The following is a 115,343-nucleotide window of genomic DNA, read 5'->3' on the forward strand; positions in this document are numbered from 1 at the left end:
AAGGTGCCAGGGTCCTGGTGACGTGACTTATACTGCTACCGCTACCACAACTACCGGAATCACTTATAGCCTAGACCCGACAAGTCTTGCCGCTGGCAATACCATTGACCCCGCAACGGGAACAGTAAGTTATAGTGCTACCTGGAATGGTACGACCAGAATTACCGCAAGTGCAGCCGGTTGTAATGGACCTAAAACTGCCATACATACCGTTACTGTAACGGCAACGGTCGGTACACCAGTCTTCGCGCTTGGTGCAACTTCAATTCGTTGCCAGGGAGCTACAACAGTGCCTTATACGGCAACTGCTACCACAAACACCGGTCTCACTTACACGCTCGATGCCGGCAGCATAACAGGGGGAAATACTATAAATACAGCTACAGGAGCCGTCACTTATGCAGCTACCTGGTCAGGATCATCAATAATTACAGCAACTGCAACAGGTTGTAACGGACCAGTAGCAAATACTCACACAGTTACCACCACCCCAACCGTTGGTACACCGGTATTTGTTTTAGGAAATTCTTCTACCAGGTGCCAGGGAGCAGCAACAGTCAATTATTCAGCATCAGCTACCAATACCACGGGTATTACCTATACATTAGACGCAACCAGCCGAGGCGCAGGTAATACTATTGTCGCAGCCACCGGCGACGTAACATATAGAGCAGGTTGGAGCGGAACTTCAGTTATAACTGCATCCGCTGCAGGATGTAACGGACCAATAACTGCTACGCATACCGTAACCGTAACTGCCACGGTAGGAACTCCTGCCTTTACTTTGGGCGCAAACTCAACAAGATGCCAGGGGGCAGGAAGCGTAACTTACGTTGCAACCGCCACCACAAATACCGGGATTACTTATAGTATTGACGATGCAAGCCTTGCCGCGGGTAATACTATCAATTCCGGAACTGGTGTGGTAACGTATGTTGCTTCTTATACAGGTGTTACTGTTATTACAGCTACAGCCACCGGATGTAATGGCCCAACAACTGCCACTCACTCAGAAAACGTTACCCCTACAGTTGGTTCGCCCGTGTTTGCTTCTGGTCCTACCTCGATACGCTGCCAGGGAGCAGGAACCGTTACTTACAATGCTTCGGCTTCGAATACTACCGGTATTACTTACACTATTGATGCTGCAAGTTCTACTGCGGGCAATACAATAAATGTAAATACTGGTGCCGTTGTTTTTATAGCCAGCTGGAAAGGAACGACTACGGTAACGGCCAGGGCTGCGGGATGTAACGGGCCTATAGCCAGTGTACACACAATTACCATTACTCCCACAGTTGGAACGCCTGTTTTTGCAAAAGGAGCAGCATCAACGATTTGCCAGGCGTCAGGCTCTGTTGCTTTTACAGCCTCGGCAACCAATTCTACTGGTATCACTTATAGCCTCGATGCTGCCAGCATTGGTGCTGGGAACACCATTGATGCTGCAACCGGACTGGTTACCTTTACTGCAAACTTCAACGGCACTTCACAAATTTTTGCTACGGCAACTGGTTGTAACGGCCCTTCTAGCGCAACACATACAGTTACTATTACACCTACGGTAGGTACTCCTGCGTTCGCGCTTGGTGCAACTTCTGCCCGAACAGCTGCAGCCGGAACAGTAACCTATTCGGCGTCGGCCACGACCAGCACGGGGATGTCTTATACTCTTGACGCATCTAGTATTTCGGCAGGAAATTCAATCAATTCGGTTACTGGTGCGGTAACTTTTAATGCTACCTGGAGCGGAAGTACCTATATCACTGCAACCGCAACGGGATGTAACGGTCCTTCTTTGGCAACGCATATTGTTAATATCAACCCCACACAAGTAACTACATCACTTTACTTGTCTGATCCAAACCAGGCTTTAGACAGAGTTGATCCGGTAAATACTAATGACTTAACTACCGTACAGACCACTACCTTGTCAACTGCTAATACTGTAGTTGTCTTAGACAATACGACAACCGCATCGGGACGTGGTGCCTCTGTAACCGTTCCCCATACTATTGGTACAGGTACCGATCGTTTAATGCTTGTTGGTGTTTCATACGCAAACACAAATAACCCCGCCATTCAATCAATTACCTACGGAGGAGTGCCGTTAACACTCGTAGGAACAGTAAAATCAGACGGAACGGAAACAGTTGCTATTTACCGTTTGTTAAGCCCTGCCTCGGGCTCGGCAAACGTAGTGGTTAACATGGCTCCAACGGCAATTAGTGGAGTAGTTGTAGGCGTTACATCTTACACTGGCGTAGATCAAACTACTCCATTTAGTACTTATGCTTCCACCTCCGGCACACAAAGTAATCCTTCACTATCTATACCTTCGGCTGCGAACGAATTAGTATTTGCGATAGCAGGAGCAAACGGTGCTTTAACATCGACCACTGGTACAAACATTTGGACAACAACCCAGACAAATATTAACGGTGCAGGAACCACACAGCCTGGCGCGGCAGGAAGCGCAAATGCAACATTTGGACTCTCTGGTAATTTCTCGACAAAGACATGGGTTGCGGCAGGGATTTCCATTAAACCTTCCAAAACCATTACAACTACAACTTTTACACAGGCGCCTGCTTTATGCGGTCCCTTAACGGTGAAGGCTGGCGTAATAACAGTAACTAACTATGTAGTTATTGCTAATGGAACGATGCCGACGAATCCAACCATTACTGCAAATATTTCTTATAACGGAACGACTCTTATCCAGCTTTCTAATCCTACGTATACCAGCTCGACCGGTATTTTGAGATTTGTTGGTAATCTTCCTGCTGACGTAACAATTGCTGCAGGGGAGGCAATATCACTTACTCTTACTACCACACAAGCAGGTGTAGGCTTTAAGGTAGAGTATGATAGTAAAACTGCTCCATCTAAAATTGATTTTCCTGTTTCAAGCTTTATAGGAACGAGCGGTATGGCAGTATACAAAGTTCCTAATCCCGGTGGTACTCCTATCATCAGCGAGGTAAGCGGAAATACAGTGTATGTAAGAACTACTGTAAGTGATCCTTTCGGTTTGAATGATATTACCAGCTTTACACTTGCCATTACGCCTCCGGGCACCAATATTACCCCTACTGTGGTAGCTAGTTCCGGCTGTTCTCAAACCTATGAGTATGCATGGACTACTCCAATGACTTCTGGAAATATCAACCTCGCCGCTACCGCTAAACAGGGTTTTGAAAACACCGTATCGAGTGTGCAGGCGATGAACTTTTCATTATGTTCTTCTTGTCCTCCTGTGGCAATAAATGACTCTGCAACAGGAGCAGGTGGTGCGCCACTACAAATTGATGTACTTGCAAATGACTACGATCCTAACAATAATATCAATGTCTCATCTCTCAGTGTTATAGGGGAACCTGCCAACGGTACCGTGTTTGTTTCCAAAGGCTTGCTTGTTTATGTGCCTAACGGGTCTTATGCAGGTAACGACACAATCACTTACCAAATTTGCGACAGCACAAAACCAACAGCGCTGTGTGCCACGGCACAAGTTGTTGTTACTATAAATCCCTTGTACATCGATCCTTGCTCGGAAGCAAATCTGAGTCACCTGTATTATATTACTTATCCGGAAGAGGATGTACGTAAAGCTTTGATAGCTTCCAGCGCTGCAGCGTATTTGCCATTGCCAAGTAATGATATCCGTACGATCATTAGTCTTAAAATGCCGTATCCAAGCATGATCGTTACGTGGGATCATTGGGAGGACGGGTATGAACCTGATATCTTGAATCCAATCCAAAATACAACGCAAGTGTGGGGTGACGGAAATCCTTACAATGGTATTGCCCCCGGATATTCTGATGACATCATACCTGCCGGCGGAAGTATTGTTTTCGATAATACAATGCCTGCGTTTCCTCGTAACCCTGCCAATATTTTTTATGATGGAAAAGACAAGATCGAGTCTTCTGGCCAGATTGCAGTAACACAGGTGTGCGGCGAACCTTCAAGGATAGGAGTGCAGGCGATGAAAACAAACGTAACATCCACAACCGATTTCGGCCAGGCTTTCACCATTCCCGCAGGACAGAATTTTCCAAGTAGGGATTTCGCTTATACTGCTATGTTTGTACGGTCTGCTTCTAATAATAATGTTATCAATATCGATAAGGATAACGACGGAACATTTGAAGTTACTGATACATTAAGCGAAGGCCAGTCTCTGCTTGTAAATGGAAATGTATTGTCAGGAGCTACGTTAGTGAGTACAGAGCCTGTAGGGGTAGATCTTCATTTTGGTGGTATCGATAACTTTTCTTCTAGGGAAGTACCGATTTATCCCGCAACCTGGTATTCGAATGTTTACTATACCCCGGTACCAACAACATTATCGCCTGACTCTGCTGTTGTAATGTTATACAATAGCCTTAGCCGTCCAATCAATATAACATGGACGAGGGGAAATAATACAACCGGGGTGATAAATCTACCGGCAAAAACGGTTAAACGATTCCCACTTGGCTTATCTGCAACGGCTGCTTACAAATTTACAAATCCCACTAAGGAAGCGTTCACGGCAATTGAAATCATAGACTCCTATACCCCGGGCTACACTGGTGCTGCAGGCCAAAACGATGGATCTACTTTTGATTGGGCCTTTAACCTGATTGCTGAAGCAAGACTTACCACCTTTGCCACCATTGCCTGGGGACCAGGATCAACTGATGGAACTACAAATGATAACCCGCTTTGGGTAACGCCTGCAAGTAATACCACCGTGTATGTGAGATACAATGGTGATATTCAAAATGGCACGCTTACCAGTCCTTGCGGATTGAAATATGATGTTGCTTATACTTTGAATGCTTTAAACTATAAAAAGCTTTTTGACTCAGATAATGACCAGAGTGGTTTGGCTGTTTATACTTGCGATGGAACAAAAATCGCTGCAGTCTATGGTGAAGATCCGTCTGTCGCCAATACTGCAAATCCAAGCTGGGATGTAGGTACCACCATTCAACCTTTTTGTGCCATTAAACTCATTTTTGCCAATGATGACTATGGCTATACGCTTGTTGATAAGTCAGTAACAATTCCTGTTTTGAAAAATGATGGAGCCTTCCTGGCAGTCATCAATCCTACTACAGTAACTACTACTGGATTGTTGCAACCGAAGCACGGAACAGTGACAGTAAATAGTAACGGTACCTTACTGTATACTCCTGAAGCAGGTTATGTTGGTATGGATACCTTGGAATACAATGTATGCTCAACTCCTTCACCTATAAAATGTGATGTTGCAACTGTCTTTATTAAAGTTGCATTTTGTCCTACACCCGCCAATCAGAATATTATTTCGGGAATGGTATTTCTTGACAGGAGTAAAGATGGGATAAACAATGATGGTAATATCGGTGTGCCCGGCACAAAAGTGTACCTGTACACAGATGCAAACTGTAATGCAACTATAGATGTAAACGAGCTCACGGACTCGGTGGTCGTAGACAACTCGGGTACGTATCAATTTATCACTTATCCCGAAAGAACAATTTCTGATGATTTTGATAATGGCGTTGGTGGAACCTCTTGTGCTACCGGTACTGACGGAAATATGGCGTGGGCAGGGCCGTGGACAGATAAAGGAGATCCATCTATTGGCTTTTGCGTTAGCCCAAGTCAAGGTTACACAAACACGAACGTTGAAATGGTGAAGGATGGAATAACCAATAGTTATGCAATCAGATTAAAAAATCCAAGTGCCTCTGCCACACGGGTAGTTAATCTCAGCGGAGCTTCAGCAGCATTCCTAAGCTTCTCTTATCGAAGAGCTTCTACCACGCTTACAGCAGGGCAAAATATTATTGTGCAGGCTTCTAAAGACGGAAGTGTGTTTGCAACAGTTTATACTATTTTAGGAGATGGAACGCGCGATAGTAAATATGTGAACGTCTTTAACCAGGATATCACCTCTTATGCTACCTCTAATACTTATATCCGGTTTTTAACCAATCCAGGTGTAGGTGATGCTGATACTGTTTATATAGACAACGTTTCAATCACCTATTTGAAATACCCGATCTGCTATATTACTGCAATTTCAGGTGCCTCGGTTTCGCCAAATTATTATACCACCACTATTACAAAACACAATTTTTCGGCAATCACCGGGGGAAGTTGTTTAAATCCATTCGATTTTGGTGTGGCTAAAAAGAGTCTTACTATAAATGGTACTGTGTTTCATGATGTAAATGGTGTAACAGATAATGTGGTTAATGGAACGTCGCTTGGTTCTCCTGCTGGGGCGACTCTATATGCTTACCTCGTTGACACGTTAGGGAAAGTGGCATTCAAAACAACGGTAAACGGTTCTACCGGAGCCTATAATTTTCCACTTGCTGATGTGTTTGAAAAATATAAATTAGTTATTTCTACCAGCAACGTTGCAGTATATGCTACGGCACCAGCTTCTGCTAACTTACCTGCAGGATGGGTTAGCGTAGGTGAAGCTTTTGGAACAAATAATAGTGCAGGTACAGGAAATAAAACAGGTGTTTCAACTTCTTCCATATCAGTAAATACCGGTACCCTCAATATTACGGGTGTCAACTTTGGTATAGAACAAGCGCCGAGTGCAGGTAGTGGAACCTTCACCGCCGTAAACCCAGGTAAGACAGTTAGTTTAACTGTTCCTGCAACTGCTTTTGTCAATACGGGAATTGGTAGTGACCCTACACCCGGAATCATCAAAAACATTCGTTTATCAGCCTTTCCAAATAACACCACTTCAATTACAATCAACAGCGTTACTTATACAGCTGCAACATTTCCTGCCGCGGGAGTGGTGATTACTGCTACGGTAACAGGGCAACCCACTATGCCTGTAGCTATTGACCCCGTTGACGGAACTAAAAGGGTGATTATCCCTTACTATACCGTTGACGATGCTGGTGTGCCCTCGGCAGCTACCGGATCTGTTACAATAAGGGTTTTGGCCGATCTTGATCGTGATGGTCTTGAAGATACCAAGGATATTGATGACGACAACGATGGTATACCTGATGTCGTTGAAATTTGTGGCAACGGCGCCACCTCGTTTGGTTGCCTTGCAGGCGCCACCGACCCTTCAGCCGATAACGATGACGACGGTGTATTGAATTACCAGGATTTTAAATATGGGGTACTTAATTCTAAAGGCGCTGTTGCAATACTGGATGCAGATGGCGATGGAACGCCTGACTACCTCGATAGTGATAGTGACAATGATGGCATACCAGACGTTGTTGAATCAGGTGGCGCAGATGCAGACGGCGACGGTGTTATAGATAGTTACACTGATACCGATGGAGACGGACTTTCGCAAAATGTGGACGCTAGTAGTACAGGAGCAGCCGGCTCCGGAAATGGTTTAGGTAATTGGGATGTTGATGGAGATGGAGTTTCAAATCGATTGGACCTAGATAGTGATAATGATGGTATTCCGGACATTGTAGAAGTGTCTGCCCCCGATGTTAATAATAATGGAAGAGTAGACGGCTTCTTTGATGCCAATGGTAATGGTCTCAGCGACGATTACGAAACAGTAGGTGCGTTATTAAAAACGAGCTTAGATCTGGCGGGTAATGGAAGACCGCAGAACTATCCGAACAAAAATACCGATGGAGTTGGTTTACCTAACCCTTATGACCTGGATTCAGATGGAGATGGGATAACCGATGTGATAGAAGCGGGCATGCCTGTCTCTGTAGGCGTAAGCAACGGCATGGTGTCCGGCGCCAGAACCAATGGCTGGGCAACAAGTGTCAGCTCGCTTGCAGCTTTGAACCTTAATAATACAGATTTGCGCGGACAGCCAAACTTCATGGACATCGATAGTGACGATGATGGTATATCAGATAATATAGAAGGTCAGCCGACGGGAAGTTATGTTCTTCCAACAGATGCGGATACAGATAACGATGGGTTGGCCAATGTCTACGATATCAGCATCAATAGTTATGGTGGAGCCGGTATTTCACCTTACGATCATGACTACGACGGTGACCCGGACTATATCGACTTTGATACTGACAATGATGGTGCCGCTGATATAAATGAAGCATCAAGAATCTTCAATATCGATCAATCCAATATAAATACTTTGGATACTGATGGAGATGGAATGTTGGATCAATTTGATTTTCTAAACAGCAATTCACTTACGGCAACAAATAAGTTTAAAAATGTCACAAATAGCCAGATGGGTGCAAATGGTACCTGGAGCGGACCTACTCCAAGTGGTTCTGCGGTTCAATTAATTCGTTCTTTTCCTTCCGGCGACCGTGATTGGAGAGCAAGCTACATTCTGCCATTACCCATACTTGAATTCTCTGGTATACTTGAAAAGAATGTTTCAAAATTGAAGTGGAAGGTAGAGAATGAAGAAGAGGTGAAAAACTACGTTCTCGAAAGAAGCAGAGACGGAGTTAATTTCAGTCCTATCGACCAATTCTTACCAAAGTATACGCCTTCTTCGACCTACTCTTACGACGATGATATAAGCTCGTATAGCACTGACGTGGTGTATTACCGCGTTCAGGAGATAACGAAGAATGGTCAGAAGAGTTACTCTAAGATCATCTCATTTAAAAAGACTCAGAAGGAGGCAATCACAATTAAGGTTTATCCAAATCCTGTAGTAAGCGGTTTTTCTATTACAATTTCTTCTACAGAAAACCAGCATGCAGACATTTCAATATTGGATGGAGCTGGAAAACTGGTGATGGAGAGAAATGCAGAATTGGTGAAAGGAGATAACACGATAAGAATTTCTGAAACAAGCAAAATGCCTTCAGGTTTATACATGGTAGTGATTGCAATAAAGAAGGCAGTTTACTTCGAAAAATTAATCAAGCAATAAGCCCTTCTTTTAGGAGTAACAAGCCTCGACTTACAGTAAATGTCGTTCCTTAAAAAGCTACCGTCACGGTAGCTTTTTTATTTAGGTCACATTCTAAATCGTGATGATAAACCTTCAAACCTCCGTTGATATTTCATATTTTATGCATATTCTTTCTGTAGATTTGCAACTGTTTTGTTCGACCTATTGACAAATCACCAAATTTTTATCGTCTATGCCTTTTATAGATATTCAGGATTTAAACGAGAAGGAAATCATACCAGGCTATAGAGGTCGGGCTGTTCACACCGGTACGATGACTTATATGTATTGGTCAGTAGATGAGGGGGCAGTCATTCCCTATCATGCCCACATGCATGAACAGGTAGCGAATGTTTTAAAAGGAATTTTTGAATTGACTGTTAATGGTGAAACTCAATTACTGGAACCAGGAAAAGTTGCCGTAATTCCTCCAAACGTTCGGCATGGTGGAAGGGCCATTACACCTTGCGAGTTGCTGGATGTTTTTTTACCTGAAAGAGAAGACTATAAATTTTAGACATGAACCTTAATTTGATGAATAAAACTGCGCTGGTTTGTGGTGCCTCCCAGGGACTCGGACTAGCATGTGCCGTTGAACTGGCTTCTTTGGGGGTTAGTGTCATAGTGGCAAGCCGAAGCGATGATAAGTTAAGAGCCGTAGTTAAACAATTGGACACTTCAAAAGGACAACGGCACCAGTTCCTGATCTTAGATCTTGCCCTGCCTGAGGAAGTGAAGAAGACTGTATCTGCGTTCTTGTCAAAAGGTAACGTAATACATATACTGGTAAATAATGCAGGCGGTCCACCTTCCGCAGCTATGATCGATACGGATCCGCAGGAATTGGAAAAGGCTTTTCGTACACATGTAATTAGCAGTCATGTGCTGGCTCAACTGGTAGTTCCGGGGATGGTAAAAGAAGGTTTTGGTCGAATAGTAAACATCGTATCCACCTCGGTGAAGCAGCCCATAAACGGCTTGGGAATATCGAATCTTGTAAGAGCCGCAGTGGCTAACTGGGCAAAAACGTTAGCAAATGAAATTGCTGGGTTTGGTATTACAGTCAACAATGTTTTGCCAGGTTACACGAATACCGATAGGTTGAATTATTTGTTTTCGAAACAGGCCTCGGATCAGGGGGTAACGAAGAATGATATTCTTGAAAGAACGATCGCATCCATACCAACTAAAAGGGTAGGAGAGCCTGCAGAATTTGGCGCTGCGGTTGCTTTTCTTTGTTCTCCTGCAGCTGCTTATATCAATGGAATAAATCTGCCGGTTGATGGTGGAAGGACGGGATGTCTATAACCCCTTACCACTTCAACTGTTCTGCTTCAACTTCACCCACAACGAACACACTTCCGCATACAAGTATCATGTCATCTTTATGGGCATCATCAATTGCTTGCTGAAGGGCTTTCATCACTGTTGGAAAAGCATGGCCTGACAAACCAAAGCCCGCTGCGTTTTGAGCAAGCTCCTCTTCGGGTAACGCTCTTGGTATTTGTGCCTTGGTAAAATAGTATTGCGCGTACTTAGGTAATAAGGAAAGTACAGTAGTAATTTCTTTGTCCTTCACCATGCCTATTACAATATGCAGTTTTTGAAAATTACAATGCTCCAATTGACCCGTTAACTGTTCAACCCCGTCTTCGTTGTGAGCTACATCCAAAACGGTATAAGGATGTTCGTGTATTACCTCCCATCTTCCATGAAGCCCCGTTAGTTTCCTGACATTTTTTAGTGCATGTTGAAGATGTTTTTCATTTATTTTCCATCCGGTCTTCGCAAGGAGATGAACAACTTCTAAAACAGTAAGTAGATTTTTTACCTGGTATAAGCCTGTCAGCTCGAGCATGTATTGTTTGCGTTCGTCTGTGTGTTTATCTGCAATACTTACTTCTAGCTCATGTCCTTTTTGTTGCCAGTCCGCCACCCACCTTTTTTCCGTTGCAAGGTAAAGAGGTGCATTTTGTTCCATAGCTCTGGACTCAAAAACAGGTTTCGTTTCGGGTAAAGTTTCGCCAATCACTACAGGTATGCCGCGTTTAATGATGCCTGCTTTTTCTCCTGCAATTTTTTGAAGTGTATCTCCCAACAAGTTCATGTGGTCGTACCCAATATTAGTAATAATAGCCAGCTCAGGAGTAATGATGTTCGTGCTATCAAGTCTTCCTCCTAATCCAACTTCTATCACTGCAATGTCAACCTTTTGTAGCGCAAACCAGGCAAAAGCCATAGCTACTGTGATTTCAAAAAAAGAAGGTTCAATTTCTTCAATAACAGGTTTTATCTGCTCTGTAAATTCTATTACAAATGATTCTTCAACCATTTCTCCATTTACCTTAATTCTTTCCCTGAAGTCTTTTAAATGAGGCGAAGTATACAAACCGGTCTTATAACCTGCAGTCTGCATGATAGCAGCAAGCATATGACTAGTAGATCCTTTGCCATTAGTGCCGGCTATATGTATACTCTTAAAGCTTTTTTGCGGGTTTCCTACAGCTTCACAAAGGCGAACTGTATTGGTGAGATCGCCTTTAAAAGCAGCAGCTCCTATACGGCTAAACATAGGCAGGCGATGGAACAGGTAGTCAATGGTTTGTTGATAGTTAAGCATAAAAAAACCGTAGCTGTCAAAGCTACGGGTATGAAAGATTTAATTGCAAGAATAAATAAAAGCGGCTATCCTTTTAATTTAAAATCAAATAAAATAGTACCTGACTGGTCATCTTCATCACCTGCGTTTAACTTTAATTGCAGCGCCTTGCGTGTAGCAATTGACCTGATATTTCCATTGGTCGTGGTGGTACCGCGCGGGTTGACTATTGCTGAAACTACATTTCCACCCTTGTCAACCCGGATGTCAACCGCGACTTTTGCGTTTTCATTAAAATCGTCTTCAAAAGATGGATAGCGTGTAAACCGTCGGCCGCTCAATCCACTACGAATTTGTACGCCACTGTTGCCACTGGCTGCGTTGCCTTTGTAACTATCAGAATTCGGATTGCCATTAGGACTTCCCTGGTCGCCGCGGCCACCGGCAATTCCCTGGTTTCTTACCCCATTATAAGTGTCCGCTCCGTTTCCTCCAGCGCCATTGCTGGTACCGCCTTTATAAATTGCTTTTGGTTGGGGAGGTGCAGGAGTAGGGTTGGTAACAGGTTGTGTATTGAGACGAGGCTTTACAGGAGTTGTATTAGCGACGGGCCTTTCAGTTTCTCTTGGCCTTGCAGGTACCGGTGTCGGAATAGTTTTCCTGATTACCGGTTTCGGATCTTTGTTTACTACCGGTGCTTCATCAGTTTCATTTTCATCACCCTGGATATTTTCTTCTTGTGCAACAGGCGGAGGAGCAGTAGATTTTGCAGGAGGAGAGTAAGCCTCTTCCTTAGCTGCTGCAGGTTCACCAGGTATTTGCGGAGCAACATCACCTAACCCTTCATCGCTGTTTCCCAGGTTTACTTCAATTCCTTCTTCCATTACGGGTGGAGCAATTTGTGGTAAAGTCCACTTCACAAAAAAGAAAATGATAAAGAGCAAAACACAAACAACTGTAGTGTAAGTAGCTGCTTTAATATTTTTTTCCCTGTCAAATGCCGGCGCCATGAAGTTGTAGTTAGACATACAAATATAATTATCGTGCTACCAGGTTTTTTTAATGTTGAAAATTACTCTTATAAGCAGGCCTGAATGCACAACGAGCCGATAAAAAAAGGTTAAGAATAGGGGTTAAAACTTGTTGTCACTTAGCCTTTGCAGCAGTCGATTCAATAGTTTGAAAAAGTTAGTAGTTCTCTTTTGTCATCGTTGCCAGGATAGAAACGCAAAGGCCCATAAAGGCTATTACTGCAAAAGACAAACGTAAGCTTGAAATCCCTGCTAAGACTCCAATTAAAGGTGGCCCGATAAGAAAGCCAAAAAAGCTGATGGTCGAAACGGAGGCCAGGGCTATACCGGGAGAAAGTATTTTAGATTTTCCCGCAGCACTATACACCAACGGAACTATAGAAGATACCCCTACACCAACCAATAAAAATCCAGCTACGGATGGGTAGAAAGTGGGAAAGATAACTGCTATTAGTAATCCCGACATAATGATTAATCCACTTACCTGCACTACACGTTTAAATCCGAAACGCGAGGTGAAATAGTCAGCTACGAAACGACTAATCGCCATTGTACACATGAAAGCCGTGTAGCCCGCGCCGACCAAAGAGGGCTTAGCCATAACAACCTTTTTGAAATAGATTCCGCTCCAGTCAAACATTGCTCCTTCGCAAAGCATAGAGCAAAATGCAATCAGTCCAAGTGTAAGAAACGATTTGTTAGGCATCACAAACAGTGGTGCATTCTCTTTTGCCTTTAAATCATTCGTGACCAGAAATCTGGAGGCGGCAAAAAAAATAGCAATGGCAATAGCGTTTACGACCAGGAAATGATAGGTAGGAACTACACCCAAACCCGTCATAAAAGTTCCAAGGGCAGCGCCTGAAAAACCGGCGAGACTCCATACACCATGAAAAGAGGCCATGATTGTTCTCTTATACAAAGCCTCCACGTTCACTGCCTGTGTATTGAACGAAATGTTTCCCATATTTCCCGCAAGCCCAAAAGCAAACAACGCTGCCATCAACTGAAATTTTGTTGACGCCAGTCCTAACGTGACCAATCCAAGACCGTAAATAACAGCAGCAATACAAGCAACGGTTTTACTTCCCTTTTTTGCAACTAACCACCCCGAAATAGGAAGCGATACCAGTAGCCCGACGGGGAGAGAAAATAGTACAAGGCCCAGCTCTGTTTCTGATAACCCAAGTTTAAATTGAATAGCAGGAATACGCGATGCCCAACTGGCAAACACAAATCCAAATAAAAAAAAGAATGCTGAAACAGCAATCCTGTGTGTTCTGTTAGAAGTTATTGAAGTCATTGGTCTGTTGCAAGCATTCGATTTTGTATAAAGGTTTAGTCCTGCAGTCAAAGAACTAAAACACCTCTAGTTTCAATTAATGTAAGAACGATCAGGCAGGCAACGTTAGACCATTGTAAAAATTAGTGTCAGAAAGATGCAAAGTAACGGGCTTATTTTTTATCGATGCTTTCGATCAATTTACTTGCGAAAGAAGCAACAAGACCACCAACGAGGTATAATCCAACTGTCATCAATTTTGTTTCTGATGTTCGGTTGCTTGGCGCTTCACTTAGTCCCAAAGGTTTCGGTAGATAAACTGCTCCAAACCCTGCTGCCAATCCGAGCAATGTTCCCCGCAGGATAACCTTTTTTTCATCACCAATAGATGCAGCGCTGTAATACAGTGAGTTACTGAAAATGTCACCTGCCATCGTTATTTTAAACAGGTTGTCTTCTTCCAGCACCGGTACATCTACAGCCTCGAGTGACTTGCCAATTGCTTCCATTCCCAACCGGTCCATTCTTGGTGCATTTGCATTAAATCTTCTTATTGTTTCATGGAGTAAAGTAAGCGTAAGCGCTCCTGCAAATCCTCCTCCAATAGCTGATGCTAGTTTCATCGCAATTTGTTTTGAGTAGTTGCTAAAATACAATGCCAGAGAAGAGTACGTTTAAAGCGAGGTATTTGGGAGGTTGGCATTTACAAAGGAAGACTACAGTTCGCCTTCTGCCATTGCCAATTTCAACTTTTCTATCATTGTTTGAATTTTGTAATAACACTTTGCTTTTTGCTCATCCCAGTATTGCCGGGGAAATAAGATACCTCCGGAAACTGTCTTCTCATTTTCCAACGGACCTCCAACAACGCCCATCAGCATTTAGAGCAACATGTTCAAGATCGGTAAGGTTGTATTTATAAGCGTTCTTGTGGCACCAGATAGATAAGGTAAAAATGACGTATCCCTTGCCACGGTCTCCCAGTTCTTTTATGGGTAAAAAAAGGCTCCTTTGTACGTAATAGTATTTGTTTTATCATTCGTTATCACGGTATCCTTTTCACCTTTGAAATTGTTTTCAACAAATCCTTTTGCCTTTTTATAGAAAGTGCCTGCTTCACTTCCCGGGCGGTAGACGGATTCACTAAAACTTATTTTATTCGTGTTGAGATCCATCGGCCACATGATCAAATCGCGTTGTGCTGAAGAGGTAAGTGCGAGGAGTACTACGCAACAAAAAAGCACCATTTTCTTAATTGGCAATATTGGCAACAGTTTTAAATCCAAGAATTTGAGGTTATAAAAAGCCTGGAAAAAATTATTAACATGAGGGAAAGTACGCTTGTAATCCTAAAATTTAATTATTATTTTTCGATAATCCTTCCGCTTAAGTTCGGTTCTTTGAGAAGTTCATAAATCTTTTTCCCCCAGTTTCAATGATAACTGCTCCACCACAAATGGGGCTTTTATTTTATACCGGTGAATGAAAAGTTTGATAGCCAGCATCGGAACTTCCTTCAGCATCGTTGTGTCACACTCTTCAAGAGTAGTATTTGCTTCAACTTTTTTTACCGATTGCCTTTCGGTCATCCCCGGTTTTACCTTGAAAACACGTTATTTTTAGGGCTTAATTACCGTATGAAAAAATTCTACCCGCTACCACACTCATTGAAGTCATCTCTTATTTTAACCGCTGCTATTTTCATTTCCCTTCAGCTAATTGCACAACGCGAAGGAAGAGCAATTGTAAAAGGTAAAACCTTTGATTCTTTGTCTGTTGCTCCTTTAAGCTTTTCCGGCATAAGAATTTTTAAAAGCAACGATAAAAAACTGGAACATGAAAGCGTAGCTAATGAAGCGGGTAATTTTTCAGTGGAACTTGGGTATGGCCGGTATTATGTTCAAATAGATTTTATGGGCTATAAACCTTATAAGTCTGCCGAGTTTACACTTTCAAAAGAACATGCTACTCATGATTTAGGCCCCGTCAAATTATCGTCCTCGGCAACCAGGCTGCAGGAAGTAGTTGTGCAAGCAGAGAAAAGCTCGATGATACTTTCATTGGATAAGAAAATATTTAACGTAGGAAAAGATCTTGCAAATGCCGGCGGCTCAGCCTCAGATATTCTTACCAATATTCCCTCTGTGTCCGTAGATCCCGAAGGAAATGTAAAGCTGCGCGGAAGTGATAACGTGCGGATTTTAATAGATGGAAAACCATCCGGCCTGGTAAGTTTCAAAGGAGGCAGCGGGCTTCAACAATTGCAGGCAAGCATGATTGACCGCGTTGAAATAATTACAAATCCTTCTGCACGCTACGAGGCAGAGGGCATGGCGGGCATCATCAACATTGTATTGAAGAAAGATAAACGGCAGGGTTTCAATGGTTCTTTTGAACTGACTTCCGGCTATCCGACAAATTTAGGCGGAGCTGCAAACCTTAACTACCGGCATAAAAAAGTAAACTTCTTTATTAACTATGGTATTTCCTACAGAAGGCAGCCGGGTGAAGGCTCGTTGTACCAGGAAGTCTATGGAAAGGATACCACCTCTATTTTAAAGCAAACCAATAACGGCATGCTTACCGGCTTTAGCAATAACATTCGTGGAGGTATTGACTATTATTTCAGCGAGAACAGTATTCTTACCGGCTCATATCTGTTTAGAAGAAGTGATGCCAACAGGAAGACCAACATCAGGTATGAAGATTATTTGAACAGTTTATCGAAATTGACAAATATCTCTACACGAACACAAAACGAAGATGAGGTTGAACCAAACTCTGAATATTCTCTGGTCTACAAAAAATCGTTTGGACAAAAAGGCCATGAATTAGTTGGGGAGGTTAAATTTTTGGATAATTGGGAAAGCTCGAGACAGGTATTTACGCAAAACTTTTTCCAGCCGAACGGCACAGAAAATGTTTCGAAAGCAATCCTTCAAAAATCTCCAAATGACGAATATGAAAAGCAGTATTTGTTCCAATTGGATTATACCAAGCCGCTGAGTAAAGAGGGCAAATTTGAACTTGGATTAAGAAGTAGCTTGAGAAATATGGAAAATGACTACCTGGTTACAGAGAGAAATGCTTCAGGTGAATTTGTTCCAATTGCAGGTCTTGACAATGATTTTTTCTACCGGGAAAACATAAATGCGACTTTTGGCATTTTAGCAAATAAGACTAAAAAAGTTTCGTACCAGGCGGGTCTAAGGGCTGAGTGGACCGATGTAAAAACAACCCTTGCCGAAACACACCAGGTTAACCCAAGAAGTTATATGAACTTCTTTCCAAGTGCACACGTTACCGTTGACCTTGCCAAGCAAAATGCTATCCAGCTAAGTTACAGTCGCAGGGTAAGACGCCCGGTGTATGACGACTTAAGTCCGTATATGACTTTCTCTGACAGCCGCAATTTTTTTAGTGGTAACCCTGATTTAAATCCTGAATTCAGCAACGTTTTTGAGATTGGCCACATAAAATATTTTGATAAAGGCTCCTTTTCGTCATCCGTTTATTACCGCAGTACGAAAGGAAAGATTGATCGTATCAGGAGGGTAAACGCCGCGGGAAACTCCAGCACAAGACCTGAAAATCTTCTGTCGGAAAAGGCATTTGGAACTGAATTTACCAGCGGCTATTCGCCTTATAAATGGTGGAAACTGGATTTTAATTTCAATTTCTTTCATGCTGACATAGATGGAAGCAACATTATCAGTAGCTACAAGGCAACGACTTATAGCTGGTTTGCAAGACAGACTTCACGTTTTATGTTTCCAAAGAACTTTGACGTGCAACTACGGGGAAACTATGAAGCGCCACAACAAACTGCGCAGGGTAGGAGAATGGCTCTTTATTACCTCGACCTGTCAATGAGCAAAGATGTTTTTAAAGGAAACGGAACCCTCACGTTTAATGTGCTGGATGTTTTTAATTCACGCCGTAATCGATACATCACTACCGGCCCGAACTTCTTCACAGAAGGAAATTCGCAGTCAAGAAGAAGACAAGTAAATCTTACTTTGAATTACCGTATCAAGCAATTAAAACAGGCAAAAAAAGCTACAGAGGAATAATTAGAAAAGGTCTCGCTGCGATAATTTACGGCGGGCCTTCCGCGGGGATTAGAACACTTGATACCGACCCTATAGATGCTGCAATTCGTTTTCAATGTTGGAAAAAACGATTCTGGAGTTATCTAAGTATGAGAGTAGTTCTCCATTTCTTTTGGCGGCAGGTAAAGACGACATGTCCTGGGTAGTGCGTTTTAAATTTGTTGAAATATCCTGGGCAAGGTGCTTAATCTTAGCAACAGTTTTGCGTACCGAAAGCCTGATCTCCATATCATTCATAACAATACTTGCCAGTTGTTGCAAAATTTCAAATTCAGCTTGGGTAAACGTTCTCGGCGATTTGTCAATAATGCACAACGTACCCAAATTGTAATGATCCTCTGTTTGTAGTGCTGCTGCCGCATAAAAACGTAGGCCGAACTCACCAGCCACCAACGGGTTTGCCAGTGTTCTGGGATCTTCAATTGCATTTTCGACAATGTAAGGGTCTGGTGAAAGTATAGCAGATGAACACAAACCTGGAGAGCGATGTATCTGGTTAATTGGTAGGCCGTAATGAGATTTAAACCAAATCCTGTCGGTATCGACAAGACTGATAATGGCTATCGGAACTTTAAAAATAGTTGAAGCTAATTGTGTGATTTTGTCAAAAGTGCCGTCAGCTGGGGTATCTAAAATATTGTACCTTTTCAGAACATCGATTCTTTCCCTTTCTGCCTCTGCGCTTTTTAGATCTATCATTTTGATGCCGGATATTACTCCTGGTTGTAAGGTACTATAAAAGTAAATGAGGCGCCACCTTCTTTGTTCACTTCAGCATAAATAAAACCGCCATGTGTGGTAACGATTTTGCGACAAAGCGCTAAACCAATTCCATAACCTCCGTAAGAACTTCTTTCGTTCAAGGTTTGAAAAATAGTAAAAATCTTGTCCGCATATTCCTGGTTGAAACCAATGCCATTATCTGTAATTTTTATAGAACAATAATCTTTGGACGCGTTCAGTTGCGGAAACCCTATTATCTGTTCTTTTGACAGTCTGCTTGAAGTAATAGTTATTACGGGTGGTACATTTCGTCGCGTAAATTTCAACGCATTGCCAAGTAGATTAAAAAGTAATTGATTTATTTGAAGAGGAATTGCCGCTATCGTTGGCAGCGGATCAGCGTTGATAACCGCATTCTTTTGACTAATGAGCAACTCAAAATCCATCTTAACATTGGTGAGAATCACGTTTAGGTCAACGGGTTCAAACTGCAACGTTTTTTTGGAAAGCCTTGAGTATTCGAGAAGGTCCCGTATTAGGTCAGACATTCGTTTTGCAGCAGCGTTCACCTTATCAAGATACTTTTTCAAATCTTCCTTTCGATCACGGTGCTCAAGGAGAATATTGCTGAAGATTTGGATTTTCCTAAGCGGCTCCTGCAAATCGTGTGAAGTAACATACGCAAACTGTTCAAGTTCTTCGTTTGATCTCTCAAGTCTTTCATTGGCTTCCTTCAGTTCTACCGTTCTTTCTTCCACTTGTTTTGACAGTTCTTCAGCAAAAATTTTCTGCTCGGTTATATCCTGGATAACTCCAAGCAAACGTGAAGGTGTTCCTCTATCGTACAGAATTTTTCCTTTGACCCTTACCCAACGTTGCGATCCGTCGTGGCGATTTATGCGCGCTTCATAGTCCAGTTCGCCGGATACCATTGCTTCTTCGTTAGCCCGCAACCTTATTTCGGCATCCCCAGGATGAAAAAGAGAAGTAAATTCAGAGCGCTTACGCGAATTCACTTCGAACCCCCAGATGCTACAGACCCTGGGCGACGCTGCAATTTCATCATTGAGTAAATTTATTTCGTAAGTACCAAGCGCTGCCAGCTCAATCGCAAGCCGGGCATTTTCTTCGGCATACTCAATTTTGCGTCTTGCCATTACCTGTTCCGTTACTTCTGTTGCCACCGCTATTATTCCTGATATGCTGCCGTCTCCTTCCCGGAAGGGCTCGTATACAAAATTGATATAAGTGTCCTCAATTCTACCATTTCTTGGAAGTTTGACCAGTCGTTCATTGGCAGTGAAGCGATTGCCAAAAGCAAAAACATCACTCAGTAACTTCTCAAATCCCTGGTCTTTCACTTCAGGCAGACCCTCAAAAATGGGTTTTCCTGCCATCTCGCTTTGCGACTTGCCCCACAACTCGTACATTCTATCATTGGCGATTTCTACCAAGTGGTCAGGTCCTTTAAGAACACACATTGCTACCGGCGCCTGCAAAATCATGTTCTGAAAATTGATGTCGCTTTGCTTCAATTTTTGCTTTGCCAACACCTGTTCGGTCACAGTACTTGCAAGCACTAAAACGCCGCTGATATTGCCATCTACCTCCCGATAAGGCTGATAAATGAAATTGAAATAAACCGTTTCAGTCAGCCCACTGCGCCTTTTGAAAGTAGCAGGAACTTCCACACCGTAGTGGGTATTTCCCGTTAAGTACACATCCAGCAACAGGTCATAAAATCCCTGGCCTTTCATCTCGGGCAATATTTCCAGAAAAGGTTTGTGTAGTGCATCTTTGCCCACGTTCCAAAGCTCGAAGAGGGCGGTATTAGCAACATCCAAAACCATATCTCTTCCTTTCAGAATTAAAATTGGTTCGTTTGATTGCTCAACAATATTTCTAAACCTTAAATCACTTTCTTTTTCTTTTTTTCTTGCCTCTACCTGGTCCGTCACATCATGACCAAAGGCCATCACTCCTTCTATAATTTCGTCATCGTTGCGATAGGGTGTATAGATCAGATTATAGTACCGGGTAACTAAATTACCGTTACCGTGTAAGTCTATCAAAGCAGGTGTTTCGTTACCATAAAAGGGAGCTCCCGTATCAAAAACATCTTCAAGTATCCCAAAAAAAGGCTGGCCTTCCAGTTCAGGAAACGCTTCCCTAACTGTTTTTCCTATAATATCGCGGTAGTTGAAAATTTGTAAGTAAGCATCGTTGGCAAAGGCATATCTCAGTTCTCTTCCCTTATAAATAGCAATAGGCGCGGGTGCCTGGGTAAATAGTTTGGTGAAATTGTGTGCACCAATGACGTCTTCGCTTTTCAATTCTTCAATCATTCAACAGGGGGTGTTTTAAAAATTAAAATTACCGGTTTAATCTATCTGGGGTGCGATAATGTTGTTGGAGTTAAACATAATGGAAAATAAAAGAGGTTAGATGTGATTGAACCGAGCTCTGGTGGCACCATTTATCATTGTTGCGTCGCACTCTTGTACAATTACCTAACAAGCAACCAACGCGTAAGTTGGTAGTTTAAAAGATTTTGTTTCTGTTTTAGTTATTTCGTAAAACTCAAAACGGCAAAGAAAAGAGGTAAACCCGTCCTTGCCGTTTTGAGTGAAAATTTTTTAACGGGCATGCTCTTCATTTGAGAAGCAGCCTCAGTTTTTTTAAAAAAACTTCGCCCGGCGGTTTGATTGTTTTTAACCCTAAAACCACGTTTATTAAAAATCTCCGTAGGAAAAGCCAAATTGACAAATAGCCCGGATGGAAACTTTGAAGAAGGTGAAAGCAGGGGATAGGTGAACGTTCGACAAACTACTTACCTGGAGCTTTGTAGTTTTTTGTTGCGTCATCAATTACAAGCACCCAGTCGTTTTCTTTACCCAATGTTGGCGAAGTGAACTCCATCAGCTCTTTTATCTCGCCTGTTGTTGCCTGTTGACTCGTGGCGTCTTTTGGATTAAACCACCATGCGGTCATTCGTTTTGGCAAGGCCGTAGTTTTTATTGTAATGGTTTTACCAATGGGTAAATAGATCATTGCATGACTGTTGTCTTCGGCCCGAAAGGCTTCAATGTGTTCGCCTTTGTCTCCCTGGCCTTTCACGACAATTGAATTATCGGGAATGCGGGCAAGCATTGGCCTCGACTCGATCAACCGTCTTAGAAATCCCACCTGGTAAGCACCAGGACGATCGAGCGCACTGATCCAACCACGGTCGGGATAGTTGATGGTTGCTTCACGGGCACTCATAAATTGCCACATTGCATGATGACCATAAGTTACACCACAAGCACCAGCAAAGACTGATCGATAAGTTTGTTTGCGTACGTCATAGTCGCGATAGTAACCATTGTCAGGGTTCCACTTGGGCCACGGATTAACAGGGTGGTCTTCGTAATTGGGCTCGCCGTCTAGTGTTGGTTTAGCAGGAGCATACGTCCAGTCGCGCTTCGTCAAATCCCAGGCAGCAACATCATGGCCGCCACCGTGCCCCGATTGAAACATGTTCATGTCCAACCAATCTTCCTTGTGGATCCATTGCGACGTAGAGTTCTCACCTCCGGCAGGGTGGTAGGTGATGAAGCACTGCTTGTTGGTAGCTTCTTTAATGCCCCTTGCCATCGCGCGCCATACCGGCCGCCAGTCGTTTTCGCTATTGACTGCCGGACGGTCGCCACCCAGTATCCAAATAATGTTAGGTTCTTTTTTGTAGCGGGTACCTAACCACTTGCCATAAGTATAGGCGTTGATGCTATCAAATACAACCGGGCCCTCGCCCCACATTTTGGTTACTTTGTCGCCCCATGTTGGTAATAGTCCTATAAATAAATTTCGTTGTCTTGCCATGTGTATGGCACTATCAACTACTTTAAAATACTTTTCGTTTGGTTGCGTGGGATCTAAGTTTTTCAGAGGTACTTCCCCGTATTGATTCGGTTTACGCAATCCATCAAACTCTGCCAGTGCTACTGCCTGGATAACTGAGAAACCCTTGGCGGCGCGGTTTTCGAGGTATTGTTTTATTTCGGGCAAAGTCAGCCGGTGAAACAGTTCCCATCCTGTATCACCGAGCCAGAAAAAAGGTGTCCCATCTGCAAATTGGAGGTAGCGGCCATTTTTGGTAACCTGTAAACGCCCGTGACCAAACAAGGACTGGGCGGGAACATCTTTAGTTAAAACAGTGAGAACAAGAAGGCAGGCAAATAGACGCATAGCAATTAGTTGAGGCAGAAAGTTAAGAACTTATCTTTTTGAAATAAATAATTCGAAAAGACTTTTGCAATTTGATCTTATGCCGAGGATAAGAAGTTGGGTTGGAAACATCGTGACGAGGTTTGGATGTTTTTCGAAGAGAATTAGAAAAAGTACAAGTGTGCGACGCAACGATGACTCACAACGAATAAATGCCGGGGACAAAAATATTTTACAGGAATAAATAAATCCTGGATGCTAGGTATAGCCAGCGTTTTAGGCAAGGCATAGAATTAGTGCGTAAAAGATCTAAAGTTCGATCACGTTAACTAACCACCATTTGGAAATACGGGCCTTAAAGTATCGCGCATCTGCCTTGGTTGTATGACTTATGGAACGCCGACCGAGCGCTGGCCATGGGCATTAAAAGAAGAGCCAAGCAGGCCTTTTATTCAAAAAGCCTTAGAGCTGGGAATTAATTTTTTTGATACCGCTGATGTGTATTCGTTGGGGTTAAGCGAAGAAATTTTAGGTCGTGCACTTAAAGACTTTGCTAAACGCGAAGAGGTAGTTATTGCAACAAAGGTTCACGGGCCAATGGGGCCAGGACCAAACGATAAAGGTCTATCGCGAAAGCATATAATGGACTCGATTGATGCCAGTCTTCGTCGCCTTGGTACTGACTACGTTGACCTCTACCAGATACACCGGTGGGATTATGAAGTGCCGATTGAGGAAACACTGGAGGCTTTGCATGATGTCGTTAAGATGGGTAAGGCCAGGTACATTGGTGCATCCAGCATGTTTGCGTGGCAGTTTGCACAAGCACTTTATACATCTGATCTGCATGGATGGACGCGGTTTGTAAGTATGCAGCCACAGTATAACCTGGTGTACAGGGAGGAGGAACGTGAGATGTTGCCGTTGTGTAAAGACCAGAAGATTGCAGTAATTCCATGGTCGCCACTTGCGCGAGGATTGCTGACAGGTAAACGCACAATGGGTGGTGGTGAGACAGAACGTGCCCGAACAGATGGCTTTGGAAAATCAATTTATACAAGAGAAGACGACTTCCAGATTTCTAATCTTGTAAATGAAATGGCGCAGCAAAAAGGAGTGCCAAACGCACAGATAGCTTTGGCATGGGTGCTTTCGAAATCAGTAATAACAGCGCCCATTATTGGTGCAAGTAAGCCCGGCCATTTGGAAGATGCTGTTGGTGCACTTTCAGTGAAGTTGAGTGATGAAGAAATTAAAAGTTTGGAAGATTTGTATAAGCCACATCCGGTGTTGGGGCACTCGTAAAAGTTTGCAAGGGCTTTTAGTCTTGCATCAACTAAAGCCGCTGGATTTTTATAAAACCTTAGGAAACCTGCATTTATAATTTTCAAATCCTCGTAAATTCAAGTCATAACCTCAAGCCGCTGGGCTTCGTTCTTGCAACGTGACTCCACCCGCTTGTTTCCGAAACTGCTGCGCATGTTTCGGAATGCCGTCGCTTCGCTCGGCACCCAACCGACTGATGTCACTTATGCAAGAACTGTTGTCATTAGGGTACTTTGTTCAGGCTCAGTAGAAGTATTTTCAATGGAACGTATTTCGAGGCGGCCTCATAAAAAAGGCTTGAAGAAAATTACCAGTTCGGGCGTTAAGAAATGAAATGTATAATTGGTAAAATCGTAAAACTAAACTCAAAAGTTGAGCACGTGGGTTCGGTTCTCTGGCTCCAAAATTCGCTGGCATCTTCTTTGTCCGACTCTACAGAAAGATTGTTATGAAAAGCAAAGACGCGAGGCTTCATTACCGAGAACTAAACTTCAGGGAATATGGGAAAGAAGATAGATATACAGGTGTATCAAGGTACGCAATCCTCGACGACGGCATCGTTCTGGTATTTCGTGATCGACCAGCTTACTACCTATATAGCTTTAAAAAGCCGGGACGTGTTCACGTAATAAATATGATTGAAGCTGCTATAAAAGGGGAAAAACTTAGTACTTATATTAATCGATACGTAAGAAACAGTTTCGAAGATACATGGCCACCAAATAGTAGCGGGCGAAGCTCATCTTCACCTCCTATCAACCCAATTGCACCCTTTGCATAAATCGTGCGGCCTCAGAGCCTTCGCTACAAACCTTTTATTGTTCATAACCTAACCTCACCACTACAGGGTAATGATCTGACAACCTCTTGCGAAGAATTTTATAGTCTAACACCCGAAAGACTGGTTTTACCATCACATAGTCAATTTGAAAATCAGGAAGACCTCCGTTAAAAGTTACAGCATAACCTGTGCCTTTTTCACGAAAAGCGTTTCTCATGCCTTCCATCGTGTAGTTAACGGCGTATGAAGAAGGCGTATCATTAAAATCGCCTGCAATAATAACCGGGTATCTACAAGTGTCGGCATGCTTTCTAATCATTTTCACCTGTTCACTTCTATTAATAAATGCCCGGGAAAACTTGTCCTTTACTTTAAACAAGAATTCAAATTTTCCAAGTACATCTGCGCTTCTCCATTCTTCATACTCTTCCGGTTGAAAACCTAAAGATTGGAAATGCGTATTATAGACCCTTATGATTTTGCCATTTTTATTTATATCAGTAAATATTGCCTGGTTGCCACCTGAGAACTCTGAAAAAAGAATAAAGCCACTATTTACAATAGGATATTTGGAAATCGTTGCAATTGACTGCGTAGGAAAAAGTGCAGGATTTTTTGGGCCATCATAATAGTAAGACGCATTTAAAATGGTTTTAATGGAATCAATTGTATTTAGCCCAACTCCTGAGTTATTCTGAAAGTCCTGCATGCAAAGTATGTCGGGTTGTTCGGACTGTATTAGTTGTAACATGGCAGGTTGCACATCTGTCCCTAAATCATTCGCATCCTTAAACATGTGCACGTTATAAGTCATAAACTTAAGGTGGTTACTACTTGTATCAGATTTGGACTGGACGAAGTTGGTTCCGAAGGAATTCAAAAAGATGTGGATTGTTACGAGTGCTGGAATTAAAAAAAGTAGTGATTTCTTATTTCTGTGAAAGGCTATATAAACGATAAATAATGCAAGGTGCAGCAACAGCAGGAAAGGATACATCAAGCCGAGAAAAGCAACGGTGTCAAAAGTTGCAGGATCTATATAAGGAGCAGCGGCAGCGCCTATGAGTGCAAGCGATGTTGCTACTATTGAAAACACTACCAATTTACTTAAGACCTTTCTAATAATCATTGTGGAATAAGAACGTATAAAAACCTCTTATTTGTTTTATTGATATAAAAATTAACGGCGAAATTATTAAAACACCGTGACCAATGCGAGAATTAAAAGAGAGGGGTAGTTATAGGAAACAAAAAGTTGTACAATAAGCGCCATGCCATTCTGCCTACATTTTGACTAAAGCTTTGAACATTTATCATGACAATTTCTTAAGGAGGAAAAACTGGAAAACCGGGGTAAAAATTATTGGGAAAGCGAACTGCACTAGTCTCATTCCCAAAAAAACTCCTTGCAGAACAAACACGCTTTTTGTATTTTGTATGTCCATTTTCGAGTAAATGAAAAATCGTTTTAAAAAATTAAAAACCTCTTATTATGCCTACTTACGTAATTGAAAGAGAAATTAATGGTATCGGAGATTCAAGCGCTGAGCAATTAAAAGCGATTTCCCAATCCTCCTGCAACGTGCTGAATAAATTTGGAAGTGACATAAAGTGGAACCACAGTTATGTAACCGGTGACAAGATTTACTGCGTCTACGATGCTCCAAGTGAAGAGCTTATACGCGAACATGCAAGACAAGGAGGCTTTCCGGCAAACTCAATTAGCAAAGTCGCGAGCATTATAAGCCCTGCTACTGCGGAGTAGTTTTTCAAAAAGAACGTCTCTGCGACGTCGCAACAAAACATTGGAAAGCTTCGAAATATCGTTATTTCAGTCCCGCAATTTTATGAAGATTATCACTCTTGTCATAGCTGCATTTATTTACCAAACCCTTTCCGCACAGCATGCAAGCCGTGTTGTAATAGGAGCGGGAAAAAGAGTGTCTGAAGTGCTTACTCCCGACGTGCTGTTCTTGTATAAGCAATTTAAACCAGGGCGAATACTACTTAAAGACAATGTTGCCTATAATGCTCAACTCAACTATAATTTGTTTAACGGCGAGATAATGTTTGCGTCGCCAAGTGGTGATACATTAGCTCTTAATACCGAGCAGATGTTAAATATTAAACGGGTAAGTATTGACAGCGATTCTTACGTTTACAATAAAGGTTACCTGCAAATTATCAAGGAGAATGCTTTCGGCTCTCTTGGAAGAAAGCAGCAATATTATGTTGTGTCAAGGGAAAAAATAGGGGGTTACGATCTTGCTTCCCCGGCGAGTTCTATTGACTCTTATACTTCTTTTTCTGACAGGGCTAATAGCCGCCATGACTTGGTTGTAAGAGAAAACATTTCACTTGTCTTAAAAACAGAATTCTTTATAGGCGATCCCTACAATCTTTTTTTACCAATTAATAAAAAGAACCTTGAAAAGATCTTTTTTAAGAAAAGAGACTTGCTCGATTCGTACCTAAAAGAACACGAGGTTGACTTCAAAAATGAAAAGCAGCTTACGGCATTATTTATCTACTTAACCGAAGGTTCCTAAAATCATTTTATAATCATCGCTTCGTAAGTTTTTCTTGCGAAATCGTAAGCTGCCTTAGCTGCCTCAAGCTCCTCCTTTTTAATGGCGGGGCTTTTTGTTTTCCAGCACTGGTCAACTGCATCCCGGCACCAGGCGGCGCTTTTTTGATCAACGATCGGCTTACCATCAACAATAACAAAAATGGGATTGGTATGTGCACTCGAGTTAATGCGAATGGCAACCCATGAAGATTTGGCCATTTTATAGTTGAATTTCATATCCTGCCATTTTCCATCTGCTGCAATTTGTTGCTTTTCGACTGACTCGCCGTTAACGATTAGTTCAACGTAAACGTTTCTTGATGTTCCAATTCTTGCACGTTCAATATTCCAGTAAGGAATTTGCTCAGGAGTACGCGAAGCAATATACTTTCCTGTTTCGTCCTGAACCGCGTTCAACATGGCAGCAGCTTTCACGGTAATGTTTAGAGTGGAGTTCGCCGTTACAGATAGTTCACTATTTTTTTCTCCTGCTTCCAAGTTATTGACCTTGTAATCGATTAGGTGAGCGAACCCATTAGAGACATAATTAGCACCTCGTTTGAGACAATCCATAAAACTTGCAAAGGTGACTCCGTCTTTTAGTTTGGCATAACTACGCGTCAAGCCAACTCTTTCGTCGGAAATACAAGGGAAATCGGTTTCGCCACCGATTCTCGTTCTAAAGCCACAATTCAGTGTGTGGTACCACATGTTCAACTCCCATGGTACGGGCGTGTCGCCAAGAGAATAATAATCTACTGCGCCATGTGTCACCGTAACAACATATTCATTTGCCCCTATACCATCCAGTTTGGGCATTACGTAGTTTGGAATGGCAGAGGTTGGCGTAATAGGTTCAAGCCCCCAGCCAGAATGTGCATAGGCAGTTATTCCACCTTGCTTTTTTGCCCATTGCAATACAGGCAGCGTCCAGGTTGGCCAGTCTTCAATAACTTTTGTGTTTGGATAATCATCTTCCTTCAAATTCAACAGGCAAATATGCCCGGCATGTGAAGATGGAAAACCAGACACTTCTATATCATACCTCAAAACATTATTCTTGTCTGATAATGGATTGTCCTTTCCAGTAAAATATTGCTTTTGATAATACCAGCTAGGTCCCCATGTAAGATTACTTCCTAGGTTTAAATCTTCACCTTTTATCTGCCGGAACATATCCAGCGGCTTCACTCCCTCTTCGGGACTTTCATAATGCGAACAGCCAGCTGCGTGAATGTGATGGTCTGCACTATACCAACCGAGCTTTGACATGTTTACCCATCGTTTAAGTCTGAAGTTTACCGTAATTGAATCTTTATTTGCAGGAATAGTGATCTTTTGATATTGCTGTAAGTACTCAGGCCCTCTTGTATAGACCACGTCGTAAGTGCCGGGAGATAAGTAAACATACTCTCCGGAAGAACGATATACCTGGGGTTGAAAATTGAAGTCAGGATATTGATCGGTCATCGCTAATCTTCGGGCAGGCAACGGATAAATTCCGCTCAGCTTATTTATTCGTGCGATTGTATCTAAAGGCTTATTCATTCTAACGGGTTCCCAATCCCGCCACGGAAGACGCCAGGGAGTTTCTGTCCTTTCCTTTGTACGGCCGAAGCGTTCAATGTTATCAGTTATGATGAACGAAGCGATAGTTGGCGTATTATCTTCATCCTTCACATCAAAAATCATTTTGACGGCAGGTTTAATATCAAAGAGAATATTTACAGTATTTCTAAAAGCAATGTCTTGCGTTCCCTGCCCGACATTGAAACCAATTTGTGCTTCACGTTTTCCTTTGCTGCGAGTGTACAGTTGCAACACAACATATTCAAGCTCTAGTCCCGATAAATTCTGCTGCAGCGGACGGTCGCGATAAATGGCGATCTGAAGGAAACTGTTGTCCAGTTGACCTTGCGTCAATTTATTTTTCGGCAACATTCTATGAGAGAATGTGGAGGTATAAAACAAGGGGCTTGCATTTGGACTTCCAGCAGCCAGCCTTGTAACAACGTGCGCCTGGTTATTCACTTTGACGAGATAACTCTTCCAACCTTCCTGTATCAACTCTGGCTTTGCAGGACCAGCGCCCACCTTTACTCTTGCTTCCGGATTTATTTCTACCTCTGCCAGGCAAAATGGATCAAGGATTTCTTGTATGGCTTTTACAGTTTGAGTGTTATAGGGCAAATCTTTCAATTCCTGCAAACGTTTGGTCGCGTGGGCGGGCAAAGCATTACCAATATAATTAAGGGCTTCACCTATTCTTAGCGCTTGCGAAAGCAATGGTTGCGCCTCTACTTTTTCAATTAATTTCAGTCCTTGGGTTGGCTGCTCATGTTGGTGTTCGTGCTGGGCAAGTGCACCTAAACCAACCAACAGAAGAGGTACGAGAAAACAAACAATTCGTGACCTTTTTAAGAATATGATGAATTTCATAAGTTGCGGTAATTGAACATGAAATGTCAATAGAAAAATTATTTACCTCTAAATTAATCTATGTGTTCTTTACTTGATTTATTGATCGTAAGATCTCCTTTGTCGGAGCTACCTATTGCTACAATATTGTAAAAGGGAGTAGCAATCGCGAAACAAAATTTCTATGAGCCCGGCTTTTACTGATTTCAAAAAAAGTAGTAAAATTTATTAAAACCTTCACCGCCCAGTTGTTGAAACTCAAGCAAGAAAGCGTTCGTTTCAATTTCAAATTAGTAGTTTTATAAAAACAACCACTTGAAAAAATTACTCATAACACTATCATTATTTGTCCTTTTCTTTTCTGTAGCTATTGCAGCTAGATGCCAACAACCAGTGCATACAACGGTAATACTTGTCAGGCATGCAGAGAAAGATACGGTTGGAGGTAATGATCCCGTGCTGTCCGCGGTTGGCAACAAGAGGGCGGCGAGATTACAGGAGACTTTGAAGGAATATAAACCGGACGCATTTTATTCGACCAACTTTAAAAGAACAAAAGAAACCTTGTTACCATGGGCGAAAGCTGCAGGAAAGGAAATACAAGTGTATGATCCTGCAACACAAACTTCCTTGGCTGACTTGTTTAAAACTCAGCAAGGGAAGACATTGGTGGTAGTCGGCCACAGCAATACAATTCCGCAACTTGTTAATCTCATTACCGGTACCAACCAATACCAGCAACTACCCGACACTGAATACAGTAAAATCTTTATTGTTACCATTCCTAATGTAGGAAGCCCGGACGTAAAAGTTTTGACATTTTAAGTTGAAAATGGAGTCGCTTTTACCCGCCGAGATTATTTCTTTTCTTCAAAAAGAGAACGAAAATCCTTCAAAGCTCTGCTACTATCAAAAGCTAGTGGTTTGATGAAATGCGCACATATGTAAAAGTGTGCGACGCAAGAAAAGACCAATAGTAATTTTTAAGCTGGGTTCTAACAAAACCTTACTTGTCAATGCAACCTGCATTATGCAAAACAAAAAGTGCCCCGAAAATAATTCGGGACACTTTTGAAAATGATATCTCCATTCAACTGTTAGTAGCCGGGATTTTGGTCACTTGGAGCAATCTTGTCGTTATTGTCAATTTCGGCCTGTGGTATAGGAAACAATAGAAACTTGTCGGGGACATCTATACCTTTTGCTTCCTTAATAACTTGTTTGTATGTTTTAGTGCGCACAAGATCAAACCAACGTTTGTGCTCTGCAAGGAATTCATACGCTCTTTCACGGATTATTAGATCTTTAAAAGCTTGTTTTGTAGGAGCGGTTGCAATGGTAAAATCAACCGGAGAAGGTGCGGTAGGTGAATACCCGTACGCTCTTCTGTGTATCATATTAAGCCTTTCAAGTGCGAGAGCTGTGGGGCCACTAGAAACTTCGTTATCTGCTTCAGCATATACAAATAATGCATCTGGATAACGATAGATAGGGAAGTCATTGCCATGACTTGGTGCGAAACCCGCATCTTTAAATTTGCCAAACATGAGTGGTCGGTCAGCACTATTTGCAGTAATTACGCCAGAGCGATTAGGGTAAGAAGTATACACGTCGAACTGGTACCTCAAGTCATTTTTATCCCAGTCTCTTAGAAGAGGCATAGTAGGTACTCCGTAAAACGAAGAGTAACCGTTTTCGGAATAAGCACTATTAGGCATCGCATATTGTTGCGCAATCTGCGAGCCGCCATTGGCTCTTGAATATTTGAAAGAGAAAACATCCTCGCTGTGAGTCAGCACTGTCGGCCCGAATATGGTTTCAAAATCTGAAGCTACTTTAACCGGAACAAGCGAATAAACGTTTGCCTTAATTACCTCGTCTGCCTTATCACGGGCCAGCTGCCACATTTCGTTGTTCATGTAAAAGTCTGCGAGAAATACTTTTGCGGACCATTTAGTTGGACGACCAATTAAAGTTTGTTTCTCAGGTAGATTTGTTTCGGCGAATTTTAAATCCTCTATAATTAGTGCATTTACATCGGCTACCGGTGATCTTGGTATGTGAACCTGTTCAACACTTTCTGTAGGATCAGTTCTTAAGGGAACAGGCCCCCAGCTACGAACAAGGTTACGATAGGCTAATGCCCGTAAGAAACGAGCTTCTCCTAAAATCGCATTTTTATCTGCATCAGACATCGGAATAGGCGGAACATATTTTAAAACAAGATTTGCATTACGGATAGCACGGTAGAAATTTCTCCATGACGTCTCCGTTCTTCCGATATCCGAGGACGTCAGTACGTATTGGCCGATGGCAGCATAAATACCTGTACCGTACGAATAATCTTCGGCCGCGGTAAACTGGCCTCCCCAATCTGTTCCACCATATTCGTTACGGAGAGGGTTATAAATAGCATCAACCGCTGCTACGGCATCCGCCTTCGTTTTGTAAAAATTAGTGGTCGCCAACAGGCTCTCCGGTTTTTCCTGTAGCTGCTTCGTGCATGATGAGAACAGCAGAAACAGGCAAACAGTACCGGGTAATAATTTATAAAGTTTCATTGCGTAAATGTTTAATTGCTTTTAAGATTAAAGAGTCATTCTGGCTCCAATTGTATAAGTTTTAGCATTAGGGTAACCAGCGTTATCAATTCCGTTGGAAAATGAATTAGTTCCTCCACGAGTATTTATTTCAGGATCATACCATGAGTATTTTGTTGCAGTCAGTAAGTTCTGGCCGCTTACATACAATTGGAAGTTTTTGATCCACCGTACGCCAAACTTAGAAGGTTGGATGTTATATCCAAGTTGAATGTTTTTCAACCGTAAGAAAGACCCATCTTCAACAAAACGATCTGAAGCAGAGAATACAGTCTTAGTACTTAGTTTGGGATATTTTGCCGTAGGGTCAGGCTTTGATGAAGTCCAATGGTTGAAATACACATCGCTAATCTGGTTTTCTCCGAAATAGAAACTATTCGCTGCCGCGGTTTTGTTCACATTGAAAATATCGTTACCCTGAACTCCCTGGATGGAAAAGTTTAGCTCGAAATTTTTGAAGCTTGTACGCGAATTCATGTTGTAAATAAAGTCAGGGTTTGGATCGCCGATAATTGTTCTGTCAGCGTTTGTTATACCGGCTTTTCCATCAAGATCCTTGTATTTTATAGCGCCGTTTGCATCAAGGCCATCTTCAAGAAATCCGTAGAAAACGCCAACCGGAAGACCTTCTCTAACAAGGTTTACTGAAACAGAAAGTGGCTGAGGTATGGCTTCGCCGAAGACATCGCTGCCGCCGGCTAGCTTAATTGCCTTGCTTTTATTTTTAGTGAAGTTTACGCCCATTGACCATTTTACTGCCCTGGTATCTATAATCATTCCGTTTAGACCCAGTTCAATACCTCTATTTCTTATTCTTCCCACATTGCTGAGGGTGTTAGAATATCCGGCTGAAGTGGGTAATTGGATGCTGGCAAGCAAGTCACGGGTATCTTTGTTGTAATAATCGAAACTTAGACTAAGGCGGTCTCTTAACACTCCAATGTCAAATCCGAAATCAGTCTGAATGGTTGTTTCCCATTTCAACGCCGGATTAGCCAGGCTGTTATTGTTTGGAGCAAAACCAACGTAACGGGTATCACCGAAAACCGCGTTGTAAGTGGTCAGTGTATTTAGTGTCTGGTAGGGATTGATAGCGGTATTTCCCGTAACTCCCCACGATGCTCTGAATTTAAGGTCTGACATGAAATTTTGATTTTTCATAAAACCTTCGTTAATAGCTCTCCAGGCAAAAGCTGCTGATGGAAAATATCCCCACTTGTTGCCTTCTCCAAAACGTGATGAGCCGTCAGCCCTTATGCTTGCAGTTAACAGGTAAGTATTTTTAAAGGAGTAGTTGACACGACCAAGGTAAGAGATCAAAGTCCACCGGGAAGAATTACTGGAAGGCGTTCCGAAGACTGTACCTGCAGAAAGATTGTTTGTTTCAAACTGGTCAGTTAAGAAACCTGATATGTTGCCAGTACCTGCAGTTTTAACTTTATTATCCTGGTATGTAAAACCAGCCAAGGCATTTATACTGTTATCCTCGTTTATCTTCTTATTAAAGGTTAGGGTGTTTTCGTTGAGAATATTCATAAGATTGATAAACCCGATCGAAGCACTTCCTGTAGGTGTGTTATCGAGTAGGCGGGTAGAGTAAATATCCTCTCGGGTATTGGCTGATTCTATACCTATCGAAGATCTGAACATCAAGTCTTTTACCAGTTCATAATTTACAGCAGTACCGGCAAGAATATATTTCGTATTTGCTTTTTGCCGGCGCTGAGTTGAAATAGCTAATGGGTTTCTTAACTCATTAGGGCTGAATACGTAGGCACGCACATTACTGTAATTTCCATTAGCATCAAAAGGAGCGATGGTTGGTGGAGCAACCAAAACAGCAGACAAGGTGGTTCCACCTTTTTGACCGTTAATGTCTATTTGAGATAGATCGGTGTTGGTCATAACAGCGTTATAACTCAGCCTGACTTTGTCACTAACCTTTTGAGATAGGTTAGCCCTTAAAGAACCTCTCTGTAGAGCTGAACCCGCGATGATACCGTCTTGCTTTAAAAAGCTTCCTGATACTGAGTATTGCGTGCTTTCATTTCCCCCTGCTACGTTGATTGCATGGTTTTGCATTGGTGCTGTACGGAATAATTCTTTTTGCCAGTCTGTTCCAACTCCAAACGAGTCAATTTGGCCTGTTCTAAAATATGCAGGAACATTATCGTTAGCTGCACGCTCGTTTGCAACTTCAGCAAACTGCCTGGCATTCATCATTGGGATCATCTTAGTTACCTTTTGAGTTGCATAATAGCTATCAAAAGTTACTTCGCTCCTTCCAACTCTTCCTGTTTTAGTTGTAATAAGTACCACACCATTTGCACCTCTTGATCCGTAGATAGCGGTTGCAGAGGCATCTTTCAGGATCTCGATAGATTGGATGTCATTAGGATTAATAGCGTTCGGGTCACTAGTTAATGGAAAACCATCCACGACATATAGTGGTTCATTGTTACCTAACAATGAATTCGCGCCCCGTACCCGAACAGTGATAGGAGCTCCCGGAGCGCCTGAATTTTGCAGCACTTGCACGCCGGTTGTTTTACCTTGTAGTGCAAGCAATGCACCCGGAGCAGGGTATGATGTAATGTCTCTAGCTGCGACAGATGAAACAGAACCAGTCAGGTCACGCTTTCTTACTCTACCATAACCGACAACAACCACATCGTCAAGACCCGCTACTGATTTGACCAATGACACTGTTATGTTGCCACCGTTACCGACTGGAACGGTTTTAGTTTGAAAACCAACATTGGAAATTTCAAGCTTTACATTTTGATTTGGGACATTCAAAACAAATTCACCGGCACTATTTGTAGTAGTACCCTGTGTTGTTCCGGCAATTATCACTGACGCTCCGGGAACGGGTTCACCTTTGTCGTCGGTTACTTTACCAGTAATCTCAATAGGCGGTGGTGAATGTTTTTTTGCTTCGGCACTGAGGCAAAAAGCAAAGAAGAAAACAGTGGAAAAGCTGACAAGCAGCAGCTTCTGAATGAAAGGCATGGGCAAATGCAAACACCTCTGGGGTACAAACAATCTCATAAACTTTTTTTTGGTTTAAAATAATAAAATCGACTCTTGGGGGCTCACCTTTTCTCTTATTTTAGCCGTTGAGCAATTAGTAACAGGAGGGCAATTTTGGCGAAACCAATTTACATCTAACGAATTAAAAGTAAAAGAGTCTCATCATTTTCAAGCACTCTAACTAACTCTGAATAAAGAAATTACTTTTAACATAATTAGGGCATAAAGCCGATTATAAAATAAGTACTTCTAAATTTATACTATGAGAGATAAAATACTAATAATGCTGCTTATGGTATCATCAATATCTGTGAATGCCCAAACTTTTTCGGTAGAAGAGAGAAAGGTAAATGAGGTGATTATAAAAATGTTTGATGGAATTGCTGAACTTGATTTTTCTAAAATCAGCAAAAATGCAACAAAAGATATGATCGTATTGGAAAGTGGCGCAATCTGGAACCTTGATTCGCTTACAGCTCGCTTGGCTCCTTTAAAGAAAACAGATTTCAAGCGTACCAATAAACTGGATTTTATTAAGACCGAAGTAAAGGCTAATACTGCATGGGTTTACTATAACAACACAGCGGAGATGTTGATTAATGGAAAGCCAAGAAATGCCAACTGGCTTGAAAGTGCCGTGCTGGTAAAAGAAGGCAATGATTGGAAAATAAAGCTCCTACATTCAACTACAGTCAAGCCAAATAAGTAAGAGCGCCAACTCAACTGTTCTACTTCCCGAAGTGTTTCATGAAATTTTTAATAACAGAATTTATATCAGAAATGGAAATTAACATCAGCTCAAATGCGGAAGAATTAGGTAAGGCTGCAGGCACGGCGGCCGCAGAATTAATTCGCGGAGCCATCGCAGAAAAGAGAATCGCTAATATTATCTTAGCAACAGGTACCAGCCAGTTCCATACACTCCAACAACTAGTATCCGATCCGGGTATTGACTGGAGCAAAGTAGTAATGTTTCATTTGGATGAATACATCGGTCTTCCGATAACTCATCCTGCCAGTTTTCGAAAATACCTGGAGGAAAGGTTTATACTAAAAGTCGAGCCTTTAAAGGAAGTTTTTCTGATCGATGGGGAAGGCGATCCAAAAGAAGAGTGTGAGAGACTTGGCAATTTAATAACGCAATATCCCATCGATGTAGCCCTTGTTGGTATTGGTGAAAATGGTCATCTCGCTTTCAATGATCCGCCTGCTGATTTTAATACCGAAGACCCCTATTTGGTAGTTGAATTAGATGAGGCTTGCCGCCGACAACAACTAAACGAAGGATGGTTTGAGTCTCTAGATGTTGTTCCGCGTAAAGCCATTAGCATGTCGATAAATCAAATCATGAAATCTAAAAATATTATCTGCTCGGTACCCGATGAACGAAAAGCAACCGCAGTAAAAAATACAGTTGAACAAGCTGTTAGTAATCTTTACCCTGCAAGCATTCTTCAAACACATCCAGACTGCACGTTGTATCTTGATAGAGCTTCTGCCGGCGGTCTTTCAGGTACTTAGATAAGTTGATAAAGGAGTATGAAGACGATCTGTTGTTCAAAATACTCTATCCGTTCATTTACTACATTTCACATCATTAAAGAATGCTAGCTACCATATTAGGAAAGTACGGGTTAACCCCGGAAGAGTGGACGATCAAACCTTTTGGCGCAGGTCTTATAAATCATACCTGGCACTTCAAGAAAGATGATGAAGAATACATTTTGCAGCAGGTTAATATCAATGTTTTTAAGGACCCTTTCGCCATTTCAAATAATATTCGCGCTGTAGGTACTTACTTAAAGCAACATTATCCAGACTACATTTTTGTTACCCCTATACCATCTTCTAACAGCAGCGACTTAGTACAGTCTGATCAGGGGTACTTCAGGATGTTTCCATTTGTAAAAAATTCTGTTACCTATACAACATTAGAAAGCTCCGAACTGGCTTATGAAGCAGCCCAGCAGTTTGGAAGATTTTCGCACCATTTATCAGGCTTTGATGAAAGCGTTTTGCAGGAAACCATTCCTAACTTTCATAACCTCACCCTTCGTTTCAAACAGTTTGAAGACTCTTTACGCGAGGGAAATAAAGAGAGGCTTGTACAATCTTCAGATGTTATTAAGCAGTTAGAGAAGCATCACTACATCGTCGATGAGTTTGAGCAAATCAAGAAAAACCCGCAATTCAAAAAACGTGTGATGCACCATGATACAAAGATCAGCAATGTGCTTTTCGACGAGCAAAACAAAGGCTTGTGTATCATCGACCTCGACACTGTAATGCCAGGTTTTTTTATTAGTGACATCGGCGATATGATGCGGACTTACCTTGCGGCAGCAAGTGAGGAAGAGACAGATTTTTCTGCCGTTCAGGTAAGAGAAGAATACTTTGTCGCTATTGTTGAAGGTTATTTATCAGAGATGGGTAATGAGCTTACAGCGGAAGAAAAAGGCAGCTTTATATACGCGGGCAAGTTTATGATTTACATGCAGGCAATTCGCTTCCTAGCTGATCATCTAATGAACGACGTGTATTATGGTGCTACCTACGAGGGACAAAATTTTAACCGAGCTGTCAACCAATTATACCTATTGAAAAGCTTAGAAGAACAAGAACAGCATCTCATGCAAAAGGTAAAACAAAACAAACATTAGTTTTTAAGGCTCCACCACAAGAATGAGAATAATAGCTGAATGATACAGGAGTGTTTATAAAGGGAGAATTTTGTTACCAACTGAAGGGTCTCAAATGAACATTGTTGTGTCACTCACTGGTACTGTTTGTTTTTCTATTGGGCAGTAATCATCAGCCAGGTTATCGATTATAAACCTGGCTGATGATTAGAGACTTTATAATTTAACCAATGTATTTCCTCCACGTTCGAGGGAAATATCAACAGGCGTATTTTGTTTCCACATGCCTCCTGTAAAGTCGGGTACATCAACAGAACTTGACCTGTTAGCAACAGACTTTTCACTAAGAGGTGCAACGGAACTCCACAACGCAGCATCATACACATCCTGGTCAAGCGGCAAGCCGTTTCTTAAGCAATCAATCAGGCGCCAGTCCATTAAAAAATCCATTCCTCCATGTCCGCCCACTTGCTTCGCCAACTCACCTACTTTCTTCACAATTGCGGGCTGGTATTTTTCTTCCAATGATTTAAACTCCTGCTCAGTAAGCCACTTGTCGTGACTTGAAGCTATTCTTGGTGTAGGATATTTTAAAGCCGATCCTTTGGAGCCACTGATCTTATGAATCCTTGAGTATACGTTAGGCGATGTAACATCATGCTGCACCATAATCGTTCTGCCTTTATTCGTTTTAATAACCGTCGTATTCATATTACCGCGGTAAGGCTTGTTGACAAAAGGTTTATAGAACTCATCTTTTGCCGCCCGTTCTTTTGCTTCGGCCGCCATCATATTGTCGATGCTAGACATCGAAACCAGGTAGTCCATTTTATCTCCCCTGTTGATGTTCATTACCTGGCAGATAGGTCCAAGACCATGAGTTGGATACAAGTTTCCGTTTCTTCCAATATTCTCCTTCAGCCGCCACATATCATAGTAGCCGTCTTTTTTAAAATTCAGATCTAATAGGTAGTGGATATATGCTCCTTCAGTATGAATTACATCGCCAAAGAATCCCTGCCTGGCCATGTTTAGAGTCATCAGCTCAAAAAAGTCGTAGCAGCAATTTTCAAGCATCATGCAATGCTTCCTTGTCTTTTCAGAAGTTTTTACCAGCTGCCAACATTCATCTAACGTTCTTGCTGCGGGCACTTCAATTGCCACATGCTTCCCTTGCTCCATCGCGTACACGGCCTGCGGCACATGCAGAGCCCACGGTGTAGCAATGTAAATAAGGTCGATGTCTTTCCGGTCACACATCTTTTTCCATGCATCCTTATCGCCGAAATAGTGGGTTGGCTTTTGCCCGGACTTATCAATCATTTTTTGCGCTTTCAGGACGCTCTCTTCCCTTATATCGCACAGGCCCATGATAGACACCCCGCTTAGCTTAGTCATATTTGTAAGATGCGTAGGACCGCGCATACCGAGGCCAATAAAACCTACTCTCACATTTTCTATTTTAGGTGCAGCGTACCCTGACATATTAAAGCGGTCTGCAAAAAATTCGTTGGCACCCGGATTAGAAGGATGATCGCCTTCTGGTCCTTTGGAAAAACCTTTCATTACACCGCCTGCGACCCCAAGGCTTGCAAGGCTGGTGAGTTTTAAAAAATTCCGGCGATTATCTTTCATTGCTATGGCGTTTATTTTATTAATATTTTAAAAAATGCTCTAAAAACCTTTATTGTTATCCTATCACCAATTATCATTTTGTTCTACTAATTCCGGGAAACCATTTTTCTGCGTTAGTTCTATAAATTTTGTCAATAACTGTTTTCGGCAACTTTAACCCTTTGAACTCTGCATCAAATCCTGTTGAATGCATTGCTTCATCGTTTACAAAAAACTTCCAATCACGCAGCCAACTTTCGTGCACGCGCTTCTGCAATTCTGCTGTTTTTACGGGTGCACTAACTTCAAGATCTGTTGCATAAATAAGTCTATCCTGGTATTTAATAAAAAAATTACGAACCCCTTTCCAATTTGCTACCGCCTGGTATTGAAGGGCTGATAACCTTGCTGCCATATCTACCGCCATGTTAGGAAACTTGTCAAGTCTTTTTGCCAGTTCTTCTATACTCCATTCGAGGCTTCCTAAATGCGCTCCTACAAACCTCAGATCCTGATGCTTCTCCAGCATATGATCCCTTGCGCTTATTTGGTCCTCGTATGTTGGATACTCAGGATGCAAATACATATGGTACTCGGGATGCTTGCTAAAATAGTTTTGGTTGCTTTTTATAGTCATTTGATCAAGAGGCAGCCATGCATTTTTTGGTTCACCAAGATGACCAATTAAAGTGATTTTTCTTTTAGCAAGATAATCAATGATTGGATCAAATTTTTCATTGTCGATCATCACGAACTTGCCATTTTTATCCTTCAGCTCCATTCCCACGTTTTTCCAAACCTTTACTGCAATAGCGCCTTTGTCAAAAGATTCCTTCAGGTAGTTTAAAGCTTTTTGCTGCCATTCTTCACTTTCCCAATTATCTAATGAAAAGGTAGTCGCATATGCGAGTTGAGTAGGATTAGCTTTAACCAACTTCATTGCAATTCGCCTTTGCTCTTCAATAGGCGGGTAATAAGATGGGTTTACATTTACAGCAAGCAGCCGAAAGTTGTCTGCTCTGGCTTGTGCGACAAAGGTGGGATCATCAACGTTGAGGTGAACGTGGGTATCATACTTTATAACATTTAGGAAATCATCAACGGAATAAAAGTCCTTTTCGCCAGCGCCAGTGTTTAAAGCTGCTTTATTTGCAGGACTACATTGCAGTAAAAAAACTGATACTACAAGTAAACTCAGATATGGGACGAGGTTGTATAATTTCATCTTGTTATAAGAATCGATCATTTAAAAATGCTTAAGCTTGAATGGCGATATCATTAAGCTTAGCCTCATTAAATTTTAATAAAGATTTTTCTCTTATACATCCAATACAAGATCAGCCATAAAAAGAATAAAACGAGTGTGCCGTTTACCAGAGTTGAGTATGCGTCGCCAAACAAATGGTCATAAGTCTTTCCAAGATGAATATGCAGCGACTGAGAGATAACCGACCTCATCCCGCCATCGGCAAGTACGTATGCAGCAATTGAGTTCGCGCCAATTACCGTGAGAAAGAAGGACCAGCTTTTTTTGTTCTTAACATCAATGATCCAATAAAAAAAGGCAAGGAATAAAAAGCAGATACCGCCGCTAAAAATGGTCCAGGCGGGTGTCCAGATACGCTTTACGATTGGGTTAATCCCTGTTACGTGCAACAAGACTCCTGCAACAATTAATGCAATGCCGGTGGTAACAAAAAACTTTAATTTATCTCCCGATGAACTTTGCGCTTTTATAGCATCTCCAGCAAACAGGCCGATAATCATGGTTCCTAAAGTGGGTATAAAACTAAGGGTAGCATACCCGCCACCATTTCTAAGAAACGGCTTTTCCCGGGGAAAAAGGTTTAAAAACCAGCGGTCGAAGGACCAGGCCAGGTTGGTATTCTTATTCCAGTGTGCTGCAAACCCGTGTAAGTTATGCTCCCAATCCGGAGTTACTCCTGCCGCTGTGTAATCAAAGGTTGCACCTGGTAGCGGGTAGAGCGCAAAGGCTAACCAATAACTAATAAGCAGAACACTGAGTGCTGTCAACCATACCTTCCTTGAATAAAAAGAAAGCAGCACTAAAAAGGTGTATCCAAGGCCGATTTGTGTTAGAGTGTCTTCGAAGGTAAAGTTCGTTTGCTTTGCATGCATAGATCGCAGGAAGATGCCTAGAAGTATGAGGATAAGAGAACGCTTGAGCGCATGCATTAACACGCTTCCGTGCGAGGCGCCGCTATTTTTTCTGCTGGCGATAGAGAAAGGCAAGACTACGCCGACAAGAAATGTAAAAGAAGGTTGAATCATATCATGAAGAGACAACCACGTCCATTCAACATGACTTTGATTAAATGCGAGAAATTGCCAAAAAAGGTTGCCAGGAAGCTTCTCAGAAACAGTTTCGAGTGAGAGGACTTCTGCCATCATCAATAACATTACGAAGCCGCGGTAAACATCCACCGAGGCTACTCTTTTAGAAGGCATAGCCGGATTAACAGCGGCACCTGTCGCAACAGTAGAGTCGGCATGGGGTGGAAATACAGCTTCAGCAGTATTGGCCATAGTTTGTTTTTTAATACTTTATTTTTGGAGATGGCGGGCTTTCTTGCGCACCTTTTTCAATTAATAATTTTCAATATTCCTGTCATTTTGCTGCAAACCTCTGCTGCAGGTTTGAATGAATAGAAAACTAAAAGTACAAGTGAGTGACACAACGATGTTGAAAAAAGGAACAAATGCCGGTCAACAAATATTCATCTACTCCTAGTCTTTTTAGTGGCTTAAAATCTTTCTTGCGTTTCCGCCATATATTTTTTGCAGTGTCTCGTCATTCAAGTTCAAGCCGTATAAAGGCCAGTGATAACTAAACATGCGGTGTTCGTAAAAGTGTTCGTCTGCAGATTCAAGTATTCGAAAAGTAGTATTATACATCAGGTTTGTTGGGCCCATATCCGTTCCGTAGACAAGTCTGTTAGCATACTTTTCGAAGAAAGCTTTGGTATACCGGGGAATGGGTGAAAATTCTGCGTAGCGTGCAGCGATATCTGCATAGAGGTTCGGGTATAAATCGAAGAGCCGACCCAGCACACTCATGTCTGAATTTGTGTTGGCGAGGTGGCAAGCAATAAATGTAGTTCGTGGATTGTTCTTTACGGCATTTTCCAAGGTCTTTATTAATTCATCATGACCTAGTAATCCTTGCTTAGTTTGATCAACGTGCCATTTGGCAGCGTTCATTAATCCATCATTCGTCGAGTCTATTTTCTCATACATCCATTGATCTTCGGCAACGTGTATACTGATGGGCATCTTCAGTTCGGCGCACTTTTGCAACAACGGTTTCATTGCAGGATCGTCGATGTGTAGTCCATAATCAGGCGTTGGCTTTGAGTACAATTCACCTAAGCCCTTATCGCCCAATTCGCCTACACCTCTTGCACCTTTTTTATAACATCTTTCAAGTTCAGCAACTGCATGCTTTTCCCAACCGGGCTTTTCATGACCCGTATAATCAAAGCCGCACCACACCTCGAACCTGTCTTTGTAGCGTGAATACTTCTCAATTATTGAGTCTAGTCTTGCACCCGTTGAATAAGATAGAATGAGGGTTTTCGAAATATTAAGTTGATCCATCCTTTTCACCCATGCATCTACCTCCGCATCTGACTTTGGATAATCATGAGAATGAAAGTCAATCACAGGAAACTTAGCCCTTTCAATTTTTGATTGAGGCACTTTATAAATTGATGCAGGTCTGAAGCTTTTTAGCTGTAGGTTGTCCATATTCTGGGAGAGGGCGGGCAGGCAAACAACAAGCACAATCAACGACAAGAGAGAGTTGATTAGAGAAGTAAGTTTCAAGGTGAATAGTTTTATGACAGCAATCGAAAATCAATTTATGCCATTTCTGAAATCCCTCAAAAATTTAATTAAAGCTTTCCAAGAGTTATTGTATTACTATGCAACGTATTTAATGCAGCTGAAACATTAATTTAATTCAGAATAACTTTTCTTTGCCATCGCTCGTCTTTGAATTCGATTAAAGTATAATCAACAAATGAAAATAAAAAAAGCTGTTATTACTGCTGCTGCCCGAGGTGAACGATTGTACCCGGTAGCCGACACTATTCAAAAAGCCATGCTTCCGGTAATTGATATTGATGGATTGCATAAACCGGTCATCCAGATTATTGCAGAGGAAGCTTTCTCCAGTGGCATCGAAGAGATCTGTATTATTTGTGCTCCCGGTGATGGCGACCGCTATATCAATGCTTTCAATTCTTTGAAAGATAACCTCAACAACTCTTTCAAGCGAGTTGACTGGGCGAGGGCTCAAGCAGAAAAAATTGATTTCTTGTTGGGCCACATCCAGTTTGTTGAACAGAAGGAAACTTTAGGTTATGGTCACGCCGTTTATTGTGCAAAACAATTTGTTGGCAATGAACCCTTTCTTTTGTTGCTGGGCGATTACCTGTACGTATCTAACCTTTTGCAAAAGCGTTGCGCTCAGCAGTTGATAGATCTTGCTACGCAGGAGCAATGTTCTGTGTCTGCAGTTAACCCTACGATCGAGCACCAGATAACACGTTACGGAACGCTCACAGGAAAGCAATTACCAAGTCAACAGGGTGTTTACCAGATAGAAAAAATCATAGAAAAACCTTCGCTTAGTGTTGCTGAACTCGAGCTGCAAACGCCGGGTTTGCGGGTAGGTTACTATCTATGTTTCTTCGGTATGCATGTTTTTACTTCTGCTGTTTTCGAGTTGCTTGAAAAGCAAATGCAGCAACAGGCAACCAACATTTTGCTAACACCTGCATTGCAGGAACTGGCACAAAACGAAAAATATCTTGCGTTAGAAATGAAAGGAAGCCGTTACGATTTAAGTGGACGACATGGTTACCTCCGTGCTCAAGTAGCCCTCGGACTTGCGGGAGAAGCTCACAATGAAACACTCACCTCATTAGTCGAGTTACTTGCCGAAGCAAACGGAAGAAATTTTAAATAAGCAGAGGTATAAATGTTTTAAGGCAATTTTTTGGTAATCACCACTACCGCTGCAATCAACATCGTTGCGTCGCACACTTGTACTAAAGATCTTACTGGCAAGAAAGTAATTTAACCCAATTTGCTCCATCCAACAGTTCTTGCATAAGGTACATCAGTCGGTTGGGTTTTGAGCGAAGGCGAAGGAATTCAGAAACATGCGTAGCAGTTTCTGGAACAAGGGGGTGGAGTCCTGTTGCAAGAACGAAGCCCAGCGGCTCGAGCAATGCTATGAGCTAAGAACGGTTTTGAAAAACAAATACAGGTAGCTTTTATAAACTAACTGGAAATAAAACATAGAACACCCATGAATGTTTTTATAGAAACAATCACATCAACAGAAACTTCAAAACGCAATAGATCTTTTTTTGCTCTAAGCAAAAATCTATCATCAAAAGATCTGTTTAAAGCGCTGTTGGAATTAGACGGTTTTAGAAAATCAACACCCAACTTATACGATAAAGTAAGAGCAATCCTTTTCTTATATGCAGGCTTCCGGTTCTTCCTGCAGGAAGATAAAGGCACACCATCTGCAGGAAAAATACCTTACGCAGGATTTGAGGATTTACTAGCGAGACGCTTTGAACATGGCATCTCTACATTTCTAAAAGAGCTGGAAATAAACGGACCAAACGCAACCCTTTTTAGTGCATTAGCGGAAAGCTACCACCACCTTTCTTTCCAGATTTTAGCAGACCAGGTAAGAAAAAGCGTGCGATCAAGTAAGGGTAACCAGTGGATGTTTAGAGTGGGGCATGAAGAAGAGCATCCTATAAGAATTCATGAGAAATTATTAAAGCGGCAGGAAGGCTCTTTATTTTATCCCGTCTTACACGAAAATACTTCTGTAAGAATGGATCTTACCCATAGCGGCTGGTCAGACATTTTCTTTTTGGGTATGGACTATCCCGAAGGAGCAAGGGTCATTAATTTATCTATTAACCTTGGTGTATTTGGTCGTGATAAAGATATCAGGCCGCCATTACACAGTTATGTTCGTGTAATCACCGAGCCAGTTGTAAGAATAACCAGTATCGATCTAAACACCACTAAAGACATTCATGATCTTGCAGATCTGTTCAACTTTGGTAATGATTATCTAAGCCTTGTAAAAGCGGGCATTATTGCATCCGGATTAATACCGCCTTCTTTCGAAGGCACCAATCAATCTCTGCAAAATATCCTCGCTCGTATCGTTGCACCCGGGATGGGAATTGAAGTGGTCACGAAGGTGAATGACATTCCGAAAGGTTCCCGTTTTGCCGTGTCCACAAACTTGCTTGGTTCAATCATTAGCTTGCTGATGAGGGCAACAAAGCAAACGCAAAAACTTGAAGGTGGATTGGAAGAAAGTGAAAGGCGTCTCGTTGCTTCACGCGCTATACTAGGTGAATGGATTGGTGGCTCAGGCGGAGGATGGCAAGACTCAGGTGGTGTTTGGCCTGGCATAAAAGCAATCCAGGGAACTTTTGCAGGGGAAGGCGATCCCGAGTTTGGTATCAGCCGCGGAACGTTGTTGCCCAGACACAGGGTTTTGCAAGGCGAAGAAGTGCATCCCGAAATTGCTGAAAAGATTACTAAGTCACTGGTGTTAATGCATGGTGGTATGGCCTCAAATGTTGGTCCTGTGTTAGAGATGGTAACTGAAAAATATCTTCTACGTGGCGAAAAAGAATGGAGTGCTCGTCAACAGACCAACCAGATTTTTGATAACATACTTTCAGCCATCAAAGAAGGAGATATCAAAAAACTTGCAAAAAGTACCGAGGATAATTTTTTTGGTCCGATCAAGACAATTATTCCATGGGCTACTACTTACTTTACTGAGCAAATAATTGGAAAAGCAAAAAAGGAATTTGGTGAAGATTACTTTGGCTTCCTAATGTTAGGTGGCATGTCGGGTGGTGGTATGGGAATGTTTGTGAACCCGGGACAATACGAACGATATAAAGTAAGGGTACTGGACATTCTTCGCGAAACTAAAAACGAATTATCCTCCTCATTGCCTTTTGCAATGGAACCTGTCGTTTACAATTGGAGTATCAATGATAAAGGCACTTGGTCGACTTTGCATGAAGGTTCAGAAGCAATGATGCCCGAACAGTACTATGCTATTCATGTTTCTGAATTGGTTAGAAAAGATCCTGCAACTATATCTTATATCCGCCGCGCTGAAATAGATTTTTTCACTACCCTTTGCGAGCAAAACAATCTTTCTTATCCGCTACTGAGAACCATTGTAAGCAATCTTTTTAAAGTTTCTGATCCGAGCTCACAGAGCAACAGGAGCAACGAGAATGAAAAAGCCGACAAGATAAAAAGAGAGAATGGCTTTGACTATATCCAACACGAAGAACTCCGTGAAGAATTGCAAAAAGGAAGAATTGGACTTTCACGGAATCGTCTGCCGGCCGAAACATCGATTGAGGATATACAGGAAGGCGATGTTGGAGTGATGCAAAATCTTCAATTAACTACCAAAGGCGAACAAGCTATTATAGATGGAAAAGTTGCGGTTATGAGCCTTGCTGCCGGCATCGGGACACGCTGGACAAAAGGTGCTGGTGTTATCAAAGCAATCAATCCATTTGTCGAGATGGAAGGAGTGCATCGAAGCTTCCTTGAAATCCATTTGGCAAAAACGAAAAAGGTTGCGAAAAAGTACAATACTAACATTCCTCATATTGTCGCTACCAGCTACCTCACACATTCTGCAATCGATAAGAAACTAAACCAGACTAAAAACTTTGGCTATGGAGGTGGCGTATTTCTTTCAGAAGGACGATCAATTGGACAACGATATGTTCCAATGGAAAGAGACCTTCGTTTCTTATACGAAGAAATGCCGCAGGAAACGCTTGATGAAAACAAGCAAAAAGTACGCGACGCAGTTCGAACAACGATGATAGGCTGGGCAAAGTCAAAAGGCGAGGGATCAGATTATGTTGACAACATTGCCGCTCAAAGATTTTCTCCTCTTGGTCACTGGTATGAAGTTTCAAACCTGCTGCGAAACGGAACCCTTGCACGGCTCTTACAACAGCAGCCCCAAGTGCAAACAATCATGTTGCACAACATAGATACATTAGGAGCTGATGTAGATCCTGCCGCATTGGAGTATCATTTACAATCAGGAAATGTACTAACCTTTGAAGTGATAGCCAGAAGGATTGAAGACCGCGGAGGTGGATTGGCGCGTGTAAATGGACGACTGCGTTTGCTGGAAGGTTTAGCTCAGCCAAGAGAGGAAGACGAGCTTGCTTTGAGCTATTACAACTCAAACACCACCTGGATTCAAATTGATCCTTTATTGAAGTTATTTGGATTAACCCGTGAAGACCTACAAAAAGGTGATGAGGCACAACTGGCCAAAGCTGTTAGAAGTGTAGCGCATCGAATACCCACTTATGTTACAATCAAAGATGTAAAGTATCGCTGGGGTCATGGACAGGAGGACATTTACCCGGTTGCGCAAATAGAAAAGCTGTGGACCGATATGACCGCATTGACGGATCTAAAATGTGGATACCTGGTGGTACAAAGAAACCGCGGCCAACAAATGAAAGACCCGGCCCAGCTAGATTCTTGGGTGACTGATGGAAGTAAGGATTATGTAGAGGGCTTGTGCAAGTTTTAGAAAGTGACCCCGGCAAGAGTCTCATGCCGGTCTTTAATCCTGACTTGAGTTTTCCGTACGATGCAAACATTTCCTTAGAATATTTTCTTTTTTGCTTGCCCCCTGCAACAAAAAAAGGCCTCCGAAAACGAAACATCCTGTTTTCGGAATTGGTATTTCAATTAGTCTTTGTAGTACTGTGGTGAAGGACAGCGGAGCCTTGATGCTTTAAGTGTTTTCCGGCTCTTTTTTATTTCAGACGACAAAAAAGAATAAGCATGAAAACCTACTGTTGAAACCACAGTAGTACAAAAGCTAAATCAAAGAATAATGAAAGGAACGGGCTGTTATCGTTCCTTTCTTGAATTTTCTTTGGTTACTTTCTTTTTTTCAAGAAAAAGAAAGTGACAAGCTGCACATAGGACTTTTGGGAAAAAGGAATCTGTTGAACATGGGTAAGTATGCGAGCATTTGTATTTTAATTCTTCTCTAGAATATTTTCTTTTTTGCTTGCCCAAAAAAGAAACAAAAAAAGGCCTCCGAAAACGAAACAGCCCGTTTTCGGAATTGGTATTTCAAATGTGCTTTTGTAGTACTGTGGTGAAAGACAGTTGTTCCTTGATGCTTTGAATGTTTTTCAGCTCAGTTCCATTTCAAAGACAAAAAAAATAAGCATTAAATACAAATGCTGAAGCAACAGTAGTACATAGCTTAGTCCCGGAACAATTAGTCGAAGCGTATAACAAGGAGTATTAATTTTGAAAGAATGAACGAACAACATAACCCTTGGACGATTGTAAACGAAAAAGAGGTTTACAATAACCCTTGGATAAACGTTACGGAATTTGATGTACTAAATCCGGCAGGAGGAAAGGGGATTTATGGTAAAGTGCACTTTAAGAATAATGCGATAGGAATAATTGTGTTGGATGACGAGTTGAATACGTACCTCGTTGGGCAGTATCGCTTTCCATTGAACAAGTATAGCTGGGAAATACCGGAAGGGGGCGGGCCATTGGGAATAGACGCATTAGAGTCGGCTAAACGTGAATTAAAAGAAGAAACAGGGCTTGTTGCACAAGAGTGGACAAAACTTCTAGATCTACATTTATCCAATTCAGTAACTGATGAATTCGGAACAATCTTCATGGCAAGAGGCCTACAACAAGAAGAAGCAATGCCCGAGGAAACCGAGCAACTGGTTGTCAAAAAAGTTCCCTTCGATGAAGCTTATCAAATGGTTGAAAATGGTACCATCACCGACTCGATTGCAGTAGCAGCCATACTAAAAGTTAGGATCTTGCTGCTTGAAGGAAAGTTGACATAAAAAAACACGGCAGGCAACCAAGATCACTAGATTGCTTTAGGAATAGTTCTAGCACTTGAACTATTCAACAACTAACATTTCTTCTGGTTCTGATAAAGCAGTCACTACCCCACCAACAGCACCCATTGCAATAAAAGTATTTCTTGCTTTGGTGTTATTAGCAAAGCCAAAAATCCATGGGGCAGCGATGGAAAAAAGACTTACGGCGACATCGAGCGCTAAATGGGCTTTAAACGGTAGCACTTTGTACAATCCCCACTCTGCCCTCGTAAGCATAGTTGCAGCTAACACACCAACACCTACTGATCTGCAGATAGTTTGCGCCTTTGGTTCATCATCAAAACCCATAATTTCAGGTGCAGCAAACATCAAAGGAGCGTAAGCATAATCGGCAACTCCATGCATCTGGCGACTAATTGGCTTCTTCATCGTATTACGTTTTTTTTATAAGTACAATTTATAAGCCAAGGCGGAAGATGACGTGTACGGAGAGCGAAACAATTCTAACTTTTTTACAATCCATGTTTGCCACACATTTCCCTGATAAAGTGTAAACCTTTTTCAGCAATATCCCAGGGTTTTGAGTATTCGCGCCATACGCCAATGGAATTGGCAAAGTCAGGATCGTTCCTTGAAAAAGCTTCAATAGTTAGCCACCCTTTGTATTGGATATTTGCCAAACTTGAAAATGCATCATCAAAACGTACCTGGCCGTCGCCGGGTGTGCCGCGGTCATTTTCACTAATGTGAACATGAGCAAGTACAGGGGCTATAGTAGAAATCGCGCTGCTGAAATTTTTCTCTTCAATATTACCATGGTGTGTATCGAACATAGCCCGCACATTTGGAAGATCGACAGTTTTTACCAGGCGTAATAACTGTTCCATCGTATTACACAAATAGCATTCAAAACGATTTAAAGCTTCGAGTGCAAGGGTGATGTTTGCTTGCGCCGCATACTCACCTGCTGCACGCAATACTTCTGCACCCCATTGGTACTCCTGGTCCTCCGGAGCTCTTTTGGCGAAGTGTGCATGAGCCGAATGAAAAGGACCGCAAAGGATTGGTGAATTCAAATCATGAGCGCGGTCAACCGCCCATTTAATTCTGTCAAGGGCTTTGGATCTAACAGGCTGCTCGCTGCTGATGGGGTTTTCATCTTTACCAACGACCATGACAGTCGTTACTCCTAAATCCAATTCCTTTGTATAGTCTCCCATCCATTTATATGCAGCATCTCCGGGAGCACCAACAAAAAACTCCACGCCATCATAACCTATTGTTTTAAGTCGCTCAACAACAGGCTTCAGTTCATCTGAAATTACAGCTGACCAGGCCAGCACATTAAATCCTATCTTATTCATGATGAAAGATTTTAATTAGGATCGGTGAGTTTTAGTTCGTGACAATAATTGGTGAAGGCTCCGTCGGTGCTGAATATGGGGAAAAAAGTACAAGAGTGCGACGCAACGAATGATTCATAGTATTAACGAAGGTTGGCTCACAATAACACTATGACCTTTGAGTAGTTACTGCCGGTAAGGGACATTGATATCTATTTTTCCAGCCCATTTTTTAGGGATAGGTTTCCCTGCAGCCCAGTGTATCGCATTGATAACAAGATGCTGAAAAGGCTCGACAGAAAAGTCTTCGGGGTGACCAAGCGTAGTTATAAAAAACTTGCCCCCGTAACTATTCTTTCCGGTCCAGGCAACTGGTTGATCGGTTGCATCTTTTTTATCGGGATTAATAGGGTGACCCATCAAGAGCCACGTAGATCCTTTTGCAGGGTAATCGGGAAGCACTTTATACAGCCATGAACTTGCATGAAAATTATTTCCAACCCCTGTCAGAATGGGGTTTTTAGACGCCTCTGGAATAATCGAAACATCGGTAGTGGATTTATGGCCATAGTGGGTATGATTGGCTTTACCACCCCAGCCGGGGGGAGCGTTGAATGCCAGTTCACCGAAAGAGTTCCATTTTTCCAGCTCGTGACCTTTTGGGTAATTAAAAGCATGGGTGGTTGTACGAAAACCAACAACAGGTTTAGCACTTTTAAGATAGTCTTCAATATACTTTACCTGGTCGGCAGGCAACCTACGCCAGCGTAGAAAGAAGACTGCAACATCCGCCTCTTTTAAGGCTTCTAACCCGGGAATATTCTCTTCCGAATTATGGTCTGGGAACGCTTTCAAAAACTTTGTTTGAAAGCCATAATTCTTTTCCAGCTCTGCAGCAATCAACGGAAGGGTAGCTTCGCCACTGTATTCGTGGTCGCCGGTAACAAACACAATCATGGGCTTTTTAGCGCTGGCATTTTTCCTGTTTTGCGCGCAGGAGCAAAAGTTGGCAGCCAGGAAAAAGCACAGCAAAAAATATCCTATTGTAGCTCTTAATTTTTTCATTGAAGTTGTAAGATTGACAAGCTTTGTTATGCCTTCGCGATTATAAATTTGTTTTCTCCATCGGATGCTGTTTCAGTAGCTCGGGAGGCGAATAGAAGCCAGTTTTATTTTTAGTTGCCGCCCTAACCTGTTTTACACGATCCGGAGAAACTGCAGAGGCTTTGTTTCCAAAAGAGTTCCTGACGTAAGTTATTACGGCAGCCACTTCATCATCTTTAAGCATGCCGCTGAAAGGTGTCATTGGTACTTGCCCTGAGTACTTGACTCCCTGAACTTCGAGCGGTCCATACAATCCTTTTAAAACAATTTTTATCAACCTGTCCTGGTTACCCAACACCCAGTTATTTGCCGTAAGCGGTGGAAAGCCGGATGCGGTAAGGCCTTTACCGTTAGGTTGATGGCAGGTAACACAATAACCATCACGATTGTAAATAGCACGTCCTTTATTGAATAGCTCAAGGTCTTGACCTTTTAAGTCTGTTTTAGCAAATGCTTCTTTTTTCTCCGGAACCTCGCGACCGTTCAGATGTGCCAATGCTGTTTCATAAGCTGGTTCCATCCATTGATCTAGCGGCTTTTTTGCAGCTTCTGCTAATACTGCCAGACCTTTTGTTTTGTCGAGCCACGACGCAGCTACGATTGCTTCAAGTCGAACTCTACCATGAACATCGCTGGCAGCTTGTGCGAGTAGGGTAGCCTGGTCTGCTACCTGGTGCCCTGTATATCTCACAACCCTAACAGCGGCCGCTCTTGCCCGGTAATCCTTCGCCTGAAGTAATTGGCGAAGGAGTTTCTGGTCTACTTTATTCATACCCCAGGTCACCCAAAGTGCCTCAAGCAAATGATGCTCGTATTGGGGATCATTCTTGTCAAGTTTAGCCACCCAGTCGTTTACACGCGAAAGTACTTCACTAACATTGCGTCCTCTAAGTTCGCGGCGGGTACGGTAGCGGGTGCGGTATTCAGGAAGCTTCAGGTTGTTTAATAAATCGTCAATGCTGGCACCGTCAACTTTGGCGGGTGTAACCAAAGGCCTTGAAGGGTAGGTGATGCGGTAAATTCTACCTTTAGCATGATCGCGAAGAGGATCGCGGGCATTATGTTGCATGTGCCCAATCAGCACATTGTGCCAGTCGACTACGTAAAGCGAACCATCAGGGGCAAACTCCATATCAACGGGACGAAAGTTTTTGTCTTCTGATACTAACAAATCCTGCCGATGACTGCTTTTGTAACCGGTACCGTCATCGCGAAGCGTATGGTCTTTAGTACCTAAAAAGCCAATGGTATTGTTGATGAGATAGTCGCCCTGCACGTCCTCAGGAAAGTGACGGCTTGAAATAAACTCTAAACCGGAGGTTGGACGTACCATATGCTTTGCCTCCACAAGGTTTGCCGAAAGCGGTGAAAATACACCGTACCTTGATTTTACTGTACTTGGCATCATCCATCTAACATTGGGGCTCGATGTTTCTGCAAAAAAGTTTTCGCCCCAGTCGTCAAACGCAATTCCCCACGGATTAGGAATTGAAACTTGAGCAGTTCTTTCGAGTTGACGACGTTGTGGATTGTAGCGGTAGAAACCACCATTTGTAGCACGGACTGGGCCATAAGAGGTTTCAACGTTTGTATGCAGAAAAACGCCTTCACCCATATAAATTGCACCAGATGGATCTACTGTATATGCATGGTGGGCATGGTGCGTATCATGATCATCGAAACCGCTCAGTAAAATTTCCTTGCTGTCTGCTTTATCATCACCGTTAGTATCTTTTAAAAGAACAAGATTGGTTCCCTGTGAAAGATATACTCCTTCAGGAGCAAGTTCAAAACCAACCGGCAGATATAAGCCGTCGGCAAAAACAGTGGACTTATCAGCCTTACCATCTCCATTTGTATCTTCTAGAATAATGATCTTGTCGTTCGGCTTTTTATCCCCTGGTTTCCAGGCGGGATAAGTTGGCATAGTAGTTAGCCACAATCGACCCTTGTTATCAAAAGACAACTGGTTGGGTTTCGCTAAATCTGGAAATTCCTTTTCTGAAGCAAACATTTCTATTTTATATCCCGGTGCTACTTTTAGTTTACTCAGCGCTTCATCTCCATATAGGTATTCAAGGCTACCATTTTTGTCCGGGTTATAGTTTGTTTTTATCTCTGGAAGTGTAACTGTTTTCGCATCCGCCGCCGCAACATCCATTTGTTCGCCTTTGGCTGCTTTCCAGATGGCGGTATCCCTGATAGCTGTCATCTGTCTTGTCTTAACTAATTCAGTAGGATAATTGTCTTGCCCAAAAGGATTAAACCTGCGACCGTACACATGCACACCATTAGGAATTTTTATGTCGTTGTGCCACATCCAGTTTTTTTCCATTACCGCGGCATGAACCAGTTGGCGGTGAGCTTCCGCTAAGGCTGGCACTTTACCAAAAATTTGGTCTGTCAACAAAGTAGAGAACTTTGCATAGCCTGCATCAGTCAATTGAGAACCGTCAATAGTGAGCGGGTCTTTAGCTTTTTCGAACCATTCTTTGGTAGGCGTAAAAGCGTCTACAAAATGTACTTTGTTTTTGCCGGCAACTTCTCTCATAGCCTCACTGTAAAGGGCAAGGTTTATATTTTCCTGCTTGCCATTGGGCAGGTCATATTTGGCAGAAAGATTTTCGAATGCAATAGGCGATACAATAGCAAGCTGTGGTGGAGTAACCCCATTGTATTTTTGGCTTAAGGTATGTTTGATAAAAGCATCTAATTCCGCCTTATAATTTTCGAGCCCCTCTTTACCCTGGAAAGATTCGTTGTAACCGAAGAAAGCAATGATGATATCCGCCTTATGATTGCTGGTCCATTGATCAGGTGTTTCATAAAATCCCTGGCTGTCGGAAGCCCTCGCAAGTTCTGTCTGAAATTTTTCAGCTCCAGGAAAGGCCCACGGTGAAGGGCGGCCTGAATGAGGTCTGAAACCCGGCGTGTTGCCACCATCGCACATGTTGCGGATATACAGCAAACTGTCGGGATACCTCAGGTGCATTTCAGTTTCAAAGTGCCCAAATTCCATCATGCGCGACCCAAGGTTGTTGCCCACTAAAATAATATGTGATCCTTTTTTGAGTTTTAAACCCGGAGGATTGGATTGGGTGAAGTAAAAGGAGGCAAAAGCAATGGAGAGAATAATAAGGATTTGAAATACAATTCTAAGATTATCCTTTACTCGGGTAAAAAGCATTCGTTAGATTTTATAAGTAGTTATACAGAATAAGCCTGCAGGTAGAAGGAAGAAATCAAAAGAAAAATTTTTTCCTTCGCGGATGTGATGGCTTTGATATCAAATCTAAAAGTTTTACAGCTATTAACCAAAGCAGAAAAATGGCTTTAAAAACATTCAAACGAGAACAATCAAAGCAGACGCTATCATAGCAATGAAAAAATAAACTTAATTTAAGGAAGTTTATGAAGCGATACTTATTAATGACGGCCGTTAAAACCTTGTTTCCTCAATTCTACTTCAATAAAACACAATAATGATCGTCTTGATAATTTCAATAATTCTCATTGCATTTGTTTTATTTCTTTTTATCAGCCTTGGGTTACATCAACGCTTGCCTTTAGCGTTTAGCAAAATTTCTTTGCAAGACATACCTCGTCGTGCAGCTAAGAAGTATGGAGATAAAATTCTCTTTACCACTGACGTTCCCTGTTCATGGAAAGTGCCCGGGCTTAATGACATCGACAGCGGAAATAATGAATGGAGTGCAAATAAGATATACCTGACAGCCGGCTATGTTGCTGCTTTGCTGCTACAACTTAGAGTAAAGCATGGTGATAGGATAGCTATTTTTAAAAAAAATCATTTTGACATCCATGTTCTTATACTCTCCATTGTAAGGTCTGGAGGAATTGCTTGCCCTGTTAATGGAAAGTTTGACCCTGTTCATTTCTGCGCCTACACCAGCCACATTGGAGCTAAAATACTTATCGTTGATCTTGAAGCGGCCAAGCGATTGCGTAACCAAAATGCGGATATAGGGAACGTTGAAAAAATTATCATTGCAGATAAACAAACATCTAATAGCGATTTTCAAATTCCTCCTGCATGGGGAAAAAAGGGTATCCAGCTATTATGGCTACAGCAAGAGCTAGAGAAGGTAACTGCAGTTGCACCAGAAATAAGTCGAGAATTTGATGATCCTCTATACATTGTTCACTCTTCAGGAACAACAGGTTTTCCTAAGGCAGTGGTGCTACGAAACGGAAAACAATCGCATGCAGTAAAGGGATGGCTTTGTTATGTACACATTTCGAGGACGACCGACAAAGGCTACCTTGCTGTACCCAATAATCACCAAGCCGTTATCTTAACATTCAATGCTATGCTGCTGTTGGGCTTTCGGGCACATTGGTTATCTGCCTATGACCATGAGAACTTCGATGCAGAAAAAGTTATCAAAGAATTATCGGCAAAGAGATATACCGGTTTCTTTGGTTTCCCGGTTACTTATACCCAGTTGAAGGAAGTTGACTTGCGGAAATATAATTTAAGCCGCATGAGATTTTGGGGAACTACCGCAGATGCAAGTCATGAAGTTATTATGAAACATTTTGTGTCAGTAGGTAGGGCCTTTAGTATGCTTGGACTGCCATTTAAAGGATCGGTTTTTTTAGATGCGCAAGGCTCAAGTGAAGTAGGAACTCCCTCAGTAGTAAGGTATGTAACAAGGTTTACAAAGAAATTTAAACGAAGAATTGGGAAACCGGGTTCTACACCTTTTGGACCTGAAATAAGAATTATTACAAAAAAAGGAAGCGTAGCAAAGCGCGGTGGTGAACCTGGAAGGCTCGAGGTAAAAGGCAAAACTGTATTTGATTGTTATTGGAATAATTCGGATTTAACCAACAAAGCATTTACGGATAACTGGTTCTTTACAGGGGACATCTGCCGTTTTAAAAAGGATGGACATATTGTGCAATTAGACCGGGAAGTAGATGTAATTGCAACCGCAAATGGTGATGTGTACAGTTTATTAATTGAAGAAAAAATTCACAAACATCCTGCAGTTTTTGATGCTTGTGTCTATGGCGATACTCGGTCCGACGGCTACTTATTGCCTTCAATAGCAGTTGCAGTAAGGAAGGGATGTCTTATTGATAATGTAGAATTAAAAAAACAACTGAACCAACTGCTGGATAGTAATGAACAACTTTATAATTGTGATATTTTGCGTTGGCAGGATTTTCCTATTGGAGTAACCGGCAAAACTTTAAAAAGAGTATTCCGGGAAAGATCTATTGAAAAGCTAAAATTGTTACGGCAGCATGAAAATAACCCACACAGAAATTTATCGTTATAGCATTCCTATGGAACCCTTTGCAATAGCAACAGGAACCATGCGATCAGCTCAGAACGTTTTCATAAGAGTATTTACGGATGAAGGAATTTACGGCGCAGGCGAGTGCTCGGCATTCCCATATATAACAGGTGAAACACAAGAGACTTGCCTTGTTATGGCCAGAGACTTTGCGGCTTTATGGAAAGAAAAAGATGCACTGAACATTGAAGACAGGTTGAAGGAATTGGACGCCTTTGCAGCCGGTAACCCAACTATCAAAAGTGCCTTTGACATGGCCCTATATGACCTGGCAGCAAAAGTGGCAAACGTTCCGCTATACAAATATTTAGGAGGTGAAAAGCGAACTATTGAAACAGATATAACCATTGGTATCGGGCCGGTGGAAGAAATGGTTGAAAAGGCAAAACAATTTGAAGAGCAGGGAGCTAATATCTTAAAAGTAAAGATTGGTAAAAATGCATACGAGGATGTTGAAAAAATAAGTCACATCCGGCAGGCTGTAAAACCGGGAACGCTGATAAGAGTTGATGCTAACCAGGGTTGGGTATATGAAGATGCCGTATTTGCATTACAAGCTTTGGATCAATTTGACATAGAATTCTGCGAACAGCCAATGCGCACGTGGTACGACGATTATTTACCAGAGCTATGCCACAACGCAGCAGTGCACGTAATGGCCGACGAGAGCTGCTACAACCATCACGATGCAAGAAGACTGATACAAACAAAATCGTGCGACTCCATCAATATAAAATTGGCAAAGTCGGGAGGAATTGCAGGCGCGTTAAAAATCCACCAGCTTGCTGAAGAAGCAGGCATACCCTGCATGATAGGTGGTATGCTTGAAAGCCGCTTTGCTTTGACAGCAAATCTTCACTTTGCATGGGCAAACCAAAACGTGCAGTACTACGATCTCGACACTTGCTTATTGGGGCACTTAGAAGATCCTGTTGTGGGCGGTGCGACTTACGACAAATTTATTCTTGACTGCGCAGATGCTCCCGGCATAGGCGCTGATGTTGACAACGCTTTTTTGTCGCGATGCGAGCATTGGAAGGTTTAAAGGTTTTTGAATGTATATTTAATACTTAACCAAAACCAAAACGAAAGCAATATGAAAACGTACGTCGAACTATGGAAGGCCAAAGCAGCCTGGAACGATCTTTCAAAAGAAGAAAGAGGAAACTACATGAATGCACTTGGTCCGGCAATTCAACAGCTCCTCGATAATGGTGTAAAAATTATTAGCTGGGGCGTAAACGACTCGTCGACTTACAACAGGGTTGATTATGACTTTTTTGCTGTATGGACTTTCCCAAATGATGAAGCCACACAAAGCTTCGAAAAAATGGTAGAAGGTGCAGGATGGTACAATTACTTCGACCAGGTAAATGCAAAGGGAGATTCCTCCACTCCACAAGAAGTGATTGGGAAGATGATTGAGCTGTAGACCTGCAACTTACCCTTGTCAGTAAAAATGAAAGCGCCAGCAAAATGATCATTTTTAAGGTAGCGGTCCTATTCGCTTTTATCATCTAACTAACCAATCCTCTCAATATGAAAATGACATTACTCGGTCTTTCATTTTTACTTTCTACCTCAATATTTGCTCAAAAAGATTCCCTGCCTTCCGGTGTCTATAGCTGGAGCAAAGCAAATGTGCAAAAGACCAGTGGCTTCGAAAGAAGACAGGTATTAAACGGCTCTACGCTCGATCTTGTAAACCTTGAAATCCATACAACTACATTGCTCCCTGGCCAACTAAATCATCCTCCAAAAGCAAGTCCTGATGCTGAAGAACTGATCATCATAAAGGAAGGCAGCGTGAAAGTGACCATAGAAGATTCGACAAAAATTCTAGGGCCGGGAGGGCTGATTTTATTAGTAGCGGGCGATAAACAATCTATGCTTAACACTTCTGATAAGCCGGTTACTTATTATGTATTGGTGTATAGATCGAGAGACGGGCTAAACGTTGCAAGGGGAAAATCGGGAGGTGGATCTTTTATGAAAGACTGGAAAGATTTCGTAACCATCGAAACAGATAAAGGCCAATCCCGTCCGATCTTCGACAGGCCTTCCTCCATGTTTAAAAGATTCGATGTCCATGCCACTACGCTCAATCCCGGGTTCGCCAGTCATCCTCCACATACTCATCGTACCGAAGAGATCATACTAATGATAAGAGGGAATGGTGAAATGCAAATAGCAGAAACCCGTTATCCGACAGCTCCCGGCGACGTTGTCTTAGTTAATTCCAAGGTTCCTCATAATATCAAAAACGTTGGCAACGTTCAATGTAGCTATTATGCTATTCAGTGGCACAGCAACGCCGAATAGTAAAGCTGCAATCGTAGTGGTAATGTTATGTTGCTTCAATTTTTTTTATAGAACGAGCAAGCTACCTCCGTTATTCCTTTGTTGCGTCACACTCTTGTACAACCGTTCTTTATGCAGCACTCAATTCAGAAACCTTCAATCTTATCAGTTTCGCTACTATTGATATATTTTGACCATTTTTTAAATATCTTCAATAAAGCTTGAAACCTATCTTTTTTACAAAAAGAAACGCTACGAGAATTTGCTATTTGCTATATACTTTTCTTAAAACCTTTTATTGTGGAAAGAAGAAGCTTCGTAAAAACACTCGCCCTCTCCGCGGCAGGAACTGCCCTGGGTTCATCCCTTTTTGCGCGACCAGCAAAAAATCCATTAGGTGTCCAGGTATGGACAATCAGGGAGTACCTGAAAAAAGACCTTGTAGGATCGCTGGCTAAGCTAGCCAAACTAGGCTATACAGATCTTGAAGTGTTTGATTACGATGGCACCTATTGGGGCAAGAGCCCGAAAGAATTTAATAAGATTTGTAACGACCTTGGCCTGACTGTAATTAGTTCGCACTACTTCACAGGCCGCCATAACAATACCAAAGGAAGTTTAAAGAACGGGTGGGACAAAGCCGTTGACGATGCTGCAGCGATGAATATAAAATATATGATTTGCGCATGGCTGTATAAAGAAGAGCGCACTAGTATTGATCTTTATAAGGAGTTAAATGAAATGTTGAATAAAGCGGGTGAGACTTGCCGCAAAGCAAACATACAGTTTGGATATCACGGACATAATTTTGAGTTCCCTCCAATAGATGGAATTGTTCCTTACGATTACATTTTGCAAAACACAGATAAGAACAATGTAAAAATGGAGGCAGACCTATTTTGGATAACCAAGGCAGGAGTAGATCCTGTTGATTACTTCACAAAATATCCCGGCCGCTTCCCCTTATGGCATGTGAAGGATATGGAAAGAGGGTCAGAACAATTTGCTGAGGTCGGTCATGGCGTTATTGACTTTGACCGGCTTTTTGCTGCGCGAAAATTAGCAGGCCTCGAACATTGGTTTATAGAACAAGATCAGACAAGCAGGGAACCCTTTGAAAGTTTACGGATGAGCAGGGATTATGTGCTAAGCAAAAAGTACTAGCAGAGCTTTAACGTCCCAAAAATTTCGATTCGTTTATTGGTCGTATATAAGAGCACCTATGTCAGCAATAACACTCACTGTAGCTTCAGAAAAAGACAGGCAAACGATCTATAAAATCAGGCATGCTATCTACGCTAAAGAATTACATCAACATAGTATCAATGCAACCAACGAACTAAGCGATGACCTTGATGTATCCAATCATTACGTTGTTGCTAATATGGATAACGAGATCGCCGGTTTTATCAGTATTACCCCACCTGCATCAACCAAATTTTCTGTCGATAAATACTTCCAACGTTCATCCATTCCCTATCAATTTGATCAGTTCCTTTTCGAGATCCGCTTGCTTACTGTTGTTCAAAAAAATCGAAACAGCCCTATAGCTTTCGCTTTAATGTATGCTGCTTTTCGTTGGGTGCAGTCTCATGGAGGCAGAAACATTGTTGCCATTTGCCGCACCGACCTTATTGACATGTACATGAAAGCAGGGCTTACCCCAACAGGCTCGAAGGCTTCATCTGGTGAGGTAACTTATGAACTATCCCTTGCCTCTATCGACGGACTTCAACGAAAGGTTTTAAATAATCCTGGTGTTTATACAGCCCTACAAAAGCGTGTCAGCTGGCGATTGCCTTTCTTATTCTTTGCACCACCGTCCTGCTATCACGGCGGATATTTTTTTAAGGAAGTCGGAGAAAATTTGCAAACACTGGAGAAAGCAAAACAAGTAATCAACGCTGATGTATTGGATGCATGGTTTCCTCCTTCTCCTAAAGTTGTGACTGCTTTACAAACTCATCTGCCGTGGCTCATACAAACGTCTCCTCCTACTTACGCCGAAGGACTAATCGAAGTGATAGCAGAGACACGGGGAGTTTACGCGCACAACATATTGCCGGGTGCCGGTTCATCTGATTTAATCTTCTTATCACTACGAACCTTTTTAACCCACAAATCGAATGTGTTGATAATTGATCCTTGTTACGGCGAATACATGCATGTGCTTGACCATATCATTCGATGTACGGTAACTCTTTTTACATTAAGTCGTGAGGAAGGTTTTAAAGTCGATACAATCTCCTTATTAGAAGAAATAAGTAAAGGGTACGACATGGTTGTTTTAGTAAATCCAAACAGTCCGACAGGAGTACATATCCCAAAAGATCAGATGATAAAAATGCTAGTTCAAATACCCCCTTCCACGATTGTTTGGATTGACGAAACGTATGTTGAGTATGCAGGACCGGATCAATCTTTAGAACAATTTGCAATGGGAACGGAACATGTCATCATATGCAAATCAATGAGCAAAGTATATTCATTGAGCGGAGTTAGGGCGGCTTACTTGTGCTGTTCACCCCATTTTATTGAGACTCTAAAAAGTTTCACTCCACCATGGGCGGTTAGTTTGCCTGCCCAATTGGCTGCGATTGCTGCGCTTAAAGATCCAAGATACTACGAAGAAAAATATGCTGAAACACACCGTCTACGCAACCAGCTAAAAGAAGATTTAGTTGACCTGGGAATGGTTGATTTGATAGAAGGTATCGCAAACTTCATTTTATTCTATCTTCCGCTACATTCTTTAGAACCTGATATTTTTCTACAGAAATGCCAGGAGGAAAACCTGTTTCTAAGAAACGTTAGCACAATGGGCATAAGCCTGGGGAACAATGCGGTGCGCATAGCAGTTAAAGACGAAGTAACAAATGCGAAAATGATTTCGATCATTAGAAAAGTGCTTGCTTCCAACGGCCAACAAAACATTCCTGCTTCTTTTACTTACCCAATCTCTGAAGGCGTGTATAAATAACACGTACATTTCATTTTTCTATCTAAAATATTCCCATATTTACCATTCTATCACGATTGATCTTAAAATAAAATTCATATGAAAGCTTTTGATTTTAACCGCCGGAAATTTATCAAGAATGCAGCTACCAATGCTGCAGGTCTCACGATTTTTTCAGTGTTATCCAAAGACGCGCAGGCAGCAGCTAAACGTTTTTATACGAGCAGTGCGAAGGAAGACTTTTACCGTTATGAAGGAACCTCGCGTATAAAGTTTTCAGTTATCGGCATTAATCACGACCATATCTATGGAATGATAGGCGCTGTGGTAAGAGGAGGTGGAGAATTAGTTTCGTTTCATGCAAAGGAGGCTGATCTTGCAAGCGCTTTTTCTAAGAGGTTTCCACAGGCAAAGCAGGTAAGTAACGAGAAGGAAATCCTGGAAGATAAATCCATTCATCTTGTCCTAAGTTCCATCATTCCCAACGAGCGCGCGCCATTGGGTGTCCGGGTAATGCAACACGGCAAAGACTATATGGTTGATAAGCCGGGTATAACTACGTTAGAGCAACTTGCCGAAGTTCGTCGGGTGCAGAAAGCAACGAAGCGCATCTACTCCATTATGTACAGCGAACGACTAGAAAACCGAGCTACCGTAAAAGCGGGTGAACTGGTTAAAGCCGGTGCAATAGGTAAGGTTATTCAAACAATCGGGCTTGGCCCGCATAGAATGAACCCTACCAGCCGCCCTGCATGGTTCTTTGAACGCAATCGTTATGGAGGTATTATTACTGATATCGGCTCTCATCAATTTGACCAGTTCCTTTTCTTTACAGGTTCTAAAGAAGCTGAGATAGTGGCGTCGCAAATAGGAAATGTAAACCATCCTCAATACCCCGGAATTGAAGATTTTGGTGATGTTATGCTACGCGGCGATGGGGGTACAGGTTACATAAGAGTTGACTGGTTTACACCAGGTGGACTTAAATCGTGGGGCGATGGCCGCCTGACCATTTTGGGCACAGAAGGTTTTATTGAAATTCGCAAGAACGTTGATATTGCTGGACCAGAAGGCGGTAATCACCTTTACCTTGTCAACCAAAAAGAGACCAAATACATGGATTGCAATAAAGAGCCTTTGCCCTACGGCGAACAGTTGGTTGACGACGTTCTTAACCGCACTGAAACTGCCATGAGCCAGGAGCATTGTTTCCTTGCATCCGAGCTGGCATTGAAAGCACAAAAGCAGGCTCAAAGCATCAAGAAGATAAATGCATAGCCCCTAATCCTACAGGGAAGTAAAGAGGTGAACTGATTAATTCGTTGTAAATGAAAAAACTCCTATTTCTATTTGTTGTTGCCTTTCTCGCTACGTCTTTCACTCAAAAAGAAATTACGTGGGTAGCCATCGGAGATTCAATTACGTATTTGAATGAACATCCTGATGAAGCAGGAAATAGAATTACGAAGGGATATATGACAATGGTGGTTGATAAACTTCCCAACATTCACTATATCAACCAAGGTCACAACGGCTGGACGTCCGGTGGAATAGCCAATGAAATTGAAAAGCTGGGACTGGTAAAAGCAGATGTATATTCTATTTTTTTAGGCACAAATGATTGGTGGCAGGGACGCCCTTTAGGCACTATCACAGACTATAAAAATAATGCAGGAAATAACACTATCTACGGGTCTTTTCGAATTATCATAAATAAGCTTCAAACCTTGAATGCTGATGCAAAAATTATTTTAATCACTCCAATGCAACGCGGCGATTTTGTGTACTTGAAAAACATGAAAAACAACGCCTGGGGTTCGTACAAAGAAAAGAAAGGACAGACACTTGCGCAAGTAGCTGATGCTATAGCTTCCATTGGTCGCTACGAGCATTTCCCTGTTGTTGATCTTTATAAGAATAGCGGTATTAACCTAAAGAACATGGTCAAGTATGAACGCCTGAAGGACCCTGCTACCGGTCAATATAAAAACTACACTTATCCAGCTTATACGAATATTCCTTTCAATCCAGATACCGACGAGTATCCCTATCCCCTTGATGCCGTTAATATGACTTATGACGGACTTCATCCTTCTGATAAAGGTTATGCAGCAATTGCCAAAATGCTTTTGAAGGTTATGAAGAAGTATTAAGGTTAGATTGTAGACAAGTTTACTCCTAATAATACCGTTTATTGTTCGGTAATATTCTCTTACACGGAAATTTTCTGTTTCCAACTATTTAGCCTTGAAAAGCTTCGAACTGTGCACAGGTTTGGCAATGATATTGCTACTTCTTTTTATGTAATTCTTGTAGATAAAGAGTGATTTATGAGAAGGCGAGCGTCAGCTCTATATCGTGCTACTATTAATCGGTAAGTAATTACAAAGGCATTTAATCATTAACTATAAAACGCAATACAATGGAAAGTAACAGCCAGGGACAAGGTGGTAGCGGCAGCGCCGAAAATAAAGGACAAAGCAGGCAGGACCAATTAAGCAAAAGCATGAACGTGAGCTCTGATGAGAGGGAGGATATAGCAGGGCAAACTGGTTTAAAGCCAGAAGATATTGCAGATTTACAGGATGTAGGTGGAATGAGTGGTAGAGGAGATGCAGCCGGAGGCTCAGGCGATAATATGGAAAACACCGGTACCAACAAGCGTACAGATCGTTTTTAGGGAAATTCGGCTTTTTGAGAAGATACTTTGTATTTGGTTTAAACTGTAACAACTAAGAGGGATTAAGACCGGCACGATAAATTCTACTCCAACTTGCATCCCATCGAAAAGGTGCAAGGATTATTACCGAATTAATCTTATCCTAGGTATGCATTATACTGTTTTTGGACTCTTAAAGTGTACGCTTTTACCAGCTGATTTTTTTTAGCTTCAGACTTTGTCTCTGCCGTTAATCTAAGTTTTCCGTTTCCAACTATTAAGCCTGTAATCTCGCAGGTGTTCTTACGATAGTGAATTTTTTCATGATGCGGATAAAATTTATTTTCCCTAATTGTTTTTAGTAAGTCTGGAACAAGAGACTTGAAGTCTCTCATGGAGGAGAAGCTGAGGTCATCAAGGAAAGTAGTAAAGGTTATTTTATGTCTTTTAACGAGAGCCTGAAGTTGTTGAGCAGTTTTAGCAAAAGCGAGATTAGCAAGAATTGGTGAAGTGGGTGCTCCTTGTGGTAAACGTCCTTTATACGTTGTCAGTTTTGTGAGCATTCTCGCATCGTCCCATGAAAAGTTTTTTTCGGTAAAAACGCGGTGAATTTGTGTATTAGTAATGTTATCAAAAAAACTTTTTAAATCTATAGTTAAGAAGAATTTATTATGGATGTGCTGCAATGCGTTATCGATGTTATTTAGTTCTTCAACTGACCCGTAAAAGCAGTTAGGCAATTCAGCCTTTTGCAGGTGATAACATATTTCTTGTTGTATGATTTTAAGTGAAGTTACCGGGGGAGTAAGACGCCTTAGCTTTACCTCGCCCTTATCATCTAATTGAGGTCTACCAAATTTCATCTTTGGTTGTGTCTTCGAATAATAATACTTCTCGGGATTATTAATCATATGGTAAACACTACTGTTACCATGGAGGACTTCTTGTAGGCGTTGTAAGTTTTCTTCCATTTAAAAAAACAAGGGCTAGAACATGTTCGGAATGATTAATAAAGCTCGTCTTAAAATTTTCCCTGCCATTTTGAACCATTGGATCTTCGGCCTTGATAGTTTATCAATTGCCGAAATGAGGATCAATTGTTCCTTCTTTGAAAGTTTGCAATAGTGCTCTGATAGGATGTTTTCCAATCCTTGAAGCAAACGCTTCCGTGTGATTCTTTTCATCTGATAATTTTTACTGAAACGCGTAACTGCGTCCCCCGCCCATTATCGTTAGCAATTATGTTGTTTGCGCTTCAAAGAATTTTGCCCTTGTTTATTTAATTTACCCCCGCCCAATAGGGAGAGATTAATACATGCATTGCTGCATACTTATATAATAACTGCTAAATGAAAAAGAACTTACCGTTATCAAAAGACGAAATACAAATTAATAAACAGGGTAATTTTTAGGAAAAATTGTTATTAACAGAATATGAATAACTAGTGAAGTGTGCACGAGTAAAATGGGCTATCTGAAGAAACGTGAACTACGATGTGTCATAGAACGTGACGCTAATTCCCAGGTCTTTGGCAAACATTGGTTTTATGTCTTCAAAGGTTTCATTTTTGTCTTGCGTAAAAACAAACATGAAAGGGTAGGGACTTTGACCTCGACCAAAATCTACCATAGGAATAGTTGTTTCTATGAGCACTTTACCGATCATACGGCCCGTGTGAACTTTAAACCTTTTAAAAGCACTTTTTCAATTAAGCCCATTTGGTCATAGATCTTGAGTGTTCTTGCCTGCACTGCTATTGCCTTGGTCTTTTCAAAAGGATGAGAGTTTTGTTCAATAATGCGAAAGTTGATGCCAAAGCGGGCGAATTGTGCAGCCATCATTAAACCGGTAGGACCCGCACCAACATAAGGACGGAAGTATGCATGATGAGACCAAATACTCAAACCATGCGAAGCGTCATGGTGGGCTAATAAGGTCTTGTCGTTGCGGGAAACAAAGCAGTTAGCTGTTGTGGTATTTATGCTTCGATCAGTATGAGAAACAAAATTTGATAAAGGATTGAAACGACCTTGCGTTGCTTTCATTCAACTATCACGTGGCAGAAGGTTGCTTATTCAACTCTGAAAACAAATTCTTCCCTGTTGTTTATTCTATTAGTATGAAACTTATTCCCATCATTTTGGCCTTTATCACTAACAGATAGGGAATTGAAAACGTCCATGTTTAAATCAACATTTTTGTACCTGTAAGAAATGGTAGCGTTATAGGGAATAGCCTTATTTGGGCAGTCTAGTAGTAGCATGTCTTTTAAGAGTGAAAGGGAATACGTGCCTCTATAATTTGGTCTGAACCCAACTTTAAGTTTATAGCTGGATTGCCCGCATCCGTATTTATCAATTGCAGCTACTGTTGTTGTCATTGAAAGCTCCCGACGAACGTTAACTCCGTTAAAAGATATAACGTCGCAGAAGCCATTAGCTGGGTTTTTTATAGCCGTTCCGAATTCAAAGTAACTGGCATGAAACGTAATACTTCCAGAGTCTGTACGAATACTTTGTTGAGTTTTTGTGTCAAATAAACTTTTGCCTGTTACTTCTGTTTCAAGCCAAATAGTGTCATTTAAAGAGTAGGCTTTTTTGAGGGGATAAATGTCAACCGGTATTTCGAAGGTGTGTACAAAGGGAGGCACCACCTCTTTCTCGCAACGAAAATTGAGTGTAAGCATTGAAAAGAGTAGGATAGTTACAACAATTAAGGGACGCCTCATATTATGCCTTTCATAAAGGGACTGTTGTAAGTTCAGAAATGCTGCGTATTTGTTTAAAGTAAAGTAACCAGAGAAAAATCAGGACAGAGGCACTGTTACTTTCATTGTTTTGATAGAGAAAAGTAACCAAAGAAAAATCAAGACGGAAAAATAACAGCCCGTTCCCGTTGTAGTTAGTGATGGGGAGTTGGTACTACTGCGGGGGTTGGGCAGTAGTTTTTCTTAAATGTTTTAATATAGGTGTAGTTAATTAAAGTGGTTTTGCTTTTCGTCATTGCAAGGAATGAAGCAATCTACTGTTGTAATATTTAGGCTGTTTATCTCTCTTAATAGCCCCCCTGCTTCGGTTACCAACTCGTGTTATTCTAATACTCGAATATCGTCCCTCTTGAGTGGTGGGAATGTATGGCATTCTTAGAATTAGTGTTGTTAACTTCAATAAAAAGTAAATCATGATTAGCATCAATGATATTCAGCACGATGATATGAGAGTAAAAATTAATCAAGCAATTCTTGAAAAATGCATTATTGAGTTTAAGTACACCAACAAGACTAAAAATAGAGAAGAGACAAGAATAGTTGAGCCATATCTATTAGGTATAAATGAACAAGGAAATCTATTTGTCAGTGGTTATTTTCGAGCGACGGAAGAACAGATAAAAAATGAGATGAAGAGTGAGCATAAGAACTTCTTAGTTGATGGAATTGAGGAAGACAGTCTTATTGTTTCATCTAAAAAGTTTGATAGTCTTAAGGTTGAACATCCTGATAAGATTTATAAAACAACCAAGACTATTGTACTTGCTGTCGCTTATTTTCCTGAGATAATTATCAAAACATACTTCAGTTAATATTAGTCTTTCAATTGAGTAAGAAGATTATTATAATCTTCATGAGAGCCAATCCAGAACCAGATAATTGTTTCGCCTTGTTTTACGCCTAATGCTCTATACGAAAGTCCAACTCGTACTGAATAAATTGCTTGTTCTTTATGTACCTGTTTGAAATGGAGGCTGGGGTGAAAGTTGTCTTGCTTCCACAGGGTATAAGCTTTTCTTGCTCTTTCCTGTATGTCTTTTGGAAGGTTGGAAAAAGCTTTTCTAAATCGTTCTGTAGTTACAGAATTCAATTACCAATCTCCTTGTTTTGTTTTGCCAGCCTTGTATTCAGCAATTGCTTCGTTAGCTAAGTTGCGTAATTGGATTTGGCTGTTCTGTAGTGTGCTTTCCCATTTAATTTCATCTTCAAGCAGTTTTGCAATCTGCTTTTGTTCTTCGTTGTCAAGTTGTTCAACTTTTGAAATTACTTCTTTCAATTCTGCAATCATATCTACACAGTTTTTTTAAAATTACGAATTAAACCGAAGAGTGTAATTTTTGCTAACTATATTCTTGATGGTACACATCATATAAGCTGGTTTACTTTTATTGGTTTAATCCGGATTAGATAATTTCAGTAATATGAATAGCGGCAAACAGACAAGTAAACAGGACTTTAGCTCGGACTTTTTAGATTTTCTAAGTATTTCTTCAGAATCCATTAGTAGGTTCGCGAAAGTGAAAGAAGTTTTTCAGGTAGAATTTCATCTCCCGGAAAATTGATTTCGTAAGGCCTGAAATAGCAAGATGCTATGTTGTAGCTGCTTATCATGGAATGATAACTCTTACAATTGTTGTTAGAAAGATATTGTAAGCTCATACTTATCTACAAGTACACTGCATTTAAATCAATTCAAGATTTGAAAAACCTTGCTGAAGATTTTAAGCCGGCAAACAAAAAGTATGGTAAAATGGCTTTAGGTGAAACCTTGCAAGAATGTTTAAAAGAAAGGATTATTGACAATCCAACCTATGACTTCTTCCTAGATATAAAAAATAGATTTAGGGACGGATTTGGACATGCTAATGCTTCAAAAATTTTAAAAGGACAGACTGGAAGATTTATTTTAGGAAAGTTCAATGATTTATTGGCAAGAGAAGTGCAAACTTTAACCTTTCAAAATATTCCTCCTCTTCATGGCGTGGCAGTTCAACAATTTGCATCAGAAAATGGTTGGGGCTATTTTGTAAGCGTTGAGAACTTGGTAAAAAGGACCTTAAGACATTACATCAATGACCTTTTTGATGTTAATATTAAGATGGTAAGCCCACTTCCATAATCCATGAATTAGAAGATGCATTTCCTGCTGCCTGAGTGTGCGACGCAACGATGACGCCCTGAAATACTTCCGCTGGCATAAAAATTACCTTGCAAATCCAACCAGTAATATTTCATCAGCAGCTCAAACAATCAACAATCCTTCGACAAGATCAGGATGACAAATGAGCTCAAGCGCTAATGGTCGTTTAGGGGCATGCCGAGGCGTTGGTAGTCTTTCCAGTTAACGTATTCGGGGGCTTTGCGTTGCTCTACCATGGTGATACAATCGGTGACGGGGCACATGAGCTTGCAGAGGTTGCAGCCTACGCATTCTTCCTCCTTGATGGTGTAGGTGTTGTAGGGGTTGCCGTAATCGAGGCGGATGCTTTGGTGGCTGGTGTCTTCGCAGGCTATGTAGCAGAGGCCGCAATGGATGCACTTGCTTTGGTCGATGTTGGCTACGATGTGGTAGTTGATGTCGAGCTCTTCCCACTTGGTGAGGGTGGGCACGCTGCGACCAATAAAATTGGCGGTGGTGGCGAAACCTTTTTCGTCCATCCAGTTGCTTAGTCCTTCGCAAAGGTCTTCGATGATGCGGAAGCCGTGTTTCATGGCGGCCGTGCATACCTGTACGCTGGTGGCGCCAAGCAGCATGAACTCTGCGGCATCTTTCCAGGTGCTGATGCCGCCGATACCGCTAACGGGAACCTGCCGGGTTACGTCGTTCTGCGCTATGGTGGTGAGGAACTTGAGGGCAATGGGTTTAACGGCGGGGCCGCAATAGCCGCCGAAAGCGCTTTGTCCGCCAACGTTGGGGTTGGGAACGAAGGTATCGAGGTCGACACCGGTAACAGATTGTATGGTGTTGATGAGCGATAGGGCGTTGGTTCCGGCTTCTACGCAGGCTTTGCCGGCGGGTACTACGCTGTGTACGTTGGGGGTTAGTTTGGTAATGACCGGTATGGTTGCAACTTCCATCACCCATTCTACCACCATTCGTGCAATTTCTGGGTCTTGACCAACAGCTGAGCCCATGCCACGTTCGTTCATTCCGTGCGGACAGCCGAAGTTGAGTTCGAGCCCATGAGCGCCGGTGTCTTCTACTTTTTTAATCAGTTCGTGCCAGCTCTGCCGGTCGTTGTCGGCCATCAGGCTCACAATCATTGCCCGGTCGGGAAACTCTCTTACTACTTCGCGGATTTCTCGGAGATTGATATCTAATGGTCGGTCGCTAATGAGTTCGATATTGTTGAAGCCCATCACCCGCTGCCCGCCATAATCTACCGATGAGTATCGACTGCTTACATTCTTTACCTGGCTTCCTAAAGTTTTCCAGACGACACCGCCCCACCCGGCTTCGAATGCTCGTAATACATTATACGCCTTATCGGTAGGTGGTGCACTCGCTAACCAATACGGGTTAGGGGAGTGGATGCCGAGGAAGTTGGTGTGTAGGGAGGCCATGTATAGTTATGAGTTTAGAGTTATGAGTTGTTTGGTGTTTTTTATTTTGGTTGTGGGCTTTTGGGTTCTTTGGGCGCCGTTATTGTGTCACTCACTGCACTTGTTTGGTCTTTGTTCAACTATTTTTGTTTGTTCATTGTTATTGATAGTGTCGAAGCAACTCCTTTCGCTCGTCATTGCGAGGAACGAAGCAATCTGATCTTCGAACTTCATCCTGTTATAGATAATAAAATTACCACTGGCTTATCTCATCCCACAAATCCTTCCATTCCGCATTTTTACTAATTATTAATTTTATCTTACTTGCTCTATTACCTGCCTTTATTCTTTTTTCTTCAGCAATCGCTTCTTCGATAGTTAAATAGTTTTCATAATAAACCAACTTGTCTAATTGGTAAGTAGCCGTAAAGCTATTTGAATATTTCTTCTCTTTATGTTCCTGTATCCTCTTAACAACGTCAGAGGTAACTCCTGTATAAAAAACTTGATTATGAAGATTAGTAAGTATGTAAATAGCTCCTCCTTTTTTCATTGTTGCTAATATTCATAAATCAGATTGCTTCGTTCCTCGCAATGACGAGCAGGTATCTGCAATAAAGCATTGTACCCTTTACCATCGTCTTTAATTTCTTGCTTTCCTCCTTGGTTCATAGTACTTAATATTCATAAATCAGATTGCTTCGTTCCTTGCAATGACAACCCAGGTATCTGCAATAAAGCATTGCAGCCTTTACTATCGCCTTTAATTTCTTGCTTTCCTTCTTGGTTCATAGTACTTAATATTCATAATTCAGATTGCTTCGTTCCTCGCAATGACGGTTGTTTTTTAATTTGTCGTTAAGCAAATATTTCATCTAATTCCTTCAAACTAATTTAAGATTATTCTTACTATCTCCCCATATGTTATTTGTAAACCTTTCACCCCAAACACTGTTTTATAAATAAAAGTAACATTATAATGTTAAGCACTTTCAGGGCTCACGCAGTCACCCTCATATTCCCACACCAATTATTCAGACAGCACCCGGCTGTTTCTGCAGGTAGAAGTGTAATTCTAATAGAAGAATTGCTGTACTTCAATCAATACAATTTCATTAAGCAAAAATTAGTGCTTCATCGGGCAAGTATGAAGTTTTATCAGTCTTACTTAGAACAAAAGCACACGGTAAATTACATAGAAGCGACAGATGAAAATTGCGACGTAAGAAAACTAATACCGGCTCTTGCAAAAGTGGGTGTAACTGAAATACATTATGTAGAAGTATCTGATTATTTGTTGGAAAGAAGGATATCAAAAGCCGCTCAAAAATATGGGATAAAAGTGATCAAGTATCAGAGTCCGAACTTCTTGAGTACGCTTTCTGACGTTGACGATTATTTCAATGAAAAGAACAGATATTTCATGACGGATTTTTATAAGTGGCAAAGGAAGTTAAGGGGAATTTTAATGGAAGGTGGTAATCAACCGGTTGGGGGTAAGTGGTCTTTTGATGAAGACAACCGGCAAAAAATACCTAAGGGAACAAGTATACCAAGGGTAACCTTTCCAGCGGAAAACAAATTTGTAACAGAAGCAAAGGATTATGTTACAAAGAATTATAGTACCAACTACGGTTCGACTACTGTTCAAGCTAATGTTCAAAAAGGATTTTTTCCTGTAACATTTGAAGAAGCAGAACAATGGTTAGAGCAGTTTTTTGAAGAACGGTTTATGCATTTTGGAGTTTATGAAGATGCTATGGTTAGCAAAGAGAACTTTCTATTTCACGGCACACTAACTCCAATGCTCAACATCGGATTACTTAATCCGCACCAAATTATTGATAGGGCTTTAGAAACTGCTGCAAAACATACTATTCCAATTAATTCGTTAGAAGGTTTTATAAGGCAAATTATGGGATGGAGAGAGTACATACATATCGTGTACATGAGAGAAGGTAGCAAGCAAAGGACTAAAAATTATTGGGGTTTTACCCGAAAGATACCTATTAGCTTCTGGAAGGGTACAACAGGGATTGTACCAGTAGATACGGTGATACAAAAGATTCTTAATGTTGGATACTGCCACCACATAGAGAGGCTAATGGTGATGGGAAACTTTATGTTGTTGTGCGAGTTTGATCCCGATGATGTTTACAAATGGTTTATGGAAATGTTTGTAGATGCATATGATTGGGTGATGGTTCCTAACACTTATGGGATGACTCAATTTTCGGACGGCGGCATCATGATGACGAAGCCGTATATAAGTAGCAGCAATTATATAATGAAGATGAGTGACTATAAAAAAGGAGATTGGCAGCTAACCTGGGACGCTTTATTTTGGCGCTTCATGCACGTACATCGGGATGTTATGGGTGCGAATAAAAGACTCTCCATGTTATTAAGGACGTATGATAATATGCCCAAAGAAAAACAACACCTTTTGATGAAAACGGCAAATGATTTTTTACAGCAGTTGGAAGAAGTGTACGAGAAAGCGGTTTAATCATGTGGCCGGTATTGGTCTAACGCTACACGAGCAAGTGTAAGCAAAAGTTGCATTGTCGGCTGCCGCCTTCTTAATTCTTATAAAAATTCTATGTTGCATCTGAGACAACACTTTTATTATAAGCGGGTTCAACAGCAACATCAACTACTCCCAAAAACTCGAGTATTCCCTTCGCTCCATCCTTCCCCGCCTGGACCGCATCAACAACCTCTTTACCACCATTCACCGCATCACCACCGGCGAAAACTTTAGCAACATTTGTACGTCCGTCTTGGGTAATTACCAACTTGCCGGATTTGTTTTCCAATTCGTTTTCTTCAACCAGTTTAGTAAACGGTGTTTGACCTGTTGCTTTGATTACCATATCTACATCTAATGTAAATGTTTCCTTTGTTTCAACAGGAGAGCGCCGGCCTGATGCATCTGGTTCTCCAAGCTCCATTACACTGCACTCAAGACTTGTTACTTTGCCTTTATGTCCGTGTATTTTTTTAGGTGCTGAAAGCCATTTTATCTTACACCCGTCTAACAACGCAATATCCATTTCATGCTGTGTGCAAGGCATTTCTGCATGTGTACGACGGTACACAATTGTTACTTCCGACGCACCCAAACGTTTAGCTTGAGTGGCTGCATCAATAGCAGTCATCCCTAAACCAATCACTGCAACCTTATCACCAACTGGAACATAACTGTAGCCTTTATCTCTTAGATTATAAATGAAATCTATTGCATCAACAACGCCTTCCAGTTCTTCTCCTTTTATACCTAAGTTTCGCGTTAGTCCAACACCGATACCAAGATAAACAGCATCGTATTGTTGCGTTAGTTCTTCGAGTGTTACGTCTTTGCCTAACTCCTGGTTATACTTTACTTCAATGCCACCTATTGATAAAATATATTCAACTTCATCTTCACAAAACTCTGGTGTTACTTTGTAGGCTGCAATTCCAAACGTCATCAATCCGCCGCCTTTGTTTTCCTTTTCATATATGGTTACATCAACCCCTTCACGACTTAAAGAATGAGCACATGATAGCCCTGCCGGGCCTGCACCAACTATGGCTACTTTCTTTCCGTTTGATTGCTTGCGTTCGAATAGTTTCCATTTGTCTTCAATAGCTTTTTCCGTGGAATAGCGTTGAAGCTTAGCGATAGGGATAGGCGGCTCCTCTAAGAAGTTATACACACATGCTCCTTCACATAACTTTTCAACAGGACAAACCTTACCACAACCTGCACCAAAGATGTTGGATGATAAAATAGTTTTAGCCGAACCTTTAATATTCTCCGTTGAAATCTGCTTGATGAACTTCGGAATATTAATGCTTGTGGGGCATGATTTCATGCAGGGGGCGTCGTAGCAGAACAGACAGCGGCTAGCTTCCACCAAGGCCGAATCGTGGCTTTCAAAAGGAGGATGAATGTCGGCGAAGTTGAGGGTGTATTGTTCAGCGCTTAAACGGTTATTAGTAATCATAGTTTAGAGTTATGAATTATGAGTTATGAGTGTTGATCATAACTCTGAACTCTTTGATTTAAAGTATCTTTCTTTAGTTGTTAAGATGATGCTTGATAAAATTCTAATTATCTCTACGCAGCTATTATTTAAGTCGTTAAAACTATTATTAGTTATATAATTACTATCCTTTAATAAACTTAACCAATAATTTGTTTCTCGAGCTTCCTTTAATGCAATCCCTAACTTATGAACAAAATCTCTTTTAGATTCACTTAATACTGCCTCGTTCACATTTGCTCCAATAGAAGTTCCAGCTCTTAGTAATTGTTTAGAAAGTACATATTCTTTCGTTTCTGATGTTAGTTGCTTATACAGTTTTATTATGTCTAATGCAAAAGCGTACGCCTTTCCTGCAATTATACTTTGTTTATTCTTTGCTTCGCTCATAATTCATAACTCTAAACTTATAACTCAAGAACACCCATAACTCATAATTCTAAACTCATAACTCTACGAGCTTCTGATACGTTTCCGGCCTTCGGTCTCTGAAGAACTGCCACGTATTTCTTACGTCTTCAATCAGATCCAGGTCTAAGTCTGCTACCAGCAATTCATCTTTATCTTCAGACGCTTCCGCTATGATTTGTCCGCGAGGATCGACGAAATAGGAGGTGCCGTAGAACCTTCCCAAGTTCCAAGGCTTCTCTTCACCAACCCGATTAATGCAGCCCATAAAGTAACCATTAGCAGCAGCATGAGCGGGTTGCTCCAACTTCCATAAGTATTGGCTTAATCCAGCTACGGTTGCCGAGGGATTGTAAACTATTTCAGCTCCATTTAAACCCAGTACTCTTGCACCATCCGGAAAATGCCGGTCGTAACAAATATATACTCCCACTTTAGCATACTGAGTTTGAAAAACAGGATAACCTAAGTTACCGGGTTTAAAGAAAAACTTTTCCCAAAACCCTGAAGTGTGCGGTATATGATTTTTGCGGTACTTTCCCAGATAAGTTCCATCAGCATCAATGACTGCAGCGGTATTATATAGAAAGCCGGCTTGTTCCTTTTCATAAATAGGAACGATGATAACCATGTTATACTTCTTCGCATAATCTGCCATCAAATCCGTAGTAGGACCGGGGCAAGTTTCTGCGGATGCATACCATGCTTTATCCTGTCCTGGACAGAAGTAAGGAGTATTAAATATCTCTTGCAAGCAGAGTATTTGTACACCTTGCTCACCTGCTTTTTCAATCAAAGGGATATGTTTCTGTAACATTGCTTCCTTTATCTCCTCAATCGTTCCTTCACCTTCTGTTTTCGGCAGCGACATTTGGATGAGGCCGGATTTTATTATGCGTGACATTTGTTGAGTTTATTTCTGTTAGCGGCAACTAAGATCCATGTACTTCCTTGTAATATTTACAAACACTACTCATTATGCACTCTTCATGTTGAGGATGTGAAGGACGGCAGGTTTCTCTGCCTAAAAACGAAATTGCCATTCCGGCTTCTCCCCATTGCGATTGAGGGATCTGTTCCATTATCTGTAGCTCAATTTTTTTTGGATCAGTACCGGTTGCAATTCCTAATCTTGGTGCCACTCGTACAACGTGCAGGTCAACCATTACACCTTCTGCCTCTGCACCTGCTTCTCTCAAAATAACATTTGCAGATTTTCTTCCGATTCCTGGCAAAGCAACCAGTTCCTCCATAGTCAGAGGTATGTTTTCATCTGCTTTAATTTGCTTGGCAATTCCAGTCAGCCATTTTACTTTATTAGCAAAATTTCTAACCTTACCTACTAAAGGAAACAGCGTATCAGTTGTTGCATTACTCAACGCTTCCATATTGGGAAAGTGCGTGAACAGTTCCGGTGCAAGCGAATTGATGTGCTTGTCGGAGTCCTGCGCTGATAAGACTACCATGACCAGAAGCTGGTAGATATTTTTATATTCGAGAGGATGTTGTCTGCCTTTGTATTTTTCAATTAGAGGAGTTATTGCATCTGCCCAATCAACTTTTTGTGACATTGTTTTTGATTTACATTTTTAAATACCTGTTTCTACAGTACTTCTATTTTTGCTATTACTTTAAATGTTTTGAGACACTTTTTTTCTCTTTACAAATTGCCCATACCCTTTATCAATTAAACACTCATTATTATCAATAGCAACTTTACCACGTAACAAAACAGTCTTCACTTTCCCCGTTACTTCCCATCCTTCATAAGCACTATAATCAGTATTCATATGATGTGTATCAACAGAAATTGTATGCTTAGTATTTGGGTCAAAGATTACAATGTCAGCATCTGAGTCAACAGCTATTGTTCCTTTCTTTGGAAACATGCCAAAAATCTTTGCAGCATTTGAACTTGTTACTTCAACATATTTATTCAAACTGATTTTCCCTTTTGCTACACCTTCACTAAATAGCAGTTCCATTCTATGTTCTATCGCCGGATGCCCGTTTGGTATTTTTGAAAAATCATCTTTACCCATGAGCTTCTGTTCCCATTTAAAAGGACAGTGATCTGTCCCAACTATTTGCACTAATCCCTGATTTATTCCTGCCCAAAGTGTTGCCTGGTCTTTCTTTTCACGAAGGGGAGGAGACATTACCCATTTAGCTCCATCAAAATCTTTTTCATATAATGAAGCATCTAATACTAAATATTGAATACATGTTTCAACAAAAACTTTTTGATTTCTTCTTGTTGCATTTCGAACGGCATTCAATGCTCCTTCACACGTTAAGTGAACGATATAACCGGGACATTCAGTGTAATTAGTCATGTCAACAAAACGCTCTGATGCTTCGGCTTCGGTTACTTCGGGTTGGGATAAGTAATGATATAAAGGTGATAACTTTCCTTCCGACCTATGCTTTTGAACAAGGTAATCAATCACATCACCATTGGTTGCATGAACTGTTACCATCCCGCCTTGTTGCTTTACTTCTTCCATTAAACCAATCATTTGTCGGTCGTCAATCATCAAAGCACCTTTATATGCCATGAAGGTTTTGAAGGACGTTATCCCTTCTTCAACCATCTCTTTTATCTCGCCTTTAGTGTTATCATTAAAATCTGTAACAGCCATGTGAAAACTATAGTCACCAACAGCATTGCCTGTTGCTCTTCCGCTCCATTCATCAAATGCTGCTCTTAATGAATTGCCTTGCTTTTGCAAAATAAAATCTATAACAGTGGTAGTGCCGCCGTATAATGCTGCTCTTGTGCCTGTTTCATAAGTGTCGCTGCTGAAGGTTCCCATAAAAGGCATTTCGAGATGCACATGCGGATCTATTCCGCCCGGAAATATCAGCATGCCTTTAGCATCAATAATTGAATCAACCTTTTCTGGCAGTTTTTTCCCTATCGCAGAAATCTTTTCGTTTTCGATTAAAATGTCAGCAACATAATCATCTGTTGCTGTTATAATTCTTCCATTCTTGATTAGCGTTGACATAAGCCGTGTCTGTTTTCTAAGTTATGGTTGTGCTTCTAGGTTTACAGGCATACTTTCATATTGTTCTTCTGTATTTGCTTCCGTTGTTCTTGTCATCAACACTCTGTAAACGATTGCTGATATTATAAATCCTGCAAACCATGCGTAACTATAAATGCCGGTAACCCATGGCCAAAAAGCATCTTTAGCTACAAGGTTTACATTAACTAAAAAACCGGGGATATTTGGAACAATACCAGCTAGCAACGCAATGATTGCTTTCGAGTTAAAGCCGTTCACGAAACTGTATTCACCTTTCAATCTATATAAGTGATCTACGTTTAGTTTTTGCTTGCGAACGAAATAATAGTCGGCTATCATTATTCCACCTATTGGTCCAAGTAGACTTGAATACCCAACCAACCAGGTAAAAATGTATCCATTAGGGTCGGCAATAAGTTTCCATGGGAAAATAAGAATACCGATAATGCCGGTTATAAATCCGCCTGTTCTGAAATTAATTTTTAAAGGAGATAGGTTGGCAAAATCGTTTGCAGGACTAACGATGTTTGCTGCAATGTTTGTTGCTAATGTTGATATAGCAACAGCAATCATCGCAATACTTACTAACAACTTACTTGAAAACTTACCTGCGAGAACCAACGGATCCCAAATAGTTTCACCATAAATAATAACGGTTGCAGATGTAACAACAACGCCAATGAAAGCAAACAAAGTCATTGATGGAGGAAGTCCTATTATTTGTCCGTTGATTTGCGCTTTTTGACTTTTAGCATAACGTGTAAAATCAGGAATGTTTAATGATAACGTTGCCCAAAAACCGACCATACCCGTAAGACCCGGAACAAAGAAATGCCAGAAGTCAGCATTAGTTGCAAACTTCGAGGGTTGACTTAATATTGGTCCTAACCCATTGCCTGCACCTATTGCCCAAAATAATAATGCTAGTGCTGCAATTGGTAGAAAGAAAGCTTTAAACACCAGTAGTTTCCTTATGCTTTCCACACCTAAGTAAACAACAAACATGTTCAGCAACCAAAACAGGAAGAAGCACAATGCTGGTCCTGTTTGCAACGTCCATGAAGCAGGAAATATTTGTGGTAAAGAATCGATAGAAGGTATCCAAAGTCGGGTCATTAAATACATTGCATAACCACCAATCCAAGCCTGTATTCCGAACCAACCACATGCAACGATCGCTCTTAAAATTGCAGGTATGTTAGCACCTCTTACGCCAAAGCTTGCCCGTGCAAACACCGGAAATGGTATTCCATATTTTGCTCCTGCATGTCCATTTAATATCATTGGAACAAGCACAATTGTATTGCCTAAAAAGATAGTAAGTATAGCTTGCCACCAATTCATTCCACCACCAATCAAACTACTTGCAAGCATGTAAGTAGGTATACACAAACTCATGCTAATCCACAAAGCTGCATAGTTCCATGTATTCCACGTTCGCTTACTTAAGGGGACCGGAGCAAGGTCTTTGCTGTAAAGGGAAGTGTTTGTCTGGGTTGTTGCTTCGTTCATGAAAAGATGTTTTATTTGTCTGAACCAGGATTTGGTGGGATTTATGGGATTAGTGGGATGAGGATGAAGGCTTTTAACTTTCCTAATAATCCTTCAAATCTTTATCAATCATGGTTTAGACATTTCTCCGTGTCTTCTGTGTATCACTCTTGTTTTTCTCTGTGGTTAAATTGTCTTTCTTTTTCGCCTCACACAACTTCCGCATCCGCAATCTTCAACGCTTCACTTATTAACTCCAACCCCTCATCAATCTGATCTTTAGTAACAATTAAGGGCGGAGCAATAAAGATGAAGCCCCATCTAACAAAAGTGTACATACCAAGTTCTTTAATCTTAGCAGCCACTTTATTCATCACAACCATTTCATCCGGTTTGGCATTGAAAGGAGCAAAGGGTTCTTTTGTCTTTCTATTCTTTACCAATTCCATACAACCTAACAATCCCTGATTCCTCCAATCTCCAATTGAAGGATGTTTAAGTTTCATCTCTTCAATGCGCTGATCTAAATATTCACCCATCTCTTTTGCATTCTCAATTAGATTATCTTCTTCATAGATATTCAACACTTCCAAAGCTGCAGCACAAGAAACAGGATGAGCAGAGTAGGTGAGGCCAAGGGCTAAAACATTATCATCATACCTGGCAGCAATCTTATCACTAACCATTAAACAACCAAAAGGAAGATAGCCACAAGTCAGCCCTTTAGCCATTGCAATCATATCCGGTACTATTCCGTGATGCTCAAATCCAAACCACTTACCAGTACGACCGAAGCCACTCATCACTTCATCAATAATTAACAATATCCCGTGCTTATTACATATTTCTCTAACAGCTTTTAAATATCCTTGAGGATACATAAAGCAACCCGATGAACCCGATTGACCCTCTAACAAAATAGCAGCAATATTTGCAGGACCTTCGTACGCAATAATGCGTTCTAAAGAAGCAATGCTATCTTTTAATAAGTTCTCGTTGCCATATTCCCAGCGATAGGCATAAGGCAAATCAAAGTGAACAAAGTTTGGAGCTTGTTGACTATCAACAGGAAGTTTACGAGGGTCGCCACTCGCAGTCATAGCACCATTAGAAGATCCATGATAAGACTGATAACGACTTAATATTTTATGACGACCAGTATATAAACGAGCAAGCTTAATTGCATTCTCAATAGAAGTAGCTCCGCATAAAGTAAAGAAAGCCTTATTCAAATCACCAGGACAAATCTCTGCTAACTTCTTACCTAAGTCGCCACGAACTTTAGTAACACAACTTGGCGTAACATAAGCTACTTGCTGCATTTGATTAACTACCGCTTGTGTTACACGTTGATCCCCATGTCCAATGTTTACATTCATTAATCCTGAAGAAAAGTCAATGTAACGTTTACCATCATAGTCATACAAGTAAACACCTTCGCCATACTTAACTGCAATAGGGTTACTACCTTTTTGTTTGCTCCATGAGAATAAAGTATAGTCGAGGTTGTTTTGAATAATTTCTTCGGTTTCAGATTTTGATGGTGCAATAGTTTTTAACATCTTTAAATATTTTATTTCTAAGAATAGCATTAAGCCCAAAGGCCTTGTTGATTGTGCAACTTACTGTTGTTGCTAATCTTCGTCCATCGGTTTAAATCCAATCATTCTCCTTTTTGATTTCGGCTGATCTAATAATCGTTTTAAGGCCTGAAAGATTATTGCGATATCCTGCTTATTTTCTTTTACATCCTTTTCCATTTGTTCCAGCTTTAGCAAAATTTCCTTATTGGTCAACAACATCTCTCATCTTTGTGAATATCCTAATTATCTGAATATGCACTTGTACTGCTATCGCACTATTCAGTACGCCTGAAAGCATAGAAACCCCTTGTTCGGTGAAAGCAAAAGGTCTTTTTCTTAATCCCATTTTTACTGAATTGGAAATCACAGTTTGTGATTTCCAATTTTCGAACTCTTTTATAGAAAGTTGAAATATGAAATCTTTAGGAAAGCGGTCTATATTTCTTTGTACTGCCTGATTCAACACGCGCGTTTCGACCCCGTACATTTCTGCTAAATCTCTATCAAGCATAACTTTTTTACCTCGTATAAGATAAATCCTGCTTATCACAGCTTCATCTGGTAAAACTAGTTTGATAGAATTTTTAACTTTTGCCATATTTTATAAGTTCAAAAATTGGATATGACATTTTGTGATATCCAATTTTTAATTTAGTCTTGAACATACTCATAATTCTGCTTCTCAGCTCATCCAATTCACGCCAGCCTCGGGGTTCCATTTTATCGTACTTTTTTTCAATTTGGTCCAAAACTCAATAGAACTTTTACCGGTAATATCGCCGACACCAAAGCGGCTTTCATTCCATCCACCAAAGCTAAAAGGTTCGCGGGGCACCGGCACACCAACATTCACACCAATCATACCTGCGCTTGCTCTTTCGATAATGTACCTGGCAACACCTCCATTTTGTGTGAACACTGATGCTGCATTTCCATAAGGGTTTGCATTTTCTATAGCCAAGGCCTCATCAACCGTATTCGTCCGCATAATACTGATTACTGGCCCGAAAATCTCTTCTTTTGCAACTGCCATGTCTGGCGTTACATGATCAATTACGGTTGGCCCGACGTATGTGCCGCCGCCTTTGCCATCGACCTTTGCGCCTCGTCCGTCCACTAATATTTTAGCGCCTTGCTGTTCAGCTTCAGTAATATATTTTTCAATTCGATCTTTACTTTCTTTATTTATTACAGCACCTAAGTTTTCTCCGGGAACAACCTTTCTTGCCTCATCGCAGATCTTATCGATAATATGATCAATTGGGCCAACGCCGACCATGGCACTGGCTGCCATACATCGTTGGCCCGCACATCCGCTCATACTAGCTACCACGTTTTGTGCAGTCATCGTTGCAATCGCATCGGGCATCACCATTAGATGGTTTTTTGCACCACCCAGTGCCAAGCATCTTTTATAATTATTGGTGGCTCTTTGGTATACCAACTTGGCAACTTTGGTGGAGCCAACGAATGAAACGGCTTCTATACCAGGGTGATCACAAATGGCTTCGACTATTTCAATATCACCATGAACGATGTTAAACACGCCATCCGGTAGACCTGCCTCTTTCAATAATTCTGCAATCCGTCCGCTACTTACCGGAACTTTTTCTGAAGGTTTTAAAATCATACAGTTGCCTAAAGCAATTGCATTGGGTATAGTCCAATTAGGAACCATACTTGGAAAATTGAAAGGAACTATTGATGCCACTACACCAAGTGGCACGTGTTCGGTTCTACACTCAATGCCCTTGCTTACTTCTAAGACTTCGCCTGTAACTATTTGCGGTAATGAGGTAGCAAACTCTGTCAATTCAATACACTTTTCAATTTCGGCAATAGCCTCGCTCATCGTTTTGCCATTCTCTTCTGAACATATTGTTGCTAACTCCTGTAGATTTTTTTCCAGTAGAAATTTATAGCGGAAAAACACTTGAACCCTTTCCTTGATAGGCGTTTTGCTCCATTTATGAAAAGCAATTCTGGCCGCTTCGACTGCATCATTTAGATCTTCTGCTGATGACATCGTTACTTCTGATAAAAGCGCTCCATCCACCGGCGAAACAACCTTGATTGTTCTGGCAGAATTTGAAGCTACAAACTGGCCGTTGATATAATTTTTAAGGGAAGGGTATTTCATGATAGGGAGAGCAGGTTTTAGTTTTGATAACTATAAACACTAAATATAAATTAATTTGAGAAAGGAGAAATGCTCTTTTGAAATTAAAAAATCCCTTTGATTTTCATTGAAAGTATATAGTTCAAAGAGGTATTGCAGGTGAAAAGGAAAGCATGTTTTCAGGACCTTTTTTTCAAATGCATGAAAGTTTAATTGGTGGATAATACTGAGTAGGTGCGATGAAAAAAGATCAAAAAGTACAAGGGAGTGACACAACGATGTTGAGGAGAGTTCTTAAGCGCGCTACCAAAAATTTTTATAAAAAGTTTTTAAGTGGCGGGGAATAAAACAGTAAAAGTGGAACCTATAGCAGGGCGACCTTCTGCATGAATAAAGCCGTTGTGACTTTCGACTACTTTTTGTACGATCGCTAGTCCAACGCCTGTTCCGGGGAATTCGCTCTGGCCATGAAGTCGTTGAAAAACTTTAAAAATTCTTTCCGCGTTTTCCTGCTCGAAACCGATGCCGTTATCCGTCACAGTGATTTCATAAAAACCTTTCGTGGTTCTATCAATTACTTTCGAAACATTCTTACAAGCGATCGCTATGACTGGCGGAACATCGCTTTTACTGTACTTTAAACCATTGCTCAACAAGTTTTGAAATAGCTGGTGAAGTTGTATAGGATCCCCTTTTATTTCGGGTAATGTGCCTATTGTAACTGATGCCTTTTTTAAAGTGATTGTGGTTTCAAGGTCATTCAAAACCTGTTGAATGACTTTTTCTAAACTAGTATTTTGAAATGTAGGTATATCGCGACTTATTTGAGAATAGGTAAGCAAATCACTTATCAGTTGGCTCATTCTGCTTGCGGCATTTTCTATGCGCTCAAACATTTTGTTTTCCTCTGTAGAAAGTGCCTGGCCTATACCTTTTCGTAATCTTTCTGAGAAATAGTTAATCTTCCTTAAAGGTTCCTGTAAATCGTGAGAGGCAGCATACGCGAATTCTTCAAGGCTTGCATTCGATTTCTTTAACTCTTCTATCGATGACTCTAATTGAACCTGCAGTTTTTTAAGCACTGTGTGATCGGTGAAGGTTACCAATACTTCGTTGCCTGCAGGAACAGTGTGTATGTTGAAATACACATCGTATCCATCCTCGTAGTGAAAATCGAATTGGTGCTCTTTTTTATTTAAGTAAGTGTCTTTATATATATCAAAAAGGCCGTTCGGTTTATAGGCAGGAAAATAAACACTGGCTAACGAGCCTACAAGATTTTCTGCTTTTTCTCCGATGTAAGTTGCTACTGCCTGGTTAACGATTGCAAATCGAAAATCCTCAATTTCGCCTTCATCATTTACAACAGGATGTAGGGTAAACATACCGGCCGATGCAGCATTAAGAACACTATTGAGTTTTTTTGCAGCAGTGGCAATTTCTTCCTGTAGTTTTTTTAATGGGGTGACGTCTAAAAAGGTTATCAATAAATCCTCGTTCCGCTTTTTAACTAACAGGTCGAGCCATGCATCTATTCCGTCTCCTACATAGTGGCTTTCAAATCTTTTTTCTGTCACCTTGCCCTCAGCTATTTCCTTATAGCTTTCAAACATTCCGTTCGCAACACTTTCAGTAAATACTTCGTTGTGCTGCCTTCCTAAAAGATCGGCGGGTTGTTTGTTAAAAAAAGTGGCTACAGTTTGGTTAACTGTTTTAAAAGTAAAATCAACAATTTCATCCTTCGTGTTTTTTACGGGAGACACTAATAAAATGCCTGTTTGAGATGAGTCAATTACATCCTGTAGGTATAGGGAGCTTTCTTCAATTTTCTGTTTGTTTTGCTTGCTTTCGGTAGTGTTGGTAAAAGTGATAACAATGCCATTGTCGCCTCGTTTTACTGCAGATACATCAAACCAACCATTTAACCTGTCGTCGTTGTAATAAACCTCTTTTCTAAGGCTTTCACCACTTTCTATTACATGCACGTACGATGCAAACGTTCCGGCTTTTTTAGCGGAGGGGAACAGGGAAAGATAACTAGCTCCTTCGGCTACCTCAGGCGTTATTCCTATCATGCGGGTAAAAGCTTTGTTTATTTTTAATACCTGCAAATCGACGATTTCTCCATGCCCATTTCTAACTGCTTCACAAGCATAAATTCCGTTGATAGAAGCTTCGAAAATGCTACCAAGCAAGTTGCTTTGTTCTTCTATTTTTAGCTCATTTTGCTTTTTGTTCGAAATATCAATGAAAGTAGAAACAACGTTATCGCCCATTTTCAACAGCGATACAATGAACCATCCATATTCTTCACCATTTTCATTTCTGAAGGTTGTTTCTATCCTTTCAGGAATACCTGTTTCAACTACCTTTTTGTGTAGTGCAAGCTGTTCGGAACCTTCAAGGTGTGGTAAGATCTCCAGCAGAGTTTTACCAATGGAATTAGGCGAAAATTTAGCAAGTTTAAAGGCCGCCTTATTGCAGTGAGTAAGGCGAAAGTTGACTACTTCACTGTCCTGGTAGATTGCCTCTAAAATCATTAGCCCATCTGCCGAGGCATCTAAAATATTTGTAAAAAGCGCAGCCTGTTTTTGTCTTTCTTTTTCTGCATCGACGAATTGTGTTCTGTCGCGGCTTACACTAATTACTCCGTCTATCGTTTTACTCCTAAGAGTGCTAAAGTGCTTGCCAAGAAATTTATTATAGAACGACTCTTCATGTGCTTTACCTGTTTGCCATACTTGGAGACATTGTTTAAAAAGGATGTTTTTATAATCATTGTCTATAAGAGAAGTAGTAAGTACCGTCTGACTCATGATAAAATCCTTATCGGCCCTAAGAAATGTACTCGAGGCATTGTTACAATATCCTATTGTAAAATCAGTAATCTCGTTATCGCTGACTAGTACCGGTTGAAACAATATTACAGACTCAGGTAATGCATCGAACAACTCAGATATTAGTAACTCTTCTCGTAAAACACTCTGCATTGGATAAAATAAGTATCGTAAAAATAACACCTTTTCGAGTGATTTGTTTTACGACATCTATTTTGACAAGACAGGCAATTTCTACTCTATTATGGACAGCAACTGTGGTAGTCTGAAAGCGAGTATACCTGCGCCTTACTTTAGTTTAGATCGCTTCTTTTGCAGTCGTTCTATATAGGATTCCATTTGAAATGCATTGGTAAGGGCCGACCCGTCAATATCGTTGTTAAAATAGATGAAAGCTTCTTTTATTGCACTGTTATTTTCAATCTCGTCAGAGATTTTTTTAAGAGTAGATAGAGCATACTTTGATTTATATAAATGAGGAACACCGTGAAACCGGTGGTATAAGGTGCTTGTATTTTGAACAACCTCATCCGGCAGCGAAGGGTGGCTCATACCACAGAAAGTAATATTATGATTTGCGAGTGTATTGTAGACTTCCTGGTTCCACCAAGTGGCATTTCTAAATTCAAGAACGTTGGTAAAGGTGGGATCCAGGTTTTGAATGATTTGTTCGAGTTTTTGTTGTTTGTAAGAAATTACTTCGGGCATTTGAAACAGTACACAACCAACTTTTTCTTTTAGCCCTTCGCGCACGGTGCCGTAAAAGTCTTCTAAGTATTTCTCTGCTTTGACAAACTTTCTATAGTGCGTAATTGCACGCGGAGCTTTGATTGAAAAGGTAAATGCATCAGGGCTTTTGTGGTACCAATTTTCCAGATACGGCAAGCGGGGGAACCGATAGAACGTGACGTTTAATTCAAGTGTTTTAAACCTGTTGTTGTAATAGTCAAACCATTTAGACTGAGCAAGCTTTTCCGGGTAAAAGATATCTTTCCAATGTTTGTAATGAAAGCCAGAACAACCTATCCACCATTTTGCCATTGTGATAGTTTGATGAAAAAGGATGCAATTATGAAACCATGTTTACAATGATAGCTATAACAAAAAAGCAAACGTTTATAGTTTGCTTTTTTGTTATAGCTGTGATCCGACAGGCGCATTAATATTTGAAGTACAAGAGTGCGACGCAAGTGAGATGATAAGAGGTAAAATGTTGGTTACCCAAAACTCCTATCACTATCATTCATCATTGTTTTTCTTCTTTTTTAGGCATTACTGCTTTGGGAGGTTCAGTATTATTTTCTTCCTTATTTTTCTTTTTACCAAATAACTTTTTGAAAAAGCCTCCTTTTTGTTCTTCTTGTTTTTCTGTTTTAACCTCTTTTGTAGCTGGAGTTTCTTCGGGTGTTGTTGTGGTAGTTGTTGCTCCTGGCTTTGCCTTTTCAACCGGGATATCACTTTCTGCTCCAATCTCTTCAGGAGGTGCATCAGGAATCAAATAATCCTCTGACGTGCCGTTTCCAACATCTTCTCCCTGGGCAGGTGCAGCTGACCTCGCATTGATCGTATTCATGTAGTCGAAAATGACATCGTTGCTCATCACCTCGGGTTTTGAGAACTTTGCCTTCCGGTCAAGTCCTAAAGTTTTATCAGCAAGTGCTTTGTTGAAGAAGTAGGCCCATATAGGCAGGGCAGCGGAAGAACCTTCACCAATGTCTCCGCTAAACCTGATGAAACGATCGTCGCATCCTACCCAGGTTCCTGCAAGCAACTGCGGAGTGTATCCCATAAACCACGCGTCGCTGTTATCATTGGTTGTACCGGTTTTACCTGCGATCTCGTTCGTTAAGCCATACTGGTCGCCCATGCTCTGACCGGTTCCATTTTTTATAACACCCTGCATCATCAATGCGACAGAATAGGCAGTTACCTCATTGATCACTTCCTTACGTTGAGCTGGCAGGAAGTTTTCGAGCACGTTTCCGTTTTTGTCTTCGATACGTGCAATCAGTAAGGGTTTAGCATTAAAGCCATGCCCGGGAAACATGCTATAACCTTGCATCATTTCATAAAGGCTCAGCTCGACAGCGCCAAGAGCCATCGAAGGGAAAGGATTTATTTTAGAAGTAAAGTTGCATTTCTTTAAAAATTCCGCAAAGCGGTTAGCAGCGTCGTTGCCATTGTTGCCCAGTTGCTTTAAGATGAACGCGGAAGCGCAGTTACGAGACCATGCGAGGGCGTTTGCCATCGGGACCGTGCGGCCTGTACAAGTTGCGCCGGTGTTGGGAACAAGGCCAAGGCTACCGAAATCCTGTTGTATATCCTGCACCATGGTGTTAGGTGTAAAGCCGCCTTCTTCAATAGCTAAACTATATAATAAAGGTTTTATCGTACTACCTACCTGGCGTTTGGTATTGAGATTAACGTGGTCAAATTTGAAAGTTTTAAAATCGATGCCGCCAACCCAGGCTTTGATCTCGCCACTTATCGGATCCATCGCCATAAACCCAGCCTGAAGCATTTGGCGATGATATTTGATAGAGTCCAAAGGAGTCATCGTGGTATCCTTTTCCCTTTTGCTGTTCCATGCAAACACCTTCATCGGGACCTTCTTGTAAAAGCTCTTCTTGATCTGTGCTTCTTCAACACCGTCTTTTTTAAGGTTTTTCCAGCGGTCACTCACCTTCATTGCAGCAAGTAAGATTGTGTCCCTGCCATTCCAAACTGTTCCTTTACGAATATTGCTTTGCGAGTTAAGAATTTTCTGCATGTAGCTGATATGCTTACTTACAGCTTCTTCTGCATATAATTGCATCCGCGGATTAATGGTTGTATAAATCCTTAAACCGTCACGGTATAGGTCGTAGTTGTCGCCATTTTGTTTCTGATGCTCTTTACACCATTTTTTCATTTCCTGACCTAAAACCATCCGGAAGTAGGGAGCTAGACCTGCTGTCTCATCCATCTTTTTATAGTTGATGACGATAGGCTTAATCTTTAGGTTAGTTGCGTGGCTCTCAGTAATATAACCGTTCGTAACCATCCGGTCTAACACTAAGTTTCTGCGGTCGAGGGCCATCTTAGCGTTTCTACGCGGGTTGTAAATAGTGGGTCCATTCACCATACCAACCAACACTGCAGCTTCCTCAATACTCAGTACGTCAGGGTCTTTCTGGAAGAAAGTTTTTGAGGCATTTCTGATACCAAAGACGTTGTCACTGAAGGGAACAGTATTAAGGTATAATGCAATGATCTCATCTTTGGTAAAATTCCTTTCAAGCTTTACAGCTATTATCCACTCTTTTATTTTTTGGATAACACGGGTGACGGGGTTTCTTGCACGGTTTCCATTAAATAAATTAAAGGCAAGCTGTTGAGTAATTGTACTTGCACCGCCATCTCTGCCGAGGTGAACAACTGCTCTTGCCAAACCGCGTCCGTCAATACCGCTATGGTTATAAAAACGTTCGTCTTCAGTTGCTACAAGCGCATTAATAACGTTCTTGCTAATGTCTTTAAAATCGACATTCGTTCTGTCTTCGAGATAGTACTTTCCCATCACAGTTCCGTCGTCTGCAATCACCTCACTTGCAAGGGAAGCACTAGGGTTCTCGAGATCCTGGATAGAAGGCATCTTTCCAAATACACCCCAGTTAGCCATTAACAACAAAAGGATAAAAGCACCTAGGCCGATAAAGACAAGGCGCCAGAATATTTTAACCGAGGTACTTGTTCGATTTTTTGTTTTGCTTGTACTATTTTTCATTAGAATGTAATATCAATAATTGCGGTAAAAGGCATGGTGATTAAGAAACTGTGCAAAGCTATAAAACAACTTACACTTTCATTTTAGAATCTGCCGGGAAGGGCTTTTTGTATTAACAGTTTGTAAGCCTCCATATCTTGTTTCGCTTTCAACACTTCAAGATTGGCGTCACTGATTACAAGGAAACTAAACTTGTCAGCTGTAAGCCAAGGGAGAATTCGGCTTTTTGCGACCGGTCGTACTTTGTCAATATAATCTAGTGCCGCATTTGCATCTGGAAACGGTCCTTGCAAAACAAGATTAAACTGTTCATTTAGTTTCACCCCTGAAATATCTATTTTCTGGTTATAATATTTTTCCCTGTTAAAACGATTGAAAGCGTTGCGGGCTTCAGTGGCGTAAACGGGGTCCACTTTATCTAAGAGAACAACGACATAATGTGGGTCGGTGGCAACAAAACTAAAGTTCTTAACTACAACCGGCGGAGGTGCAGCGACAGTGTCTTTTTTAACATTTGAAGTAGCTGGTGAAACAGCTGACTGCTTTGTAACAACAACAGAATCTTTATTTGCAGGCGGAGGCACTGTTACGATTTTTGCCGGGGCAGGAGGGGTGGCGACAGGCGGATTATTGTTGACAGGAGTAGCAGCATCTTCGTTGCGCGTCACTTCGAGCTTTGTCAGGTAATCTTCAATTTCTTTTCTTCTTTTCAAGACGTCGATCATTGTTTTGGCTCTTGCTGCCATTGGATCTTGTGCGTAAAGATTTGATAGATCTGTCAACACTTTTATTGCAGTGCTGTCCTCTTTTTGCTTAATGTAATAAATGGATTCGATGAAAAGCAATTGGGGTGTCCAGAACGATTTTCCATAAGTGCTATCCGCTACTTTCTTTTGATTTTTTGCTTCATCAAACTTACCCTCTATAAAAAGGTTGTAGATCTGCTCGTATTGTTTTGTAGCAGGACTTGCCTCAGCTTTGCTCGTATTAGCCGGAGGATTGGCAACCAGTTTTGCAAACTTGTTTTCCGGCGATGCACTTATCAATTGTTTCTTGTACTGGTCAGCTTTTAACTTGTCGCCGGTTTTCTCGTATGCGTATATGAGGTTGAATAAAGCCTCTTCTTTGTACGTGGAATTAGGAAAACGATTTAGTAAATCTTCGAATGCTAGTATTGCGGCAGGGTACTCTTCTAATTTGTTTAGGAATGTTTGACCTGAAGAAAACAGGGCCTCCATAATGCTTTTGTTGCTGGCGTCTAATTTCTCTTGTGTTGTCGGGATGTCTTGTTGCAAACCCTCGTAAGAATTATTAGCCACTTTTTGTTCTACCACGGCCTTCCCCGGTACATCATCTACGTCCGCAATTTTTTGAATCTGTCGATCCAGTGCAGATTTTCTTCTCCAGTTATCGACATTAGGTCTTTCGCCCCAGCGCGCCCTAAATTCACTAAAGCCCCGTGCCTTTGCTCCGCTGTTATAAAAATAAAAATCAGTTGACTTGTTATTGTCTGCAAAAAGATCAGGCACCTGCTTTACTGCTGCATTAATATTTGGGGCATCGTCTTCTTTTAATCCTTGTGCCTTACGCAGCAGCTTAACCTGCTTTTTAATAATAGCATCTCTTTGGTCTTGGGGTAATTTTGCAAGAGCCTGTAGACTGTCTTGCGTTAAGACTATTGTTGTGTTTTCAGCTATCGTTTTTAAGTGTGGCTTTCTCATGGTGATGCGATTTTTGTCAGCATCGCTGGTAAGCGCGTTTATATCAGTGCTATCGTAGTAGTTGTAAGCGTCTGAGTAAGAGCGGCGGTTGTAATTGAGATCGCCGAGTAACAGGAAGGATTGGCTTCTTTGGGTTGGATTGTTAACGCTATACTTTACACTATTTAAGAGATCATTCTTCGCATTGGCAAAATTGTTCCTTTCCATCTCAATACTTGCAGCAGCATAATAAATAATATCACGATAGTTTAAATACTTTTCGCGATGCGCCATCTTCAAAAGGGCGTCGATATTTTCCTGGAGGAAATCTTTTTTGTCGCTTCGATTAATGCGAATAGAGTTTAATCGTGCGTACACATCCATTACAGGATCGGTCGTATGAGAAATGCTCTTCTCGTAATATTTAACCGCTTCCTCGTTCTTGTCCGAGAGCTGGTACATCTGGGCAATCAGGTATTCCCATCGTGCTTTTTCCTGGTTGTTAGCTGCTTCATCTAAGGCCTGATTCAAATGAATTGCGGCACTGTCATACACCTGTTGTTTATAAAACCAGTAAGCCATAGCCTCGTGCAAATCCGTTTGCAACCTTTTAGGAAAGTTGGGGTCGTGCCTGAGAATTTCAATTACCCCTGAGGCTTCAGGCAATTCGTTTTTTTCAATATGATTTCTTATTTGCCAGATAAAACTTTCGTTGCGGCTTGGCGGCCTGCTGGTCAGTTTTGTCCAGATGCTGTTTTTTTCTTTTGTAGCAATACTAAATTCCCCGGTTTCATTACTGGCGTTACTACCAATTGGTTTGTCGTATCCACCAGACTCCTTAGGAGCATAAGAAAAATTCAGGTATTGAAGGGTCAGCGCAGCGGAGTCTAAGTCGTTCCTAAAAAAATACGCTTTCGCCATCAGCAGGTACATATTGTCAATCCAGCTATTGCGCAGGTCGTGCAATAGAATGCCGGCTGTACACTTGTAGATAATTGAATCTAAATCCTGTTTACTTTGTGAAGTCTGCTCTAAGGTGTAATTGTAAAAAGGTAATAACTGGGAGTAATCGTCTTTAAAAGCAATTTTTGATGAGTTAACTAATTCGTTGAGACGGTTGTTTGCGTTGAAATAATAATTGTAATGGGTTACAGTATTTTGGTAAAGTTTTCGTGGAATGGTAAATTTTTTCTCGCCTGTTTTTTCTGAGGCCAGTTTCCGATTTTCGTATTTCTTCGGTTTTTTAACTTCAATTTCAGCCCCCGGCTGTGCATGTCCAACCAGGAAGGATAAAAAGAAAGTTAGGGATATAAATAAAAAACGGATGTTATACATGTATGAGTTCCTGAGCTTAGTAATATTTATAGTAATAATGGATCTTAATGGTATTATATTTTTTTGTTCTTACAAATGCGCTCATGTTTTTTTGGGTGCTACAACAATCTTTGCAAAAGCTACCCCCTTGGTTTCGCAACAACAACTTTCAAAAAACCTTCATACCATAACGCCTTTTGAGCGCTTAAAAGTACATTTATTTTCTTTTCCCCCTTCATACGTACGGCTCAATCGCTACCTTTAACTTTTACATTACTCTATGGCTAAACTGCAGGCCAACACTTCACTCAATCAACTTCGTAACCGCTACCGCCTGGTAATTATGAATGATGATACCTATGAAGAAGTGGTAACGTTCAAATTGTCGCGGCTTAGTGTATACATCATGTTCAGCAGCATTTTCGTCATTTTGATCACCCTCACGGTGGCTCTTATTGTTTTTACGCCTTTAAAAGAATATTTACCTGGTTATGGAACCCAGCATTCGCGTCGTGAGTTGCAGGTTTTAAAAATGAAGGCAGACTCTCTCGAACAAAGCATGCGGTACAAGGATCAGTATTTACAAAACTTCAAAAAGGTGTTGACTGGCGACATTAGCGGCAAATTAGATACGACCGTTATAAAAGTTCCTAAAGAGCCTACGATTAAAGAATAATTTCTGATTTCTGGTTCACATGCCGATTATTTTTTTGGGGACAATACTTCAACGCTTTGTTGTTGCTTCCGTTGCGACGCTCCGTTTAAGCGTTTTAATCTTTTGTTGGCATTTTTCGTTTTTTGCTATTAATATGTTCATGGCTTGTTTCAAAAATCATTACCGCTTGCTACCACGTTTTGCTGATTGTCTAATTTCTAACAGTTTAAATTTTATTTTTGCCTCCCCGAAGTATGATCACCTCAACTAAAAATAGCACCACTATTATTACCGGCTTAACTACGGCTATAGCGGCCTCGCTTTGTTGTATCGCACCTCTATTAACAGTTGTAGGTGGCGCAACTGGTATGATCTCTTCGTTTTCGTGGATTGAACCTTTTAGGCCTCATTTCGTAGGATTGACAATATTCGTTTTTGCCTTTGCCTGGTATCAAAAGCTACGGCCGCAAAAGCAAGCCGACTGCGCATGCGAGGTGGGGAACAAACAATCTTTCTTGCAATCGAAGACACTTCTAAGTATTGTTACTGTCTTAGCATTTGCCATGATCCTTTTTCCTTACTATGCGGAAGCTTTCTACAAAAAGCCTCAGCAGGCACAAGGAATTACTTTAGAAACGGCTGGTTACAAGCAAGCCGTATTCACTATTAGTGGTATGACCTGCGAAGGTTGTACCGACCATGTGAATAGTAAGATCACTACAGTTAAGGGAGTAATTAATTATCAGACTTCTTATGATAAGGCAATAAGCACGGTAAAGTTTGACGGCAGCAAAACCACTATTGACAGTATAGCTGCTGCAATAAATTCCACAGGTTATAGGGTAGTCTCACAAACAATGGTAAAGAACTAAATGGAAAAACAATTAGCCTTAACTCAATAATCTCGTGTCCTGTTTGTGGTTACAAGCAGCAAGAGACCATGCCAACAGATGCTTGCGTGTTTTTCTACGAGTGTAAAAACTGCCATATAAGACTTAAACCAAAAGAGGGCCACTGCTGTGTTTTTTGTAGTTATGGTTCAGTAAAGTGTCCGCCAATACAAGAAGGAAGTTCTTGCTGTTCTTAAAACTTGAGGCGATGAAATTCTCCGGTCTGATAAAAGCTGCCCAAAAAAGATGAAAGTACAAGTGAGTGACACAACGATGTTGAAAGGAGTTACCTCGTCGATATCACAATGCTTGTAAAAATTCGTTTGTTGTTTTGAAAGTAACTTTGTCGCATAATTTTAATTGCTCACTATCCGTCCGCAGAAAAAACGCTATGAATATTGACGAGCCAAATAAGGGAAACAATAAGTTGTTGATGAAATACCTGGGGTTAGCTACCCAACTGATGATCAGCCTTGCCCTCGCCGTTTTTATCGGTTTGAAGTTGGACAAATGGCTCTCATTTTCAACACCTTTGCTCGTATGGATTTTGCCTCTGCTGGTGTTAGTTGGCATGATTTGGCAGATAATTAAAGACACCTCAAAAAAGTAACATGTTTAATAGAAGTATACTACCACTTGTCGCCATATTTTTAATTGTGGGTGCGCTCATCCTTTTCTTCCGGAAATTTTTAGAGCAGCACGGCTGCGACTGGCAAGTACTAAGCGCCGGTAATTTGTTTATTTACCTGGTAACCGTTGTCTCCATGCATCTTTTAACAAAGGGATTAAACGCCGAAAGAACGCAGCTGTTTTTAAGAAATGCATACAGCGGTGTGTTAGTAAAGCTCTTTGCCTGTGCTATCGGAGCTTTCATTTATATTTTCGCCTCGGGGAAAAATTTAAACAGACCTGCTTTATTCGCGTGCATGGGCTTGTACCTCGTGTACACTTTCGTAGAGCTTTCAGTAGTAATGAAACAAAGTAACGCAAAGAAGAATGTCTAAAACTGAGCATCCGCTACAGGCACTGAACGATTTTTTACCTCCAAACACTTTTCTTCCTGTAGCTGCTTACCTGCAGCAGTACAAGGTGCACTTAACGATAGCCAGGGAACGCAAAAGTATCTTGGGCGACTATCGCAATGCACACAATAATCGTAACCATAGAATAAGCGTAAACGGAAACCTCAATAAATTCTCATTTCTAATTACACTCTTACATGAGCTTGCCCACCTGCTGACTTTTGAAAAATATGGCAACCGGGTTCAGTCGCACGGGCGGGAATGGAAGACGATCTTCGGGCAGTTGCTTGCGCAGTTTATAAAAAGCAAAGTATTTCCTGCAGACATTGAGCAGGAACTGTTGGCGACCCTGCACAACCCGGGAGCAAGCAGTTGCGCTGAGGAAAGCCTGATGCGCACGCTGAGAAATTACGACGCAAAAGCTGAAGGCCAAATGCTAGTTGAAGAAGTGCCACCACACGCCCTGTTTAAAATGAAAGATGGAAGGATTTTCAAAAAAGGTGAAAGGCTTAGAAAACGCTACAGATGCGAAGAAGTGGGGACAAAAAAAGTGTATTTGTTTAGTCCTGTTTTTGAGGTTGAGTTGATTTAATTATGCAATCACAGTGAACACTTTATCCATTTAAAGCTTCTTCAGCATCCACACGTCACAACCAAAGTGACCTGTGTTGCCCAAAGGGGCGTTGAGATATTCAAAGCCAAACTTTTCATACACACTTACCGCTTTTCTTAGTTCTGGCATTGTCTCAATATACACCTGTAGATAACCATAGTGCTTTGCAAATTCAAGAGATTTATCTATTAACAGCTTTCCCAAACCTTTGCCTCGTGCTGCAGGTTGTAAATACATTTTAACCAGTTCGCAAGTATCTGCGGGCAAACCTGTTGAAGGATAAATGCCTGCGCCTCCCAATATCTTACCATCCTTTTCTGCAACAAAATATATGCTGCCCGGTTCCTGGAACATTTCGTAGAGATGATCTGTAGTGTTATCAAAGAAAACCGTCCCGGGTTTATTTGCACCAAACTCGGCAAGACTTGAACGGATGATGGAAGCCAGCATATTATTATCCTTCAGCTCAATTTTTCTTATTAAAATATCATTTTCTATTTGCATGAAAACTTAGAGCTTTGATTGTTTTAAGTAGCGATTTTACAAACATGGATAAAGAGAATTACAGCTCATTTTAGAACTTTAGCAGGTCTACGATTTCCTCGAGGTATCTTTTGTCAATTTCATCGAACAGGTCATACTCCACACTGTCTACATCGAGCACTGCAACTACCTGCTTATCTTTTTTAATTGGAACTACAATCTCAGATTTAGACAAACTGCTACAAGCAATATGACCGGGAAACTTTTCTACATCGGGGACTATCAAAGTTGTTGCTTGTTGCCAGGCTGCGCCACAAACGCCCCTGCCTTTAGCTATTCTTGTGCAGGCAACCGGCCCTTGAAAAGGAGCAAGCACCAACTCGTCATTTTTCACTACATAAAAACCTACCCAAAGCCAATTGAACTGCTCTTTTAGTGCGGCCGCTACATTACCCATGTTTGCGACCACATCGGGTTCCCCGGTTAACAAACCTTCTATCTGAGGAACGAGTGCTTTGTATTGCTCTTCTTTGCTTCCTTGTATAATATTTAAATCCTCGGCCATAGTATTATTTGGCTGCAAAGATAAATTAAGTGGGCACGCCAACCTCGCTTTAAGCGGTCGTGTTTAACGAGCTTTATTTCTTTTTACTGATACGCTAAACAGCAACGAATAATTGAGTTAAAGGGTCCGCAAATAGTAAGATTTCAATTAAATATTTTACCTGGTTAAAATCCGGCTTTAATATTATCCCGTAGATACTTCAAACAAATAAAATACTAGAAATGAAAGCATTAGCTCTAAAAAAAGGGATAACATTCGCGTTTATGTTATTGATTACAGGTGCAACATTTGCACAATCAGAAAAAACAATGATGGTTGGTGGAGCAGCAATGTACCCATCAAAAAACATCGTTGAAAACGCGGTAAATAGCAAGGATCATACAACGTTGGTTGCAGCAGTAAAAGCGGCCGGTTTAGTAGAAACATTACAGAGTGCAGGACCGTTTACAGTTTTTGCACCAACTAACCAGGCGTTCAATAAACTACCTGCAGGTACAGTAGAAACTTTGCTTAAGCCAGAAAATAAAGATAAGCTGACTTCTGTGCTTACTTATCATGTTGTTGCTGGTAACATTAGCAGTTCAGCACTGATGGGTATGATTAAGAAGAATGGTGGTACGTTTAAAGCAAAAACTGTTCAGGGTGGCGAGTTAACTTTTATGATGAAAGGAAACAATATCATTGTAACAGATGAGAAAGGCGGAATGAGTAAAGTAACTATTAAGGATGTAAATCAAAGCAATGGAGTTATTCATGTAGTTGATACTGTTCTTTTACCGAAGTAAAAGTTAGCGGAGTTTTGAATGGAAGGGGGCCAGCAATGGCTCCTTTTTTATTGGTATTACTATGCAGGTTTAACTGCATTTGCTTCTTCAACTACCTCTTCCTTTTTTACTTCTGCCGGCATTTTGCCCTGTTGTTCTTCATCTTTTTCATCGCCCAGCAAAAGACCCCATGGTTTGAGGCTTTCAATTCTGTCGAATACAACCTTAGCAATAGCAATTACAGGAATTGACAAAAACATTCCCGGGATACCCCAAAACATTTCGCCAATAATAACTCCTAATAAAGTAATCAAGGCATTGATTTTAACCTTGGATCCAACAATCACGGGGAGCAGAATATTGCTGTCTATCAGGTGCATTACTACTATGGTTACCATCACCAATACGATCTTGGTTGTCGTAGCCGCGCTCCCAATGGTAATTAGCGTGCTGAGCACGAGCGAGGTAAATATTCCTATGTAAGGAATAATGTTAAACAGGCCTGTTATAAGACCCAACAACACGGCGTATTTAATACCGATAATCGAGAAAGCAATACAACAAGCTATTGCAACAATGGCCATTTCAAGTAAGAGCCCAAGGATATATTTCCGGATGATGTTTTGTACCTGTGCAACAATATCATACACTGTCTCAGAATTTTCTTCTGCAAAAACAGCCACCAAAAATTTTATAATCAGCTTGCGATAAAACAACAGGAAGAATGTGTCGATCATTACAAAAACAAGAAACAATAAAATAGACGATAGTGAAAGTACGGTAGCACCGATCATCGATGTGCTTGCCGACATCATTTTATCTGTCGCGTTGTGCACGTACCTGATTTGCTTCGCCGTGTTAATGTGAAAAGTTTTTCCTATCCACGTGTGAATGTCATCGAGGGTGGCTGCAAATTGTACTTTAAATAGAGGCCAGTCTTGCGCAAGATCAGATAGTTGAGAGCCGACAAAGTAAACAATTAGGGAAACGAATACAATCAACAGGATAACGGCCAAACCCGAAGAAGCACTTCTTGGTAGTTTGAGCCTTTTTTCCGCAAGATCTGCAACAGGCAAAAGCACGATTGAAAAGAGAAAAGAAAACAGAAGGGGTGAAAGGACTTGTTTGCCTAAAATAAAAATGTACCCTAGCGCGATCAGGCTCACGAGTATCATTGCCAGCTTAGTATAGAAGGGTGCGTTGAAGGGCTTGCTTGAAGTAGTCATTATCGATTTTGCTGTTAATTTAAATCCTATTGAAAAAGATTGATTGCTAACAAGAGGCTTGAAACGAAAAACCATGCCCCTGGCAATATGTTGAAAACAGGTATGAGATGAAACTACAAAAAACGAGGCTGCATTAAAAGTGGGTGCAAACGCACGGAGCGCGACATCCATTTTCGCATTAACAAAATCTGTTGAAAAAAGAATGAAAGCTTGAACGGAGCGCCGCAACGATGCTGATTAAATATCGAAAAGTTCAGGACAAAAAAAACCTGAAACTTTCGCTTCAGGCCTTCTTTATCCAACTAGTTGGTTGATATAATCTTTTCCTTTTTGGTATTAACGTATGGTTCGTGGTGGTCTTTATAAAACTGCTTTTTTGAGTCTCTGTAGAATGAAACCGCGCCAACCATGCTCATAAATTTTATATAGTACCAGGCGAAATCAATTTGATATGGCTTGAAACCTGAACGTGCACTTTTAGGATATAAGTGGTGATTGTTGTGCCATTCTCCTGCCACTATTCCAGGCCAGAGTTGATTGATCGACATGTCGTTTCTGTTATAATCGACACCTTCAGTACGCTTGTCCTGACCTTTTCCATGACCTTCATAGTTAAAAGTGCGAACGCCCACTGCCCAAACTCCAGCACCACCAAATAATGCACAAGCCAGACCATGACCACCAATAAGGAAAAAAACAAGATACCAGAAACCCCAGTTCAGGGCAATGCCAGCAAGGGTGCGCCAAGGGTTAGCAACGGATCCCCATTGTAGATATTGAGCGTAGGTATTTGGATTTACCCCTGTATGCTTCATGAGAACAAGGGCACGATTATAATCTGCCTCAGAAAGATTTCTATTGATAGGCTGATGATTAACATCAGCAAGAAAGCAATATAAAAAACCAGCATTTGCATTGTAAGGATCTCCGGGCTCATCTGACTTTGCGTGGTGCACATGATGGGAGAGAGCGTAAATTTCTTCAGGAATCGCTTTTAGTGTGAGGTTCTGGGTAAAGAAGCGCCAGAAATTGTTGCGGAATTTATAAGCCCTGTGCGTGCAGTATCTATGATGCCAGATAGTACCATGAGTACCCATGATGATCATACTATAAACAAACGCTGCAGCAAAACGGGGCCAGGTAAAGTATTTGAAAATAAAAAGAAAAAGAAACGGAGCCAAACAAACTACGGTTAGCCAACTAATAAAAGGAAGCCAGTTTTTCTTTGTTTTAAAGATGTTTAACCTCGAGAAAAACTCTCTTAAAATTTGACCGGGAGTAGGCTTTACTAAGTTTCCCGTAGTGTCTTTCCAACCATAGGATGGTTCTTCGAGGATGTAATCTAATAATGGCATTAGTAGTAAGAATAAATATAAATAAAGGGTCAAGCTACCTTTTTTACATTGATAAACGGTTAATTATCAGGATAATCTTTTGTTATTGCAGGATGAAATTGAGATGGTATTTCGGATAGCTCTAACACCCATTCCTTTAGATATGATTTAAAAAGGATATCTAGAAGTAACCTTTATGATAATAAAGACTGATTTTAAGTATCACCATATTCTTGCATGCTTGTTTTGATGATCAAAAAATGAAAAATGAAATACTAAAGCGATGCGCAGAACGCTTGTACAAAAAGCCTTGTTCTACATTTGCGATAGTTTTACTGCAAGGGGCAAGAGCAGCTCTTGCGATATAAATAGTAGCCCATTAAAATGCATCAACAAAAAGAACCCACATTAGGTAGCCTGATAAGTCGGGAAGTTTATATTCAGGCTTATTGTTTCATTATCATTCTTTGTTTTGTCGTATCTGGATGTGGAACGCGTAGCACTAATGATAAGCAGGTTTTCTCTTTTAATCTAACTGAAGGTGTCTCTACATTAGATCCGGCTTTTGCTAAAAGCCAGGCAACGATATGGACAAGCCATCAGCTATACAATACTTTGGTCGAAACCGACAGTAACCTCAACATTGTTCCCTCCATTGCAAAAAGTTGGGAAGTCGACAACGAGCGGTTGCTATACACTTTTCATTTACGACAAGATGTACGCTTTCATGATAACGAAGCATTTGAGGAAGGAAAGGGTAGAAGGCTAGTGGCGGAAGACGTTGTGTATAGTTTGTCGAGGATTATAAATAAATCGACGGCTAGCAGTGGCGCCTGGATTTTTAATAACCGGGTTGATAGTTTGCATCCTTTCACTACCGTTAATGACTCCACTTTTCAGCTAAAACTCCTTCGCCCTTTTCATCCCATTTTAGGCATTTTAACTATGCCCTATTGCAGCATTATTCCGAAGGAAGTGGTTGAAAAATATGGAAAAGATTTCCGCAGTCATCCATGTGGAACGGGTCCGTTTCAATTCAGGTTCTGGGAAGAAGGGCAAGCGCTTGTGTTGCATAAAAACCCTCACTACTTTGAAAAAGATGATAAAGGAAACCAACTGCCTTATCTCGACGCGGTAAAAATTTCTTTTCTCGATAGCAGGGCTACAGAATTTCTAGCTTTTCAACAAGGCCAATTAAGTTTTGTAAACGATATTGATCCGTCGTTTAAAGATGAGGTGTTGACTAAAGCAGGTGAGCTTAGGGAAGACTGGCGACAAAAAATAGTGTTGAATAAACATGCTTACCTGAATACTGAATACCTGGGCATTTTGGTAGATGAAAAAAAGGCCCAAATCAAAAGTTCTCCCCTACAAATAAAAGCAGTTCGACAGGCGATCAACAGTTCTATAAATCGCCACAAACTCATGATGTACATGCGCAACTCAATAGGCATTGCAGCTGAGGGTGGTTTTGTGCCGGCAGGACTACCGTCGAGAAATGCTGAATTGGTAAAAGGTTATCCGTACGATCCGGCAAAGGCGCGAAGGCTATTGAAAGAAGCTGGTTTTGAAAACGGAAAAAATATGCCTGCGATTACTTTGCTCACCATTCCTATATACGCAGACATTGGCAGCTTTGTGGCTAAGCAGTTGGAGGAAACGGGTATTAAAGTACAGGTTGAGGTGATTCAGAAAAGCTTATTGCTCGAGCAGACTGCCAAATCAAAAGCGCCGTTCTTTCGTGGTAGCTGGATTGCAGATTACCCTGATGCGGAAAATTACATGGCAATGTTTTATAGTAAGAATCCTGCCCCTCCAAATTATACCCGCTATAAAAATCCGGCTTTTGATGTTTTATATGAAAAATCATTACTAGAGAATAATGATAGCACCAGGTTCAGTTTATATCGGCAAATGGATCAACTTGTAATAAATGATGCTCCTGTCGTTCCGTTATTTTATGATATGGCTATTCATCTCGTTAATAAGAACGTACAGGGCATAAGACCTAATGCATTAAATCTGCTCGAACTACGATGGGTTAAGATTTCGAACAAGGAGTAGAAGGGAACTAAATTTCAAATGAACTGTCACACTAAATCAAACAAAAAAGTACCGACGCCAGCCTATAAAGACCTAATCGGTACTTAATAAAAAGGAGAGGCAGCAGTTGATTATTTAGAATTACTTGCTGTACTTGATGCTTTGTTTGTTGCTGTCCCTACAAAGTCTGTTGCAGTTTGTTTTACACTTTCGTACGCGCCTGAGGCTGCCTCTTTAATATTAGTTGTCGCATCACTTAGTTTTTCTTTCAGATTGTCTGTTAAATCTTTACCGCCCTGAACTACCTTTTCTTTTAGCTCATTTCCCTCTTCAGTAAATATACCTGCTATAACAGCTCCTATTGCCGCGCCAGCTATCGCGCCTAATAACACTTTTGGTCCCGAGTTCATAATAAATGTTTTTGTTGTTAATTCTTATAATTTGAAAAAACAGTGCCAATTGAAGTTGTCAAAGGTCTAGACCTTTCTAAGGTTATTTAAGAATAGCGACAAGTGTAGGAATAAACCTTTTAAACGTTGGAAATGTCGTCTCCAGGCTCATCGCTTTCTACAAACCGTTGTTTGTGAACTTCATTCCACAGCTCTTTTACTCAGAAGGCTCCCGTTAAAAGGTGAGGTGCAAAAAAAGAGACCTCGCACCTTATTTTTATTACTTCACCGATTACTCCCGACGTATTTTAATAAATTTACATGTTTTGGCTTGATTTTTCTTAGCTGTATCATGCGTTAAAATAAGGGGCATGAAAAAAGAAGAAATTCATCTTGGGGATATTAAACGAATACTATTTGGGCAAACACCGCCAGAGTTTATGGGTGAGGTGGCTGTGAGAACCATCCTCATTTTTATGTTGCTAATGTTAGCAGTACACCTCATGGGCAAGAGAATGTCGGGCCAGGTCACTATCGTTGAATTATCTGTCATGATTACCCTTGGTGCTATCGTGTCTCCCATAATGCAATTACCTGACAGGGGAATTGCATTTGGCGTTGTGGTGTTTGCCGTTGCCATTGTTTTTCAGCGTGGCCTTAATTACCTGGGATTTAGAAATGAAAAAATTGAAAAGCTCTCTCAAGGTGAAATGAGCTTGTTGGTAAAAGACGGTACTATGATTTTGGAAGAAATGGGGAAAACGCAAATTACCAAGCAGCAACTGTTTGCTTTAATAAGAGAAAAGAAAATTCCAAACTTAGGCGGAGTTAAACGAGCTTACCTCGAAGCGTGTGGTATTTTGAGTGTGTATGAAGCTGAAAAGGCTCATCCCGGCCTGCCGGTCTTTCCTTCCACAGATCCTGTCATTAAGGATGTTTTAGCACAATCAGAAGATTCCATTATGGCCTGTTGCAATTGCGGACATACGCAGGTGGCCAAGGAGAAAGACACGCCTTGCGAGTTTTGTAATGTCACAGAATGGACAAAAGCATATTTATCGAAATAACACCTGCATAAAAAATCATGAAGCCGGAAGAAATAAAATTTACAGATTGGTCAAGAATTCTATTGGGGCAGGTGCCGCCCGAATTCTATATTGAGTTAGCTATCCGTGGTTTTTTGGTATACTTTCTCCTAATAGTAAGTATGAGGTTTTTAGGCAAGAGAATGTCTAGCCAGATAAGTAGGGTCGAACTCGGCGCACTTGTTTCGCTTGCGTCCGCTATTGGTGTACCCTTGCTGTCACCTACTAATGGAATTTTGCCTGCCTTTATTATTGCTTTTATTATAGTTGGTCTGGTACGCCTCATATCCTACATCAGCATAAAAAGTCAAAAGTTTGAACGGGTGACACAAGGCGATCTTGATATGCTGGTGGAGGATGGTGTTATGCGAGTAAACATCATGAAGCGGGTACGGGTAACCCGCGAACGTTTATTTGCACAGCTACGCTCAGAAAACCTCAATCATTTAGGCGCTGCTAAAAGAGTTTATATGGAAGCAAACGGATCTTTTACCCTGGTAAAAAATGAAGAGAGGCAGCCGGGTCTACTGGTTTTGCCAGACTGGGATGAAGGATTTATAGACGAAAAATTAAATTGGACAGACGTGAGAATTTGTAAAGAATGCGGTGCAAAAATGCCAGAAAACAACACACGAAAAAGAAATGATGTTAGCTGCACCAATTGTGGGTCTAATGAGTGGACGAAAGCTGTGCTGGAGAAGCAATAATGTCTCCTGGAGCTTTGAAGGTTTTTGCAGGAATAATATCAAAAGAACTAAAAACACTTTAGATGAATAAACTAACGATGCTTGTACATGGCGGAGCAGGTCCTGACTCTGAATTTATTAAGAAGAATGCAGAGGCTTACAAGCAGGGATTGCGGGAGGCAGTAAACACAGGATATAGTGTTTTAGAGGCAGGTGGAAGTGCAGTAGATGCAGTGGAAGCAGCGGTGAATTATTTAGAAGACAACGCCTTGTTTAACGCCGGACGTGGTTCGGCACTAAATGAAAAGGCACAAGTTGAAATGGACGCCTCAATTATGGACGGTAAAACGATGAAGTCCGGAGGAGTGGCGATTGTAAGGAATGTAAAAAACCCTGTTACACTTGCAAGAGCCATTATGGACAAGACTAAGCACATCTATATTGGAGATATGGGCGCGCTTGAACTAGCCGGCAAGTTTGGATTGCGTGTAATGCCCGAAGCTTATTTTATCACTGATCACGCGTACGAGCAATATATAGAAGCTACTAAGGAAGAAGCGAACAGCATACAGCAAGCCGGGGAGTACCAGGTTCGAAAAAAGGAACATGGAACAGTTGGCGCAGTGGCTGTTGACAAAGATGGTAACGTTGCTGCTGCAACTTCAACAGGCGGTTTAGAGAATAAGGTACCGGGGAGAATAGGCGACAGTTCAATAACGGTTGAGACAACAGTAAAAGCAGTGTATGGAGTAAAAGAAGTAAAAAACAACATAGTGATTGCTCCTGTTGTAATTGGTACAGACGAGCAACTAAAGCAGGGCGTAGATAGCCTTCTTAAAGACTATCCCGCTATCGAAGCAATTACCAAAGATAGTATTGTGTATCTCCAGGGGAAGCTGGCCGACGACCAGGTGATGAAGCTGAAAGACGCCATTAATACACTTAAACCAAAGATGGTGGATGCAAGGCTAACATCCCGCTAATTACAGGTGTACCCCGGCTTCTTCTGTCTGACTTACCAATTGCATTTTTGTATTTCAAACACCTATCAGCTAATATCAGCTGACAGAAAATTAAAAAGATAGAACTGACTAAAAACAATTGATGGCTGAAAGACGCGGCATTTTTCAATAGTCGTCGGCAAGACAAGCGGCATGAACAAAGGCAGGGGTCGATGACTATATATATTCCTATCTTCGCCCTAATACATCCATTAACGTCCACCCAATAACAACACATGAATTCTTCCTCAATAAATATCTTGATAGCTGATGATGATAATGATGACGCCCAATTATTGTCTGAGGCAATCTTAAATATCCTTCCTTCGGGCAAATGTTCTCATGTCGTTGACGGTATAGCAGCACTAAGGCATATTAAAACCAATGTTGAACCCGACCTTGTTTTCCTTGATCTGAATATGCCCTTAAAAAATGGGATCAATTGTTTAAAGGATATCTATAATCTTGATTTGCTTCCAAACACGCCAATTGTTATTTATTCCACTTCTAAAAACATTAAAGACATAGAAGACGCCTACAAGTATGGCGCTTCGTTTTATATTGTTAAGCCTGCTTCGTTCAAAGAGTTGTGTAAAATAATTAAACTCGCTATCACCATACTAGGTAAGCCTAAAAGTGAAAGAGTTGAGAAATCGAATTTTGTTCTTAGGGAAGAAACAAAAACGGTATAATTTGTATTTGCTTTTATCCGATATGAAAAAGAGATTGCATTTCTAAACGAACAGCAACACGGGAAAGCTAGCCGCAATCGGGGCAGATCAACTAAAACTAAATGTTCTTTCGTTATCGGGCTTCTATGTCGTCGGTTGGGTCTTGTTCTTCTCCCTCTCTAATATTGCATGTACATGTTTGGTGATTGTTTCAGGCATTTCTGAATCCTCTAATATTTTGTCTACGCATCCTGTCTGTATTGCATTTGCCGGCATTTCAGGGTAAGCACATGATGCAGGATTTTGTATTATCACCATACCTCCAGCCTTATGTATATCTATAACGCCTGCAGCACCATCTATCCCACTACCGGAAAGAATTACAGCTATACTTCTGCTGGCTTTCGCTTCTGCCAGCGATTTTAAAAAGCAGTTGATAGAATAATTATAATTGGACCATTCTACGACCCGCGGCTGCAGGTAAAACTGGTCGTCTTTTATCAACAAGTAACTGTTTGAAGGAGGTACGTAAACAATGTCTCTTTCAATCAGCATCCCATCCATTGCCTCCTTAATTTCAAGCTTTGAATGCCTTTGCAAAACTTCGGTCAGCACACCTCGCTGTCCTACGGGAATATGTCTTAAAATAATGTATGTGGCGTGGTCATGCGGAACATGATCAAAGAAAGTTAATAAAGGTTCTAATCCACCTTCTGAGTAACCAATCGCCACAATAAATTTATGGTTCATAGTAAAACATTTAGATAACTGATGCAAAAATTACAAGTAGTATCGGGGGGTGAATTAAAAGTAAACCTATACCTAAGAACTAAAACCTGTTCTTCTTAAAAGGTAGGAAAAATTATGCCGTAAGTTTACAAAAGATTAAATAAAGGCACAAAAATCCCTTTAACTTATTAATACTTAGATAACTAACTTAATTAACTTTAGCGTTCTAAAAAATTACTGTACACAATGCGAAAGTTGTAACAGTAAAAATGGATAACATTAAAAAAATAAAATGAAAAAAATTGTGGTCAATTCAGCATTAGGTATTTTAATGGCAGGCGTCTTTACTTCATGCGGCAACAACAGCAGCAGTTCAGAATCAAGCAACGCTTCTGATACAACTTCCAAAGTTTCGAAAGCAGGGATACAACAATCAGATTGGGGTGAGACCGATGGTAAAAAAGTTTTTCTCTATACACTTACAAACGAGAACGGAGTACAGGTAAAAATTTCTAATTATGGCGGTACGGTTACCTCTTTCGTCACACCTACAAAAAGCGGGGCAAGTAGCAACATTGTTCTGGGCTTCGAAGAATTGTCAGGCTATCTTGCCAAGCCTCCTTACTTTGGCGCTACTGTAGGTCGCTACGGTAATCGTATCGCAAAAGGCAAGTTTACTCTCGACGGAAACACTTATACGCTTGCAACCAACAATGGTCAAAATGCTTTGCACGGTGGTCTTAAGGGATTTGATAAAGTAGTATGGGATGTTGCTCCGATAGATAGTGCTACACCTGCTCTGACCTTAAGTTATTTAAGCAAGGATGGCGAAGAGGGCTATCCTGGTAATTTGAAGGTTTCTGTAAGGTTTTCTTTATCTGACGATAATGAATTAACCATCGATTATGAAGCCGACACAGATAAAGCAACTCCTGTTAACCTTACCAATCACAGTTATTGGAATTTAACCGGCGATGCTAAAAATACTATTCTCGATCATTCGTTAAAGATTGACGCCGACAAGTATACCCCTGTTGATACGACTTTGATCCCAACAGGAGAATTGAAGCCGGTTAAGGGAACTCCTTTTGATTTTACAGAACCTCATACTGTCGGCGAGCGCATCAGCGCAGTTCCCGGAGGCTACGATCATAACTGGGTGTTGAATCACAAGATGGGTTCTATGGATCTTGTGGCTACTTTATCAGATCCTTCAACCGGAAGAAAGTTGGAAGTGTATACTACTGAACCGGGCCTTCAATTCTATTCAGGAAACTTCTTAGATGGAACTATTAAAACCAGTTTCGGTACTCCTATTCAAAAACATGCTGCGCTTTGTTTAGAAACACAGCACTTTCCTGATTCTCCTAACAGGCCAAACTTTCCTTCAACAATTTTGAAGCCGGGAGAAAAATATCATACTACGACGAAGTATAAAGTAATACTTGAAAAATAACCTAAAGGTTTGAACGAAATAAAGGCAAAAATTAAAAAATGCATGAAAGTTTTTCATGCATTTTTCATTTCCTGCCTGAGGTAAAATTTAAAAGCACAGTTCTTGCACTTCAGTTTTAAATTTGATTCTTACAAAAAAATATAACATGGAAGTACGGTTTGAAAGTTCTCCACGAGAGACAAAAAGTATGAATACACAAGAATTGAGAGATAATTTTCTAATTGAGAATTTGATGGTCGATGATGAAGTAAAACTTGTGTATTCGCATTACGATAGGGTAATCATCGGTGGAGCGAAACCGGTAACTAAAACGTTGTCTCTTGAAACACATGCCGAGCTAAGAGCCGATTTTTTTCTTGAAAGGAGGGAGATGGGAATTATTAATGTTGGTGGAAATGGAGTCGTAGAAGCAGATGGGGAGACACACAACTTATCAAGACTAGATTGTTTATATATTGGCAAGGGTGTAAAGTCCGTTACTTTTAGAAGTGAGGAAGCCGGTACTCCGGCTATTTTTTACCTGCTTTCGGCACCAGCTCATATGACTTATCCTACCAGGAAATTGTCTAAAGAGGAAGCAACGCCAACAACTATTGGAGACCCTTCAACCTCTAACAGAAGAACGATTTATAAGTACATTCATTCAGAAGGTATCAAAAGTTGTCAGCTCGTAATGGGACTAACTGTTCTCGATAAAGGCAGCGTTTGGAACACCATGCCTAGTCACACACATACTCGTAGAATGGAAGCTTATTTTTATTTTGACGTGCAGGAAGGGCAGGCCGTCTTTCATTTTATGGGAGAGCCGCAGCAGACAAGGCACTTAGTACTACAGAACAATTCCGCTATAATTTCTCCACCCTGGTCAATCCATTCCGGTTGCGGTACAGCTAACTATGGTTTCATCTGGGGCATGGCCGGGGAAAACTATAACTACACTGATATGGACCCTGTAGCCATACCTGACATTAGATAATTTAAAAACAGGTAAAGAAATTAAGACACAGGTAGGAATATTATCGCAACAGGACTGTGGTACCTTTTTGCGCGTATTCGCGTCCATCGATTCCCACACCTTTCACCATCCAGACGACCGTTTGTGTTGTTTGTTCAACGCCCTTAAAAACACCATCCCATCCTGGCAGCGGTTTTTTTGTTTCAAATAACAGTTGCCCCCAGCGGTTATAAATTCTAAAGAAATGCAGATCCTTTAAACCAATGAGTATAGGTCGTAAATAATCATTTTTACCATCCTTGTTTGGTGTAAATGCAGTGGGCACATAAATCTCTACGTTCTTAATTATTTTAACCATCTGCGTATCTACCGTGAGACATCCCGTGTTTGTCAGGAGTTCTATAGTATATAACTGTTCCTGCGATCCCTTAAAAGTGGGGGTAAAGCTTGTCGCCGTATTTAAATTGATGGCAGGTTTCCATAACACGTTCTCGCTTATCTGCCGCGCCTGTAATGTTAGAGGTGAATTACTAAGGGCATATTCTACTGCATAACTCGTTGCAGGCTTGGCAATATCAATTATAATAGGCTGCTTTTTAGTAGTGATACTACAGCCAATATCATTCTTTAATAAAGCATGGTAAGTGCCACTTGAGGATACTCTAAAAGTAGGTTGTGTAGCCCTGCTAATGGCCGCGTCATTTTTAAACCATTGTATACTATTGGTGGGATTAACATTCAGAATTGCGCTATCATTATTTCCAAAACAATAACTTTCTTTACCAAGCAGGCGAAGGGAATCATCGATTACTGAAGCGCGTACTACAACTGTATCAGTTATTCGGCACCCCCCTCCGCTGTTCATTGTTGTAACCACGTAAGACGTTGTTTTATCTGGAAAGGCCATGGGGTTAGCAACATCGGGCTTATTCAGTCCCGTTACAGGCGCCCACGTATAATGTAAGCCCGGTTTAGGTTTAATGCCTATAGGAACAGGGCTCATATTGCACGACAAAGTATCACGGCCTGCATTGGCAGTGACGGTAAGTGTGTCTTTCAATTTTGTAAACATTGTATTCGAACAGCCGTACCCGTAGTAGGGCTCAAGCTTTACGGCGATAACCGTTCCGGATGGTGGTGGCGGAGATAAATTAAGCACCTGTTGTGATCCCAGAGGAGTGGTTAGCGAGCTGTCGTACCATGCATAACTGGCATAACCATATGGCGCAGATACATTTATTGCAGTATCATCAGGACAATAAGTTGCGCCAACAAAACGCCCGCTGCATTCAGAATTTACATCTATGTACGCATATCCGAAATGTCTTCGAAAAGTACAATCAGCAGTTTTAAAAAATAGCCTGATTGTTTTGCCTGCATTACCAGACAGATCAATAGAAACAGGAGACCAGTCTTTGAACAAAACAGCAGTAGTATCGGATGAACTAGAAACCTGGAAGCCTGGCAAGGCTGTTCCCACTGCAATAAAACTATACGAAGCACAACTTATGGTAGTATTATCGGTAACGTTGGTAATCTCAATTTCCATTCTTGGTTGTTCAAACACCTGGTGATTAGGCGACTGAAATACTACAGCATAATTGTAGATAAGCGTATAAGCGTTTTCGTTTGCGGGAATAGTAAACTCGTAAGAAACTCCTTCCGCCTCACCACCTGCTTCTGTACTCCCTAATTTAATTGAATGGCCGCTTCCATTGGGGCACAGCACAGGAAATCGGCCAAAAGGGTCAACTTCATTGGTATTGTTATTGGCGTTGTACATAGTGTGATGACTATAAATGGGGCCGCTGGTAGCACCGAGGGAAATTTGATTTTGACCGCCAATTGCCGCAGTTCGACCTGTATAGCAGGTCCAGCCACTAAAAGTTCCGCTTTCAAAATCAATGTTATTCGGACAGCTTTGAGCAGTTAGTATGGATGAAGTTGAGACAAGAAATACAACTAGTAATAATACTGGCTTTACAAAAAGGTAATGGCGCTTTTCAGTATGAGATAGGTGTATCAAAAGGTGCACTCGATAAGTTTAGGCTTTTAAAGTTAAGATTATTTCAACCTCGACAGGGGGTACATAAATTAATTTTTTCCATATTGCTGATAGGGCAGTTTTAAAGGTTTGATCAAAAAGAAACACCTTTTTCATATTATAGATTATACGAAAAATAAATCGTTCAGGTTGGTTACTCCGACTGGTTTCAAGAAATAATCCTGGAGCAAGCGGTAGGCAAATTTTTGAAGTGCCGTTTATTAATCCAGATGAAATTTTAAAAACTTTGGTTGGGTGAAAAACTATTCTCCCGGGTAGTATTGTTTTTCAACGTGTTTCAATACGTCCTCTTTGTAAAACAAAACCTCTTTAAACTGCCCGTTGATGTACCCTTTTGCCTGGTCAGTATAATGTTTGTTCGAGGGATCGAATGACTGCCCCCCTGTAATAATGGATTTTGCTCTGACTCTTTTGCCAAATTCAACACAAGCTATAAAGCTATTTCCCGAAACTCCGTAACGCTTGTTTAAACCAGGCAAACGACGGGAAGCAAATGAAGGCAGTGAACCGAAAGTGGCTGCAGCCAGGCCAACAGGCATGCTGGGCTGGGCATCATCAAACTTTCCATCAGCAGGGCGTTGATATCGGTTGACTTCTCCCCAGGCTATTTTCCATGTTCCAAACCTTTTTTCGAGATCTTTTAGCGTTTCCGATAAAAGGCTCATCCTTTCGTTTGAAGTAGTGGCAGCCAACGTGGCTTGCAACTGTTCAACCGCATACGAAGCTTTGTAAGGATTTGCAACGGCGGGTGCCTTCTGCAAAAAGCGGTAACCAAATTCAATTGCGACGGTAGATGCTATGGAAGAATCAGAAGAACTTTTATTCCAGGCTCTTAAAAGTCCTATGGCTTCGCCTAATTCATTTTTCAAGGGGTGCGACGCACTTAACGCTTCGTAATCCTTCAACAACCTGGGAAGCAGGTGATCAAAGGCTGCCAGGTGATGGTTGTACCCTACTTCATTTATCATCTTATCAATGGTAAAATCCTTGGGACGGCTAAGCAAGCGTGCAGCATTTAACCCACGAAAATTTTCGCCATCAGGAGCCATATAACCTGGATAGTTTTGCTGTTTTGGACTGCTTTTTCCGGAAACCGTGAAAGGGGTAGAATTACAATTTTGAATGAACCCCGTTGCAGGATTGTAGACATGAACGATTTCATCCAAAGCGAAGAGACCTTTCCAGTCGCTGGTTGAACTGCTGCCGTCAACGGGCAAGCTATAGTCTACATTTTTATTTCTTTTAGGAACGTAGTTGCCATGCCAATAAGCAATATTTCCTTTGTTGTCTGCGAAGACTGTATTATCGGAGGTATTTGACCGCAAATCCATATTCCTTTTGAAATCATCAAATCCTTTCGCTTTCGTTCGAAGCCATGATTGCATTAAAGCTGGCAGCGAGCGATTGTTTTCTCTCAGGCTTAACCATTTTCCATCCCGGCTCCCCATGACCGGGCCATGATTGGTATAATAAGTAGTGAATGTTTGCTCGCGGAAGCCATCACCTTTTTTATATCGGATTACGACAGGTTTTGTTTTCACCGGTACCAGTTCGTTGTCGTACCTAGTAAAAATAGAGTCCCCCTTTTTTACAGTCGTCTCTATAAAAAGATCTGCAACATCAGTGGCACCTGAAGTATGCATCCAACCGCAGTTTTCGTTAAATCCCTGGAAAACAAAAAAAGTACCCCATGTTACTGCACCGTAAGCCTGCAAACCTTCTTCACTTACCATCTGTGCCTCAGATCTAAAATAAAATGTTACGTGCGGGTTAATATAGAGGATGGCATTTTTTGAGGCGGTTTTAGAAGGAGCGACCGCAAAGCCATTTGATCCCGTAGGGTCCACATCATAAAAGGGAATTTTCTTATCGATATAAGAAACAGCATTATTTTTTGCTGGATAAAGATTTTTAATGTCCTGGCTGGTAACACCGCCGTTCTGGGTAGCAGAAATACTACCATTTGTGCGAAGCAGCGCAAACCATGGTTCAAAACGCGTTAAGACTGCCGGCTTTACTTCGGGATGTTTGTAGAGATAATAATTTACTCCGTCAGCGGCAGCATCTAATAATTTATGGAGCCATGCAGGGCTCTTATGATAATCAGCAATGGCAGCGGAGGTATCATAAATCAGGCGCATTTCAAGATCGTTATACAATTGTTCTTCGCCATACACTTCAGATAACCTGCCCAACATCTCAAGGTTATTCTCTTCAACCTTTCTGAAACTTTCTTCGCACTGCGCATACAATAATCCAAACACGGCGTCTGCATCGGTCTTGCCATATACATGCGGAACACCGTAGGTATCGCGGATGATTTTTACACGTTGAGCCTCTGTTTTATATCGTTCAATTTCTGTTGGCGAAAAGGGTTGTGAGAAAGAAATAATGGGAATAAAAAACAGTGCAAATAATAGTGTCATGTAAATTTTCAATTGGTCTTCTAAAGTAATATAAATGTTCCCAAATTAATTCTGGCACAAACTGAGAGTTAACTGAACTGGTGATACAGGTATTTTACAAATATGTAGATAAGCCAAATCACCCCCGCAAACAATGCCCCGAAAATTATCACCACTGGCAGGATGACTTTCCACGCGCCCCCTTTGTGTCTGCCTTCTACATAATGCTC

The 115,343-nt window shown here is 41.2% G+C and carries 96 protein-coding genes (1 of these 96 running past the window's edge); 42 read left to right on the forward strand and 54 right to left on the reverse strand.

The window, feature by feature from the left end:
• Positions 1-22: 22 nt before the first annotated feature.
• From SAE01_RS00005 to SAE01_RS00015, 3 genes are all read left to right on the forward strand, one after another.
• A complete protein-coding gene (locus SAE01_RS00005; RefSeq protein WP_218029039.1) occupies positions 23-8,863 on the forward strand; it encodes an Ig-like domain-containing protein in 8,841 nt (2,946 codons plus the stop codon).
• 214 nt (positions 8,864-9,077) lie between these two features.
• Positions 9,078-9,401: a cupin domain-containing protein gene (locus SAE01_RS00010; protein WP_147201481.1), complete on the forward strand. Its 324-nt coding sequence runs from the start codon at positions 9,078-9,080 to the stop codon at positions 9,399-9,401.
• A gap of 2 nt (positions 9,402-9,403) precedes the next feature.
• On the forward strand, positions 9,404-10,192 hold the full coding sequence (locus SAE01_RS00015; protein ID WP_147201482.1) for an SDR family oxidoreductase: 789 nt from the start codon (positions 9,404-9,406) through the stop codon (positions 10,190-10,192).
• A gap of 4 nt (positions 10,193-10,196) precedes the next feature.
• Here the strand turns inward: SAE01_RS00015 and SAE01_RS00020 are convergent, their stop codons facing one another.
• The 7 genes from SAE01_RS00020 to SAE01_RS00045 all read right to left on the reverse strand — a co-directional run bounded on the left by SAE01_RS00020 (position 10,197) and on the right by SAE01_RS00045 (position 15,385).
• A complete protein-coding gene (locus SAE01_RS00020) occupies positions 10,197-11,504 on the reverse strand; it encodes a bifunctional folylpolyglutamate synthase/dihydrofolate synthase (RefSeq protein ID WP_246113119.1) in 1,308 nt (435 codons plus the stop codon).
• A 65-nt stretch (positions 11,505-11,569) separates the two neighbouring features.
• On the reverse strand, positions 11,570-12,511 hold the full coding sequence (locus tag SAE01_RS00025) for a hypothetical protein (protein WP_147201483.1): 942 nt from the start codon (positions 12,509-12,511) through the stop codon (positions 11,570-11,572).
• Positions 12,512-12,671: 160 nt separating this feature from the next.
• Positions 12,672-13,817, reverse strand: a complete 1,146-nt coding sequence (locus tag SAE01_RS00030) for an MFS transporter (protein WP_147201484.1) — start codon at positions 13,815-13,817, stop codon at positions 12,672-12,674.
• Positions 13,818-13,969: 152 nt separating this feature from the next.
• Positions 13,970-14,419, reverse strand: a complete 450-nt coding sequence (locus SAE01_RS00035; protein WP_147201485.1) for a hypothetical protein — start codon at positions 14,417-14,419, stop codon at positions 13,970-13,972.
• Positions 14,420-14,512: 93 nt separating this feature from the next.
• On the reverse strand, positions 14,513-14,671 hold the full coding sequence (locus SAE01_RS24335) for a hypothetical protein (protein ID WP_170234037.1): 159 nt from the start codon (positions 14,669-14,671) through the stop codon (positions 14,513-14,515).
• A 114-nt stretch (positions 14,672-14,785) separates the two neighbouring features.
• Positions 14,786-15,082 carry a DUF4468 domain-containing protein gene (locus tag SAE01_RS00040; RefSeq protein WP_147201486.1) on the reverse strand — a complete coding sequence of 99 codons (297 nt, stop codon included), beginning with the start codon at positions 15,080-15,082 and terminating at the stop codon, positions 14,786-14,788.
• A gap of 123 nt (positions 15,083-15,205) precedes the next feature.
• A complete protein-coding gene (locus SAE01_RS00045; protein ID WP_147201487.1) occupies positions 15,206-15,385 on the reverse strand; it encodes a hypothetical protein in 180 nt (59 codons plus the stop codon).
• 48 nt (positions 15,386-15,433) lie between these two features.
• Between SAE01_RS00045 and SAE01_RS00050 the strand changes: the two genes are divergently transcribed.
• Positions 15,434-17,869, forward strand: coding sequence for a TonB-dependent receptor (locus SAE01_RS00050; RefSeq protein WP_147201488.1), 2,436 nt, complete (start codon positions 15,434-15,436; stop codon positions 17,867-17,869).
• Between the two features lie 69 nt (positions 17,870-17,938).
• On the opposite strand, the gene SAE01_RS00055 is transcribed toward SAE01_RS00050, so the two are convergent.
• The 3 genes from SAE01_RS00055 to SAE01_RS00065 all read right to left on the reverse strand — a co-directional run bounded on the left by SAE01_RS00055 (position 17,939) and on the right by SAE01_RS00065 (position 22,858).
• Positions 17,939-18,607, reverse strand: a complete 669-nt coding sequence (locus SAE01_RS00055) for a GAF domain-containing protein (protein WP_147201489.1) — start codon at positions 18,605-18,607, stop codon at positions 17,939-17,941.
• Between the two features lie 14 nt (positions 18,608-18,621).
• Positions 18,622-20,976, reverse strand: a complete 2,355-nt coding sequence (locus tag SAE01_RS00060) for a PAS domain-containing protein (protein WP_147201490.1) — start codon at positions 20,974-20,976, stop codon at positions 18,622-18,624.
• Positions 20,977-21,457: 481 nt separating this feature from the next.
• Positions 21,458-22,858, reverse strand: coding sequence for a glycoside hydrolase family 140 protein (locus SAE01_RS00065; RefSeq protein ID WP_147201491.1), 1,401 nt, complete (start codon positions 22,856-22,858; stop codon positions 21,458-21,460).
• A gap of 348 nt (positions 22,859-23,206) precedes the next feature.
• Here SAE01_RS00065 and SAE01_RS00070 point away from each other — a divergent pair, with 348 nt between their 5' ends.
• From SAE01_RS00070 to SAE01_RS00080, 3 genes are all read left to right on the forward strand, one after another.
• Positions 23,207-24,142 carry an aldo/keto reductase gene (locus SAE01_RS00070; protein ID WP_262713349.1) on the forward strand — a complete coding sequence of 312 codons (936 nt, stop codon included), beginning with the start codon at positions 23,207-23,209 and terminating at the stop codon, positions 24,140-24,142.
• 174 nt (positions 24,143-24,316) lie between these two features.
• Positions 24,317-24,496: a hypothetical protein gene (locus SAE01_RS00075; protein WP_147201493.1), complete on the forward strand. Its 180-nt coding sequence runs from the start codon at positions 24,317-24,319 to the stop codon at positions 24,494-24,496.
• Between the two features lie 115 nt (positions 24,497-24,611).
• Positions 24,612-24,944: a hypothetical protein gene (locus SAE01_RS00080; protein ID WP_147201494.1), complete on the forward strand. Its 333-nt coding sequence runs from the start codon at positions 24,612-24,614 to the stop codon at positions 24,942-24,944.
• A gap of 34 nt (positions 24,945-24,978) precedes the next feature.
• Here SAE01_RS00080 and SAE01_RS00085 read toward each other — a convergent pair whose 3' ends face one another.
• Positions 24,979-26,073, reverse strand: a complete 1,095-nt coding sequence (locus SAE01_RS00085) for an endonuclease/exonuclease/phosphatase family protein (RefSeq protein WP_147201495.1) — start codon at positions 26,071-26,073, stop codon at positions 24,979-24,981.
• A 363-nt stretch (positions 26,074-26,436) separates the two neighbouring features.
• On the opposite strand from SAE01_RS00085, the gene SAE01_RS00090 reads away from it, so the two are divergent.
• A complete protein-coding gene (locus tag SAE01_RS00090; protein WP_147201496.1) occupies positions 26,437-26,709 on the forward strand; it encodes a DUF4242 domain-containing protein in 273 nt (90 codons plus the stop codon).
• A gap of 82 nt (positions 26,710-26,791) precedes the next feature.
• Positions 26,792-27,493, forward strand: a complete 702-nt coding sequence (locus SAE01_RS00095; protein WP_147201497.1) for a hypothetical protein — start codon at positions 26,792-26,794, stop codon at positions 27,491-27,493.
• A gap of 2 nt (positions 27,494-27,495) precedes the next feature.
• Here the strand turns inward: SAE01_RS00095 and SAE01_RS00100 are convergent, their stop codons facing one another.
• Positions 27,496-29,952, reverse strand: a complete 2,457-nt coding sequence (locus SAE01_RS00100) for a CehA/McbA family metallohydrolase (protein WP_147201498.1) — start codon at positions 29,950-29,952, stop codon at positions 27,496-27,498.
• Positions 29,953-30,246: 294 nt separating this feature from the next.
• Here SAE01_RS00100 and SAE01_RS00105 point away from each other — a divergent pair, with 294 nt between their 5' ends.
• Complete coding sequence (locus tag SAE01_RS00105; RefSeq protein WP_147201499.1) at positions 30,247-30,756, forward strand: SixA phosphatase family protein; 510 nt, start codon at positions 30,247-30,249, stop codon at positions 30,754-30,756.
• Between the two features lie 272 nt (positions 30,757-31,028).
• Here the strand turns inward: SAE01_RS00105 and SAE01_RS00110 are convergent, their stop codons facing one another.
• Both SAE01_RS00110 and SAE01_RS00115 read right to left on the reverse strand, forming a co-directional pair.
• Positions 31,029-32,492 carry a RagB/SusD family nutrient uptake outer membrane protein gene (locus tag SAE01_RS00110; protein ID WP_147201500.1) on the reverse strand — a complete coding sequence of 488 codons (1,464 nt, stop codon included), beginning with the start codon at positions 32,490-32,492 and terminating at the stop codon, positions 31,029-31,031.
• Positions 32,493-32,519: 27 nt separating this feature from the next.
• Positions 32,520-35,582, reverse strand: coding sequence for a SusC/RagA family TonB-linked outer membrane protein (locus SAE01_RS00115; RefSeq protein WP_147201501.1), 3,063 nt, complete (start codon positions 35,580-35,582; stop codon positions 32,520-32,522).
• A gap of 244 nt (positions 35,583-35,826) precedes the next feature.
• Between SAE01_RS00115 and SAE01_RS00120 the strand changes: the two genes are divergently transcribed.
• The 3 genes from SAE01_RS00120 (at position 35,827) to SAE01_RS00130 (ending at position 38,224) form a co-directional block, all read left to right on the forward strand.
• Entirely contained in the window at positions 35,827-36,273 is a 447-nt protein-coding gene (locus tag SAE01_RS00120; protein ID WP_147201502.1) for a nuclear transport factor 2 family protein, read from the forward strand.
• A 38-nt stretch (positions 36,274-36,311) separates the two neighbouring features.
• Positions 36,312-37,085, forward strand: a complete 774-nt coding sequence (locus SAE01_RS00125; RefSeq protein ID WP_246113120.1) for a glucosamine-6-phosphate deaminase — start codon at positions 36,312-36,314, stop codon at positions 37,083-37,085.
• A gap of 83 nt (positions 37,086-37,168) precedes the next feature.
• Entirely contained in the window at positions 37,169-38,224 is a 1,056-nt protein-coding gene (locus tag SAE01_RS00130; RefSeq protein WP_147201503.1) for a phosphotransferase enzyme family protein, read from the forward strand.
• Between the two features lie 195 nt (positions 38,225-38,419).
• Here the strand turns inward: SAE01_RS00130 and SAE01_RS00135 are convergent, their stop codons facing one another.
• From SAE01_RS00135 to SAE01_RS00150, 4 genes are all read right to left on the reverse strand, one after another.
• A complete protein-coding gene (locus SAE01_RS00135; protein ID WP_147201504.1) occupies positions 38,420-39,838 on the reverse strand; it encodes a Gfo/Idh/MocA family protein in 1,419 nt (472 codons plus the stop codon).
• 73 nt (positions 39,839-39,911) lie between these two features.
• Positions 39,912-41,063, reverse strand: a complete 1,152-nt coding sequence (locus tag SAE01_RS00140) for an amidohydrolase family protein (RefSeq protein WP_218029040.1) — start codon at positions 41,061-41,063, stop codon at positions 39,912-39,914.
• 47 nt (positions 41,064-41,110) lie between these two features.
• On the reverse strand, positions 41,111-42,364 hold the full coding sequence (locus tag SAE01_RS00145; RefSeq protein ID WP_246113121.1) for an acyltransferase family protein: 1,254 nt from the start codon (positions 42,362-42,364) through the stop codon (positions 41,111-41,113).
• 210 nt (positions 42,365-42,574) lie between these two features.
• Complete coding sequence (locus SAE01_RS00150; RefSeq protein WP_246113122.1) at positions 42,575-43,663, reverse strand: amidohydrolase family protein; 1,089 nt, start codon at positions 43,661-43,663, stop codon at positions 42,575-42,577.
• A 196-nt stretch (positions 43,664-43,859) separates the two neighbouring features.
• Here SAE01_RS00150 and SAE01_RS00155 point away from each other — a divergent pair, with 196 nt between their 5' ends.
• The 3 genes from SAE01_RS00155 to SAE01_RS00165 all read left to right on the forward strand — a co-directional run bounded on the left by SAE01_RS00155 (position 43,860) and on the right by SAE01_RS00165 (position 49,791).
• On the forward strand, positions 43,860-44,810 hold the full coding sequence (locus SAE01_RS00155) for a UTP--glucose-1-phosphate uridylyltransferase (RefSeq protein WP_147201505.1): 951 nt from the start codon (positions 43,860-43,862) through the stop codon (positions 44,808-44,810).
• Positions 44,811-45,155: 345 nt separating this feature from the next.
• Entirely contained in the window at positions 45,156-48,485 is a 3,330-nt protein-coding gene (locus tag SAE01_RS00160) for a UTP--glucose-1-phosphate uridylyltransferase (protein WP_147201506.1), read from the forward strand.
• A gap of 745 nt (positions 48,486-49,230) precedes the next feature.
• Positions 49,231-49,791 (forward strand): NUDIX domain-containing protein, encoded by a 561-nt coding sequence (locus SAE01_RS00165; RefSeq protein ID WP_147201507.1) that lies wholly within the window; start codon positions 49,231-49,233, stop codon positions 49,789-49,791.
• Positions 49,792-49,851: 60 nt separating this feature from the next.
• Here the strand turns inward: SAE01_RS00165 and SAE01_RS00170 are convergent, their stop codons facing one another.
• From SAE01_RS00170 to SAE01_RS00185, 4 genes are all read right to left on the reverse strand, one after another.
• On the reverse strand, positions 49,852-50,220 hold the full coding sequence (locus SAE01_RS00170; protein WP_147201508.1) for an SPW repeat domain-containing protein: 369 nt from the start codon (positions 50,218-50,220) through the stop codon (positions 49,852-49,854).
• Positions 50,221-50,303: 83 nt separating this feature from the next.
• Positions 50,304-51,155, reverse strand: a complete 852-nt coding sequence (locus SAE01_RS00175) for a sugar phosphate isomerase/epimerase family protein (protein WP_147201509.1) — start codon at positions 51,153-51,155, stop codon at positions 50,304-50,306.
• Positions 51,156-51,320: 165 nt separating this feature from the next.
• Entirely contained in the window at positions 51,321-52,199 is an 879-nt protein-coding gene (locus SAE01_RS00180) for a ThuA domain-containing protein (RefSeq protein WP_147201510.1), read from the reverse strand.
• Between the two features lie 40 nt (positions 52,200-52,239).
• Positions 52,240-55,425, reverse strand: a complete 3,186-nt coding sequence (locus SAE01_RS00185; protein WP_147201511.1) for a PVC-type heme-binding CxxCH protein — start codon at positions 55,423-55,425, stop codon at positions 52,240-52,242.
• Between the two features lie 295 nt (positions 55,426-55,720).
• Here SAE01_RS00185 and SAE01_RS00190 point away from each other — a divergent pair, with 295 nt between their 5' ends.
• The 9 genes from SAE01_RS00190 to SAE01_RS00230 all read left to right on the forward strand — a co-directional run bounded on the left by SAE01_RS00190 (position 55,721) and on the right by SAE01_RS00230 (position 65,505).
• Positions 55,721-57,547 carry a class I adenylate-forming enzyme family protein gene (locus SAE01_RS00190; RefSeq protein ID WP_147201512.1) on the forward strand — a complete coding sequence of 609 codons (1,827 nt, stop codon included), beginning with the start codon at positions 55,721-55,723 and terminating at the stop codon, positions 57,545-57,547.
• Positions 57,513-58,610, forward strand: coding sequence for a mandelate racemase/muconate lactonizing enzyme family protein (locus SAE01_RS00195; RefSeq protein ID WP_147201513.1), 1,098 nt, complete (start codon positions 57,513-57,515; stop codon positions 58,608-58,610). Before SAE01_RS00190 ends, SAE01_RS00195 begins: the two co-directional genes overlap by 35 nt.
• 51 nt (positions 58,611-58,661) lie before the next feature.
• A complete protein-coding gene (locus SAE01_RS00200; RefSeq protein WP_147201514.1) occupies positions 58,662-58,997 on the forward strand; it encodes a DUF6616 family protein in 336 nt (111 codons plus the stop codon).
• A gap of 107 nt (positions 58,998-59,104) precedes the next feature.
• The gene (locus tag SAE01_RS00205) at positions 59,105-59,887 is read left to right on the forward strand and encodes a cupin domain-containing protein (RefSeq protein ID WP_147201515.1); all 783 of its coding nucleotides are present in this window, start codon (positions 59,105-59,107) and stop codon (positions 59,885-59,887) included.
• A 279-nt stretch (positions 59,888-60,166) separates the two neighbouring features.
• A complete protein-coding gene (locus SAE01_RS00210) occupies positions 60,167-61,030 on the forward strand; it encodes a sugar phosphate isomerase/epimerase family protein (protein ID WP_246113123.1) in 864 nt (287 codons plus the stop codon).
• A 58-nt stretch (positions 61,031-61,088) separates the two neighbouring features.
• Positions 61,089-62,846: a histidinol-phosphate aminotransferase family protein gene (locus tag SAE01_RS00215; RefSeq protein ID WP_147201517.1), complete on the forward strand. Its 1,758-nt coding sequence runs from the start codon at positions 61,089-61,091 to the stop codon at positions 62,844-62,846.
• A gap of 78 nt (positions 62,847-62,924) precedes the next feature.
• Complete coding sequence (locus SAE01_RS00220) at positions 62,925-64,103, forward strand: Gfo/Idh/MocA family protein (RefSeq protein WP_147201518.1); 1,179 nt, start codon at positions 62,925-62,927, stop codon at positions 64,101-64,103.
• A gap of 50 nt (positions 64,104-64,153) precedes the next feature.
• Positions 64,154-64,978, forward strand: coding sequence for an SGNH/GDSL hydrolase family protein (locus tag SAE01_RS00225; RefSeq protein ID WP_147201519.1), 825 nt, complete (start codon positions 64,154-64,156; stop codon positions 64,976-64,978).
• A 269-nt stretch (positions 64,979-65,247) separates the two neighbouring features.
• The gene (locus SAE01_RS00230; RefSeq protein WP_147201520.1) at positions 65,248-65,505 is read left to right on the forward strand and encodes a hypothetical protein; all 258 of its coding nucleotides are present in this window, start codon (positions 65,248-65,250) and stop codon (positions 65,503-65,505) included.
• A 137-nt stretch (positions 65,506-65,642) separates the two neighbouring features.
• Here SAE01_RS00230 and SAE01_RS00235 read toward each other — a convergent pair whose 3' ends face one another.
• From SAE01_RS00235 to SAE01_RS00250, 5 genes are all read right to left on the reverse strand, one after another.
• Entirely contained in the window at positions 65,643-66,395 is a 753-nt protein-coding gene (locus SAE01_RS00235; RefSeq protein WP_170234038.1) for a reverse transcriptase family protein, read from the reverse strand.
• A 75-nt stretch (positions 66,396-66,470) separates the two neighbouring features.
• A complete protein-coding gene (locus SAE01_RS00240) occupies positions 66,471-66,668 on the reverse strand; it encodes a hypothetical protein (RefSeq protein WP_147201522.1) in 198 nt (65 codons plus the stop codon).
• A gap of 305 nt (positions 66,669-66,973) precedes the next feature.
• Positions 66,974-67,150, reverse strand: coding sequence for a hypothetical protein (locus tag SAE01_RS24340; RefSeq protein WP_170234039.1), 177 nt, complete (start codon positions 67,148-67,150; stop codon positions 66,974-66,976).
• Positions 67,147-67,530, reverse strand: a complete 384-nt coding sequence (locus SAE01_RS00245) for an FAD-dependent monooxygenase (RefSeq protein WP_147201523.1) — start codon at positions 67,528-67,530, stop codon at positions 67,147-67,149. Before SAE01_RS00245 ends, SAE01_RS24340 begins: the two co-directional genes overlap by 4 nt.
• A 26-nt stretch (positions 67,531-67,556) precedes the next feature.
• Entirely contained in the window at positions 67,557-68,213 is a 657-nt protein-coding gene (locus SAE01_RS00250; protein ID WP_147201524.1) for a hypothetical protein, read from the reverse strand.
• Positions 68,214-68,665: 452 nt separating this feature from the next.
• On the opposite strand from SAE01_RS00250, the gene SAE01_RS00255 reads away from it, so the two are divergent.
• Complete coding sequence (locus SAE01_RS00255) at positions 68,666-69,064, forward strand: WYL domain-containing protein (RefSeq protein WP_147201525.1); 399 nt, start codon at positions 68,666-68,668, stop codon at positions 69,062-69,064.
• A gap of 2 nt (positions 69,065-69,066) precedes the next feature.
• Here the strand turns inward: SAE01_RS00255 and SAE01_RS00260 are convergent, their stop codons facing one another.
• Positions 69,067-69,342, reverse strand: coding sequence for a type II toxin-antitoxin system RelE family toxin (locus SAE01_RS00260; protein ID WP_147201526.1), 276 nt, complete (start codon positions 69,340-69,342; stop codon positions 69,067-69,069).
• A complete protein-coding gene (locus tag SAE01_RS00265) occupies positions 69,343-69,540 on the reverse strand; it encodes a hypothetical protein (RefSeq protein ID WP_147201527.1) in 198 nt (65 codons plus the stop codon).
• 411 nt (positions 69,541-69,951) lie between these two features.
• On the opposite strand from SAE01_RS00265, the gene SAE01_RS00270 reads away from it, so the two are divergent.
• Positions 69,952-70,371 (forward strand): hypothetical protein, encoded by a 420-nt coding sequence (locus SAE01_RS00270; protein ID WP_147201528.1) that lies wholly within the window; start codon positions 69,952-69,954, stop codon positions 70,369-70,371.
• A gap of 176 nt (positions 70,372-70,547) precedes the next feature.
• Here the strand turns inward: SAE01_RS00270 and preA are convergent, their stop codons facing one another.
• Both preA and SAE01_RS00280 read right to left on the reverse strand, forming a co-directional pair.
• Positions 70,548-71,816, reverse strand: coding sequence for an NAD-dependent dihydropyrimidine dehydrogenase subunit PreA (gene preA, locus SAE01_RS00275; protein WP_147201529.1), 1,269 nt, complete (start codon positions 71,814-71,816; stop codon positions 70,548-70,550).
• A gap of 232 nt (positions 71,817-72,048) precedes the next feature.
• On the reverse strand, positions 72,049-72,348 hold the full coding sequence (locus tag SAE01_RS00280) for a GIY-YIG nuclease family protein (protein ID WP_147201530.1): 300 nt from the start codon (positions 72,346-72,348) through the stop codon (positions 72,049-72,051).
• 426 nt (positions 72,349-72,774) lie between these two features.
• Between SAE01_RS00280 and SAE01_RS00285 the strand changes: the two genes are divergently transcribed.
• Complete coding sequence (locus tag SAE01_RS00285) at positions 72,775-74,304, forward strand: cryptochrome/photolyase family protein (RefSeq protein ID WP_147201531.1); 1,530 nt, start codon at positions 72,775-72,777, stop codon at positions 74,302-74,304.
• A gap of 91 nt (positions 74,305-74,395) precedes the next feature.
• On the opposite strand, the gene SAE01_RS00290 is transcribed toward SAE01_RS00285, so the two are convergent.
• The 14 genes from SAE01_RS00290 to porW form a co-directional block, all read right to left on the reverse strand.
• Positions 74,396-75,787: an NAD(P)-dependent oxidoreductase gene (locus tag SAE01_RS00290; protein ID WP_147201532.1), complete on the reverse strand. Its 1,392-nt coding sequence runs from the start codon at positions 75,785-75,787 to the stop codon at positions 74,396-74,398.
• A gap of 36 nt (positions 75,788-75,823) precedes the next feature.
• The gene (locus SAE01_RS00295; protein ID WP_147201533.1) at positions 75,824-76,216 is read right to left on the reverse strand and encodes a four helix bundle protein; all 393 of its coding nucleotides are present in this window, start codon (positions 76,214-76,216) and stop codon (positions 75,824-75,826) included.
• A 55-nt stretch (positions 76,217-76,271) separates the two neighbouring features.
• Complete coding sequence (locus tag SAE01_RS00300) at positions 76,272-77,138, reverse strand: nitrilase-related carbon-nitrogen hydrolase (RefSeq protein WP_174834593.1); 867 nt, start codon at positions 77,136-77,138, stop codon at positions 76,272-76,274.
• 28 nt (positions 77,139-77,166) lie between these two features.
• Positions 77,167-77,805, reverse strand: coding sequence for an endonuclease III domain-containing protein (locus tag SAE01_RS00305; protein ID WP_147201534.1), 639 nt, complete (start codon positions 77,803-77,805; stop codon positions 77,167-77,169).
• 60 nt (positions 77,806-77,865) lie between these two features.
• On the reverse strand, positions 77,866-79,245 hold the full coding sequence (gene hydA, locus SAE01_RS00310) for a dihydropyrimidinase (protein ID WP_147201535.1): 1,380 nt from the start codon (positions 79,243-79,245) through the stop codon (positions 77,866-77,868).
• 21 nt (positions 79,246-79,266) lie between these two features.
• Positions 79,267-80,778, reverse strand: coding sequence for an NCS1 family nucleobase:cation symporter-1 (locus SAE01_RS00315; RefSeq protein WP_147201536.1), 1,512 nt, complete (start codon positions 80,776-80,778; stop codon positions 79,267-79,269).
• A gap of 188 nt (positions 80,779-80,966) precedes the next feature.
• Positions 80,967-82,319 carry an aminotransferase class III-fold pyridoxal phosphate-dependent enzyme gene (locus SAE01_RS00320; protein ID WP_147201537.1) on the reverse strand — a complete coding sequence of 451 codons (1,353 nt, stop codon included), beginning with the start codon at positions 82,317-82,319 and terminating at the stop codon, positions 80,967-80,969.
• Between the two features lie 72 nt (positions 82,320-82,391).
• Positions 82,392-82,517, reverse strand: coding sequence for a hypothetical protein (locus SAE01_RS25030; RefSeq protein ID WP_262713347.1), 126 nt, complete (start codon positions 82,515-82,517; stop codon positions 82,392-82,394).
• A 25-nt stretch (positions 82,518-82,542) separates the two neighbouring features.
• Complete coding sequence (locus SAE01_RS00325; protein WP_147201538.1) at positions 82,543-82,938, reverse strand: ORF6N domain-containing protein; 396 nt, start codon at positions 82,936-82,938, stop codon at positions 82,543-82,545.
• Positions 82,939-83,022: 84 nt separating this feature from the next.
• Complete coding sequence (locus SAE01_RS00330) at positions 83,023-84,480, reverse strand: CoA-acylating methylmalonate-semialdehyde dehydrogenase (RefSeq protein ID WP_147201539.1); 1,458 nt, start codon at positions 84,478-84,480, stop codon at positions 83,023-83,025.
• Positions 84,481-84,788: 308 nt separating this feature from the next.
• Positions 84,789-87,449, reverse strand: coding sequence for a PAS domain-containing sensor histidine kinase (locus tag SAE01_RS00335; RefSeq protein WP_147201540.1), 2,661 nt, complete (start codon positions 87,447-87,449; stop codon positions 84,789-84,791).
• 135 nt (positions 87,450-87,584) lie between these two features.
• Positions 87,585-88,337 carry a DUF72 domain-containing protein gene (locus SAE01_RS00340; RefSeq protein ID WP_147201541.1) on the reverse strand — a complete coding sequence of 251 codons (753 nt, stop codon included), beginning with the start codon at positions 88,335-88,337 and terminating at the stop codon, positions 87,585-87,587.
• A 205-nt stretch (positions 88,338-88,542) separates the two neighbouring features.
• Positions 88,543-91,062 carry a penicillin-binding protein 1A gene (locus tag SAE01_RS00345; protein ID WP_147201542.1) on the reverse strand — a complete coding sequence of 840 codons (2,520 nt, stop codon included), beginning with the start codon at positions 91,060-91,062 and terminating at the stop codon, positions 88,543-88,545.
• A gap of 83 nt (positions 91,063-91,145) precedes the next feature.
• Positions 91,146-94,097, reverse strand: coding sequence for a type IX secretion system periplasmic lipoprotein PorW/SprE (porW, locus tag SAE01_RS00350; protein ID WP_147201543.1), 2,952 nt, complete (start codon positions 94,095-94,097; stop codon positions 91,146-91,148).
• Positions 94,098-94,356: 259 nt separating this feature from the next.
• On the opposite strand from porW, the gene SAE01_RS00355 reads away from it, so the two are divergent.
• The 6 genes from SAE01_RS00355 (at position 94,357) to SAE01_RS00380 (ending at position 97,235) form a co-directional block, all read left to right on the forward strand.
• Complete coding sequence (locus SAE01_RS00355) at positions 94,357-94,752, forward strand: hypothetical protein (protein WP_147201544.1); 396 nt, start codon at positions 94,357-94,359, stop codon at positions 94,750-94,752.
• 218 nt (positions 94,753-94,970) lie between these two features.
• Positions 94,971-95,603 (forward strand): mercuric transport protein MerTP, encoded by a 633-nt coding sequence (merTP, locus tag SAE01_RS00360; protein WP_246113124.1) that lies wholly within the window; start codon positions 94,971-94,973, stop codon positions 95,601-95,603.
• A 29-nt stretch (positions 95,604-95,632) separates the two neighbouring features.
• Positions 95,633-95,818 carry a GDCCVxC domain-containing (seleno)protein gene (locus SAE01_RS25130; RefSeq protein WP_443096427.1) on the forward strand — a complete coding sequence of 62 codons (186 nt, stop codon included), beginning with the start codon at positions 95,633-95,635 and terminating at the stop codon, positions 95,816-95,818.
• Between the two features lie 194 nt (positions 95,819-96,012).
• Positions 96,013-96,231 carry an AtpZ/AtpI family protein gene (locus SAE01_RS00370; protein WP_147201545.1) on the forward strand — a complete coding sequence of 73 codons (219 nt, stop codon included), beginning with the start codon at positions 96,013-96,015 and terminating at the stop codon, positions 96,229-96,231.
• Between the two features lies 1 nt (position 96,232).
• The gene (locus SAE01_RS00375) at positions 96,233-96,625 is read left to right on the forward strand and encodes a hypothetical protein (RefSeq protein WP_147201546.1); all 393 of its coding nucleotides are present in this window, start codon (positions 96,233-96,235) and stop codon (positions 96,623-96,625) included.
• Positions 96,618-97,235: a SprT-like domain-containing protein gene (locus SAE01_RS00380; protein ID WP_147201547.1), complete on the forward strand. Its 618-nt coding sequence runs from the start codon at positions 96,618-96,620 to the stop codon at positions 97,233-97,235. Before SAE01_RS00375 ends, SAE01_RS00380 begins: the two co-directional genes overlap by 8 nt.
• A gap of 30 nt (positions 97,236-97,265) precedes the next feature.
• Here SAE01_RS00380 and SAE01_RS00385 read toward each other — a convergent pair whose 3' ends face one another.
• Both SAE01_RS00385 and msrC read right to left on the reverse strand, forming a co-directional pair.
• Entirely contained in the window at positions 97,266-97,760 is a 495-nt protein-coding gene (locus SAE01_RS00385; RefSeq protein WP_147201548.1) for a GNAT family N-acetyltransferase, read from the reverse strand.
• 70 nt (positions 97,761-97,830) lie between these two features.
• Positions 97,831-98,304, reverse strand: coding sequence for a free L-methionine (R)-S-oxide reductase MsrC (gene msrC / locus SAE01_RS00390; protein WP_147201549.1), 474 nt, complete (start codon positions 98,302-98,304; stop codon positions 97,831-97,833).
• Between the two features lie 221 nt (positions 98,305-98,525).
• On the opposite strand from msrC, the gene SAE01_RS00395 reads away from it, so the two are divergent.
• A complete protein-coding gene (locus tag SAE01_RS00395) occupies positions 98,526-99,089 on the forward strand; it encodes a fasciclin domain-containing protein (RefSeq protein WP_147201550.1) in 564 nt (187 codons plus the stop codon).
• 59 nt (positions 99,090-99,148) lie between these two features.
• Here SAE01_RS00395 and SAE01_RS00400 read toward each other — a convergent pair whose 3' ends face one another.
• The gene (locus tag SAE01_RS00400; protein ID WP_246113125.1) at positions 99,149-100,465 is read right to left on the reverse strand and encodes an AI-2E family transporter; all 1,317 of its coding nucleotides are present in this window, start codon (positions 100,463-100,465) and stop codon (positions 99,149-99,151) included.
• Between the two features lie 131 nt (positions 100,466-100,596).
• Positions 100,597-101,682 carry a fatty acid desaturase gene (locus tag SAE01_RS00405; RefSeq protein WP_246113126.1) on the reverse strand — a complete coding sequence of 362 codons (1,086 nt, stop codon included), beginning with the start codon at positions 101,680-101,682 and terminating at the stop codon, positions 100,597-100,599.
• A 330-nt stretch (positions 101,683-102,012) separates the two neighbouring features.
• Here SAE01_RS00405 and SAE01_RS00410 point away from each other — a divergent pair, with 330 nt between their 5' ends.
• Positions 102,013-103,692 (forward strand): ABC transporter substrate-binding protein, encoded by a 1,680-nt coding sequence (locus SAE01_RS00410; protein ID WP_147201551.1) that lies wholly within the window; start codon positions 102,013-102,015, stop codon positions 103,690-103,692.
• A gap of 110 nt (positions 103,693-103,802) precedes the next feature.
• Here the strand turns inward: SAE01_RS00410 and SAE01_RS00415 are convergent, their stop codons facing one another.
• The gene (locus SAE01_RS00415; RefSeq protein WP_147201552.1) at positions 103,803-104,081 is read right to left on the reverse strand and encodes a YtxH domain-containing protein; all 279 of its coding nucleotides are present in this window, start codon (positions 104,079-104,081) and stop codon (positions 103,803-103,805) included.
• A gap of 350 nt (positions 104,082-104,431) precedes the next feature.
• Between SAE01_RS00415 and SAE01_RS00420 the strand changes: the two genes are divergently transcribed.
• From SAE01_RS00420 to SAE01_RS00435, 4 genes are all read left to right on the forward strand, one after another.
• Positions 104,432-105,127: a DUF421 domain-containing protein gene (locus SAE01_RS00420; RefSeq protein WP_147201553.1), complete on the forward strand. Its 696-nt coding sequence runs from the start codon at positions 104,432-104,434 to the stop codon at positions 105,125-105,127.
• Between the two features lie 17 nt (positions 105,128-105,144).
• Positions 105,145-105,852, forward strand: coding sequence for a YetF domain-containing protein (locus SAE01_RS00425; RefSeq protein WP_147201554.1), 708 nt, complete (start codon positions 105,145-105,147; stop codon positions 105,850-105,852).
• A gap of 62 nt (positions 105,853-105,914) precedes the next feature.
• Complete coding sequence (locus tag SAE01_RS00430) at positions 105,915-106,814, forward strand: isoaspartyl peptidase/L-asparaginase (RefSeq protein ID WP_147201555.1); 900 nt, start codon at positions 105,915-105,917, stop codon at positions 106,812-106,814.
• A gap of 254 nt (positions 106,815-107,068) precedes the next feature.
• Complete coding sequence (locus SAE01_RS00435; protein WP_147201556.1) at positions 107,069-107,524, forward strand: response regulator; 456 nt, start codon at positions 107,069-107,071, stop codon at positions 107,522-107,524.
• Between the two features lie 123 nt (positions 107,525-107,647).
• Here the strand turns inward: SAE01_RS00435 and SAE01_RS00440 are convergent, their stop codons facing one another.
• A complete protein-coding gene (locus SAE01_RS00440) occupies positions 107,648-108,253 on the reverse strand; it encodes a chemotaxis protein CheB (RefSeq protein WP_147201557.1) in 606 nt (201 codons plus the stop codon).
• A gap of 271 nt (positions 108,254-108,524) precedes the next feature.
• Here SAE01_RS00440 and SAE01_RS00445 point away from each other — a divergent pair, with 271 nt between their 5' ends.
• Both SAE01_RS00445 and kduI read left to right on the forward strand, forming a co-directional pair.
• Positions 108,525-109,688 carry an aldose epimerase family protein gene (locus SAE01_RS00445; protein WP_147201558.1) on the forward strand — a complete coding sequence of 388 codons (1,164 nt, stop codon included), beginning with the start codon at positions 108,525-108,527 and terminating at the stop codon, positions 109,686-109,688.
• Positions 109,689-109,833: 145 nt separating this feature from the next.
• Positions 109,834-110,664 carry a 5-dehydro-4-deoxy-D-glucuronate isomerase gene (kduI, locus tag SAE01_RS00450; RefSeq protein ID WP_147201559.1) on the forward strand — a complete coding sequence of 277 codons (831 nt, stop codon included), beginning with the start codon at positions 109,834-109,836 and terminating at the stop codon, positions 110,662-110,664.
• Between the two features lie 40 nt (positions 110,665-110,704).
• Here kduI and SAE01_RS00455 read toward each other — a convergent pair whose 3' ends face one another.
• The 3 genes from SAE01_RS00455 to SAE01_RS00465 form a co-directional block, all read right to left on the reverse strand.
• Positions 110,705-112,678, reverse strand: coding sequence for a T9SS type B sorting domain-containing protein (locus SAE01_RS00455; RefSeq protein ID WP_147201560.1), 1,974 nt, complete (start codon positions 112,676-112,678; stop codon positions 110,705-110,707).
• Positions 112,679-112,950: 272 nt separating this feature from the next.
• Entirely contained in the window at positions 112,951-115,134 is a 2,184-nt protein-coding gene (locus tag SAE01_RS00460; RefSeq protein ID WP_147201561.1) for a penicillin acylase family protein, read from the reverse strand.
• A 68-nt stretch (positions 115,135-115,202) separates the two neighbouring features.
• On the reverse strand, positions 115,203-115,343 hold the 3' end of the coding sequence (locus SAE01_RS00465; protein ID WP_147201562.1) for a DUF4112 domain-containing protein. 333 nt of this gene lie beyond the right edge of the window; only the last 141 of its 474 coding nucleotides appear in the window; its start codon lies off the right edge, out of view; it ends in the stop codon at positions 115,203-115,205.

The sequence above is a fragment of the Segetibacter aerophilus genome (genome assembly GCF_007991655.1).
Lineage (GTDB): Bacteria > Bacteroidota > Bacteroidia > Chitinophagales > Chitinophagaceae > Segetibacter > Segetibacter aerophilus.

What these genes read in the sequence shown, in the direction of transcription:
- SAE01_RS00010 (WP_147201481.1), top strand. Translation starts at nt 9,078, where the DNA reads ATGCCTTTTATAGATATTCAGGATTTAAACGAGAAGGAAATCATACCA.
- SAE01_RS00015 (WP_147201482.1), top strand. Translation starts at nt 9,404, where the DNA reads ATGAACCTTAATTTGATGAATAAAACTGCGCTGGTTTGTGGTGCCTCC.
- SAE01_RS00020 (WP_246113119.1), bottom strand. Translation starts at nt 11,504, where the DNA reads ATGCTTAACTATCAACAAACCATTGACTACCTGTTCCATCGCCTGCCT.
- SAE01_RS00025 (WP_147201483.1), bottom strand. Translation starts at nt 12,511, where the DNA reads ATGTCTAACTACAACTTCATGGCGCCGGCATTTGACAGGGAAAAAAAT.
- SAE01_RS00030 (WP_147201484.1), bottom strand. Translation starts at nt 13,817, where the DNA reads ATGACTTCAATAACTTCTAACAGAACACACAGGATTGCTGTTTCAGCA.
- SAE01_RS00035 (WP_147201485.1), bottom strand. Translation starts at nt 14,419, where the DNA reads ATGAAACTAGCATCAGCTATTGGAGGAGGATTTGCAGGAGCGCTTACG.
- SAE01_RS24335 (WP_170234037.1), bottom strand. Translation starts at nt 14,671, where the DNA reads ATGGGCGTTGTTGGAGGTCCGTTGGAAAATGAGAAGACAGTTTCCGGA.
- SAE01_RS00045 (WP_147201487.1), bottom strand. Translation starts at nt 15,385, where the DNA reads ATGACCGAAAGGCAATCGGTAAAAAAAGTTGAAGCAAATACTACTCTT.
- SAE01_RS00050 (WP_147201488.1), top strand. Translation starts at nt 15,434, where the DNA reads ATGAAAAAATTCTACCCGCTACCACACTCATTGAAGTCATCTCTTATT.
- SAE01_RS00055 (WP_147201489.1), bottom strand. Translation starts at nt 18,607, where the DNA reads ATGATAGATCTAAAAAGCGCAGAGGCAGAAAGGGAAAGAATCGATGTT.
- SAE01_RS00060 (WP_147201490.1), bottom strand. Translation starts at nt 20,976, where the DNA reads ATGATTGAAGAATTGAAAAGCGAAGACGTCATTGGTGCACACAATTTC.
- SAE01_RS00065 (WP_147201491.1), bottom strand. Translation starts at nt 22,858, where the DNA reads ATGCGTCTATTTGCCTGCCTTCTTGTTCTCACTGTTTTAACTAAAGAT.
- SAE01_RS00075 (WP_147201493.1), top strand. Translation starts at nt 24,317, where the DNA reads ATGTTTCGGAATGCCGTCGCTTCGCTCGGCACCCAACCGACTGATGTC.
- SAE01_RS00080 (WP_147201494.1), top strand. Translation starts at nt 24,612, where the DNA reads ATGAAAAGCAAAGACGCGAGGCTTCATTACCGAGAACTAAACTTCAGG.
- SAE01_RS00085 (WP_147201495.1), bottom strand. Translation starts at nt 26,073, where the DNA reads ATGATTATTAGAAAGGTCTTAAGTAAATTGGTAGTGTTTTCAATAGTA.
- SAE01_RS00090 (WP_147201496.1), top strand. Translation starts at nt 26,437, where the DNA reads ATGCCTACTTACGTAATTGAAAGAGAAATTAATGGTATCGGAGATTCA.
- SAE01_RS00095 (WP_147201497.1), top strand. Translation starts at nt 26,792, where the DNA reads ATGAAGATTATCACTCTTGTCATAGCTGCATTTATTTACCAAACCCTT.
- SAE01_RS00100 (WP_147201498.1), bottom strand. Translation starts at nt 29,952, where the DNA reads ATGAAATTCATCATATTCTTAAAAAGGTCACGAATTGTTTGTTTTCTC.
- SAE01_RS00110 (WP_147201500.1), bottom strand. Translation starts at nt 32,492, where the DNA reads ATGAAACTTTATAAATTATTACCCGGTACTGTTTGCCTGTTTCTGCTG.
- SAE01_RS00115 (WP_147201501.1), bottom strand. Translation starts at nt 35,582, where the DNA reads ATGAGATTGTTTGTACCCCAGAGGTGTTTGCATTTGCCCATGCCTTTC.
- SAE01_RS00120 (WP_147201502.1), top strand. Translation starts at nt 35,827, where the DNA reads ATGAGAGATAAAATACTAATAATGCTGCTTATGGTATCATCAATATCT.
- SAE01_RS00125 (WP_246113120.1), top strand. Translation starts at nt 36,312, where the DNA reads ATGAAATTTTTAATAACAGAATTTATATCAGAAATGGAAATTAACATC.
- SAE01_RS00130 (WP_147201503.1), top strand. Translation starts at nt 37,169, where the DNA reads ATGCTAGCTACCATATTAGGAAAGTACGGGTTAACCCCGGAAGAGTGG.
- SAE01_RS00135 (WP_147201504.1), bottom strand. Translation starts at nt 39,838, where the DNA reads ATGAAAGATAATCGCCGGAATTTTTTAAAACTCACCAGCCTTGCAAGC.
- SAE01_RS00140 (WP_218029040.1), bottom strand. Translation starts at nt 41,063, where the DNA reads ATGATCGATTCTTATAACAAGATGAAATTATACAACCTCGTCCCATAT.
- SAE01_RS00145 (WP_246113121.1), bottom strand. Translation starts at nt 42,364, where the DNA reads ATGGCCAATACTGCTGAAGCTGTATTTCCACCCCATGCCGACTCTACT.
- SAE01_RS00155 (WP_147201505.1), top strand. Translation starts at nt 43,860, where the DNA reads ATGAAAATAAAAAAAGCTGTTATTACTGCTGCTGCCCGAGGTGAACGA.
- SAE01_RS00160 (WP_147201506.1), top strand. Translation starts at nt 45,156, where the DNA reads ATGAATGTTTTTATAGAAACAATCACATCAACAGAAACTTCAAAACGC.
- SAE01_RS00165 (WP_147201507.1), top strand. Translation starts at nt 49,231, where the DNA reads ATGAACGAACAACATAACCCTTGGACGATTGTAAACGAAAAAGAGGTT.
- SAE01_RS00170 (WP_147201508.1), bottom strand. Translation starts at nt 50,220, where the DNA reads ATGAAGAAGCCAATTAGTCGCCAGATGCATGGAGTTGCCGATTATGCT.
- SAE01_RS00175 (WP_147201509.1), bottom strand. Translation starts at nt 51,155, where the DNA reads ATGAATAAGATAGGATTTAATGTGCTGGCCTGGTCAGCTGTAATTTCA.
- SAE01_RS00180 (WP_147201510.1), bottom strand. Translation starts at nt 52,199, where the DNA reads ATGAAAAAATTAAGAGCTACAATAGGATATTTTTTGCTGTGCTTTTTC.
- SAE01_RS00185 (WP_147201511.1), bottom strand. Translation starts at nt 55,425, where the DNA reads ATGCTTTTTACCCGAGTAAAGGATAATCTTAGAATTGTATTTCAAATC.
- SAE01_RS00190 (WP_147201512.1), top strand. Translation starts at nt 55,721, where the DNA reads ATGATCGTCTTGATAATTTCAATAATTCTCATTGCATTTGTTTTATTT.
- SAE01_RS00195 (WP_147201513.1), top strand. Translation starts at nt 57,513, where the DNA reads ATGAAAATAACCCACACAGAAATTTATCGTTATAGCATTCCTATGGAA.
- SAE01_RS00200 (WP_147201514.1), top strand. Translation starts at nt 58,662, where the DNA reads ATGAAAACGTACGTCGAACTATGGAAGGCCAAAGCAGCCTGGAACGAT.
- SAE01_RS00205 (WP_147201515.1), top strand. Translation starts at nt 59,105, where the DNA reads ATGAAAATGACATTACTCGGTCTTTCATTTTTACTTTCTACCTCAATA.
- SAE01_RS00215 (WP_147201517.1), top strand. Translation starts at nt 61,089, where the DNA reads ATGTCAGCAATAACACTCACTGTAGCTTCAGAAAAAGACAGGCAAACG.
- SAE01_RS00220 (WP_147201518.1), top strand. Translation starts at nt 62,925, where the DNA reads ATGAAAGCTTTTGATTTTAACCGCCGGAAATTTATCAAGAATGCAGCT.
- SAE01_RS00225 (WP_147201519.1), top strand. Translation starts at nt 64,154, where the DNA reads ATGAAAAAACTCCTATTTCTATTTGTTGTTGCCTTTCTCGCTACGTCT.
- SAE01_RS00230 (WP_147201520.1), top strand. Translation starts at nt 65,248, where the DNA reads ATGGAAAGTAACAGCCAGGGACAAGGTGGTAGCGGCAGCGCCGAAAAT.
- SAE01_RS00235 (WP_170234038.1), bottom strand. Translation starts at nt 66,395, where the DNA reads ATGATTAATAATCCCGAGAAGTATTATTATTCGAAGACACAACCAAAG.
- SAE01_RS00240 (WP_147201522.1), bottom strand. Translation starts at nt 66,668, where the DNA reads ATGAAAAGAATCACACGGAAGCGTTTGCTTCAAGGATTGGAAAACATC.
- SAE01_RS24340 (WP_170234039.1), bottom strand. Translation starts at nt 67,150, where the DNA reads ATGATCGGTAAAGTGCTCATAGAAACAACTATTCCTATGGTAGATTTT.
- SAE01_RS00245 (WP_147201523.1), bottom strand. Translation starts at nt 67,530, where the DNA reads ATGAAAGCAACGCAAGGTCGTTTCAATCCTTTATCAAATTTTGTTTCT.
- SAE01_RS00250 (WP_147201524.1), bottom strand. Translation starts at nt 68,213, where the DNA reads ATGAGGCGTCCCTTAATTGTTGTAACTATCCTACTCTTTTCAATGCTT.
- SAE01_RS00255 (WP_147201525.1), top strand. Translation starts at nt 68,666, where the DNA reads ATGATTAGCATCAATGATATTCAGCACGATGATATGAGAGTAAAAATT.
- SAE01_RS00265 (WP_147201527.1), bottom strand. Translation starts at nt 69,540, where the DNA reads ATGATTGCAGAATTGAAAGAAGTAATTTCAAAAGTTGAACAACTTGAC.
- preA (WP_147201529.1), bottom strand. Translation starts at nt 71,816, where the DNA reads ATGGCCTCCCTACACACCAACTTCCTCGGCATCCACTCCCCTAACCCG.
- SAE01_RS00280 (WP_147201530.1), bottom strand. Translation starts at nt 72,348, where the DNA reads ATGAAAAAAGGAGGAGCTATTTACATACTTACTAATCTTCATAATCAA.
- SAE01_RS00285 (WP_147201531.1), top strand. Translation starts at nt 72,775, where the DNA reads ATGTTAAGCACTTTCAGGGCTCACGCAGTCACCCTCATATTCCCACAC.
- SAE01_RS00290 (WP_147201532.1), bottom strand. Translation starts at nt 75,787, where the DNA reads ATGATTACTAATAACCGTTTAAGCGCTGAACAATACACCCTCAACTTC.
- SAE01_RS00295 (WP_147201533.1), bottom strand. Translation starts at nt 76,216, where the DNA reads ATGAGCGAAGCAAAGAATAAACAAAGTATAATTGCAGGAAAGGCGTAC.
- SAE01_RS00300 (WP_174834593.1), bottom strand. Translation starts at nt 77,138, where the DNA reads ATGTCACGCATAATAAAATCCGGCCTCATCCAAATGTCGCTGCCGAAA.
- SAE01_RS00305 (WP_147201534.1), bottom strand. Translation starts at nt 77,805, where the DNA reads ATGTCACAAAAAGTTGATTGGGCAGATGCAATAACTCCTCTAATTGAA.
- hydA (WP_147201535.1), bottom strand. Translation starts at nt 79,245, where the DNA reads ATGTCAACGCTAATCAAGAATGGAAGAATTATAACAGCAACAGATGAT.
- SAE01_RS00315 (WP_147201536.1), bottom strand. Translation starts at nt 80,778, where the DNA reads ATGAACGAAGCAACAACCCAGACAAACACTTCCCTTTACAGCAAAGAC.
- SAE01_RS00320 (WP_147201537.1), bottom strand. Translation starts at nt 82,319, where the DNA reads ATGTTAAAAACTATTGCACCATCAAAATCTGAAACCGAAGAAATTATT.
- SAE01_RS25030 (WP_262713347.1), bottom strand. Translation starts at nt 82,517, where the DNA reads ATGGAAAAGGATGTAAAAGAAAATAAGCAGGATATCGCAATAATCTTT.
- SAE01_RS00325 (WP_147201538.1), bottom strand. Translation starts at nt 82,938, where the DNA reads ATGGCAAAAGTTAAAAATTCTATCAAACTAGTTTTACCAGATGAAGCT.
- SAE01_RS00330 (WP_147201539.1), bottom strand. Translation starts at nt 84,480, where the DNA reads ATGAAATACCCTTCCCTTAAAAATTATATCAACGGCCAGTTTGTAGCT.
- SAE01_RS00335 (WP_147201540.1), bottom strand. Translation starts at nt 87,449, where the DNA reads ATGCAGAGTGTTTTACGAGAAGAGTTACTAATATCTGAGTTGTTCGAT.
- SAE01_RS00340 (WP_147201541.1), bottom strand. Translation starts at nt 88,337, where the DNA reads ATGGCAAAATGGTGGATAGGTTGTTCTGGCTTTCATTACAAACATTGG.
- SAE01_RS00345 (WP_147201542.1), bottom strand. Translation starts at nt 91,062, where the DNA reads ATGAAAAATAGTACAAGCAAAACAAAAAATCGAACAAGTACCTCGGTT.
- porW (WP_147201543.1), bottom strand. Translation starts at nt 94,097, where the DNA reads ATGTATAACATCCGTTTTTTATTTATATCCCTAACTTTCTTTTTATCC.
- SAE01_RS00355 (WP_147201544.1), top strand. Translation starts at nt 94,357, where the DNA reads ATGGCTAAACTGCAGGCCAACACTTCACTCAATCAACTTCGTAACCGC.
- SAE01_RS00370 (WP_147201545.1), top strand. Translation starts at nt 96,013, where the DNA reads ATGAATATTGACGAGCCAAATAAGGGAAACAATAAGTTGTTGATGAAA.
- SAE01_RS00375 (WP_147201546.1), top strand. Translation starts at nt 96,233, where the DNA reads ATGTTTAATAGAAGTATACTACCACTTGTCGCCATATTTTTAATTGTG.
- SAE01_RS00380 (WP_147201547.1), top strand. Translation starts at nt 96,618, where the DNA reads ATGTCTAAAACTGAGCATCCGCTACAGGCACTGAACGATTTTTTACCT.
- SAE01_RS00385 (WP_147201548.1), bottom strand. Translation starts at nt 97,760, where the DNA reads ATGCAAATAGAAAATGATATTTTAATAAGAAAAATTGAGCTGAAGGAT.
- msrC (WP_147201549.1), bottom strand. Translation starts at nt 98,304, where the DNA reads ATGGCCGAGGATTTAAATATTATACAAGGAAGCAAAGAAGAGCAATAC.
- SAE01_RS00395 (WP_147201550.1), top strand. Translation starts at nt 98,526, where the DNA reads ATGAAAGCATTAGCTCTAAAAAAAGGGATAACATTCGCGTTTATGTTA.
- SAE01_RS00400 (WP_246113125.1), bottom strand. Translation starts at nt 100,465, where the DNA reads ATGGATGTCGCGCTCCGTGCGTTTGCACCCACTTTTAATGCAGCCTCG.
- SAE01_RS00410 (WP_147201551.1), top strand. Translation starts at nt 102,013, where the DNA reads ATGCATCAACAAAAAGAACCCACATTAGGTAGCCTGATAAGTCGGGAA.
- SAE01_RS00415 (WP_147201552.1), bottom strand. Translation starts at nt 104,081, where the DNA reads ATGAACTCGGGACCAAAAGTGTTATTAGGCGCGATAGCTGGCGCGGCA.
- SAE01_RS00420 (WP_147201553.1), top strand. Translation starts at nt 104,432, where the DNA reads ATGAAAAAAGAAGAAATTCATCTTGGGGATATTAAACGAATACTATTT.
- SAE01_RS00425 (WP_147201554.1), top strand. Translation starts at nt 105,145, where the DNA reads ATGAAGCCGGAAGAAATAAAATTTACAGATTGGTCAAGAATTCTATTG.
- SAE01_RS00430 (WP_147201555.1), top strand. Translation starts at nt 105,915, where the DNA reads ATGAATAAACTAACGATGCTTGTACATGGCGGAGCAGGTCCTGACTCT.
- SAE01_RS00435 (WP_147201556.1), top strand. Translation starts at nt 107,069, where the DNA reads ATGAATTCTTCCTCAATAAATATCTTGATAGCTGATGATGATAATGAT.
- SAE01_RS00440 (WP_147201557.1), bottom strand. Translation starts at nt 108,253, where the DNA reads ATGAACCATAAATTTATTGTGGCGATTGGTTACTCAGAAGGTGGATTA.
- SAE01_RS00445 (WP_147201558.1), top strand. Translation starts at nt 108,525, where the DNA reads ATGAAAAAAATTGTGGTCAATTCAGCATTAGGTATTTTAATGGCAGGC.
- kduI (WP_147201559.1), top strand. Translation starts at nt 109,834, where the DNA reads ATGGAAGTACGGTTTGAAAGTTCTCCACGAGAGACAAAAAGTATGAAT.
- SAE01_RS00460 (WP_147201561.1), bottom strand. Translation starts at nt 115,134, where the DNA reads ATGACACTATTATTTGCACTGTTTTTTATTCCCATTATTTCTTTCTCA.